We start from the raw sequence: 112,899 nt of genomic DNA on the forward strand, positions 1-112,899 counted from the left end.
GTAGCGATTCTGAAACCAGCCTTTTTGCTATGCTGGATAGCGCCATCGCTGCGCTGAAAACACCGGTTGCAGATAGTGAAGCGGATAAAGAAACCGCTGCTGCGGCATTAGATAAAACTAACCGTGGCCTGAAAAACTCGCTGAATAATGTGCTCACCGTACGTGCGGAATTAGGCACACAGTTGAACGAACTGGAGTCGCTGGATTCATTAGGTAGCGATCGCGCTTTAGGTCAGACGCAGCAGATGAGTGATTTGGTTGATGTGGACTGGAACGCGACGATTTCATCTTACATCATGCAGCAAACGGCGTTGCAGGCGTCGTACAAAGCGTTTACTGATATGCAAGGATTATCGCTTTTTCAGCTCAATAAATAAGCACTTTTCAAACATATCATGAAACTGGGTATGTTTTGTCTGCCCGCTCTGGGATCGCCTGAGCGGGCATTTTTTTGCCTTATTTTTGAGTGTGGCTGGCAAGAATACCATTGGGTGAAGTTGAATATATTGATTCATAACTGAAATAAAAAAAGCCCCGGCGGTTGCCAGGGCTTGATCGCTTTGAGTTAATGATTACTCAACAGGTTGCGGACGCGCAGGGGCGGCAGAGGCATGATGCGTCGCCGTATGACCACCTGCGGCACCTTTACCTTCGAAGGCAAAGGCTGGACGCTGCCAATCACTGTGGCGCGGCGCTTCCGGAACATATTCCGGTGCCGGAGCACGTGTCATCGGCGCGGTAGCGTGGTTATGCTCTACGACTACCTCGGCTTCAACAGGGGCTACTGTTTCAACCTCTGCTGCAACTTCAGCGACCACAGGCGCGGCAGGTTGAGCAACGACTTCAGGTTCGGCAATCACAACCTCGGCAGTTTCGGCAACTTCTTCAATATCAGCCGTCTCTTCCTGCGGTTCAACCACTGGTTCTGCGTGCTCTGCAACTTCCTGCGCTACGGCAACATCAGCTTCGGCAATCACCTGCGGCTGTTCAGTTACTGCAGCGGCAATCACTTCAGGATGCGTCGTTTCAACCACTTGCGGTTCGGCAACCTGAACAGGTGCTTCTACGACTTCAGTTACTTCTTCAACAACCGGCGCGGCAATGACTGGCTCCACAGCGGCGGCGACAGGGACTTCAGTCACCATCGGCTGAACCTGTACTTCTTCCTGCTCGCGTTGTTCTTCAACCTGTACATCTTGCGGACGTACAACCGGGTAGCGGATCCAGACTTTGCCAGAGGCCAGTTCCGGAGATGCGCACGCTACAGTTAACGGCATTGGTGACTGAACCGGATAACGCTCGTCACGATAGCGGCGACGACGCTGGCCACTTACGCGCAGGTGACGAGGCGAACGACGAGAACGACGTGGCATGCCACCGTTGTCACGGTTATCGGCATTGTTCTCTTCTTGCTGTTCCGGCGCAGTTTGCGCAACCACAGGCAGCGGAACTTTTACCAGTTCAGTTCGCTGGGCAGGCGTTTCCTGCATAACAGGCTCGGCAGCGACGGTTTCTTCAACCACCGGTGCGACTACAACTTCTTCAGCAACGCTTTGCTCGTAACGCACTTTTTGGTTCAGTTGACGCTGTTTACGACGTGGTTGAACCGGACGTACACGTTCTTCCTGGTCGGTTTCCTGAACAGATGGCTCTTCAACATTCAGCGCTTTAGCTTCTTGTTGCACCTGACGTTTATCGTCGTTACGGCGACGGCTACGTTCACGACGCGGTGCTTGCTGCTCGTCAGTGGTGCGTGCTTTTTCAGTTACATCGGTCTGCTGACGGTTCTCACGAGCCTCGGCAGTCTGCTGCTGTGCCTGGCGACGATTACGACGGTTTTCTTCGCGATTATCGCTGCCCTCTGTACGCTCACTACGTGTATCGCGGCGTTCATTACGGTCACGGCGGTTGTTCTGGCGAGGCTTACGGCGATCCTGTTGGCGCTCCGGTTTTGCTTCTGCTTTCGACGCGGGTTGCTCGGCCGGTTTGGTTTCTTCGCCGCCGCTGAACAACGATTTCAGTGCGTTGAAAAGACGGCTCAACAGGCCTGGTTGTGCTGGAGCAGCAGGCGTTGTCGGCGCAGCTTTCGGTGCTGGGGCTGCTGCCGGTGCTACAGTTTCAGCCGGGGTTGGCGCTGGTGGAACATCCGGCATGGCGAAGGTTGCCAGTGCAGGTTGTTCCGGGCGTTTACGTTCAGGGAATTCTTCCTCAGAAGGTAATGCCATCGCTTCTTCATGCAGTTTTGGCAGCATGTAGCTTAAGGTCGGCGTCTCTTCTCCTTTACGCACGCGCAGCACGTGGTAGTGCGGAGTTTCCATCTGATCGTTTGGTACAATCACGCAGCGCACGCCGTCCTGACGGGTTTCAATTGCATTCACCGCAGAACGTTTTTCGTTCAGCAGGTAAGAAGCAATGGGGACAGGAACAATAGCGTGGACTTCCTGAGTGTTCTCTTTCAGGGCTTCTTCTTCAATCAGACGCAGAATAGAGAGCGACAGGGATTCGTTGTCACGCACGGTGCCAGTACCGGAGCAACGCGGGCAGACGTGATGGCTGGATTCACCCAGCGATGGGCTAAGGCGCTGACGGGACATCTCGAGCAGGCCGAAGCGAGAAATATGGCTGATTTGAATACGCGCACGATCCTGACGCACCGCTTCACGCAGACGGTTTTCTACCGCACGCTGGTGGCGTACTGGCGTCATGTCAATAAAGTCGATAACAATCAGGCCGCCGAGGTCACGCAGACGCAACTGACGAGCAATCTCATCAGCAGCTTCCAGGTTAGTGTTAAACGCGGTTTCTTCGATATCACCGCCGCGGGTTGCGCGTGCGGAGTTGATGTCGATGGCGGTTAACGCTTCGGTGCTGTCGATAACAATAGAACCACCGGACGGCAGACGAACTTCACGCTGGAAAGCGGACTCGATCTGCGATTCAATCTGGTAGTGGCTGAACAGTGGAATTTCACCCGTGTACAGTTTGATTTTGCTGCTGAAATCCGGGCGGCCCAACGCGGCGATATGCTGACGCGCCAGTTCGAGCACTTTCGGGTTATCAATAAGGATTTCACCTATGTCCTGACGCAGGTAGTCGCGGAAAGCGCGAACGATAACGTTGCTTTCCTGGTGAATCAGGAACGGAGCAGGGCGGCTTTCAGCGGCTTTTTTGATCGCTTCCCAGTGTTTCAGACGGAAGCTCAGATCCCACTGGAGCGCCTCGGCAGATTTGCCGACGCCAGCAGTACGCACGATAAGCCCCATGCCTTCAGGCAGTTCAAGGCTTGCCAGTGCTTCTTTTAATTCGGTACGGTCGTCGCCTTCGATACGGCGAGAAATGCCACCCGCGCGCGGGTTGTTCGGCATCAGAACCAGATAGCTACCCGCCAGGCTGATAAAGGTGGTCAGTGCTGCGCCTTTGTTACCGCGCTCTTCTTTATCGATCTGAACAATGACCTCCTGACCTTCACGCAACACATCTTTAATGTTGGGGCGGCCATGAGCACTGTAGTTAGCAGGGAAATATTCGCGGGCAATTTCTTTTAGTGGGAGGAAACCGTGACGTTCAGCGCCGTAATCAACAAAAGCAGCTTCCAGACTCGGTTCAATGCGGGTGATTTTACCTTTGTAGATGTTCGCCTTTTTCTGTTCATGCCCTGGACTTTCGATATCCAGATCATACAGACGCTGCCCATCTACAAGGGCAACGCGCAACTCTTCCTGCTGAGTTGCGTTGATTAACATTCTTTTCATCGTAACTTACTCATTATTCTTACATTGACGACTAAGCTGCGGGCAAAGTAACGCCTTTCCGGGTGTGAACCGATGGCCTCGTGTCTAGTCGCGTCGCCAACCTCACGGTTATCGTCAGCTCAAAGAGGCGCAGAGTGTCGGTTGCCCGTTTTTCATGCGGAAAAACAGCGCAATTATCAGAGAAACAGACTGGGTATTACTCTCCAGAAATATTTCCATCTACCGGTAAGGACTGCAACCCGCAGCCCGCTAACTGCCTGAAAGATCAATACGTCTTACGCCATTGCTGCGTTGATGATCGGTCGGGCAAAATGGGTTATTCCGTAAAATTTCTTGTTTTAACAAGGTTGGACACGGAAACGTTCTCATTATTCCACTGCAAGCCTTGTTATAGCAAGATGACTTTTACCATTTATCACCCACTTACTCACAGTTTTTTCACTTCTTGCTGGTGATTGGTTTAATAACCAGCAATTAAGTGATTGCGCTGGGAAGTAATAAGGTGCAGAACTAAATATAAGCATAGAAAAATGAGTGGCGCGAATCCTGCTGGCTATTTAGAATCGCCCACCATGAAAACAGAGACTCCATCCGTAAAAATTGTTGCTATTACCGCTGATGAAGCGGGGCAACGTATCGACAACTTTTTGCGTACCCAATTGAAAGGCGTACCAAAAAGTATGATCTACCGTATTTTGCGTAAAGGCGAAGTACGGGTGAACAAAAAACGTATTAAGCCTGAATATAAACTCGAAGCTGGCGATGAAGTGCGTATTCCGCCGGTTCGCGTTGCTGAACGGGAAGAAGACGCGGTTTCGCCGCATCTGCAAAAAGTCGCTGCGCTGGCGGATGTCATCTTATATGAAGATGATCATATTCTGGTGTTGAATAAACCGTCTGGCACAGCAGTACATGGCGGCAGTGGTTTAAGTTTCGGCGTTATTGAAGGACTGAGGGCGTTGCGCCCCGAAGCGCGGTTCCTTGAACTGGTGCATCGACTCGACCGGGACACCTCTGGTGTACTGCTGGTAGCGAAAAAACGCTCGGCGTTACGTTCTCTACATGAGCAATTACGTGAAAAAGGTATGCAAAAAGATTACCTGGCGCTGGTGCGCGGTCAGTGGCAGTCACACGTGAAAAGCGTGCAAGCGCCGTTGCTGAAAAACATTCTGCAAAGCGGTGAGCGTATTGTGCGTGTGAGCCAGGAGGGTAAGCCGTCAGAAACGCGCTTCAAAGTGGAAGAACGCTATGCGTTTGCCACGCTGGTGCGTTGTAGCCCGGTGACCGGTCGTACACACCAGATCCGTGTGCATACGCAATACGCTGGTCATCCGATTGCCTTTGATGATCGTTACGGCGACCGCGAATTTGATAAACAACTCACTGAAGCGGGAACGGGATTGAATCGTTTATTCCTGCACGCCGCGGCGTTGAAGTTTACCCATCCGGGAACGGGTGAGGTGATGCGTATCGAAGCGCCGATGGATGATGGTTTGAAGCGTTGTTTGCAGAAACTGCGTAATACGCGTTAATGCGAGCATATAAATCAGATAGTAGGCGGTAGGCCTGATAAGGCGTTTACGCCGCATCAGGCAGTCAGCACCAATTGCCGGATGCGGCGTAAACGCGTCCGGCCCATAAAATTATCCCATCAGCGGGTTTTTCCCTTCCCGACGTAACATCTGACAGAGCGCAATAAGCGGCAAACCAACCAGCGTGTTAGGGTCACGCCCTTCTAAACGCTCGAATAGCGTAATGCCAAAGCCTTCACTCTTAAAGCTACCTGCACAGTGCAGGGGATGCTCCTTACGCACGTAATTATCAATCTCCGCCTCGCTCAGATGACGGAAATGGACGTCAAATGGTTCCACTTCTGTTTGCAGATGTCCGTTGGCGGAATTATACAATGCCAGCCCGGTATAAAAGGTGACAATATTGCCGCTGGCTTTGCGTAATTGCAGGCGCGCATTTTCTTCCGTTAACGGTTTACCGGTGATTTCACCGTCAAGAACACACACCTGATCAGAACCAATAATTAAATGGTCTGGATAACGTGATGCTAAGGATTGCGCTTTTTCTTGCGCCAGTCGAAGCACCAGTTGGCGAGGTGATTCATCGCTATGCGGGGTTTCGTCGACCTCCGGCGCGGCACATTCGAAAGAGATTTGCAGTTTTTCAAGTAGAGCGCGGCGCCAGGGCGAGGTGGAGGCTAAAATAAGTTTAGACATATTTTTTTCCATCAGATATAGCGTATTGATGATAGCCATTTTAAACTATGCGCTTCGTTTTGCAGGTTGATGTTCGTTGTCAGCACTGAACGAAAATAAAGCAGTAACCCGCAATGTGTGCGAATTATTGGCAAAAGGCAACCACAGGCTGCCTTTTTCTTTGACTCTATGACGTTACAAAGTTAATATGCGCGCCCTATGCAAAAGGTAAAATTACCCCTGACTCTCGATCCGGTTCGAACGGCTCAAAAACGCCTTGATTACCAGGGTATTTATACTCCTGATCAGGTTGAGCGCGTCGCTGAATCTGTAGTCAGTGTGGACAGTGATGTGGAATGCTCCATGTCGTTCGCTATCGATAACCAACGTCTCGCAGTGTTAAACGGCGATGCGAAGGTGACGGTAACGCTCGAGTGTCAGCGTTGCGGGAAGCCGTTTTCTCATCAGGTCTACACAACGTATTGTTTTAGTCCTGTGCGTTCAGACGAACAGGCTGAAGCACTGCCGGAAACGTATGAACCGATTGAGGTTAACGAATTCGGTGAAATCGATCTGCTTGCAATGGTTGAAGATGAAATCATCCTCGCCTTGCCGGTAGTTCCGGTGCATGATTCTGAACACTGTGAAGTGTCCGAAGCGGACATGGTCTTTGGTGAATTGCCTGATGAAGCGCAAAAACCAAACCCATTTGCCGTATTAGCCAGCTTAAAGCGTAAGTAATTGGTGCTCCCCGTTGGATCGGGGATAAACCGTAATTGAGGAGTAAGGTCCATGGCCGTACAACAGAATAAACCAACCCGTTCCAAACGTGGCATGCGTCGTTCCCATGACGCGCTGACCGCAGTCACCAGCCTGTCTGTAGACAAAACTTCTGGTGAAAAACACCTGCGTCACCACATCACTGCCGACGGTTACTACCGCGGCCGCAAGGTCATCGCTAAGTAATCACGCGTCTGCGTGATGAAGCTTAGTGAGGATTTTCCCCAGGTAACTGGGGAAAGACCAAACCGGGCGGCGACGATACCTTGACACGTCTAACCCTGGCGTTAGATGTCATGGGGGGCGATTTTGGCCCTTCTGTGACAGTGCCTGCAGCTTTGCAGGCACTGAACTCTAATTCGCAACTCACTCTTCTTTTAGTCGGTAATCCCGACGCCATCACGCCATTACTTGCTAAAGCTGACTTCGAACAACGTTCGCGTTTGCAGATTATCCCTGCGCAGTCAGTTATCGCCAGTGATGCCCGGCCTTCGCAAGCTATCCGCGGCAGTCGTGGTAGCTCAATGCGCGTGGCTTTGGAACTGGTGAAAGAGGGGCGAGCGCAGGCCTGTGTCAGTGCCGGTAATACCGGGGCGCTGATGGGACTGGCAAAATTATTGCTCAAACCCCTGGAGGGGATTGAGCGTCCGGCGTTGGTGACGGTGTTACCGCATCAGCAAAAGGGCAAAACGGTGGTTCTCGATTTAGGGGCCAACGTCGATTGTGATAGCACAATGTTGGTGCAATTCGCCATTATGGGCTCTGTTTTGGCAGAAGAGGTGGTGGAAATCCCTAACCCTCGCGTGGCGTTGCTCAATATTGGTGAAGAAGAAGTAAAGGGTCTCGACAGTATTCGGGACGCCTCAGCTGTGCTTAAAACAATCCCTTCTGTCAATTATATCGGCTATCTTGAAGCCAATGAGTTATTAACTGGCAAGACAGATGTGTTGGTCTGTGACGGTTTTACAGGAAATGTCACATTAAAGACGATGGAAGGTGTTGTCAGGATGTTCCTTTCTCTGCTGAAATCCCAGGGAGAAGGGAAAAAACGGTCGTGGTGGCTACTGTTATTAAAGCGTTGGCTACAAAAGAGCCTGACGAGGCGATTCAGTCACCTCAACCCCGACCAGTATAACGGCGCCTGTCTGTTAGGATTGCGCGGCACGGTGATAAAAAGTCATGGTGCGGCCAATCAGCGAGCTTTTGCGGTCGCGATTGAACAGGCAGTGCAGGCGGTGCAGCGACAAGTTCCTCAGCGAATTGCCGCTCGCCTGAAATCTGTATACCCAGCTGGTTTTGAGCTGCTGGACGGTGGCAAAAGCGGAACTCTGCGGTAGCAGGACGCTGCCAGCGAACTCGCAGTTTGCAAGTGACGGTATATAACCGAAAAGTGACTGAGCGTACATGTATACGAAGATTATTGGTACTGGCAGCTATCTGCCCGAACAAGTGCGGACAAACGCCGATCTGGAAAAAATGGTGGATACCTCTGACGAGTGGATTGTTACTCGTACTGGCATCCGTGAACGTCATATTGCTGCACCAAACGAAACCGTTTCTACCATGGGCTTCGAAGCGGCGACACGTGCAATTGAAATGGCGGGGATCGACAAAGACCAGATTGGCCTGATTGTTGTGGCAACGACTTCTGCCACGCACGCCTTCCCGAGCGCAGCATGTCAGATTCAAAGCATGTTGGGCATTAAAGGTTGCCCGGCGTTTGACGTTGCCGCAGCCTGTGCAGGTTTCACCTACGCCCTGAGCGTAGCTGATCAATATGTGAAATCTGGTGCGGTGAAGTATGCTCTGGTCGTCGGTTCCGATGTACTGGCGCGCACCTGCGATCCAACAGATCGCGGAACCATTATCATTTTTGGTGATGGTGCGGGCGCTGCGGTGCTGGCCGCCTCTGAAGAGCCAGGAATTATCTCCACCCATCTGCATGCCGACGGCAGCTATGGTGAATTGCTGACGCTGCCTAACGCTGACCGTGTGAATCCAGAGAATTCAATTCATCTGACTATGGCAGGCAACGAAGTCTTCAAGGTCGCGGTAACTGAGCTTGCGCACATCGTTGATGAGACGCTGGCGGCGAATAATCTTGACCGTTCTCAACTGGACTGGCTGGTTCCGCATCAGGCGAACCTGCGTATTATCAGCGCAACGGCGAAAAAACTCGGCATGTCGATGGACAATGTCGTCGTGACCCTGGATCGCCACGGTAATACCTCTGCTGCTTCTGTGCCTTGTGCACTTGATGAAGCGGTACGCGATGGGCGTATTAAGCCTGGTCAGTTGGTCCTGCTTGAAGCCTTTGGCGGTGGGTTTACCTGGGGCTCCGCGCTGGTTCGTTTCTAGGATAAGGATTTAAAGATGACGCAATTTGCATTTGTGTTCCCTGGACAGGGTTCTCAAACCGTTGGAATGCTGGCTGATATGGCGGCGAGCTATCCCATTGTTGAAGAAACGTTTGCTGAAGCTTCTGCAGCGCTGGGCTACGACCTGTGGGCGCTGACCCAGCAGGGGCCAGCCGAAGAACTGAATAAAACCTGGCAAACCCAGCCAGCACTGTTAGCTGCATCTGTTGCGCTGTATCGCGTATGGCAGCAGCAAGGCGGCAAAGCTCCAGCAATGATGGCTGGTCACAGCCTGGGCGAATACTCCGCGCTGGTTTGTGCTGGTGTGATTGATTTTGCTGATGCGGTGCGTCTGGTTGAGATGCGCGGCAAGTTCATGCAGGAAGCTGTACCGGAAGGGACTGGCGCAATGGCGGCAATCATCGGTCTGGATGATGCGTCTATTGCTAAGGCTTGTGAAGAAGCAGCGGAAGGCCAGGTGGTTTCTCCGGTAAACTTCAACTCTCCGGGCCAGGTGGTTATTGCCGGTCATAAAGAAGCGGTTGAGCGTGCAGGTGCTGCCTGTAAAGCTGCTGGCGCAAAACGTGCGTTGCCGTTGCCAGTGAGCGTTCCGTCTCATTGTGCGTTGATGAAACCGGCTGCCGACAAGCTGGCTGTTGAATTAGCAAAAATCACTTTTAACGCCCCAACCGTTCCGGTTGTGAACAACGTTGATGTGAAATGCGAAACCAATGGTGATGCCATCCGTGATGCCCTGGTGCGCCAGCTTTATAACCCAGTTCAGTGGACGAAGTCCGTTGAATACATGGCAACGCAAGGCGTAGAACATCTTTATGAAGTCGGCCCGGGCAAAGTGCTTACTGGCCTGACAAAACGCATTGTCGACACCCTGACCGCCTCGGCGCTGAATGAACCTTCAGCGATGGCAGCGGCGCTCGAGCTTTAAAAGAGGAAAATCATGAATTTTGAAGGAAAAATCGCACTGGTAACCGGTGCAAGCCGTGGGATTGGCCGCGCAATTGCTGAAACGCTCGCAGCCCGTGGTGCGAAAGTTATCGGCACTGCGACCAGTGAAAGCGGCGCTCAGGCGATCAGTGATTATTTAGGTGCTAACGGTAAAGGTCTGATGTTGAATGTGACCGACCCGGCATCTATCGAATCTGTTCTGGAAAAAATTCGCGCAGAATTTGGTGAAGTCGATATCCTGGTCAATAATGCCGGTATCACTCGTGATAACCTGTTAATGCGAATGAAAGATGATGAGTGGAACGATATTATCGAAACCAACCTTTCATCTGTTTTCCGTCTGTCAAAAGCGGTAATGCGCGCTATGATGAAAAAGCGTCATGGTCGTATTATCACTATCGGTTCTGTGGTTGGTACCATGGGAAATGGCGGTCAGGCCAACTACGCTGCGGCGAAAGCGGGCTTGATCGGCTTCAGTAAATCACTGGCGCGCGAAGTTGCGTCACGCGGTATTACTGTAAACGTTGTTGCTCCGGGCTTTATTGAAACGGACATGACACGTGCGCTGAGCGATGACCAGCGTGCGGGTATCCTGGCGCAGGTTCCTGCGGGTCGCCTTGGCGGCGCACAGGAAATCGCCAACGCGGTTGCATTCCTGGCATCCGACGAAGCAGCTTACATCACGGGTGAAACTTTGCATGTGAACGGCGGGATGTACATGGTCTGACCGCGAATTGCACAAAATGCTCATGTTGCGCGCAGTCTGCGTGGTTATGAGTAATAATTAGTGCAAAATGATTTGCGTTGTTGGGGGGTATGGCCTCAAAATAGCGTAAAATCGTGGTAAGACCTGCCGGGATTTAGTTGCAAATTTTTCAACATTTTATACACTACGAAAACCATCGCGAAAGCGAGTTTTGATAGGAAATTTAAGAGTATGAGCACTATCGAAGAACGCGTTAAGAAAATTATCGGCGAACAGCTGGGCGTTAAGCAGGAAGAAGTTACCAACAATGCTTCTTTCGTTGAAGACCTGGGCGCGGATTCTCTTGACACCGTTGAGCTGGTAATGGCTCTGGAAGAAGAGTTTGATACTGAGATTCCGGACGAAGAAGCTGAGAAAATCACCACCGTTCAGGCTGCCATTGATTACATCAACGGCCACCAGGCGTAAGTGAACATCTCCAGGCGGTCGTTCGACCGCCTGAGTTTTATCTTTTTGTCCCACTAGAATCATTTTTTTCCCTCCCTGGAGGACAAACGTGTCTAAGCGTCGTGTAGTTGTGACCGGACTGGGCATGTTGTCTCCTGTCGGCAATACCGTAGAGTCTACCTGGAAAGCTCTGCTTGCCGGTCAGAGTGGCATCAGCCTAATCGACCATTTCGATACTAGCGCCTATGCAACGAAATTTGCTGGCTTAGTAAAGGATTTTAACTGTGAGGACATTATCTCGCGCAAAGAACAGCGCAAGATGGATGCCTTCATTCAATATGGAATTGTCGCTGGCGTTCAGGCCATGCAGGATTCTGGCCTTGAAATAACGGAAGAGAACGCAACCCGCATTGGTGCCGCAATTGGCTCCGGGATTGGCGGCCTCGGACTGATCGAAGAAAACCACACATCTCTGATGAACGGTGGTCCACGTAAGATCAGCCCATTCTTCGTTCCGTCAACGATTGTGAACATGGTGGCAGGTCACCTGACTATCATGTATGGCCTGCGTGGCCCAAGCATCTCTATCGCGACCGCCTGTACGTCTGGCGTGCATAACATTGGCCATGCTGCGCGTATTATCGCGTATGGCGATGCTGACGTGATGGTTGCAGGTGGCGCAGAGAAAGCCAGTACGCCGCTGGGCGTTGGTGGTTTCGGCGCGGCACGTGCATTATCTACCCGCAATGATAACCCGCAAGCGGCCAGCCGCCCGTGGGATAAAGAGCGTGATGGTTTCGTACTGGGCGATGGCGCCGGTATGCTGGTGCTCGAAGAGTACGAACACGCAAAAAAACGCGGTGCGAAAATTTACGCTGAACTTGTCGGCTTTGGTATGAGCAGCGATGCCTACCATATGACGTCGCCGCCGGAAAATGGCGCAGGCGCAGCACTGGCAATGGCGAATGCTTTGCGTGATGCAGGCATTGAAGCGAGCCAGATTGGCTACGTTAACGCGCACGGTACTTCAACGCCAGCAGGCGATAAGGCCGAAGCGCAGGCAGTGAAAACCATCTTCGGTGAAGCTGCAAGCCGTGTGCTGGTAAGTTCCACGAAATCCATGACTGGTCACCTGTTAGGTGCAGCGGGTGCAGTAGAGTCTATCTACTCTATCCTGGCCCTGCGCGATCAGGCTGTTCCGCCGACCATCAACCTGGATAACCCGGATGAAGGCTGCGACCTGGATTTTGTGCCGCATGAAGCGCGCCAGGTAAGCGGAATGGAGTACACACTGTGTAACTCCTTCGGCTTCGGTGGCACCAATGGCTCTTTGATCTTTAAAAAGATCTAATCTGCCATTTTTCACCATTATAAAAGGTCCGCTTGCGGGCCTTTTTTCTTAGGTTTTATTCAGACTTGTTCCGTAGAGAACATGCTGCCACACTAACAATCCTCTGATAAGGAGCCGGTATGTTCTTAATTAACGGTCATAAACAGGATTCGCTGGCAGCGAGCGATCGGGCTACGCAATTTGGCGATGGCTGTTTCACCACAGCCAGAATTATCGACGGAAAAGTCAGCTTATTATCCGCTCACATCACGAGGCTACAGGAAGCCTGTCAGCGCTTAATGATCACCTGTGACTTCTGGTGCCAGCTTGAGCAAGAGATGAAAATTCTGGCGGCAGAGCAGCAGAATGGTGTGCTGAAAGTGGTGATCAGTCGCGGCAGTGGCGGGCGAGGGTACAGCGCATTGAACAGTGGCCCGGCAACGCGGATGCTTTCAGTCACGGCTTATCCAGCACATTACGACCGTTTGCGTAACGAGGGGATGACGCTGGCGCTAAGCCCGGTGCGGCTGGGGCGCAATCCTCATCTTGCAGGTATTAAACATCTGAATCGCCTTGAGCAAGTACTGATCCGCTCTCATCTTGAGCAGACAAACGCTGATGAGGCGCTGGTTCTTGACAGCGAAGGGTGGGTTACGGAATGCTGTGCGGCTAATTTGTTCTGGCGCAAGAACAACGTAGTTTATACGCCGCGTCTGGATCAGGCTGGTGTCAACGGCGTTATGCGACAATTCTGTATTCGTTTACTGGCACAATCCTCTTATCAGGTTGTCGAAGTGCAAGCCACACTGGAAGAAGTGATGCAGGCGGATGAGATGATAGTTTGTAATGCGCTAATGCCGATTATCCCTGTACGCGCTTGTGACGATGTCTCCTTTTCGTCAACAACGCTATATGAATATTTAGCCCCACTTTGTGAGCACCCGAATTAGTCATGAAAAAAGTGTTATTGATTGTCTTGTTATTGCTGGTGGTACTGGGTATCGCCGCTGGTGTGGGCGTCTGGAAAGTTCGCCACCTTGCTGACAGCAAATTACTTATTAAAGAAGAGACTATATTTACCTTGAAACCGGGGACCGGGCGACGGGGGCTCGGTGAACAACTTTATGCCGATAAGATCATCAATCGCCCACGTGTATTTCAATGGTTGCTGCGTATCGAGCCGGATCTTTCTCATTTCAAAGCCGGTACTTACCGTTTTACACCACAGATGACCGTGCGCGAGATGCTGAAATTGCTGGAAAGCGGTAAAGAAGCGCAGTTCCCGCTACGCCTGGTGGAAGGGATGCGTCTGAGCGATTACCTCAAACAATTGCGTGAGGCACCGTATGTTAAGCACACGTTGAGCGACGATAAATACGCCACCGTGGCACAGGCGCTGGAGCTGGAAAACCCGGAGTGGATTGAAGGCTGGTTCTGGCCAGATACCTGGATGTATACCGCCAATACCACTGATGTCGCGTTACTCAAACGAGCGCACAAGAAAATGGTGAAAGCGGTCGATAGCGCCTGGGAAGGTCGTGCAGATGGGCTGCCCTATAAAGATAAAAACCAACTGGTGACCATGGCGTCGATTATCGAAAAAGAAACGGCCGTTGCCAGTGAACGCGATCAGGTTGCCTCGGTATTTATCAACCGTTTACGTATTGGCATGCGTCTGCAGACCGACCCGACGGTGATTTACGGGATGGGAGAGCGTTATAATGGCAAGCTTTCCCGTGCAGATCTGGAAGCACCAACAGCGTATAACACTTATACCATTACCGGTCTGCCGCCAGGCGCAATTGCAACGCCGGGGGCGGATTCGCTGAAGGCTGCTGCGCATCCGGCAAAAACGTCGTATCTCTATTTTGTGGCCGATGGTAAAGGCGGTCACACGTTTAATACCAATCTTGCCAGTCATAACAAGTCTGTGCAGGATTATCTGAAAGTGCTTAAGGAAAAAAATGCGCAGTAAGTATATCGTCATTGAAGGGCTGGAAGGTGCAGGCAAAACTACCGCGCGTAACGTGGTGGTCGAGACGCTTGAGCAACTGGGTATCCGTGACATGGTTTTCACTCGGGAACCTGGCGGCACGCAACTTGCCGAAAAGTTAAGAAGCCTGGTGCTGGATATCAAATCGGTAGGCGATGAAGTCATTACCGATAAAGCCGAAGTGCTGATGTTTTATGCCGCGCGCGTTCAGTTGGTCGAGACTGTCATCAAACCCGCGCTGGCTAATGGAACCTGGGTGATTGGCGATCGCCACGATCTCTCCACTCAGGCGTATCAGGGCGGTGGCCGTGGTATTGACCAGCATATGCTGGCAACGTTACGTGATGCCGTTCTTGGGGATTTTCGCCCTGACTTAACGCTCTATCTCGATGTTACCCCAGAAGTCGGCCTTAAGCGCGCACGTGCGCGTGGCGAGCTGGATCGCATTGAGCAAGAGTCTTTTGATTTCTTTAATCGTACCCGCGCCCGCTACCTGGAACTGGCCGCACAAGATAAAAGCATTCATACCATTGATGCTACCCAGCCGCTGGAAGCCGTTATGGACGCGATTCGCACCACCGTGACTCACTGGGTTAAGGAGCAGGACGCATGAGATGGTATCCATGGTTACGACCTGATTTCGAAAAACTGGTAGCCAGCTATCAGGCCGGAAGGGGTCACCATGCGCTACTGATTCAGGCGTTACCCGGTATGGGCGATGATGCCTTAATCTATGCTCTGAGCCGTTATTTACTTTGCCAACAACCGCAGGGCCACAAAAGCTGTGGTCACTGTCGTGGATGCCAGTTGATGCAGGCGGGGACACATCCCGATTATTACACTCTTGCACCTGAAAAAGGAAAGAACGCGCTGGGCATTGATGCTGTGCGTGAAGTCACTGAAAAATTGAATGAGCACGCACGCTTAGGCGGTGCAAAAGTTGTCTGGGTCACCGATGCCGCCTTGCTGACTGATGCTGCTGCTAATGCCTTGCTGAAAACTCTGGAAGAGCCGCCAGCGGAAACCTGGTTTTTCCTCGCTACACGAGAAATTGAACGCTTACTGGCCACACTGCGCAGCCGTTGTCGCTTGCATTACCTTGCACCACCGCCAGAACAGTACGCGGTGAGCTGGCTTGCGCGTGAAGTGACAATGTCACCAGAGGCCATACTCACCGCATTGCGCCTGAGCGCCGGTTCGCCTGGTGCGGCGTTGGTGTTGTTTCAGGGAGATACCTGGCAGGCACGTGAGACTCTTTGTCAGGCGTTGGCACATAGCGTGCAATCTGGCGACTGGTATTCGATGTTGTCGGCACTTAATCACGAACAAGCTCCGGCGCGTTTACATTGGCTGGCAACTTTGTTGATGGATGCGCTCAAACGCCATTATGACGCCTCACATGTCACCAATGTTGATGTTCCTGGCGTTGTCGCCGCGCTGGCAAACCAGCTTTCTCCCTCTCGCCTGCAGGCTATACTGGGGGATGTTTGCCAAAGTCGTGAACAGTTAATTTCTGTCACAGGCGTAAACCGCGAGCTTCTCATCACCGATCTTTTACTGCGTATTGAGCATTACCTGCAACCGGGCGTTGTGTTACCGGTTCCTCATCTTTAAGAGAGACATTATGTTTTTAGTCGACTCACACTGCCATCTTGATGGTCTGAATTATGAATCTTTGCATAAGGACGTGGATGACGTTCTGGCGAAAGCCGCCGCGCGCGATGTGAAATTTTGTCTGGCGGTTGCCACGACATTACCGGGTTACTTGCATATGCGAGATCTGGTAGGCGAACGTGACAACGTTGCATTTTCTTGCGGTGTACATCCGCTCAACCAGAACGATCCCTACGATGTGGAAGATTTACGCCGCCTGGCGGCAGAAGAGGGGGTTGTTGCGCTGGGTGAAACCGGGCTGGATTATTATTACACGCCGGAAACTAAAGTGCGTCAGCAAGAGTCCTTTATTCACCATATCCAGATTGGCCGCGAACTGAACAAACCGGTTATCGTTCATACGCGCGATGCCCGTGCCGATACGCTGGCAATTCTGCGCGAAGAAAGAGTGACGGATTGCGGTGGCGTACTACACTGTTTTACAGAGGACAGAGAAACAGCGGGCAAGTTACTGGATCTCGGATTTTACATCTCCTTCTCCGGCATTGTGACCTTCCGAAATGCGGAACAACTACGCGATGCCGCGCGCTATGTGCCTCTGGATCGGTTGTTGGTCGAAACTGACTCACCTTATCTGGCACCCGTACCGCATCGAGGAAAAGAGAATCAACCTGCGATGGTTCGTGACGTTGCAGAATACATGGCTGTGTTGAAAGGTGTTGCCGTTGAAGAACTGGCGCAGGTAACCACCGATAACTTCGCCCGTCTGTTTCACATCGACGCTTCCCGCCTTCAATCCATCTGTTGAATGAATTTTTTTTAAGCTCGTAATTAATGGGTAAAACGAGTAAAGTTCACCGCCGCAAATTGGGCGGTGGATAACCACGTTTGAAATATCTTGACATATGTTTTGTCAAAATGTGCAACTTCTCTCATGACCAGAAGTTGAAACGTGATAACCGTCAAACAAATCAACATTGAATTATTTTACTCTGTGTAATAAATAAGGGGCGCTTAGATGCCCTGTATACGGTAAGGCTCTCCCCCCTTGCCACGCGTGAGAACGTTAAAAAAGCACCCATACTCAGGAGCACTCTCAATTATGTTTAAGAATGCATTTGCTAACCTGCAAAAGGTCGGTAAATCGCTGATGCTGCCGGTATCCGTACTGCCTATCGCAGGTATTCTGCTGGGCGTCGGTTCCGCGAATTTCAGCTGGCTACCCGCCGTTGTATCGCATGTTATGGCAGAAGCAGGCGGTTCCGTCTTTGCAAACATGCCACTGATTTTTGCGATTGGTGTTGCCCTCGGCTTTACCAATAACGATGGCGTATCTGCGCTGGCCGCAGTTGTTGCCTATGGCATCATGGTAAAAACCATGGCCGTGGTTGCGCCGCTGGTACTGCATTTACCTGCTGAAGAAATTGCCGCTAAACATCTGGCGGATACAGGCGTACTCGGGGGGATCATCTCCGGTGCGATTGCAGCGTACATGTTTAACCGTTTCTACCGTATTAAGCTGCCTGAGTATCTTGGCTTCTTTGCCGGTAAACGCTTTGTGCCGATCATTTCTGGCCTGGCTGCCATCTTTACTGGCGTTGTGCTGTCCTTCATTTGGCCGCCAATTGGTTCCGCAATCCAGACCTTCTCCCAGTGGGCTGCTTACCAGAACCCGGTAGTTGCGTTTGGTATCTACGGCTTCATCGAACGCTGCCTGGTACCGTTTGGTCTGCACCACATCTGGAACGTACCTTTCCAGATGCAGATTGGTGAATACACCAATGCCGCAGGTCAGGTGTTCCACGGCGATATTCCGCGTTATATGGCGGGTGACCCGACTGCGGGTAAACTGTCTGGCGGCTTCCTGTTCAAAATGTACGGTCTGCCGGCTGCCGCGATTGCTATCTGGCACTCTGCTAAACCAGAAAACCGCGCTAAAGTGGGCGGTATCATGATCTCCGCGGCACTGACCTCGTTCCTGACCGGTATCACCGAACCGATCGAGTTCTCCTTCATGTTCGTTGCGCCGATCCTGTACATCATCCACGCGATTTTGGCAGGTCTGGCATTCCCAATCTGTATTCTGCTGGGGATGCGTGACGGTACTTCGTTCTCGCACGGTCTGATTGACTTTATCGTACTGTCTGGTAACAGCAGCAACCTGTGGCTGTTCCCGATTGTCGGTATCGGTTATGCGATTGTTTACTACACTATCTTCCGCGTGCTGATTAAAGCTCTGGATCTGAAAACGCCGGGCCGTGAAGACGCAACTGAAGATGCGAAAGCAACCGGTACTAGCGAAATGGCACCGGCTCTGGTTGCCGCATTTGGCGGTAAAGAAAACATCACTAACCTCGACGCATGTATTACCCGTTTGCGCGTCAGCGTTGCTGATGTGTCCAAAGTGGATCAGGCTGGCCTGAAAAAACTGGGCGCAGCGGGCGTAGTGGTTGCTGGTTCTGGTGTTCAGGCGATTTTCGGTACTAAATCCGATAACCTGAAAACTGAAATGGATGAGTACATCCGTAACCACTAATCCGTAAGATGTTGGGGAGACTAAGGCAGCCGAATGGCTGCCTTTTTTACTGGCGTCAATCAGAACGGGTACGCTCCGGTAATGCTGAAATTACGCGGTGCGCTGTAGACGATAGAACCTTCTACGTTGGGATCATAGGTTTTATCGAACAGGTTATTGACGTTCCCCTGTAACGAGAAGTTTTTTGTCACCTGATAACGGGTGAACAGATCAACTGTCGTTTTCGGCGCGAAAGAATAATGCCAACGCAATACAGGCGGGTAACAATGGCGGCTGTGTATCCCTGTTTAATATATAAACTAAAGAGAAATCATGTTTTCGGTTCATTAGCAGGCGGAAATGGGAATAATAGCGGTGTATGCGGCAGTAAAGCGATTTTTTGCTTAATAAATCGTGAGTTAAGGTTGAAAGAGCGGGTTTAACTCGACCATACTCTATACTCGCAGTGTGGCGCGGCGTAGCATGGCGCAACGCATGGCTATTATGAAAAAGGAAAATGTCGTGGCAGAAGAAACTATTTTCAGCAAAATTATTCGTCGTGAGATCCCCTCCGATATCGTTTACCAGGATGATCTGGTAACGGCGTTTCGCGATATTTCGCCGCAAGCGCCAACACATATTCTGATCATTCCTAATATCCTCATTCCTACCGTGAATGACGTGTCAACCGAGCATGAGCAGGCGCTGGGGCGCATGATCACCGTGGCGGCAAAAATCGCTGAGCAGGAAGGGATTGCCGAAGATGGTTACCGTTTGATCATGAATACCAACCGTCATGGTGGACAAGAGGTGTACCACATCCATATGCACCTGCTGGGTGGCCGTCCGTTGGGGCCAATGCTGGCGCATAAAGGTCTGTAACGATGAGAAAAGGATGCTTTGGGCTGGTGTCTCTGGCGCTGTTATTGCTGGTGGGTTGTCGCTCACATCCGGAAATTCCGGTGAATGATGAACAATCTCTGGTGATGGAGTCATCACTTCTGGCTGCTGGTATCAGCGCAGAAAAGCCTGTTTTTTCAATGTCTGACATTCAGTCTTCAGCATCCTCGACGCTCTATAACGAAAGGCAAGAACCCGTTACCGTTCATTATCGTTTTTATTGGTATGACGCCAGAGGGCTGGAGATGCATCCTCTGGAAACGCCACGCAGTGTCACGATTCCCGCGCGTTCAGCGGTGACTCTGTACGGCAGCGCCAATTATCTTGGGGCGCACAAAGTCAGACTTTATATTTATTTGTAAGGGGTGAATCTTGATGACAAAAATGAGTCGCTACGCCTTAATCACCGCGCTGGCGATGTTTCTCGCCGGGTGTGTGGGGCCACGTGAACCCGCACCGGTAGAAGAGGTGAAACCTGCGCCGGAGCAACCTGCCGAGCCGCAACAGCCAGTACCCACGGTGCCATCGGTGCCGACGATCCCGCAGCAGCCAGGGCCAATTGAGCACGAAGATCAAACCGCGCCTCCTGCACCGCATATTCGTCATTATGACTGGAATGGCGCAATGCAACCAATGGTCAGTAAGATGCTTGGGGCTGATGGCGTGACTGCGGGGAGCGTTCTGCTGGTTGATAGCGTTAACAACCGTACTAACGGTTCGCTGAATACCGGAGAAGCGACTGAAACGCTGCGTAATGCGCTGGCCAATAACGGTAAATTTACCCTTGTTTCCGCCCAGCAGCTTTCTATGGCTAAGCAGCAGCTAGGTTTGTCGCCGCAGGACAGCTTAGGCACGCGTAGTAAAGCCATAGGCATTGCTCGCAATGTCGGAGCTCATTACGTGCTTTACTCCAGTGCCTCTGGCAACGTCAATGCACCGACCCTACAAATGCAACTGATGTTGGTGCAGACGGGCGAAATTATTTGGTCAGGTAAAGGTGCCGTTCAGCAGCAATAATCCCATCACGCGCGACGAATTACTGTCGCGCTATTTTCCGCAGTATCATCCCGTCGCGACGTTTAATCATGGGCTTAGCGGCGGGAGTTTTCTCATTGAATATAAGGATCAGCGTTTTGTTGTGCGTCAGCCGCACGATCCTGATGCGTCGCAGTCCGCGTTTTTACGTCAGTATCGGGTGTTATCACAATTACCTGCATACCTTGCGCCAAAGCCGCATTTATATCTTCGTGGCTGGATGGTGGTTGACTATTTACCCGGCGAGGTAAAAACGCAATTGCCAGATACCGACGAACTGGCTGGCTTGCTGTATTATTTGCATCAACAACCGCGTTTTGGCTGGCGAGTAACGTTGTTGCCGCTACTGGAACTGTACTGGCAGCAAAGCGATCCTGCGCGGCGAACAACGGGGTGGCTGCGAATGTTGAAACGTCTGCGCAAAGCGCGGGAACCACAGCCACTACGCCTGAGTCCGTTGCATATGGATGTTCATGCCGGAAACCTGGTGCATAGCGCGTCAGGGTTAAAACTCATCGACTGGGAGTATGCCGGTGATGGCGATATCGCGCTGGAACTGGCGGCGGTGTGGGTGGAAAATACTGACCAGCACCGACGGTTGGTTAATGATTATGCCGTGCGGGCGAAGATTAATCCGGCGCAATTGTGGCGTCAGGCCAGGCGCTGGTTTCCCTGGTTGCTGATGCTGAAAGCAGGGTGGTTTGAGTACCGCTGGCAACAAACCGGCGATCAACAATTTATCAGGCTGGCCAATGACACCTGGCGGCAGCTATCAATAAAACAATAAGGAGAGCAGTGTGGGTCCAGTAATGTTGGATGTTGAAGGTTACGAACTGGACGCGGAAGAGCGTGAGATTCTCGCGCATCCGCTGGTCGGAGGGCTGATTCTCTTTACGCGTAACTATCACGATCCAGAGCAGTTACGCGAACTGGTGCGTCAGATCCGAGCAGCTTCGCGCAATCACCTGGTGGTGGCGGTGGATCAGGAAGGTGGGCGTGTGCAGCGTTTTCGTGAGGGTTTTACCTGCTTACCGGCGGCGCAATCATTCGCTGCACTGCTGGGAATGGAAGAGGGTGGCAAACTGGCGCAAGAGGCGGGTTGGTTAATGGCCAGCGAAATGATCGCTATGGATATTGATATCAGCTTTGCGCCAGTGCTGGACGTAGGGCATATCAGCGCGGCGATTGGTGAGCGTTCTTATCATGCTGATCCAGAAAAAGCCCTCGCAATCGCCAGCCGATTTATTGATGGTATGCATGAAGCCGGAATGAAAACCACCGGTAAACACTTTCCTGGTCACGGCGCAGTAACTGCTGACTCACATAAAGAGACGCCGTGTGATCCGCGTCCGCAAGCGGAAATTCGTGCCAAAGATATGTCAGTCTTCAGCACGTTAATTCGCGAAAATAAACTCGACGCCATTATGCCTGCGCATGTGATCTACAGTGATGTTGATCCGCGTCCGGCGAGCGGATCTCCCCACTGGCTTAAGACCGTTTTACGTCAGGAACTGGGTTTTGACGGTGTGATTTTCTCTGACGATTTATCGATGGAAGGCGCAGCGATTATGGGCAGTTATGCTGAACGTGGGCAGGCATCACTGGATGCGGGTTGCGATATGATCCTGGTCTGCAATAATCGTAAAGGGGCCGTCAGCGTGTTAGATAATCTGTCACCGATCAAGGCAGAATGTGTTACACGTTTGTATCATAAAGGTTCATTTTCGCGACAGGAACTGATGGACTTGGCTCGCTGGAAAGAGATCAGCGCCCGTCTGAATCAGTTACATGAACGCTGGCAGGAAGAGAAAGCAAGTCACTAACCCTGGCTTATGTGAGGAAGCGATGATTATCTATTTACACGGTTTTGACTCTAACAGTCCGGGTAACCACGAAAAAGTCTTACAATTGCAGTTTATTGATCCCGATGTACGGCTGATAAGCTACAGCACTCTGCACCCGAAACACGATATGCAGCATCTGCTCAAAGAAGTGGACAAAATGCTGCAACTGAATGTTGACGAGCGCCCGTTAATTTGCGGTGTTGGGCTGGGTGGTTACTGGGCGGAGCGGATTGGTTTTCTCTGTGATATCCGCCAGGTGATCTTCAACCCTAATCTGTTCCCTTATGAAAACATGGAAGGGAAGATTGATCGCCCGGAAGAGTACGCTGATATTGCTACTAAGTGTGTGACCAACTTCCGCGAGAAGAATCGCGATCGTTGCCTGGTGATCTTGTCGCGTCACGATGAAGCGCTTAATAGCCAGCGGACATCTGAAGAGTTGCATCATTATTACGAGATTGTCTGGGACGAAGAGCAGACGCACAAGTTCAAAAACATCTCCCCGCATTTGCAGCGTATTAAAGCGTTCAAAACCCTCGGTTAAAAGCTATCATCGGTCGCATCAGGTAACCTTGCCGCTATCTGATGCGCCCCGGATTCTGTAGGTCGGATAAGGCGTCCACGCCGCATCCGACAGCCGTGCACCAATGTCTGATGTGCATCTTATCAGGCCTAACACCTCACCCTGTTTCACTCTCCCGAAGCTGCTTGAACAATAAACAAAGCACTGTGTTTTTTGATCTCATCCGGTAAATCCGATTATCTTTTCAGCAACAAAACTTGATTCACATCAATTTTGGTATGACCAATGCACCATTCATGTTATTCTCAATAGCGAAGAACATTTTCATCACTGTAACCTGCTGTTAATTAAGGGCTATGATCATAACAATTAATTAACAATTGGTTAATAAATTTAAGGGGGTCACGTTGACTACGCCATTGAAAAAGATTGTGATTGTCGGCGGCGGTGCTGGTGGGCTGGAAATGGCGACACAGCTTGGACATAAGTTGGGGCGCAAGAAAAAAGCCAAAATTACGCTGGTAGATCGTAACCACAGCCATCTGTGGAAACCGCTGCTGCACGAAGTGGCGACTGGATCGCTCGATGAAGGCGTTGATGCGCTGAGCTATCTGGCCCATGCACGTAATCATGGTTTCCAGTTCCAGTTGGGTTCTGTGGTTGATATCGATCGTGAAGCGAAAACAATCACCATTGCTGAACTGCGCGACGAAAAAGGCGAACTGCTGGTGCCTGAACGCAAAATTGCCTATGACACGCTGGTAATGGCATTGGGCAGCACCTCCAACGATTTCAATACGCCGGGTGTAAAAGAGAACTGCATTTTCCTCGATAACCCGCACCAGGCGCGTCGTTTCCACCAGGAGATGCTGAATCTGTTCCTGAAGTACTCTGCTAATTTGGGCGCCAATGGCAAAGTGAACATTGCGATTGTCGGCGGCGGCGCTACTGGCGTGGAACTCTCTGCCGAACTGCACAATGCGGTGAAACAACTACATAGTTACGGTTACAAAGGGCTGACCAACGAAGCCCTGAATGTAACGCTGGTGGAAGCGGGCGAGCGAATTTTGCCAGCATTGCCGCCACGTATCTCTGCTGCGGCTCACAGTGAGTTAACGAAACTGGGCGTTCGCGTACTGACGCAAACGATGGTGACCAGTGCCGATGAAGGCGGTTTGCACACTAAAGATGGCGAATATATTCAGGCCGATCTGATGGTGTGGGCTGCCGGAATTAAAGCGCCGGATTTCCTGAAAGATATTGGTGGGCTGGAAACCAACCGTATCAACCAACTGGTGGTGGAACCGACGCTGCAAACCACGCGCGATCCAGACATTTATGCCATTGGCGACTGTGCGTCGTGTCCGCGTCCGGAAGGGGGCTTTGTACCGCCGCGCGCCCAGGCCGCACATCAGATGGCTACCTGCGCAATGAACAATATTCTGGCGCAGATGAACGGTAAACCACTAAAAAATTATCAGTATAAGGATCACGGTTCGCTGGTATCACTGTCGAACTTCTCTACCGTTGGTAGCCTGATGGGTAACCTGACCCGAGGTTCGATGATGATTGAAGGACGTATTGCGCGTTTTGTGTACGTTTCTCTGTACCGCATGCATCAGATTGCGCTGCATGGCTACTTTAAAACGGGGCTGATGATGCTGGTAGGTAGCATTAACCGCGTGATCCGTCCGCGTCTGAAACTGCATTAATTGGCTTGTACTGGCGGATGTGGTGTGAACGCCTCATCCGCCCTTACAGGAAGAGGACGATTTGTGAGCCTGATAAGACGCGTTAAGTGTCGCATCAGGCATCCCTTCAGACTCATCTGAATCATTCAGTATTTCCTGCTATTCCCGCGTTTTTCATCTTCTGTCTGATAGCGGCTTTTCCTCTTCGCTTGCATGATTGGCATAACTGCAAAGAAGGAGGTGTTCCCGTGAATAAATCAATGTTGGCGGGTATCGGGATTGGTGTCGCGGCTGCGCTCGGCGTAGCGGCAGTAGCCAGTCTGAACGTGTTTGAACGTGGCCCGCAATACGCTCAGGTTGTTTCTGCAATCCCAATCAAGGAAACAGTTAAAACACCGCGCCAGGAGTGCCGCAACGTCACGGTGACTCACCGCCGACCGGTGCAGGATGAAAATCGCATCGCCGGTTCGGTTCTGGGCGCTGTGGCGGGCGGGGTTATAGGGCATCAGTTTGGCGGTGGGCGCGGTAAAGATGTTGCCACCGTTGTGGGGGCGCTTGGTGGTGGGTATGCCGGTAATCAGATTCAGGGCTCTCTCCAGAAAAGCGATACTTACACGACCACCCAACAGCGTTGTAAAACGGTATATGACAAGTCAGAAAAAATGCTGGGATATGACGTGACCTATAAGATTGGCGATCAGCAGGGCAAAATCCGCATGGGTAGCGATCCGGGCACACAAATCCCATTGGATAACAACGGACAACTGGTTCTGAATAACAAAGTATAAAAAAGCTGTACTCTGCAATTTAGCCCCTCATTCGCTCAGGCTGAGGGGCTTTTTTTGCGTCTTATTTCACCAGCGCTGGCCATAAGCGCAATGTTGTCCGCGAAATCTGCATTAGTTTTTCCAGCGATGCGCCTTCCCGGGCACTGATCGACATCCCCTGAATTATACAATTAAGAAATTCCGCAAGATGCGTTACGTCACAGTGGGCAGGAATTTCCCCGCGAGCCTGGCGTTGACATAAAAACTGTTGCAAGGTGCGTTCCTGCATCGCGTGGCGTGACTTTACGGTATGGGCGATATCTCCAGAGTCCGGGGAGAGCGTGGCGCAGTTGTTAATCATAAAGCAACCAGCAGGGGTGTCTTTACTGGTAAAACAGCTCGCGATGGCGGCGAAATAGTCTGCCAGTGCAGACTCCACGCTTTTCTCTTCACAAAACAATTGCGCTTCGTGCTTTGCGGCAAAACGGTCGATATAGCGGTCAAGTACGGCGCGGAATAATCCCTCTTTGTTGGTGAATTCCGCATACAGCGTCGGCGCTTTGGCTCCGGTCGCTTCGACGAGATCGGCAAGGGAAGTTGCTTCATAACCGTGCAGCCAGAACAGTTTCATAGCCTTATCAAGCGCGGCTTCCCTGTCGAACATTTTGGGGCGGCCACGGCTTTTTTTTACACAATGTGCTGAGTCAGTTGCCATGATGCCGTTATACCTTGTAGCTGTGAATGAATGATTATTATAAAAATAATCACCACCGTTCACCAGTCCAGAGAGTAGAAAAATAATTGCTCTCTATTTAACTGAAATTTAAAGAATTTTAATTTAATTAATGAATGTTATAAAAAATATCTTGTATGTGATCCAGATCACATCTATCATTTAGTTATCGATCGTTAAGTAATTGCTTGCGACGCCATTCATCTGCATAAGGTCACTATTATGAAAAACGTAAAAACCCTCATCACTGCGGCGATTTTAAGCTCCATGTCATTTGCCAGCTTTGCGGCTGTCGAAGTTCAGGCAACACCAGAAGGTCAACAAAAAGTGGGTACTATCAGTGCTAACGCGGGGACAAATCTGGGATCGCTGGAAGAACAACTGGCACAAAAAGCGGATGAGATGGGCGCAAAATCTTTCCGTATTACTTCAGTAACCGGCCCGAATACCCTTCATGGAACGGCAGTAATTTATAAATAAGCATTAACCCTCATTAATGCCCGCTACTGCTGCTTTTTTTCCCCACGACATGCCGTGCCGCGGGGATTTTTTTATCCGGTATTTACAACGCTTGTTGGTTCACTTGATGACGACGTACATCCACCGGCATTCCTGAACGTACATCCATCACATGCTGCATTACTTCGGCGTCAGTTTGCGCTGCATTTTTAAATGCCTGCATCGCACTATTGAGCGTAATCGGCAACAATTGCGGATCGTCATCAATCTTCTCTGACAGAGGCTGATGCACTTCTACCAGGCGTGCGCCATTTGGCTCGGCAGAGACTTTAATCGGTGTGTTGATAATGTTCACTTTGGTGCCAGGGGTGACCTGGCTGAAAAGTGTTTTGATATCGTCATCGCGCAGACGAATACAGCCGGAACTTACCCGCATACCAATGCCGAAATCGGCGTTTGTACCGTGAAGTAAATAAACGCCGCCATAGGCCGCCAGACGGATCGCATGATGACCCATCGGATTATCCGGTCCTGCCGGAACAACAGCCGGAAGTTCGATGCCCTGGGCTTTATAACGGGCGCGGATGTTTGCGGTAGGTGTCCATGTTGGGTTAGCTCGCTTGTCCGAAACGGTAGTTACCATTGTTGGCGTCAATGTGTCTCCGCCTAACTGGCCAATGCCGATCGGATATACGGTCACCGAATTTTTACCCGGTGGATAATAATAGAGACGTAACTCTGCAATGTTGATCACAATGCCTTCACGTGGCGCATCCGGCAGCAGCGTTTGCAACGGAATCGTTAACACGCTTCCGGCTCGTGGTACATACGGATCAACGCCAGGGTTGGCCTGTAACAGCGCCAGGAAACCGACGTTATATTTTTTGGCGATGGCTTCCAGCGAACCACCGTCATTCTCCACCACATGAAATTTGTTTTCACCAACCAGACGACTACCCGCAGGCGGCAGCGGCCAGGTATTGGCTTTTGCCGGTAGCGCCAGTGCTACGGCTGCGGCGAACGTAAAATACGTCAGCCAGCGAGAAAAACGCGTTTTGATCATCACCAAAAATCCATAAAAAATATAAGGTTATTGTAATAAAAAGATAAGTATGAATTATGAATGGTGGCAGTGTCGGGTAGTGCAGGGAAGTGCAAAGAATTTGTAAATATTAGGAGAGATGCTGGTTCATGCCCGATGCGGTGTGAACGCCTTATCCGCCTGCAAATTCAATACACGGTAGGCCTGATAAGCGTAGCAAATTTTGTTTATGCTTTGTGTCTAAAGGGGGCATAACCGCCCCCCGATTTACTACTACGCGATGGCGTTCTCTTCCAGCTCACGCATAAACTGGCGCACCCAGTCGATACGTTGTTTCCGCTCGCTCAAATCCTGAATAAACTTCAGGCGCGTCGGGCCATCGAGACGATAGTGCTGCGGCTGTTTTTGCAGCAAACCAATCAACCAGGCTGGATTCACGTGATTCTTCTCGGCAAATTCGATCACGCCGCCTTTCTCATTCCCCTCCAGCTTCCGGACCCCCAGCTTCTGCGCTTGCTGGCGCAGGCGGGCAATCTCCAGCAGAGTACGTGCCGGATCCGGCAGCAGGCCGAAGCGATCGATAAGCTCTACTTTGATCTCTTCCAGTTCATTTTCCGTTTTGGCGCTGGCAATGCGTTTATAGAACGACAGACGTGTATTCACGTCAGGGATGAAATCGTCCGGCAGTAGCGACGGCATCCGCAGTTCGACTTCCGTTTGCTGGCTGGTGAGATCTTCCAGCGACGGCTCGCGTCCGGCTTTCAGCGCATCAACGGCGTTTTCCAGCAACTCCATATACAGCGAGAAACCGATGGTTTCCATCGAACCACTTTGTTCTTCACCGAGCAGTTCACCCGCACCGCGAATCTCCAGATCGTGAGTTGCCAGCGCAAAGCCCGCGCCAAGGTCTTCCAGAGACGCAATCGCCTCGAGACGTTTTTGCGCATCGGGAGTCATCGCTTTCGGATGTGGCGTCAGCAGCCACGCATACGCCTGATGGTGTGAGCGTCCGACGCGACCGCGCAACTGGTGCAACTGCGCCAGACCGAAATGATCCGCGCGTTCAATGATAATGGTGTTGGCGGTAGGAATGTCGATCCCGGTTTCGATAATTGTGGTACAAACCAGCACGTTGAAACGCTGGTGATGGAAATCATTCATCACCCGTTCCAGTTCGCGCTCACGCATCTGCCCGTGACCGATGGCAATTCGTGCTTCTGGCACCAGTTCCGCCAGCCGTTCGGCGGCTTTCTGGATGTTTTCCACGTCATTGTAGAGATAATAAACCTGTCCCCCACGCAAAATTTCACGCAGGACGGCCTCCCGGACGACCAGGCTGTCGTACTCGCGGACAAACGTTTTGACCGCCAGACGACGGGCGGGCGGTGTGGCGATAATTGACAGATCGCGCATTCCACTCATTGCCATGTTCAGCGTGCGCGGAATTGGTGTCGCGGTGAGCGTCAGTATGTCGACGTTCGCGCGCATCGCTTTAATGCGTTCTTTATGACGGACACCAAAGCGGTGTTCTTCATCGACAATCAGCAAGCCCAAATCTTTAAACTTGACGTCGTTTTGCAGCAGTTTGTGCGTGCCGATCAAAATATCGATTTTCCCTTCCGCCACTTCCGTAAGGATTTGCGCCTGTTCTTTGGCGCTGCGGAAACGGGAGATCATTTCGATGCGCACCGGCCAGTTAGCAAAACGGTCGCGGAAGTTGTCGTAGTGTTGTTGGGCGAGGAGGGTGGTTGGCACCAGCACTGCCACCTGCTTGTGGTTTTCCACTGCCAGGAAAGCGGCGCGCATCGCCACTTCCGTTTTACCAAAGCCAACGTCACCGCACACCAGGCGATCCATTGCCAGTGGCCGACACATGTCGCTAAGAACTGCGTTGATGGCCTGCGCCTGATCCGGCGTGGTTTCGAACGGGAAGCTGTCGCAGAACAATTGATATTGTTCGCGATCGTGTTTAAACGCGAAGCCTTCTTTGGCAGCGCGTTGGGCGTAGATATCCAGCAGTTCTGCTGCCACATCACGCACTTTTTCCGCCGCTTTCTGCCGCGCCCGTGACCACACATCTCCGCCAAGTTTATGCAGCGGAGCGTTTTCTTCTGCGCCACCGGCGTAACGGCTAATCAGGTGCAGCGATGACACCGGAACATACAGTTTGGCGTCGTTGGCGTAGGTGAGCATCAGATACTCGCCCGTAATGCCGCCAGCCTCCAGCGTGGTCATTCCGGCATAGCGCCCGACGCCATGTTCCAGGTGAACAACCGGCTGGCCGATATGCAGCTCCGCGAGGTTGCGGATCAGCGTGTCTGGGTTGATGGCGCGACGAGAGTCCTGACGACGACGGGCAACACGTTCACCGAGCAGATCGCTTTCACAAATCAGCGCCAGATGACGTACTGTATCGATAAAACCATGTTCGGCAGCACCGATCATCAGATAACGTCCACGCTCGCTGGCCTCATCGAGACGCATAATGCGTTGCGGGGCAATTTTGATTCGGGCGAGCAGTTCCCCGAGTGCTTCGCGGCGGCCTTCACTTTCTACCGAGAACACCACCGGGCCATCGAAGGATTCGAGAAATTTACGCAGCGCATCCAGCGGCGCTTTTTGTTGCGCCTGAATGGCCAGGTCTGGCAGTTTCTGAAAACCTAAATTGGCATTCGCTGCTTTCGTCGGTAAATGCTCGGTTTTAAGCTGCACGCGAGGCCAGTTTTTTAACGCCGAGAAAAGTTCATCCACTCGCAGCCAGAGCGATTGTGGCGGCAATAGCGGTCGCATCGGATCGACGCCGCGACTTTCAAAACGCGCCAGCGTATCGGCCTGGAAACGTTCGGCACTGTTTTCCAGATCGCCGGTATTCACCAGCAACGTATTGGCCGGGAAATAACTGAACAGTGGCGGCAGCGGTTCGCTGAAGAACAGCGGCTGCCAGTATTCGATCCCGGCAGGCAGCGTGCCTTTACTCACTTGCTGGTAAATATGTTCCGGATCGCGTTTCACCTCAAAAGTATCGCGCCACTGACTGCGGAACAGCTCAATCGCCGCTTTATCGGTCGGAAATTCATGTGCGGGCAGCAGGTTGATGGCTTCCACTTCTTCCAGCGTGCGCTGGCTGTCGACGTCAAATACCCGCAGGCTGTCGATTTCATCATCAAAAAAATCAAGACGATAAGGCAGTTCGCTGCCCATTGGAAAAAGATCCAGCAACGCACCACGCGTGGCGTATTCGCCGTGCTCCATCACCTGATCAACATGGCGATAACCGGCGCTGTCCAGTTGGGTACGCAATGCATCGCGCGATAACCGCTGACCTTTTTTCATTACCAGCGCATGGCCGTGGAGAAAACTGTGCGGGCAAACGCGCTGCATAAGCGTATTCACCGGAACAATCAGTACGCCACGCTGCATTGATGGTAACTGGTAAAGGGTGGAAAGACGCGAGGAGATAATGTCCTGATGAGGCGAAAAACTGTCGTAGGGGAGGGTTTCCCAGTCCGCCAGGTTCATCACCATCTGGTCGGTGAACTGGCTGATTTCATCGTGCAAACGCAGGGCATTTTGCATATCTGGTGCAATAAGCACCACCGGTCCGGCGTGACGTTCGGCAATTTCGGCTACCAGCGTCGCGCAGGCAGCTCCGGTTAACTCGCCCAGCAGACGCTGCTCACCCGCTTTGACGGGCAGCGTATAACGATATTGTTCAGGCATAACAGTTGTCAGAGTCTCGTTAGGATATGCCTCAACATATGGGGGCATATCTCTGATAAGCAATGCTGTTCATTATCCGGAATCGACATGGTTTAGCAAATTGAATCGCCCCGGCTGGGGCGATGGCTTAGCGAGAGTAACTGGTTGCAGGCAGAGAAGGCGGGGAGAACAACAGATCGTTGAATGCGCGTTGTGAAAATTTTCGCACCAGCAAGCCAGCCAGTGTGCAAATCAACAAACTGACAAAGGGATAAACCAGCAGGAGCGCCAGTTCGATTGGCGGCGACCAGCGCGCCGCGTTTATTTGCGGAATCAGACTTAAGCTGAATATCTCTACCAGAATGCGATGGGTGGTGTAGATGGCGATGGTGTTGGAACCAATCACATTCAACAGGCTGAGGGAACGCAGACCGAAGCGCTGCTCGAACTGATAAAACAGCTTCATAATCACCACAATCGACACCAGCGACAGTAGTAGCGACACGTTCAACAACCAGGCTCCGATCGCCAGAACAGCCAGCAGCACTGCTATCAACAGATGGCGACGTAGCGGCACCTCTTTAACGTAGGTCATCAACGTTGAGCCAAACCATGCGCCAAGACTGTAATAAGGCAAATTGCGGATCACACTGTTCATCCCCCACCACGGTGTGGGAACGAAATTAACAGCCACGCTCATCAGTACAAACAGGGCGAATAACGGCAGTGCCTGGCGGTTAAAAGCTTTACACACCACGAAATAGACGATTAAGGCATACAGATACCACAAGCTGGTGCTGGCGGTGGCCATCCCATGCAGGAACTCGCCGGTGGAATCGGCATAAGCAGCATTGGCGGTATTGTTTAAATCGCGCTCTGGTGCCAGCCATTGGTTGAGCGCGCTCAACGCCAGCCACTGGACAATGCCCCAAAGCGCCAGCACCCAAAAGATGCTCCAGATGCGTTTATCGACACAATTACCCCACGGCACGCTGTCGATGTAGCGGCGAATCAAATAGCCGGATATAAAGAAAAAGACCGGCATCCGAAAGGGTGCAAGGTAAAGATTGAAATAGATCCAGCATTTGCTCAAGACTTCCGATAACGGATGCTGGAAAGTGGTCAGATGCGGATAAAAGGTAACAACCGAGTGATAAACCACCACCAGGCAAATACATAACCCTTTGATCTGATTAATCCATAGCTCTTTTTGTTTCATCAGGACAACACGCTCATAAAATTTAACATGCCGTTGATCCTGCGGGGTGAGCGGCGTGGTGTAATGCGTATCTGTCTGTATTTGGTTATTTTTCAGATAAAGATCAGGTTACAAGGCAGATGAGAAAACGAGACACTTTAGCCGATTGATTTACTGATACTTTTCAGATTAGCCCTGACGATCACTTACAGTTCAGGCGTTTACCCATCCTGCTTTCGCTTATATACTCGTGTCTTTGCTAACAGCAACCAGACGGATTTCATGTACCAACCTGTCGCTCTATTTATTGGCCTGCGTTACATGCGTGGGCGTGCAGCGGATCGCTTCGGTCGTTTCGTCTCCTGGCTTTCTACTATCGGCATTACCCTCGGGGTGATGGCGCTGGTCACGGTATTGTCAGTGATGAACGGTTTTGAGCGCGAACTGCAAAACAACATCCTTGGCCTGATGCCACAGGCAATTCTCTCTTCGGAGCATGGCTCCCTTAACCCGCAACAACTCCCGGAGACTGCGGTCAAACTTGACGGCGTAAATCGTATTGCGCCTCTCACTACAGGTGATGTGGTGCTGCAAAGCGCGCGCAGCGTGGCGGTCGGGGTGATGCTGGGTATCGACCCGGCGCAAAAAGATCCGCTAACCCCGTATCTGGTCAATGTGAAGCAAGCCGACCTCGAACCGGGGAAATATAATGTCATCCTCGGTGAACAACTTGCCTCACAGTTAGGCGTCAATCGCGGCGATCAAATCCGTGTGATGGTGCCGTCTGCCAGCCAGTTTACGCCGATGGGGCGTATTCCAAGTCAGCGTCTGTTCAATGTGATTGGCACTTTTGCTGCCAACAGTGAAGTCGACGGCTATGAAATGCTGGTGAATATTGAGGATGCCTCGCGTCTGATGCGTTACCCGGCGGGTAATATCACCGGCTGGCGTCTGTGGCTGGATGAGCCGCTGAAAGTCGACTCTTTAAGCCAGCAAAAACTGCCAGAAGGCAGCAAGTGGCAGGACTGGCGCGATCGTAAAGGCGAGTTGTTCCAGGCCGTGCGCATGGAAAAAAATATGATGGGCCTGCTGCTGAGTCTGATTGTCGCCGTTGCAGCGTTTAACATTATTACATCGCTGGGGCTGATGGTAATGGAGAAGCAGGGCGAAGTGGCGATCCTACAGACACAAGGCTTAACTCCACGACAAATCATGATGGTCTTTATGGTACAAGGAGCCAGCGCTGGCGTTATCGGTGCGATCCTGGGCGCTGCGCTTGGTGCACTGCTTGCCAGCCAGTTAAATAATCTGATGCCGATAATCGGCGTCCTGCTTGATGGCGCGGCGTTACCGGTCGCTATCGAACCTTTACAGGTCATTGTTATTGCGCTGGTGGCGATGGCTATCGCGCTGCTTTCTACGCTTTACCCTTCCTGGCGCGCTGCCGCCACTCAACCCGCTGAGGCTTTACGTTATGAATAAGATCCTGTTGCAATGCGACAACCTGTGCAAACGCTATCAGGAAGGCAGTGTGCAAACCGACGTGCTGCACAATGTCAGTTTCAGCGTGGGCGAAGGCGAAATGATGGCCATTGTCGGTAGCTCCGGTTCTGGCAAAAGTACCTTGCTGCATTTACTGGGCGGGCTGGATACGCCAACCTCCGGTGATGTGATTTTTAGCGGTCAGCCGATGAGCAAACTGTCGTCGGCGGCGAAAGCGGAACTGCGCAACCAGAAGTTGGGCTTTATTTATCAGTTCCACCACCTGCTGCCGGACTTTACCGCGCTGGAAAACGTCGCTATGCCGCTGCTGATTGGCAAGAAAAAGCCTGCTGAAATTAACAGTCGGGCGCTGGAAATGCTAAAAGCTGTGGGGTTGGAGCACCGGGCGAATCACCGCCCGTCAGAACTTTCTGGCGGTGAGCGTCAGCGTGTGGCGATTGCCCGGGCGCTGGTTAATAACCCGCGTCTGGTGCTGGCGGATGAACCTACTGGTAACCTCGATGCGCGTAACGCTGACAGCATCTTCCAGTTGCTCGGAGAATTGAATCGCTTGCAGGGCACTGCCTTTCTGGTGGTTACTCACGATCTGCAACTGGCGAAACGTATGAGCCGTCAACTGGAAATGCGTGATGGTCGTCTGACGGCGGAACTGAGCCTGATGGGGGCGGAGTAATGGCGATGCCTTTATCGTTATTAATTGGCTTGCGTTTTAGTCGCGGACGGCGACGCGGCGGCATGGTGTCGCTGATCTCCGTTATTTCTACCATTGGCATTGCCCTGGGCGTGGCAGTATTGATTGTCGGTTTAAGTGCGATGAACGGCTTCGAACGTGAACTGAACAACCGCATTCTGGCAGTGGTGCCGCATGGTGAAATTGAAGCGGTGAATCAGCCGTGGACGAACTGGCAAGAAGCACTGGATAAAGTGCAGAAAGTGCCGGGTATTGCCGCCGCTGCGCCATATATCAATTTCACGGGGCTGGTGGAGAGCGGTGCAAATTTGCGCGCTCTGCAGGTAAAAGGTGTTGACCCACAGCAGGAACAGCGACTGAGCGCGCTGCCATCGTTTGTCCAGGGAGATGCCTGGAACAATTTTAAAGCCGGTGAACAGCAGATTATTATCGGCAAAGGCGTGGCGGATGCGTTGAAAGTGAAGCAGGGCGATTGGGTGTCGATCATGATCCCGAACTCAAACCCTGAGCATAAGCTGATGCAGCCGAAACGTGTGCGCTTGCAAATTACCGGAATTTTGCAGCTAAGCGGTCAACTTGATCACAGTTTTGCCATGATCCCGCTGACGGACGCTCAACAATATCTTGATATGGGTTCCAGTGTGTCAGGTATTGCCCTTAAAATGACGGATGTTTTTAACGCCAACAAGTTGGTACGCGATGCGGGTGAAGTGACCAACAGCTATGTCTATATCAAGAGCTGGATCGGTACTTACGGCTATATGTATCGGGATATCCAGATGATCCGCGCCATTATGTATCTGGCAATGGTACTGGTGATTGGCGTAGCCTGTTTCAACATCGTCTCCACCTTAGTGATGGCGGTGAAAGACAAGAGCGGCGATATCGCAGTATTAAGAACGCTGGGGGCGAAAGACGGTTTAATTCGCGCCATCTTTGTCTGGTATGGATTGCTGGCAGGGCTGTTCGGCAGCCTCTGTGGTGTGATTATCGGCGTAGTGGTTTCACTGCAACTTACCCCGATTATTGAGTGGATTGAAAAGCTGATTGGTCATCAGTTCCTCTCCAGCGATATCTATTTTATTGACTTCCTGCCATCGGAATTGCACTGGCTGGACGTCTTCTACGTACTGGTCACAGCATTGTTGCTGAGTCTTTTGGCAAGTTGGTATCCGGCGCGACGCGCCAGTAATATTGACCCTGCGCGAGTCCTTAGCGGCCAGTAAAGGCAGTACATTAAAACAAGGAGCGGCAATGTATTACGGGTTTGATATTGGTGGAACGAAAATTGCGCTAGGCGTGTTTGATAGCGGTCGGCAGTTGCAGTGGGAAAAGCGGGTGCCGACACCGCGTGACAGCTATGACGCATTTTTAGATGCAGTGTGCGAACTGGTGGCCGAAGCCGATCAGCGTTTTGGCTGTAAAGGTTCTGTCGGCATCGGTATTCCGGGAATGCCGGAAACAGAAGATGGCACGCTGTATGCCGCCAATGTCCCCGCCGCCAGCGGTAAACCGCTGCGTGCCGATCTGAGCGCCCGCCTTGAACGCGATGTGCGCCTTAATAACGACGCCAACTGCTTTGCCCTTTCTGAAGCTTGGGACGATGAATTTACCCAATATCCACTGGTGATGGGACTGATCCTGGGGACTGGCGTTGGCGGTGGACTGGTATTCAACGGTAAACCGGTAACGGGTAAAAGCTATATTACGGGTGAATTTGGGCATATGCGTCTGCCGGTCGATGCGTTAACCATGATGGGACTGGATTTCCCGTTACGCCGTTGCGGTTGTGGCCAGCATGGCTGTATCGAGAATTATCTTTCTGGTCGCGGTTTTGCGTGGCTGTATCAACATTATTATCATCAACCGTTGCAGGCTCCAGAGATTATTGCGCTTTACGATCAAGGCGATGAGCAGGCAAGGGCGCACGTTGAGCGTTATCTGGATTTATTAGCGGTTTGTCTGGGAAATATCCTGACTATCATTGACCCTGATTTGCTGGTCATTGGTGGCGGGTTATCCAATTTCCCGGCAATCACAACGCAACTAACGGACAGGTTGCCTCGTCATCTCTTACCTGTAGCTCGTGTCCCACGCATTGAGCGTGCGCGTCACGGGGATGCAGGAGGAATGCGTGGAGCTGCCTTCTTACATCTTACCGATTAATCAATAGAGGTTGCTATGCTGTCGCGTCGGGGTCATCGGTTAAGTCGTTTTCGTAAAAACAAACGCCGCCTGCACGAGCGTTTGCGTCAGCGTATTTTTTTCAGAGATAAAGTGGTGCCGGAAGCAATGGAAAAACCAAGAGTACTCGTACTGACAGGGGCAGGCATTTCTGCGGAATCAGGTATTCGTACCTTTCGCGCTGCAGACGGCCTGTGGGAAGAACATCGTGTAGAAGATGTCGCGACGCCAGAAGGCTTTAACCGCGATCCTGAACTGGTACAGGCATTTTATAACGCCCGTCGCCGTCAACTACAGCAGCCAGAAATTCAACCTAACGCTGCGCATCTTGCATTGGCAAAACTGCAAGACGCCTTGGGCGATCACTTTTTGCTGGTGACGCAGAATATCGATAACCTGCATGAACGCGCGGGCAATACCAATGTGATTCATATGCATGGGGAATTGCTGAAAGTACGCTGTACGCAAAGCGGGCAGGTGCTCGACTGGACGGGCGATGTCACGCCAGAAGATAAATGCCATTGCTGCCAGTTTCCGGCACCGCTGCGCCCACACGTGGTGTGGTTTGGTGAAATGCCGTTCGGTATGGATGAAATCTATATGGCGTTATCTATGGCGGATATTTTCATTGCTATTGGCACGTCCGGGCATGTTTATCCGGCAGCAGGATTTGTCCACGAAGCGAAGCTGCATGGCGCGCATACGGTTGAACTGAACCTTGAACCGAGCCAGGTTGGCAATGAGTTTGCCGAGAAATATTACGGCCCGGCAAGTCAGGTCGTGCCAGAGTTTGTTGAGAAGTTGCTGAAGGGATTATAAAGCAGAAGTCATTGCCTGATGCGCTACGCTTATCGGGCCTATAAAAGGGCACAATTAATTGAATTTGTGGGTTTTGTAGGCCGGATAAGGCGTTCACGCCGCATCCGGCATAATACACGCGCATTTTACCGACCTCTTTTAACTTTTACTCGGCCATAACAGCGCAGCAAAAAACGTACAGACACTAATCAGCACCGCCCAGAGCGGCGATATTCTGGCAATCGTAAAGCTATTATCGATACACAGGCATAAAGCCTGATAGCCCATATTGGCAACAGTCATAGCTATTGCAAATTTTAGCGCATAAATAAAACGTGTCGTGTAGTAAAAGATCCTGGAAAATAAGACAAACGCTGCAGCCCAGGAGATAAAACCTAATGTCGAGGTGCTGCCTGGCGGATCACTCTCATGCTTTTGTTCGGGATGCGGATAATATGTCAGTGGCGGCGTCGGTTGTTTTAATATCTGTGCTTGTAAAATATCCAGTGCATTATTCATACCCTGATACCAGAGATCAGCATTTAAATAAGCCAGTGTGTAATTTTCTATCAGCCGTCCCAGATGTTTATCGTCCATACTGCTTTCAACCTGGCCGTTGGTTATCACAATTAACCGTGGCTCCCGGGTAGTAAAGATTAACAGAACACTCCCTTTTACATCAGTCAATGAAGATGACGCATGCGCCAGCATCGCTTTGCCATTTTTCCTGAGACTGGTTTCATTGATGTCAGGAACAACCACGATAAATGGCGCAATCCCGGTTTGTTGACGAAAGATCTCCGCTTTACGCGCGATATCCTCGCCATCGGGAACGGTGCCAGTGGTATCCGTAAAGAATGTTTTCATTACGGGTATTACAGGCTGGCTTATTCCCGCCAGTGGCAGAAAAATCAGTAAGTAAAGCAATATAAATAACTTTTTCATTGACGGGATTTCCTTTTCCTGCGCGTCTTTTTAGAGGAGGGCATACTGATTAATAAACCGACGGCGATAAAAATAACGCCCATCATGCCGATAAATCCCCATTTGAAAAAATTAACCCACGGGTTATTTATTTCAGCCTTTTCAGGATGTCCTGGAGGATAATAAACATTAACTTTATCGCCTTCGCTGTCTTCATAAAAAGTACTACCGATACTCGAATTGAAAATGAGCGTGTAGTCTGGCGTAGGACGAAATGCGACAACAGGATGCCATGAACCATCATTACCGATCTGGCGTGAATTGTGCCAGACGGTATCAACAATGATCCCTTCGGTATGTACAGTATTTTTGCTGTAGGTGAACTGGTTATAAAAGATAACAATAGAAATAAGGAGGAGTATCAGACCGACTCCAGGGAAAACGCGGGATAAAATTTGATTGTCCTGACTCATAAGCAACATCCTTGCTTAATAAAAAAGCGGGCGGTAATAACTCCGCCCGCTTGCTGAATTAACGTCCTGCTTTCAGCTTCTGATAATACTCTTCATAAATGCTGCTGGCTGAGCCAACGTCACTCTGCCATTCGCCATTTTTGATGGTTTCGGCATCCGGATAGAGGGTCTTGTCGTTCGCCACTTCCGGGCTTAACAGTTTACGTGCGGCGAGGTTTGGTGTTGGATAACCAATAGTTTCCGCAACCTGTTTTGCCACATCCGGACGTAGCAGGAAGTTGATCAGTTTCAGCGCGCCTTCTTTGTTTTTGGCATTTGCCGGAATAGCCAGACTGTCCATCCAGAAAATGCCGCCTTCTTTCGGCCAGACCACGTCAATTGGCGTGCCTGCCTGACGGGCAACGAAAGCAGAACCGTTCCAGATCATGCCGAGGTTAACTTCGCCTTCCATGTACGGGTTAGCCGGGTTATCGGAGTTAAACGCCGCTACGTTTGGCATCAGCTTTTTCAGCTCGTTATACGCGGCTTCAATCTCTTTCGGATCGGTGGTGTTGCCAGAATAACCCAGCTTACGCAGTGCCATCTGGAACACTTCACGGGCGTCGTCGGTCAGCAGCAGGCTGCCTTTGTATTCAGGCTTCCACAAATCGGCCCAGCTCGTCACGGATTTCGGATCAACCGCATCACCGTTAACGCCAATCGCCGTCGCGCCCCAGATATACGGAATGGAGTAATCGTTATTCGGGTCAAATGGCTTGTTGAGCATTTCTGGATCGAGGTTGCTGAAGTTCGTTAACTTCGACTTGTCGATCTTCTGGATCATCCCTTCTTTACGCATTTTATCGACGTAATAGGTTGAAGGAACCACCAGGTCATAAGCACCGTCTTTGTACGTTTTCAGCTTGGCGTACATGGTTTCATTCGACTCATAAGTCGAATAGATAACTTTAATGCCGGTTTCTTTAGTGAACTGTTCCAGCAGTCCTGGCGGTACGTACTCGGTCCAGTTGTAGAAATACAGCGTGTTGTTGTCATCGGCGTGAGCGGCGCTCATGCCCAGTGCCAGAGCACCCGCCGCGAGCAGGTGGCGTGACCATTTTTTCATTTAACGTCCCCTGTGTTACCTTTCGTTTTATCACGAGCAATAAGCTGGCTGGCAATCACCATCACCAGCGACAGCACCAGTAAAATGGTTGCCAGCGCGTTAACTTCCGGCGATACGCCGACTTTGACCATCGAATAAATTTTTAACGGCAGAATTTCATAGCTCGGCCCGGTGACAAACGACGAAACTACCACATCGTCCATGGACAGGGTAAAGCTTAACACCCAACCCGCCGCCACCGCTGGCATTGCCAGTGGCAGAATGATTTTCCGCAGAATGGTGAACTCGCTGGCACCGAGATCTTTCGCTGCTTCCAGCATCCGCACATCAAAGCCTTTCAGACGCGAATACACCGTCACCACCACAAATGGCAGGCAGAAGGTAATGTGTGAGAACAGCAGCGACCAGAAGCCAAGCTGAATACCCAGCAGCATAAACAGCACCAGCAGGGAAATCGCCATCACGATATCTGGCGACATCATTACCACAAACAGCATCCCGCTAACGAATGGCTTACCGCGGAAGCGATAGCGGTACAGCGCAACAGCCGTCAGTGAGCCAATAAGCGTAGCGAATGTCGCTGAAAACACCGCCATCGTCAGTGAATGTTGCGCTGCTTGTAACAGACTATCGTTGTTCATCAGCAGGCTATACCATTTGGTGGTAAAACCCTGCCAGTTGATGCCAAAGCGCGAGCTGTTAAAGGAGTTCACAATCAAAATGATGATTGGAATATACAGGTACGCATAGATAGCGGTCATAAAACCGCCGCGGAGCAGTCGACCGATCATTCGAGTTCCACCTTCTTGTTCAGCAAACGAGAAGCGCGCCAGTAAACCAGCAGCATCAGACCCATTACGATAGTCAGGGTAATACTGGTCGCGGCACCAAACGGCCAGTCGCGAATGTTGAGGAACTGCACTTTGATGACGTTACCGATCAGCAGGTTTTTCGCACCGCCCATCAGGTCAGAAACATAGAACAGGCCCATTGCTGGCAGCATCACCAACAGACATCCGGCAATAATCCCCGGCATGGTCAGTGGGATGATGATGCGGATAAAAGTCTGCAACTTGCTGGCACCGAGATCGCGAGCCGCTTCCAGTAATGGCTTATCCAGCTTTTCAATACTGGAATAAAGTGGCATCACCATAAACGGCAACAGGATATATACCAGACCGATAATCACCGCGCTGGGGGTGAACATGATGCGAATTGGGGTATCAATAACGCCCAGCCACAGCAAGAACTCGTTGAGATAGCCTTTGGTGCTGAGGAAAATTTTCAGGCCATAGATACGAATCAGTGAGTTGGTCCAGAACGGCACAATCAACAGAAACAGTAACAGCGGACGCACCTTGTGTGGCAGTTTAGCCAGAAACCAGGCAAACGGGTAGCCCAGCACCAGGCAGGCTATAGTCGCGATCAGCGCCATATTCAGTGAGTGCAGCAGCACTTCAAAATAGAGCGGATCGAGCAGACGGGCGTAGTTCTCCAGCGTAAAAACCATTTTGACGAAACTGGCGTCGTCGCGGGTCAAAAAGCTGGTGCCAATGATCATCAGGTTGGGCAGAAAGACAAACAACACAAGCCAACCGACAATAGTGACAATCACTACATTCTGGAACTTACTTGTGTTCTTCATCAGCCAGTACAACCTCCCAGCTTTCTACCCAATTAATGGCCATTTTCTGGTCGAGAGAATGGTCAAAGTCAGGATCGTCTTCATTAAAGAATTCGCTGACCATCACCATCTTGCCATTTTCCAGTTCGACAACTGATTCCAGCGTCATACCTTTGTAGTTGCGTTCGCGAACGTAGCCAATCAGCCCTTCGACGTGGTTGTCATCGTTGATTTCGTCAACGCGTAAGTCTTCCGGGCGCAGCAAAACATGCAACTTTTGCCCTGGTTCAACAGCGAAGTTAACGTAGATATTACATTCGCGGCCTTCAACGTTGGCTCGTACGCGTTGTTCGTCGAGACGCTCGATCACCGTGGCGTTGAACATATTGATTTCGCCAATGAATCCGGCAACAAACAAGTTTTTCGGCTCTTCGTAAATTTCACGCGGCGTGCCGTCTTGTTCAATGCGACCATCGCGCATCACCACAATTCTGTCCGACATGGTGAGCGCTTCTTCCTGATCGTGGGTGACGAAAACGAAAGTAATGCCAAGCTTACGCTGTAAAGCTTTCAGCTCGTTCTGCATCTGTTTACGCAGTTTGTAATCCAGCGCGGAGAGCGATTCATCCAGCAGCAACAGGCGAGGCTTGTTAACCACCGCGCGGGCAATGGCTACGCGTTGCTGTTGACCGCCAGAGAGTTGATGCGGTTTGCGTTGAGCGAAGGTCTCCAGTTGCACCATCCGCAGAGCCTCCATCACGCGAGGCGTAATTTCAGCAGCGGGGGTTTTTTGCATACGCAAGCCAAAGGCCACATTTTCGAACACGGTCATGTGGGGGAATAGCGCGTAGCTTTGGAAAACGGTGTTCACATAGCGGTTTTCCGCCGGAACGTGGGTGATGTCCTCGTTATCCAGCATGATGCGTCCAGAATCAACAGTTTCCAGACCTGCAATCAGGCGAAGAACGGTTGTTTTACCGCAGCCAGAAGGGCCAAGCAGCGTAAGGAACTCGCCATTGTTGATAGTCAGATCCAACTGCGGAATGACTTCTTTACCATCAAAACATTTGCGAATTCCCGCCAATTGCACCAGCGGTGAAAGCGAACTCGGTTGTTTATTCAATTTTTTACTCTGTCCCATGTAAACGCAACGGATGGCTTACCGATGCGGGGTTTGTGGTTAACCACCTTGGTGACTCTTAATGAGGGCGGTAATTCTACGGCAAACCATCGTAATCGCCAATCCTTGTTGTGAATTACTGGCTTAGCTTTATATTGATTAAGGTAATGTTGATAAATATTCCCGCTTGCAGGGGTAAAAGTGACCTGACGCAATATTTGTCTTTTCTTGCTTCTTAATAATGTTGTCACGAAAAGTGAGGGTGACTACATGGATAAACTACTTGAGCGTTTTTTGAACTACGTATCTCTGGATACCCAATCAAAAGCGGGGGTGAGACAGGTTCCCAGCACGGAAGGCCAGTGGAAGTTATTGCATCTGTTGAAAGATCAGCTTGAAGAGATGGGGCTTATCAATGTGACCTTAAGTGAGAAGGGCACATTGATGGCGACGTTACCGGCTAACGTTCCAGGCGATATTCCGGCGATTGGCTTTATTTCTCATGTGGATACCTCTCCGGATTGCAGCGGTAAAAATGTAAATCCGCAAATTGTTGAAAACTATCGCGGTGGTGACATCGCGCTGGGTATCGGTGATGAAGTCTTATCACCGGTGATGTTCCCGGTTCTGCATCAACTATTGGGGCAGACGTTGATCACCACCGATGGTAAAACCTTGTTAGGTGCAGATGATAAAGCGGGTATCGCAGAAATCATGACCGCGCTGGCAGTATTGCAGCAGAAAAACATTCCACACGGCGATATTCGCATCGCCTTTACGCCAGATGAAGAGGTGGGCAAAGGGGCAAAACACTTTGATGTTGAAGCCTTTGATGCTCGTTGGGCTTATACCGTTGATGGCGGTGGCGTAGGTGAACTGGAGTTTGAAAACTTTAATGCCGCATCGGTGAATATCAAAATAGTCGGCAACAACGTTCACCCTGGCTCGGCAAAAGGCGTGATGGTTAATGCGCTGTCACTGGCAGCACGCATTCATGCGGAAGTTCCGGCGGATGAAAGCCCGGAAACTACCGAAGGTTATGAAGGTTTTTATCACCTGACGAGCATGAAAGGCACCGTTGAGCGTGCCGATATGCACTACATCATTCGTGATTTCGACCGTAAACAGTTTGAAGCGCGTAAACGTAAGATGATGGAAATTGCCAAGAAAGTGGGCAAAGGGCTACACCCTGACTGCTACATTGAACTGGTGATTGAAGACAGCTACTACAATATGCGCGAGAAAATCGTTGAGCATCCACATATTCTTGATATCGCCCAGCAGGCGATGCGCGATTGCGATATTGAACCGGATCTGAAACCGATCCGTGGCGGCACCGACGGTGCACAGTTGTCATTTATGGGATTGCCGTGCCCGAACCTGTTTACCGGCGGTTATAACTATCATGGTAAACATGAGTTTGTGACCCTGGAAGGAATGGAAAAAGCGGTGCAGGTGATCGTGCGTATTGCCGAGTTAACGGCGCAACGGAAGTAAGCGAAAAGGGATGCGGCATGTGATGCCGCATCCGGCTTAGATTCAAACTTATCCTTCGAAGAACCAATACCCGCTATTGACCAGCGCCGCGAGCATCGCGAGGAACGATGGATCTTCCAGCGCATCGCCAAAATTCTCGGCGGTCAGAGCAATATTGCTGGCGAGTGCCTCCAGCGCCGGACGGTGTGGAGAATCGATCTTTTCACCATTAGCATATACTTCATCACCAATACGCAACACGCGCAGACCACCCAGACGTACCAGTACATCACCTTGTTTCAGCGCGTCGTATATTTCATCCGGTTGATAAGGCGGTTCTGGCGGAGCGATATCCAGTTCATGCCGTGACTGGGAGATAAACTCGCCAAACCACTGTTTAAAGTGTTCTGGCTGGTTGATCAATTCAAGCATCATCTCACGCAGTTTATCCATCTCCTGCGGCAGAACGTCCGCCGGATGGGCGCGAGGAGGGATATCCGGATCACTGTAATAATTACCGCCCAGTTCACGTTGCAGAACATAATCGGCAAAACCGCTGATCAGCTCCCGCGTATTCGGTGCACGAAAACCGACAGAATAGTTCATCGCATTTTCCAGCGCGTAGCCTTCGTGCGGGAATCCTGGCGGAATATAAAGAATATCGCCTGGCTCCAGTTCTTCGTCGATAATTGCTTCAAACGGCTCGACCTGTAGCAGATCCGGATGCGGGCAGTGTTGCTTCATCTGCAGCTTTTCACCCACCCGCCAACGACGACGACCGGTGCCCTGAATAATAAAAACGTCGTACTGATCGAGATGTGGACCGACGCCGCCGCCAGGTACGGAAAATGAGATCATCAGGTCGTCAATGCGCCAGTCTGGTAATTCACGGAACGGACGCATCAGCGCGGCGGTTGGCTCATGCCAGTGATTCACTGCCTGCACCAGCAATGACCAGTTGGTCTCACCGAGATGATCGTAGCTTTCGAATGGACCGTGGCTGACCTGCCATTTGCCATCCTGATGACTGACCAGCCGACTGTCGACTTCCGTTTCCATTGCCAGACCTGCCAGCTCGTCTGGAGAGATCGGGTCAATAAAATTATTAAAGCCGCGTTTTAACACCACCGGACGTTTCTGCCAGTGGCGTTTAAGAAAATCGGGCCAGTTAAGGGTAAGTTGGTATTCCATATTAAGCGTCCATAGGCGGGTATCTGCAACCGATTATAACGGATGCTTAACGTAATGCGTGAAGAAAGGGCATATTTATTCACCCTTTGGTGCAGAATGCTGGCGACCAAAAATGACCTCCATTCGCGCGCCGCCGAGCATACTCTCTCCGGCGATGATTTTTCCGTCGTATTGCTCGGTAATTTCACGGGCGACAGCCAGACCAACACCTTGTCCGGGACGCAAAGTATCTATACGTTGGCCGCGGTCGAAAATGACTTCACGCTTGCTTAATGGAATTCCCGGGCCGTCATCCTCGACCACAATATAGAGATGATCTTCGGTTTGCCTCGCTGAAATTTCCACGAACTCAAGACAGTATTTACAGGCGTTATCCAGTACGTTGCCCATCACTTCGACAAAGTCATTCTGCTCGCCAACAAAACTGATTTCTGGCGAAATATCGAGAGAAATATTGACCCCTTTACGCTGATACACTTTGTTCAGCGCCGAGGTGAGATTGTCCAGTAACGGGGCAACGGGATGCAGTTCGCGGCTAAGCAGCGTTCCACCGCGCATACTGGCGCGATGCAGGTAGTAGCCGATTTGTTGTGAAATACGGCTGATTTGCTCCAGCATTACCGGCTCAGCATCACTGACGCTCATCTTTTCACTACGCAAAGAACGCAGCGTACTTTGCAGTACCGCCAGTGGTGTTTTCAGGCTGTGCGTCAGGTCGGTGAGCGTTGTGCGGTATTTGTCGTAACGTTCACGCTCACTCTTTAATAGCCGGTTCAGGTTACGCACCAGACTGGTCAGTTCTCGTGTCGTGGCTGGGTTGAGCAATTCGCGGTTATGTTCTTCCAGTTCGCGGACTTCTTTTGCCAGGGCTTCGATGGGGCGTAAACTCCACCAGGCGGCGACCCATAACAGAGGGATCACTAACAGCAGGTTGGCTGAGAGCACGTAGACAAACCAGCTCCACACCATATAGGAACTTTTAAGCTCCACCGGAATAGTATCCACCACCACAATGGTTAACTTCGGCATCCGCGACGTTGCCGGGTAGATGTTCACCGCCACCGAGTGGGTCATCTCTGCGTCGTCGTCATCTTCTCGTACTTCCTGTAACTGTTGCTGTATCGAATGATCTTCACTCAGCAAGATGCTGGTGTCGTTAACATCCGCTTCGATTTCATGGAAGCCATTTGATTTCAGCCAGTCAGGCTGGATCATTTTCATCAGCCAGGGAACGTCACGCTGCGCCCATAAAAGTTGCCCGTTCTCATCATAAATTAGCGTCATGGTGGGGCTTTGCTTGTCGATATTTTCTGGTAACTCGACATGCAACTTATTGTTTTCCCACTTTGCGAGGGTATAGAACAAATTGCTCTCGCCGCGTAACAGGCGAAACGTGGTTTTATCGAAACTGACGCTATAACCGATCAGCGCGACCATTCCGTAGGCCAGCGAAAGCACCAATACTACCGCCGCCGTCGCTAACAGAAAACGTACCCGCAGCGAAAGCGGGAAAAAAAGACGCAGTAATTTTTTCATCAGCGCAATTCGAACAAATAACCCTGGCCGCGAACGGTGGTAATCACTTCTTGCGGATATTGCGCCTGAATTTTTTTGCGCAGACGCCCCATGAGTACATCAATGGTATGGCTTTCCCGCAATTCGGCGTCCGGGTAGAGTTGTAACATCAACGAATCTTTGCTGACCACTTTGCCATTATTACGAATCAACGTTTCCATAATGGTGTATTCAAACGCGGTCAGTTTGATCACTTCGTCATTAATCGATAGTTCACGGCGGGAAAGATCAACCTGAAACGGTGGCAGCGAAATAACCTGTGAAGCCAGACCACTATTACGACGCATTAATGCCTGCATCCGCGCCATCACCTCTTCAATATGAAACGGTTTAGTCACGTAATCGTCAGCGCCGGCGCTTAATACTTCGACTTTGTCCTGCCAGCTTTCACGGGCGGTTAATACCAGAATCGGCAGTGAAACATCATTGCTGCGCCAGCGGCGGATCAGTGACAGACCGTCTTCGTCAGGCAAACCGAGATCGACAATTGCAATATCTGGCAAATGTTCATTGAGATAATAATCTGCTTCTTTGGCATCTTCTGCGTCATCGACCTGATGACCAGCGTCCTGAATCTGAACTTTAAGATGGTGACGTAACAACGCATTGTCTTCGACAACCAGTACGCGCATTTTTATTTCTCCCTGTCTTAATTATTAAAATAGTGTAACGCGATTATGTGTTTATGGGAGTAAACATTAATTAAACCAGCGGGTAGGGGAGATAATACGGGAAAAGATCAGCTTAAGAAGCAGGCCGGACAGCATCGCCATCCGGCATTGATATGGGTGTTATTTCAGCTCATCCACCATTGTGATGGCGCGACCAATGTAGTTAGCAGGGGTCATCGCTTTCAGGCGCGCTTTCTCTTCTTCCGGCAGCGCCAGACCGTCGATAAATTGCTTCATGCCTTCGGCGTCAACGCGTTTACCGCGAGTCAGTTCTTTCAGCTTCTCGTACGGTTTTTCGATGCCATAGCGACGCATAACTGTCTGGATCGGCTCAGCCAGCACTTCCCAGTTGTGATCCAGTTCATCCAGCAGATGGTCACGGTTCACTTCCAGTTTGCTCACGCCTTTCAGGGTGGACTGGTAAGCAATTAGCGCATAACCGATGCCCACTCCGAGGTTACGTAGCACGGTAGAGTCGGTCAGGTCACGCTGCCAACGGGAAACCGGCAGTTTGCTGGCCAGGTGCTGCAACACCGCGTTGGAAAGCCCCAGGTTACCTTCGGAGTTTTCGAAGTCGATTGGGTTAACCTTGTGCGGCATGGTGGAAGAACCAATCTCACCGGCGATGGTTTTCTGTTTGAAATGGTTAAGGGCGATATAACCCCAGACGTCACGGTCAAAGTCGATCAGAATGGTGTTAAAGCGCGCGATGCAATCAAACAGTTCGGCAATGTAGTCGTGTGGTTCAATCTGGGTGGTGTACGGGTTCCACTGAATACCCAGTGAGGTGACAAACTCTTCACTGAACTGATGCCAGTCAACTTCCGGATACGCGGCGATGTGGGCATTATAGTTACCGACCGCGCCGTTGATTTTGCCGAGGATTTCCACCTGATTAAGCTGGCGGAACTGGCGCTCCATACGATAAGCGACGTTAGCCATCTCTTTACCGATGGTTGACGGTGTCGCTGGCTGACCGTGGGTACGGGATAGCAGCGGAATATCGCGATACTGAACAGCCAGATCTTTAATGCCGTCAATCAGTTGACGCCAGTACGGCAGGATCACTTCATCACGCGCGGTTTTCAGCATCAATGCGTGGGAGAGGTTGTTGATGTCTTCTGAGGTGCAGGCAAAGTGAATAAATTCAGAAACTGCGTGCAGTTCTGGGATCTCAGCCACTTTTTCTTTCAGGAAATACTCAACCGCTTTAACGTCGTGGTTAGTGGTACGCTCAATGGTTTTGATTCGCGCCGCATCTTCTTCACTGAAATTAGCGACGATTGCATCAAGGTAACCGATTGCGTCGGCAGCAAAAGCAGGAACTTCCTTGATCGCTGCGTGCGCGGCCAGTTTTTGCAGCCAACGTACTTCAACTTGTACACGGAATTTCAGCAAACCATATTCGCTGAAAATCCCGCGCAGCGCGCTGACTTTATCGCCGTAGCGTCCGTCGACAGGGGAAACGGCGGTCAGTGAGGATAATTCCATAGATCACAACTCCGGGGTTAAATGAGCAAGAATTTGTTTTGCCTGAGTGGTCAGGCGATTACGAGAAAACATCAGTTGTAGACGTCCGCCGCCAACCTGGTGCCAGAGCACGGCGGCGCGAATGCCTGCCAGCAGGGTAGCGCGAACTTTCGCCTGCACCTGTGGGCTTTGCAGTACGGCAGGGGAACCGGTGACCTGAATACGTGGGCCAAGTGGGCTGATAACATCAACATAAATAGCAGCCATTGCGCTCATCAGCGTTTCCGACTGTAAATCGAAATGTTCGAGCTGGCGTTGCAGGCCGTTAATCCGGTTACCCAGAGTGTCGAGCGCACCTTTGGCAGACGAGAGTTTGCGCTCAAGCACCATCAGGCTAAGGGTGTAGCGGGTTAACTCAGCGTTTAAGCCCTGGCGACTGCTGGCATTGAGCACGCCGAGCAGGGTTTCCAGCCCGACGCGCAGGTTGGCTTCGCTGCCGCCAAAAACCGCCAGCGTGGAGCTGGGGTTCACATCGATAATACTGTTGAGTGAGACGTGTAGCGCATCGGCATCACAATGCCCCTGGTGAGCAAGCTGTTGTACCAGGCGTGCCGCCTGACAAATACCGGCCAGGGCGAGGGTGATGTCATAGTAATTCTTTGCCACGTTCACTGCTTCCTTGTTTTAAGTAAGAAAATAATCAGACTGGCAGCGGCAGACGCTGCTCAATGATGCCGCCGCCGAGGCACACTTCACCGTTATAGAAGACGGCGGATTGACCTGGAGTGACGGCCGCAACCGGCTCATCGAAAATCACTTCAATGCGATCATCATCCAGCGCCTTGACGGTGCATGGAATGTCAGTCTGGCGGTAGCGGGTTTTCACCGTGCAACGCATAGTGCCGGTGAAAGGTTCGCGATCGACCCAGTGCAGTTGCTGGGCAATCAATCCGACAGACATCAGACGTGGGTGTTCATGACCCTGCGCAACAATCAGAATGTTGTTCTCGACGTCTTTATCCACCACGTACCACGGCTCTTCAGTGCCGTCTTTGGTGCCACCGATGCCCAGGCCTTTACGCTGTCCGAGGGTGTGATACATCAGTCCCTGGTGCTCGCCAATCTCATCACCATCGACAGTAATGATTTTTCCCGGTTGCGCCGGGAGATAACGGCCAAGAAACTCGCGGAATTTACGTTCACCGATAAAGCAGATCCCGGTAGAATCTTTTTTCTTCGCGGTGACCAGACCGAGATCTTCCGCAATCTTACGTACCTGCGGTTTTTCCAGTTCGCCAACCGGGAACAGGCTTTGCGCTATCTGCTCATGGCTAAGTGTATAAAGGAAGTAGCTCTGGTCTTTGTTGCTGTCCAGACCACGCAGCAGGCGGCTCTTGCCATTGACATCTGCACGACGAACGTAATGACCGGTAGCGATATAATCGGCACCTAAATCTTCGGCGGCAAATTCGAGGAAGGCTTTAAATTTGATCTCTTTGTTGCACAGAATATCCGGGTTCGGCGTGCGACCCGCTTTATATTCAGCAAGGAACAGTTCAAAGACGTTGTCCCAGTACTCGGCTGCAAAGTTGACAGTGTGCAGTTCAATGCCGAGCTTATCGCAGACAGCCTGGGCATCAGCCAGATCCGCTGCCGCCGTGCAATATTCCTCACCGTCGTCTTCTTCCCAGTTCTTCATAAACAGGCCTTCGACCTGATATCCCTGTTGTTGCAACAGCCAGGCAGAAACGGAGGAATCGACGCCGCCGGACATGCCGACGATCACTTTTTTTGCGGTTTCAGACATTGGATTACTCACGACATTGAACTTCAAGGCGGCGTATTCTATCACGCAGCCTTTTAGATGACACCCTTTGTAAAAGGCCAGTTAAACTCGCCAATCATCTCCAGCGGATAATGTTGCCCGCTTTGATAACAACGAATACTTTCTGCCACTAATGGCGAGCGCAGATTTGGTGCCTGTAAAATCTCTTCAGCACTGACCCAACGGCAACAGTCGATATCACTGTCATGAGGGTGTGTTGGGCATATTTGCTCAAGCTCAATGGCAAACAGGAAGCGCAAAAATGGCGTCTTATCCGGCGCAATCCACTGATGCATACGGATGAAATATTGCGGTTGCGCGCTGATGCCGGTTTCTTCCCACAGCTCACGCGCCGCTGCTTCTGTTAATGTTTCATCCGCCTCCAGATGCCCGGCGGGTTGGTTCCATAACGCTTTACCATTAATCGTCTCTTCAACGACTAAAAATTTGCCTTCTGCGTGCACCACGCAGGCAACGGTAACGTGCGGTTTAAACATTTTGCGTCCTTATTCTGTCGCTTCTCGCCATTCGCCATTGGCAAGATTATCCAGCGTGTAATTACCCATCGCATAGCGAATCAGTCGCAGCGTGGGGAAACCAACATGGGCGGTCATGCGGCGCACCTGGCGATTACGTCCTTCATATAAGGTGATCTTAAGCCAGGAGGTAGGAATACTTTTACGCTCACGAATTGGTGGATTACGTGGCCATAACCACTCCGGTTCTTCAACCAGTTCCACACCTGCGGGCAGGGTAGGGCCATCATTTAAGGTTACGCCATTGCGTAAGGCTTCAAGTACGTCTTGCGTGGGAATGCCTTCCACCTGCACATAATAGATTTTTCCGGTGCGTTTGCCCGGCTGGGTTAAACGCGCCTGTAACGCGCCATTATTCGTCAGCACCAGTAACCCTTCGCTATCTCTGTCGAGACGACCTGCCGCATAAACGCCCTGAACAGGGATGAATTCTTTTAATGTTTTGCGCCCGGCTTCATCGGTGAACTGCGGAAGAACATCGTAGGGTTTATTGAACAGGATCACGCGCGTGGGCTGGTTTTCAGGTTTGCGCCTGGTGGAACGTTGCGAGCTGAATCGCTTAACCTGGTGATTTCTAAAAGAAGTTTTTTGCATGGTATTTTCAGGGTTTATGAATTGCCGCATTATAGCCTAATAACGCGCATCTTTCATGACGACAAACAATAGGGTAGTATTGACAAGCCAATTACAAATCATTAACAAAAAATTGCTCTAATGCATCCGTGTGGCAGGACGCAAACGCATGTGCAACGTGGTGGCAGACGAGCAAACCAGAAGCGCTCGAAGGAGAGGTGAATGGAAAGTAAAGTAGTTGTTCCGGCACAAGGCAAGAAGATCACCCTGCAAAACGGCAAACTCAACGTTCCTGAAAATCCGATTATCCCTTACATTGAAGGTGATGGAATCGGTGTAGATGTAACCCCAGCCATGCTGAAAGTGGTCGACGCTGCAGTCGAGAAAGCCTATAAAGGCGAGCGTAAAATCTCCTGGATGGAAATTTACACCGGTGAAAAATCCACCCAGGTTTATGGTCAGGACGTCTGGCTACCTGCTGAAACCCTTGATCTGATTCGTGAATATCGCGTTGCCATCAAAGGCCCGCTGACTACTCCGGTTGGTGGCGGTATTCGTTCTCTGAACGTAGCACTGCGCCAGGAACTGGATCTCTACATCTGCCTGCGCCCGGTTCGTTACTACCAGGGCACTCCAAGCCCGGTTAAACACCCTGAATTGACTGATATGGTCATCTTCCGTGAAAACTCGGAAGACATTTATGCAGGTATCGAATGGAAAGCTGACTCTGCTGACGCTGAGAAAGTGATCAAATTCCTGCGTGAAGAGATGGGGGTGAAGAAAATTCGCTTCCCGGAACATTGCGGTATCGGCATTAAGCCGTGTTCTGAAGAAGGCACCAAACGTCTGGTACGTGCAGCAATCGAATACGCAATTGCCAACGACCGTGACTCAGTGACCCTGGTGCACAAAGGCAATATCATGAAGTTCACCGAAGGCGCGTTTAAAGACTGGGGTTACCAGTTGGCGCGTGAAGAGTTTGGCGGTGAACTGATCGACGGCGGCCCGTGGCTGAAAGTCAAAAACCCGAACACCGGCAAAGAGATCGTCATTAAAGACGTGATTGCTGACGCATTCCTGCAACAGATCCTGCTGCGTCCGGCTGAATACGACGTTATCGCCTGTATGAACCTCAACGGTGACTACATTTCTGACGCACTGGCAGCACAGGTTGGCGGTATCGGTATCGCCCCCGGTGCAAACATCGGTGACGAATGCGCACTGTTTGAAGCCACCCACGGTACAGCACCGAAATATGCCGGTCAGGACAAAGTAAACCCAGGCTCTATCATTCTCTCCGCTGAGATGATGCTGCGCCATATGGGTTGGACTGAAGCCGCAGACCTGATTGTTAAAGGTATGGAAGGCGCAATCAACGCCAAGACCGTAACCTATGACTTCGAACGTCTGATGGAAGGCGCTAAACTGTTGAAATGTTCAGAGTTTGGTGACGCGATCATCAAGAACATGTAATCTCTACATGTGTTAAATATTGAAACGGGCGTGTTATACGCCCGTTGTTTTATGAAGATGTAAAATCTTCCCCAAAACTTTCCCCAAAACCCTTCCCCAAAACTGGCTATTTTCTATGCTGTTTTAATATCTACGATAACCCAGTCTTTACCACGATCATCATTGTATCGGTCGGTCATTTTTCTGGATTTATGACCTAACAACTTTTGCGTATCCAGACCCTGTTCCCGATATAACCGTTCTGACAGAGATCGCTGCTCATGAAATGTGGGCGCAGTTCCTTGCTCCCATTTTATGCCACATTTTTCCCGGGCCTTTTTAAAAGCCGTTGTCAGAGTATTTGCAGAAACCTGGTCTCCTCTGTTTGCTTGAGAGGTAGTGTGACGGTAATGGACCAGATATTTACTAACAACAGCATCCCTGCACTGAGATATAACTTCACGAAGGGTAATATTCAGAGCATCGCATTTCAGGTTAAGCGGAATAGCAAGTTTTGAACCGGTTTTTTCCTGAGTAATGTGCAACATGTCGTCCCATATATCAGAGAATTTCAAATTGCAGATATCGCCTAAACGTTGTCCAGTAACAAGAGCAAGTAGCATCCCGCATTTTAAATAGGGCTGCCGTCTGCTTACGCTGTCAAATATTGCCTGCCATTCGGGCAGTGATAATCTTTGGCGGTTTACTCGATTTCGCGGTTGTTTTGTTGCCTGCGCTGGGTTAAATCCTGGCGGAACATGTCCGGCGTGTTGTGCTTCTTTGAAGACGTCGATCAACACCATTCTCACGACTTGCGCCATCCTGTTATGACCTTCAGCCTTTACAGCATCAATTATTTCGGCAATATCAAGTGCGGTAATATCCTTGAGGTGTTGCATTCCACAATGCTCACGGAAAAGACGAATGGGTTTGCCTTTTTGCCGATAGGAGTTGGGTCTTAGTTCATTATGTTGCAGCCTGTCCTCCTGGATAGAAATATATTTATCAAGCCATTCTGTCACCGTAATGTCTGAGCGCCTGCCTTTCATTCTTTCCAGACGCTCATTGACGCTTAATATTTGTCGGGTACGTTGTTCAGCAATAATGGTATTTGCTTCAGTAGCAACTTGTTTTGCTTCATTCTCATCAGTTCCTAAGCTATGAAAACGACCGGATAGTGGATGTTTGTATTGCCAATATACCTTTCCGGTTCGCTTATCTAATTTGCAATATAAATTGGGTATAGAGATTTTGTGAGATCGGGGTCTAGCAGCCATCAGCGATTATCCGTTGGAGTTTTGGGTTTGCGTTTATTGGGAGTTGCGGTTCTGCAAGCGTTCCTACAAAACGGGAATTTCGGTCAATCATCCAGTAGCGACCAACTTTTATAGCGGGTGGGGCCATCATTTTCCCTTGCGCGTATTTTTTCAGAACTCGCTCACTTGGTGCTAAGTCCCCAAATTCTTCTTTAGCCCAGTCCTGTAAAGTGATTAGTCGAGACATTTGTCCTCCTCTTAGCTGCTGAGGGAGTTTGTGACCGATATATCTGACATGATATTAAGCTCATGGCAGGTACATCTCTTGACTGGTCATAGAGATAAATTTAATGCTGAGAAATGCAGTATTGAATTTATCAATTTTTCTATTTCCTGCGTATGGCACGTAACTTCTTAATGTGTTCTGCCGTTTCGATCTCTTCTGCTATCCGATCTGCATCAGCTTTATTCACAGGTTCAAAGTCATGATTAAAGCGGAACATGCTGGCGATACATGTTCTGCCTTTTCGGATGTAGTGAACTTTGTTGTGGGTAGAACGCAGGATTCTGCAGGGAGTGCCGTGGTGGTCGACGTACCAGGTGTTAGGAAAAATGATTCTGAACATTTTTACACCTCAGTTGGACGATGTTGAAATTTACTGCTTTGAGGCCATCACAGTCCCCATTGTTTGTTCTTAAGTTCGATCTCCTCCTGGCAACTTGCACAAGTCCGACAACCCTGAACAGCCAGGCGTCTTCGCTCATCTATCGGATCGCCACATTCACAACAATGAGTTGCGGATACAGTCTGGTAGTTCAGACGACGCATTTTTATTGCTGTATTGCGCTGTAATTCTTCGATTTCTGATGCTGAATCAATGATGTCTGCCATCTTTCATTAATCCCTGAATTGTTGGTTAATACGCTTGAGGGTGAATGCGAACAATAAAAAAGGAGCCTGTAGCTCCCTGATGATTTTGCTTTTCATGTTCACCGTTCCTTAAAGACGCCGTTTAACATGCCGATCGCCAGGCTTAAATGAGTCGGTGTGAATCCCATCAGCGTTACCGTTTCGCGGTGCTTCTTCAGTACGCTACGGCAAATGTCATCGACGTTTTTATCCGGAAACTGCTGTCTGGCTTTTTTGATTTCAGAATTAGCCTGACGGGCAATACTGCGAAGGGCGTTTTCTTGCTGAGGTGTCATTGAACAAGTCCCATGTCGGCAAGCATAAGCACACAGAATATGAAGCCCGCTGCCAGAAAAATGCATTCAGTGGTTGTCATACCTGGTCTCTCTCATCTGCTTCTGCTTTCGCCACCATCATTTCCAGCTTTTGTGAAAGGGATGTGGCTAACGTATGAAACTCTTCGTCTGTTTCTGCTGGTATTGGCACAAACCTGACTCCAATTTGAGCAAGGCTATGTGCCATCTCAATGCTCGTTCTTAACTCAACAGGAGATGCTTTGTGCATACAGCCCCTCGTTTATTATTTATCTCCTCAGCCAGCCGCTGGGCTTTCAGTGGATTTTGGATAACAGAAAGGCCGGGAAATACCCAGCCTCGCTTTGTAACGGAGTAGACGAAAGTGATCGCACCTCCCCGGATATTATCGTGAGGATGCTTCATCGCCATTGCTCCCCAAATACAAAACCAATTTCAGCCAGTGCCTCGTCCATTTTTTCGATGAACTCCGGCACCATCTCGTCAAAACTCGCCATGTAATTTTCATCCCGCTCAACCACGACATAATGCAGGCCTTCACGCTTCATTCGTGGGTCATAGTTTGCAAAGTACCAGGCATCTTTTCGCGTCACCCACATGCTGTACTGCACCTGGGCCATGTAAGCCGACTTTATGGCCTCGAAACCACCGAGCCGGAATTTCATGAAATCCCGGGAGGTAAACGGGCATTTCAGTTCAAGGCCGTTGCCGTCACTGCATAAACCATCGGGAGAGCAGGCGGTGCGCATACTTTCGTCGCGATAGATGATCGGGGATTCAGTAACATTCACGCCGGAAGTGAACTCAAAGAGGGCTCTGGCGTCGTTCTCGTACTGTTTTCCCCAGGCCAGCGCCTTAGCGTTAACTTCCGGAGCCACACCGGTGCAAACCTCGGCAAGCAGGGTGTGGAAGTAGGACATTTTCATGTCAGGCCATTTCTTTCCGGAGCGGGGTTTTGCTATCACATTGTGAACTTCTGAAGCGGTGATGACGCCGAGCCGTAATTTGTGCCACGCATCATCCCCCTGTTCGACAGCTCTCACGTCGATCCCGGTACGCTGCAGGATAATGTCCGGTGTCATGCAGCCACCTTCTGTTCAGAGGCTTTCTGTTTCAGGAATCCAAGAGCTTTCATTGCTTCGGCCTGTGTCAGTTCTGACGATGCGCGAATGTCGCGGCGAAATATCTGGGAACAGAGCGGCAATAAGTCGTCATCCCATGTTTTGTCCAGGGCAATCAGCATAGTGTTAATCTCCTGCATGGTTTCATCGTTAACCGGAGTGATGTCGCGTTCCGGCTGACGTTCTGCAGTGTATGCGGTATTTTCGACAATGCGCTCGGCTTCATCCTTGTCATAGATACCAGCAAATCCGAAGGCCAGACGGGCACACTGAATCATGGCTTTATGCCGTAACATCCGTTTGGGATGCGACTGCCACGGCCCCGTGATTTCTCTGCCTTCGCGGGTTTTGAATGGTTCGCGGCGGCATTCATCCATCCACTCGGTAACGCAGATCGGATGATTGCGGTCCTTGCGGTAAATCCGGCATGTGCAGGATTCATTGTCCTGCTCAAAGTCCATACCATCAAACTGCTGGTTTTCATTGATGATGCGGGACCAGCCATCAACGCCCACCACCGGAACGATGCCGTTCTGCTTATCAGGGAAGGCGTAAATTTCTTTCGTCCACGGATTAAGGCCGTACTGGTTGGCGACGATCAACAATGCGATGAACTGCGCATCGCTGGCATCACCTTTAAATGCCGTCTGGCGAAGAGTGGTGATCAGTTCCTGTGGGTCGACAGAATCCATGCCGACACGTTCAGCCAGCTTCCCTGCCAGCGTTGCGAGTGCTGTACTCATCCGTTTTATACCTCTGAATCAATATCAACCTGGTGGCGGGCAATAGTTTCAACCATGTACCGGATGTGTTCTGCCATGCGTTCCTGAAACTCAACATCGTCATCAAACGCACGGGTAATGGCTTTTTTGCTGGCCCCGTGGCGTTGCAAATGATCGATGCATAGCGATTCAAACAGGTGCTGGGGCAGGCCTTTTTCCATGTCGTCTGCCAGTTCTGCCTCTTTCTCTTCACGGGCGATCTGCTGGTAGTGACGCGCCCAGCTCTGAGCCTCAAGACGATCCTGAATGTAATAAGCGTTCATGGCTGAACTCCTGAAAATGGCTGTGAAAATATCGCCCGCGAAATGCCTGGCTGATTAGGAAAACAGGAAAGGGGATTAGTGATTCAGGCCGTTACCGCGTCCGTCGAGAAAAACTTCTACGAGCAAATCACGGGTATAAGTGCGCTCGATGCCGCGATGCAGATAAAGCCGTCCGCGTAAATTAGCTGATGCAGTCCAGGTACCATCTTTGTGTTTGACCAGCATTCCTGGCATGACCGCACCTCGATTAACGGTCTGCGTTCCGTAATGTTGATGAACCATAAAAAACTCCTGCCCGTAAGCTGGGCTGCTGAACATATTGAGACTTCTGCGCGTATTCAGGCGGTGGATGGCCGCCGGTTGTCATAACTAAGTCGCCTCGTTGAAGCGACTGAGGTATGAAGTGTTGAGTTGATTTCAGCTGGTCACACCGACGTTCACGCGTCCGCTTCACCCCTCGCACTCCCCGGAGCCTGCTGAAATTCAAGCTGCGGATCTAAGCGGTCATCGCAACGGTGAATCAGGTGGTTGCCGTATCGTTGTGTTGTTGCGATATGGTGATAATAGCTATTGCTATTGGTGATATCAATACTTATCGCTATTGGCTGATGTGTTTTGATATTAAATGTTTGATAGCAAAAAGAATTAATTTTGTGACTTGCATCGCATAGCGATAACTGAAGCGGGGGTTATGGTGGTTTTTCGAACGGTTTGTGTGATGAGGGGGAGGCAAAAGAAAACCCGGCACGGTGGCCGGGTAGCATCACTATTCGATTTTTTTAACCATGTAGTTACGTCGTGATGTTCCTAATCTTTCATTGTGAATCTCAGAAACGCTTACTACGAGCGATATTCGTTCACCAACTTTATATTTACTTTGAATTTCTCCTAACATATCAATCGGATAAGAAGCCTTTATTTTTCCAAGCTCGCTTGCAATCTCCAATTTCCCGTACATGGATAAAATAGCAAGTTCGCCTGATATATGCTCATCCGGTAGCTGAATGACCTTCGTTAAAGCTAAGCGAGCATTCAGTTTTTTTATATCTTCTGAAGAAATTGACACTTGTCTGGTACCATCACTTAAAGGTCCAATCCAAGTAAGATCAAAGTTAAGACTATATTTTTCGCACTCATTTATGATGTTTTTTAGGTTAGCTGTTGATTGCGAACCAATTTCGGCAATTTTAGCCGTGAATGTTTCTTCATCAATGGATGAGAGTAGTGCAAAAATCTCCTTAACAGCATGACTGGATACTGTTTCGATGAGCTCGCAAGAACCAGTAGAAAAAGTAACACCTAACTTCGTCGAACCTGGACGCAAGTCTGCCAATCTCATGTCTAATGATTTTTTAACATCAATCGGCACACGACTAGAATCTTTCCCAGATCCAAGTCGGTAAACTGCTTTCTGTACAAGGGATGCGAGATTACCTGAAATTACAGATAGAATATCTAACGGAATAGACCCGAAATCGACCAAAACACCTTTTAATCTCAACTCCATGAAATCACGTAAAGGATGTTGGTTATCGATTGCACGTTGTCTCTCTCGGAGATCGCTCAGATGGGAGTCAAGTGATCTAAATATAATGTCATCAGCAAATGATCTCCCCTTATTTTGAGCAAGCAGATCCACATCGCGTTGAATGAACGCAATTCGCTCCTTGAGGGAGTTGAATGTTTTTTCTTCGCTCATAACATTACCCTCACGAGGCCTTTAGGATTCTCCTTCCGATCAAAACCAAACCACCCTCTCCAGTAACTTCGCCTTTCACTATAATCGATTTCTGGATGATTTTCAGGCAGCAAAAGAACGTCAATGCTGTAGTTTTCTTTAATAAAATCTCTATTTAACAATGAGCTAACCAATGGCATCAGCGTGTTTGGCAAAGAGTTTAGGGCCAAATAATCGACGACCACGAGTATATCTATGTCATCAGGTTCAGGTTTCTCTGTAGTGAATGAACCATCGATCCACACTTCAGAGAAACATAGACACTGCTGATTAACAAGTTTAAATTGCTCAATAAGCTGTATAAAATTACAGTATAGCATACTTCTTCTAACGGATTTTGGGAAGGTGTCGACACAAAGAGACTTGATGCCATCACTATCCATATCATGAAATCCTGCTGTAAGAAGAGGTGGGAAGCTAGGCTTTTCCATCCTAAGTCCTTGTTTATGCCATATAGCGTTCTATTTAATATTCTTGAAAAGAGTGTGCCTTAAAAAGCTACAGGCTAATTATTAACCATGCTTCCTGTACGTCTGCGGCATGCTCCCAATAACCTTACCGAAGATGAACACCCGGTTCATCTCGTCTTTCTCGATCGGGTCCCACGGTGAGTAGCTCTTGTTATCAGAGATAACCAGTAGCTTATCTTTCATCATTTGCAGGCGCTTTACATGGGCTGTGTCGTCGTACAGAAACGCATAGATACCATCACCGTCGAAAGATTTAACCGTGATATCAACGAACAGCAGATCACCTGGTTCGATCGTTCCTGACATGCTGTCACCACGCACGTTAATGATGCGGATATTTTCCGCCTTCCTGCCATCGAACATGTGACGAGCATCGTCAAACGAGTACTCAACCGAGCGTAGAACTTCTACAAACTCACGGTTGATTACACCCGGCCCGGCACTGACTTCTATATCAAGAACGTCAATTTTGAAGTATTTGGAATGGCTGACAGCAGGCTTCCCTGATTGTTGACCGTCATTTCTCATCGGGCCTATGCCTGATGAGAGCCATTCTGTTCGAACACCCAATGCATTAGCTATTTCAACAATTTTTGTTGAGCCGCGCGCGTTGCCGCTTGTCAGTCTCCAGATTGTGGGTTGAGCTACGCCAGACGCCTTTGCAAGAGCGCCTTGAGACATTCCAGATTGTTCCATCGCTAGGTTTAAGCGATCAGCAAGAGTTTCTTTTTTCATAAGTTTTAATTTATACGCTTGCGTATTGATGGTCAAAACACGTTTTGCTATTGCTTGGATTAATACGCATTGCTATTATTCATTCATTGCAATACCAGTAGGAATTGATAATGACAAATCAAACCATTCAACTCGCAATCAGTATTACAGGTAGTCAAAAACGACTGGCAGATCTATGCGGTGTAGCCCAACCCACTGTTTGGCGTTGGCTACACGGTGGCGGAATTGATGCCCGCTATGTAATGAAAATTGTCTCAGCCACTGGTGGAAAGATTAAACCAGCAGATATTCGTCCCGACCTCGCACCATTGTTTAACGCGAGTAATTCTGCCGCCTAAACTGCGGCGTTAACTGATAAGGCAATGACTATGCAACCACTTACATACCAACAGACTAGCGGATTTATCCCGACTGCGGTGATAAATCGTTCTCAAATAAAACAGGTGCCAGGCCACGAAAAAATCCGTGATGCCATCCGCGCCTGGTCGGCTGTAGATAATCAGGATGTCGTTGCCGCACTCATTGTGAATGAGTATCGAGCACAGGGCGGCGGCACTATCGATTTTCCTGATGATGTCAGTCGTGCACGCCAGAAGCTGTTCCGCTTTCTCGATAACAAATTCGATTCTGAAAAATACCGAAATAACGTGCGTGAACTGACTCCAGCAATTCTGGCAGTACTACCGCTGAAATATCGCGGCCACCTGGTTGAGCAGGATAGCTTCATGGCTCGGCTGGCTGAAATGGAAAAGGAACTCAGTGAGGCAAAACAGGCTGTCATTCTCAACGCACCACGCCACCAGAAACTGAAGGAGATGAGTGAAGGCATTGTGTCGATGTTTCGTGTGGACCCGGATTTGGCTGGTCCACTGATGGCGATGGTCACCACCATGCTGGGGGCAATATGACAGGTTCAGAAATGGCGAAAGCCGGTCTGCGCGAACAGAACCGACTTTCAGGTGCAAATCGTAACACACTCATTGCGGGAGGAATTATGGCAAACACTGCTGAGATATTCAATTTTCCAGTGCCGGATGTGGCACAAAAGGAGCCGCGCGTGGCAGATCTCGATGATGGTTATACGCGCATTGCAAATGAGTTGCTGGAAGCTGTGATGCTGGCCGGATTAACACAGCACCAGCTTCTGGTCTTCCTGGCTGTCATGCGCAAAACATATGGCTTTAATAAAAAACTGGATTGGGTGAGCAACGAGCAACTTTCCGAATTGACCGGGATATTGCCGCACAAGTGTTCTGCTGCAAAAAGCGTTCTGGTAAAGCGTGGGATTCTTATTCAGAGCGGGCGGAATATCGGCATTAATAATGTGGTCAGTGAATGGTCAACATTACCCGAATCAGGTAAGAAAAATAAAGTTTACCTGAAAGAGGTAAATTTACCTGAATCAGGTAAGAAAAGTTTACCCAAATCAGGTAAAGGCGTTTACCCGAATCAGGTAAACACAAAAGACAAACTAACAAAAGACAATATAAAACCTTTTTCGTCCGAGAATTCTGGCGAATCCTCTGACCAACCAGAAAACGATCTTCCTGTGGAGAAGCCAGATGCTGCAATTCAGAGCGGCAGCAGGTGGGGGACAGCAGAAGACCTGACCGCCGCAGAGTGGATGTTTGACATGGTGAAGACCATCGCGCCATCAGCCAGAAAACCGAATTTTGCAGGGTGGGCTAACGATATCCGCCTGATGCGTGAACGTGACGGACGTAACCACCGCGACATGTGCGTGCTGTTCCGCTGGGCATGCCAGGACAACTTTTGGTCTGGTAACGTGCTGAGCCCGGCCAAACTTCGCGACAAGTGGATCCAACTCGAAATCAACCGTAACAAACAACAGGCTGGCGTGACAGCCGGAAAACCAAAACTCGACCTGACAAACACAGACTGGATTTACGGGGTGGATCTATGAAAAACATCGCCGCACAGATGATTAACTTTGACCGTGAGCAGATGCGTCGGATCGCCAACAACATGCCGGAACAGTACGACGAAAAGCCGCAGGTACAGCAGGTAGCGCAGATCATCAACGGTGTATTCAGCCAGTTGCTGGCAACTTTCCCTGCGAGCCTGGCTAACCGTGACCAGAACGAACTGAACGAAATTCGCCGCCAGTGGGTTCTGGCTTTCCGGGAAAACGGGATCACCACAATGGAACAGGTTAACGCTGGAATGCGCGTAGCCCGTCGGCAGAATCGACCATTCCTGCCATCACCCGGGCAGTTTGTCGCCTGGTGCCGGGAAGAAGCATCCGTTACCGCCGGGCTGCCAAACGCCAGCGAGCTGGTTGATATGGTTTACGAGTATTGCCGGAAGCGCGGGCTGTATCCGGATGCAGAGTCTTATCCGTGGAAATCAAACGCGCACTACTGGCTGGTTACCAACCTGTATCAGAACATGCGGGCTAATGCGTTGACTGACTCGGAATTACGGCGCAAGGCTGCCGATGAACTTGCCCATATGACTGCGAGAATTAACCGTGGTGAGGCTATACCTGAACCAGTAAAACAACTTCCTGTCATGGGCGGTAGACCTCTAAATCGTGCACAGGCTCTGGCGAAGATCGCAGAAATCAAAGCTAAGTTCGGACTGAAAGGAGCAAGTGTATGACGGGCAAAGAGGCAATTATTCATTACCTGGGGACGCATAATAGCTTCTGTGCGCCGGACGTTGCCGCGCTAACAGGCGCAACAGTAACCAGCATAAATCAGGCCGCGGCTAAAATGGCACGGGCAGGTCTTCTGGTTATCGAAGGTAAGGTCTGGTGAACGGTGTATTACCGGTTCGCTACCAGAGAAGAACGGGAAGGAAAGGTGAGCACGAATCTGATTTTTAAGGAGTGTCGCCAGAGTGCCGCGATGAAACGGGTATTGAGGGTATATAAAAGAACATCAATGGGTACACAATGATGAAACAGGTGAGTTGAGTTCAAACTGTAGTACAATTCTCTCCAGTTTGAACAGGAAAGAATATGTTATGAACCCTTATATTTATCTTGGTGGTGCAATACTTGCAGAGGTCATTGGTACAACCTTAATGAAGTTTTCAGAAGGTTTTACACGGTTATGGCCATCTGTTGGTACAATTATTTGTTATTGTGCATCATTCTGGTTATTAGCTCAGACGCTGGCTTATATTCCTACAGGGATTGCTTATGCTATCTGGTCAGGAGTCGGTATTGTCCTGATTAGCTTACTATCATGGGGGTTTTTCGGCCAACGGCTGGACCTGCCAGCCGTTATAGGCATGATGTTGATTTGTGCCGGTGTGTTGGTTATTAATTTATTGTCACGAAGCACACCACATTAAAAATAATTTCTTTTAAAAGACTGAAATATGGCGGTTCATATCTTTACATGGGCCGCTTTTGTTAATGTTTTTAGTTTTTGTGTATTCTTTTGTGCCTTCAAGATTATTGCGTAAGCAAATTGCAATACGATTATTGTTGTATATTCAAAAGAATGTGATCGTAATTGTCTTTTTAAATAAAAATTAAACAAAAATTATATCTCACCACTAAGGTTTATAAAAGCATACGTTAGCAGGTGTCACCATGAAAAAAGCCATAGCATATATGCGATTTTCATCACCAGGTCAGATGTCTGGCGACTCATTAAACCGACAGAGAAGACTTATTGCTGAATGGTTAAAGGTAAATAGTGATTATTATCTTGATACCATAACATATGAAGATTTAGGATTAAGTGCATTCAAAGGAAAGCATGCACAATCAGGAGCTTTTTCGGAATTTTTAGATGCTATAGAGCATGGTTATATATTGCCAGGAACTACATTGCTAGTTGAAAGTCTGGACAGACTTTCAAGAGAAAAAGTCGGTGAAGCGATTGAGCGTCTGAAATTGATTTTGAATCACGGTATTGATGTTATAACTCTTTGCGATAATACAGTCTATAATATTGACTCTTTGAATGATCCATATTCATTAATAAAAGCCATACTTATAGCACAAAGGGCAAATGAAGAAAGCGAGATAAAGTCAAGTCGGGTTAAATTATCATGGAAGAAAAAACGGCAGGATGCACTGGAGTCAGGCACGATTATGACGGCGTCTTGTCCGAGATGGCTCTCATTGGATGACAAAAGAACAGCTTTTATTCCAGACCCCGACAGGGTGAAAACGATTGAGCTAATTTTTAAACTCAGGATGGAAAGGCGATCATTGAATGCAATAGCCAAGTATTTAAATGATCATGCTGTAAAAAATTTCTCAGGAAAAGAAAGTGCATGGGGGCCTTCTGTAATTGAAAAATTATTAGCGAATAAAGCTCTGATAGGTATATGCGTACCTTCATATCGTGCAAGAGGTAAAGGAATAAGTGAAATCGCTGGCTATTATCCCAGAGTCATATCAGATGATTTGTTTTACGCTGTGCAGGAAATTCGGTTGGCACCTTTTGGTATTAGCAATAGTAGCAAAAATCCTATGTTGATAAATCTACTTCGAACAGTTATGAAGTGCGAGGCTTGTGGTAATACCATGATTGTTCATGCGGTATCTGGAAGTTTGCATGGCTATTATGTTTGTCCGATGAGAAGACTGCATCGATGTGGCAGGCCATCAATAAAGAGAGATTTGGTTGATTATAATATCATTAATGAGTTGCTTTTTAATTGTAGTAAAATCCAACCAGTTGAAAACAAGAAAGATGCTAATGAAACTTTAGAGTTGAAAATTATTGAGCTCCATATGAAAATTAATAATTTAATTGCTGCATTATCTGTTGCGCCTGAAGTTACCGCTATAGCAGAAAAAATCAGAGTATTAGATAAGGAATTACGAAGGGCTTCTGTATCATTAAAAACTTTGAAGAGTAAAGCGGTGAGCTCACTTGGTGATTTTCATGCTATTGACTTAACCAGTAAAAATGGGCGAGAGCTATGTCGTACACTTGCCTATAAAACATTCGAAAAAATCATAATCAATACAGATAATAAAACCTGTGATATCTATTTTATGAATGGCATTGTTTTTAAACACTATCCTTTAATGAAAACAATATCCGCCCAGCAGGCGATAAGTACTCTCAAATATATGGTTGATGGTGAGGTTTATTTTTGAGTAATAATCACTTTTTCAACCGTGCTATAGTAAGAAAGTTAGGTAAGTACAATAAAATTATCTATCCTGAACGAAGCGTCCTGAGCTATGGTTTTACTATAGGGACTGCCAATGGATGCTGGCGTTCTCGTTCTAGCAGTTCAACAATCCCCAATCACAAAACAATTCACTGATAACGAACTTTGCACACTCGCCTGGTTATGGCGAGCAGGGAATGTGATGTTAATTGCCTACCAGAACGTTACTCATCTTCTTCAGGATGCGGAGCATGGTGAAGCTGGTCACTTCACTTCCATCGAGCAAGAATATCCCCAGATACTCAACAGAGCGCGAGCAATCCTCGTCCGAGAAACGGCACATGTAAAACTTCAGCCGTGGCAGGATGATAAGTGGAGTCGAGTATTGCCGCATTTACCTCAGAATCTGTTTCAATAAAGGCGCTAGTTAGTAAGGCTTCCGTCATTCTGCGATGACGGAAGTGCGGGCTGCGTACGGGAGAGCAATTGCATGAATAATATAAATATTCCGCTCACTCCATATAGCGATTTCTGATACAAACTTATCTATTGTGGTAAAATTATAGAAACAAACTTATAGCGTACTAACCATATGGACAATATTAATAAACACGGGCTCTCAAGAAGAATACCTGAGACAATAAAACGTCAGATAAGGCAAAGGTGCGGCTTTGGCTGTGTAATTTGTGGATTTGGATTTTATGATTATGAGCATTTTAAACCTGACTTCGTTGATGCCAAAGTACATGATCCGAATGGAATGACACTTCTTTGCTCCCAATGCAATCAAAAAAGAGCTCGTGGTAGACTTTCAGCACAGACAGTGGAAATAGCTGACAGAAATCCCAAGTGCTTACAGGCTGGTTTTGCAAATGAAATGTTTGATTTTCATAATGAGCCTATAACAGTAAAATTTGCAGGAGTGACGTTTCATAACTGTCAAAATTTGATTGTAGTCAACGAACAACCCATTCTTTCTGTGAAACCTTCACCCATACCACATGGACCGATGCTTTTATCAGGAATTTTCTGTAATTCTATTGGTAAGGAGACTTTACTGATAGATGAAAATGAATGGAAAGCTAAATCAGACAATTGGGATGTGGAGTGTACCGGCCCGCGTATAACAATACGACGTGGGCCAGGAGAGTTTGCCCTCGTTCTAAAAATGGAACCTCCAACAGGATTGATTGTTGAGCGTCTTGATATGTTGTATGAAGGGGTCAGGATGAAAGGAGATAAAGATCTGCTGGAAGTTTCGATTAATGGAGGTCCCTTGCACAGATGGCAATCATGCTCAATGTCAAATTGCCATACAGGGCTTGCGATTCAGGGCGGTATTAGAGCTGCTAATGATCCTTTGTATTGCGCCTAAATCCACTAAATTGATTTTCAACAATCAACTTGCCATAATTAAGTCACCGGAGTTTGAACTCCTCCGGTGACTTCTGCGCTAAACGGGGACGTTTATGCGCACATACAATCCAACCTCTCTTCTCCATTCACAGATGCAGAAATGCACCTGCGATATTTTGCATCCAGCGTTTGATCTCTGCGGAGGTGAAGCGTGAACCTCCCACAAGATGGTATCAAATTGCATCGCGGTAACTTCACCGCTATCGGTCGGCAGATCCAGCCTTATCTGGAGGACGGCAAATGCTTTCGCATGGTGCTTAAACCGTGGCGCGAGAGACGCAGTCTTTCCCAGAATGCACTCAGCCACATGTGGTACAGCGAAATCAGTGAATACCTCATCAGCAAGGGTAAAACGTTCGCCACTCCAGCTTGGGTAAAAGATGCTCTCAAACACACATATCTCGGTTATGAAACCAAAGACCTGGTTGATGTCGTAACCGGTGATATCACCACTATCCAGTCGTTACGCCATACCTCCGATCTTGATACCGGAGAGATGTATGTCTTCCTGTGTAAGGTTGAAGCCTGGGCGATGAATATTGGCTGCCACCTGACTATTCCGCAGAGCTGCGAGTTCCAGCTGCTGCGTGATAAGCAGGAGGCGTAATGGCTACACCGCTTATTCGTGTCATGAACGGACACATCTACAAAGTACCAAATCGTCGTAAGCGTAAGCCTGAGCTGAAACCATCCGAAATACCAACACTGCTCGGATATACCGCCAGCCTGGTTGATAAAAAATGGTTGCGACTGGCAGCAAGGAGGAATCATGGCTGATTTGAGAAAAGCAGCGCGTGGTCGGGAATGCCAGGTAAGAATCCCTGGCGTATGTAATGGCAATCCTGAAACGTCAGTACTGGCACATATCCGGCTGGCTGGATTGTGCGGTACCGGTATCAAACCGCCAGACCTGATTGCCACCATTGCATGTTCTGCCTGCCACGACGAAATCGACCGTCGCACGCATTTTGTTGACGCTGGATATGCAAAAGAATGTGCGCTGGAAGGTATGGCGAGAACACAGGTTATCTGGCTGAAAGAGGGGGTAATTAAGGCGTGAATACTTACAGCATCACATTACCCTGGCCTCCGAGCAATAATCGCTATTACCGCCATAATCGCGGGCGCACGCACATCAGCGCAGAGGGGCAGGCATACCGCGATAACGTCGCCCGAATCATCAAAGGCTCCATGCTGGATATCGGCCTGGCTATGCCAGTGAAAATCCGTATTGAGTGCCACATGCCGGATCGCCGTCGCCGTGACCTGGATAATCTGCAAAAAGCCGCTTTTGACGCACTCACCAAAGCAGGTTTCTGGCTGGATGATGCTCAGGTCGTTGATTACCGCATTGTGAAGATGCCTGTTACCAAAGGTGGGAGGCTGGAACTGACCATCACCGAAATGGGGAATGAATGATGTTTGAGTTTTATATGGCAGAACTTCTTCGCCACCGCTGGGGGCGTCTGCGCTTATATCGTTTCCCCGGTTCTGTTTTGACCGATTACCGAATACTGAAGAATTACGCCAAAACCCTGACAGGAGCAGGAGTATGAAGTCAGAGATAACAATCAACTAATACTGTTTTGTTGATTTTTGCTTGTAATTGGCGTTCTGGTCTGATTTTTGTGGAGTAAGTTGATGCGTGATATTCAGATGGTTCTTGAGCGTTGGGGAGCGTGGGCGGCTAATAATCATGAAGATGTGACCTGGTCGTCCATTGCCGCCGGTTTTAAGGGATTAATTCCTTCAAAAGTAAAATCTCGCCCACAATGTTGTGACGATGACGCGATGATCATTTGCGGGTGCATGGCCCGTCTGAAAAAGAACAACAGCGATTTGCATGATTTATTGGTGGACTATTATGTCGGCGGCATGACTTTTATGGCGCTTGCACGTAAGCATGGGCGATCTGATTGTTGGGTTGGCAGGATGCTCCAGAAAGCTGAGGGCGTAGTGGAGGGTATGCTGATGGTGTTGGATCTCCGATTGGAGATGGATGCTGATTGTTCGAAATAATTAAAGGAAAAGTTGCTGTCTGATTGTCATTAGTCTAACATTTTAAATGTTGGAATCGCAACGTAGTTATTATCATATAACAGCTTGTTTCCTGATTTAGCCAGCCTCCCCAAAGGCTGGTTTTTTCTAATAAGTATCATTTCGGGTAGGGATTTTATTGTTTAACCCATAATAATTCATTGACATTGAATCCCAACTTTTGAGCGGTTCGCACATAGTCTGCTTTTACTTTATCTGGAATAGTTGAGGTCCTTGCCAGAATCCATAGGTATTCTCTGTTCGGACCACTGACAAGAGCATACTTATACTCATCATCCAGTTTGATTACATTATAGCCACCATAGAAGGGGCCAAAAAACGAAACCTTCAACGCTGCAGTTTTAGTATCTCCAGTAAAGTATGCTTTACCTTCGCTCTCGCTCCATTTATTTTTCGTTGGATCGTATCCACGGTTAAGTACACGAATCCCTCCGTCGTTCCGTTTTCCATAAGTAGCGCTGACCTGTTCCAGACCACGTTCGAACCGGTTCTCGAGGCGAGCTATTTCATACCATTTTCCGAGGTAGCGGTTGGCGTCAAAATTTGTAATCGGCTGCACACCTTTAGGTGGTGTCGGGGCCTTACATGCTATAAGAGTGAAAGAGAGCGCAATGCCAGTCAACACAGGCCATAACTTCATAATAAATCCTGTACTTTTGATAGTTGAGAGTAAGTATGAAAGATAGATGATTACGACCGATCACTTAAAGAACTTTCATACTATATTAGGAATAGTCCATAACAGAAAAATTGTCAGTGATGACGCCAGAAAGGCAATTTATTCCGTGCACTACACAGTTTATGTGTTAATGAATTAGTCAAGGGGGAGGATATGATAAAAAAACCTGTGATTGGAATCAGCGGTTGTTTGGCCGGTTCTGCTGTTCGTTTTGATGGTGGTCACAAAAGAGCTGACTTTTTAATGGACAAATTAGTGGAATGGGTAACATTCAGACCAGTATGTCCGGAAATGGCTATAGGGCTGCCAGTTCCGCGTCCTGCTCTACGTCTTGTGCGCTCGACGCAAGGAAATATACGGATGTGTTTCAGCCACGACCAGAATGAGGATGTGACAGAGAGAATGACAGAGTTTAGTCGTTCTTATATGGACAAATTAAAGGATGTATCGGGGTTTGTGGTTTGTGCTAAATCTCCCAGCTGTGGCATGGAGCGCGTGCGTGTCTATGATGAAAATGGTAATCGAGGTCGTAAAGATGGAGTGGGACTATTTACGAGCACTTTGATGGAAAAGTTTTCCTGGCTACCGGTTGAAGAGGATGGGCGATTACATGATCCAGTGCTTCGTGAGAATTTTGTTGAAAGAGTTTTTGCTTTGCATGAGCTCAATCACCTTTACAAGGAGAAATTATCAAGAAGAGAGTTATTGGCTTTTCATAGTCGTTATAAGCTTCAGTTGTTGGCGCATAGTCAGACAGGCTATAAAGATATGGGACCATTTGTGGCTGCAATACACGAGTGGGCGGATCTTGAATCATACTTTGAGGTGTATCGTGATAAGCTGATGGCGATTCTCAGAAAACCTGCATCACGTAAAAATCACACGAATGTGCTGATGCATATACAGGGGTATTTTAGTAACTACTTAAGTACACGCCAGCGTAAAGAGTTGAGCGAGGTTATACTTAACTATCGTTCTGGCACATTACCTCTTCTTGCGCCGTTGACTCTGCTGAAGCATTATCTGGGTGAGTATCCTAATGATTACTTGCTTACACAGAATTACTTCGATCCCTATCCGGACGAACTGGCTCTAAGACTGATGGTAAATTAATTGTATGCGATATCATCCAAAAGGATGAGTTCCTGCATACAGGATATTTACAATCGTAAAAACTACACTATGATACCCAGAGTGTCAGTTTGTATAAAAACTCTGTTTACGCTGAAGAAACCATTGAGATGCAACTTAAATTTGGTAAACATGCCAGTCAAAATATATGATATTATGATTCCACGCAGCTATATATAATATAACAGATTGGTTTAATAATTTGTCTTTGTGAGTTAAATACATAATTTTATACTTGTGATGCAATGAGATTTTCCTTATTGTTGAACTGGCGAATATTGATTTTCCACCTATACTTATCTGGTGTAACCCCAATGATATCAGGTGGATAATATGCCATACATATGTTCTATCATTTTGGTGTTGAACTCGTTTGATGTCCGAATTGGTAAAGAAGATATTTTGTTTAAAAAAGGAAGTGCTGTTCTCATTGATTACAATTTAAAAGATTTTTTTTCATCAAATATAGATCATGTAATGATCGTAGATGTTGAAGAGAAAACAGTTAATGATTTCTTTAAAAGCAACACACTCTCACCTTTTTCTGTAAGAAGGTTTTATCCGGCATACTTGATGGTGGAATGTGAAGATTTTTCATTGTTAAAGAACTTGATTGCATGCTTGAATTGTGATGGCAGAACTGTGGATTTTGTTAGAAATCAAATATCACTTGCATGTCTTGCTATCTTATCTTCAGAGAAAATAGTGCAAAGTTTTTTATTTGGATGTCTTAATAGTTTAGGAAGTAAAGTTAAGGCTATTATTCACACGGATATATCTGCAACATGGAGACTTTGTGATATATCTTCAAGACTGTATCTGAGTGAAAGTCTGTTAAAAAGAAAATTAAAGCACGAAGGCTTATCATTTAGTAAATTAATTCTTGAAGAGCGAATGGTGATGGCGGAAAGGTTATTAAGCTACAATTTATATTCTGTTGGAAAAGTTGCTGAGATATGCGGTTATGAAAACACGTCATATTTTGTAAGTGTTTTCAGAAGATATTTTGGTGTTCCTCCCCATCAATATTCATCAAGATTTTTTTTAGAAAAAGACATGATGTAACGTGATGCGTTTTAATGATTTTGTAATTTTCGTATTTGATAATTGTATGATGCTTTCAGCTACGCCAGAATAATCGCTGGCGTTTTTCTTTTTGAATAGATGTTCAAGCCTTACGCTAATGTAACTTCTATACCTTTCCTCTTCGTTCCGAACCGTGTACACCATCCGTTATTTGCGGAGGTGAGGCTATGAAATCCATGGATAAGTTAACAACGGGCATTGCCTACGGCACCTCCGCAGGCAGTGCTGGCTACTGGTTTTTACAGCTGCTCGATAAAGCCACGCCCTCACAGTGGGCAGCAATAGGTGTGCTGGGTAGCCTGGTATTTGGCCTGCTGACGTACCTGACAAACCTTTATTTCAAGATTAAAGAAGATAAGCGCAAGGCTGCGAGAGGTGAATAATGCCTCCATCATTACGAAAAGCCGTTGCTGCTGCTATTGGTGGCGGAGCAATTGCTATAGCATCAGTGTTAATCACTGGCCCAAGTGGTAACGATGGTCTGGAAGGTGTCAGCTACATACCATACAAAGATATTGTTGGTGTATGGACTGTATGTCACGGGCATACAGGAAAAGACATCATGCTCGGTAAAACGTATACCAAAGCAGAATGCAAAGCCCTCCTGAATAAAGACCTTGCCACGGTCGCCAGACAAATTAACCCGTACATAAAAGTTGATATACCGGAAACAATGCGCGGCGCTCTTTACTCGTTCGTTTACAACGTGGGCGCTGGCAATTTCAGAACATCGACGCTTCTTCGCAAAATAAACCAGGGCGATATCAAAGGCGCATGTGATCAGCTACGTCGCTGGACATATGCTGGCGGTAAGCAATGGAAAGGTCTCATGACTCGTCGTGAGATTGAGCGTGAAATCTGTTTGTGGGGTCAGCAATGAACAGAGTAACCGCGATTATCTCCGCTCTGGTTATCTGCATCATCGTCTGCCTGTCATTGGCTGTTAATCATTACCGTGATAACGCAATCGCCTACAAAGAGCAGCGCGATAACAAGGCCAGTGAACTGGAGAAGGCGAACGCCACCATCGCTGACATGCGGAAGCGTCAACGTGATGTAGCAGAACTCGACGCAAGATACACAAAGGAGCTTGCTGATGCTAACGCGACTATCGAAAGTCTCCGTGCTGATGTTTCTGCTGGGCGTAAGCGCCTGCAAGTCGCCGCCACCTGTGCAAAGTCAACGACCGGAGCCAGCGGCATGGGCGATGGAGAAAGCCCAGGACTTACAGCAGATGCTGAACTCAATTATTACCGTCTCCGAAGTGGAATCGACAAGATAACCGCGCAGGTTAACTACCTGCAGGAATACATCAGGACGCAATGCCTGAAATAATTTTTTTGCAAATCACAAAGTCCATTTAATGAGCCTCGCGATGCGGGGCTTTTTGCAATAAATGCGTACCGCAACGCATGTTTTTTACACCGAACCTGCCCCTTTGGAATGGGCCTTTGAGGATACCAGTTAGTGCTGGCGAGCCTCGGTGGGCTGGTTTCCTGTGCGGCAAAGGTTCATTTCAAAGAGTAGGTACACGCTATGAAATCATTAACCCTCTTCAATCAACCAATTCGTATCGGTGAAGATGGCATGATCTGCCTCACTGATATGTGGAAAGCCAGTGGTAAAAGTGAATCTGAATCGCCTTACCACTACCTGCGAAACAAGCAGACCAAAGAGTTCTTAGCCGAGCTGGAGAAAAACCACGAATCTGTGGTTTTTACTGAGCGCGGTGTACACGGTGGAACATATGGCGGGAAGTTTGTTGCTTACGATTATGCGGCTTGGTTAAACCCCGGGTTCAAGTACGCGGCCTATAAAGTCCTCGATGACTACTTCACCGGAGAACTTCAGCATCGCAACAGCTTAAGTGCGCAGCTCAACATGAAATGTCATGAGTTTGACCAGAAGAAAGACATGGCGAGCTTCTGCGGACAAGGGCTGGCAGCATGGCGCTATACGAAGCCAGTGTTGGTCGCTGAGATTAACTCCCTGGCTAACCAGCTGCAGATTACGATCCCCGGGCTTCCGGGATGAGTGATCGGGTTATTGAATGCGCCTCCAGAGCGGGGCGCGACTTCTCAGAGTTCATGAAAGGCGAGAAGGGCATGATGGAAGCATTGGCCTCGGTGGATGAGTTTGGCGAGCAGCTGCGCCTCAACGGCTGTGTCAATCATCACTTTGTTAGCTACATGATGCGGAACTCGATCATGCAGGCATTCATGGACATGGCAAAAGCCGAGAGGAAAGAAGAGCGCCGGCGTAAGCGAGCGGAAGCAAAAGCAAAAGCAAAAGCAAAAGCAAAAGTGAAGTAGCCATTACAAAGCCCATTTACGGGTGGGCTTGATAATGAAACCGGAATTTATTCTGGGCCACCAGTTAACGGCAGTACCACGAAACAACCCAAGCCAGTAAGTGGGGAAATAACACCGGCAGCCACTGAAAGATGAACCTCCTGCCTTATGGCAAAAAAGATTCTTTGTGGTGGCGGACTGATGGAAAGACATCCTAATTTCAGCCAAACATTGAAGGAGTTGTTATGTCAGCAGAAGGTTTCAATAACCCATCAAAATTTCGGGATGAGTGGGATAGCAGCGTAAAGAGTAAGTGATGCCATCACAAAAGCCATTCCCTACAGAGTGGCTTTGATAATGGCTTATACCCTACACGGGATAACTTAACTGATATCCCTTTTAAAGGATAAAGGTATTCAAGCCTGACACATCATGCGCTGTATCGTCGCCGTATTCCCGTATTAACAGAGACCGTAGCCCGACGGGGAATTCCTTCTGCGTGAGTGTGCGGGAATAATCAAAAACGATGCACACCGGGGTTACCGGGTACACATATTTCATCATGCCAGCGAGTCCGGTTCTGGCGCGGAAGAAACCGGACGTTATGATTTAGTGCGGAAATATTTGTGTAGTGTTCTGAATGTTCTCAGTAAATAGTAATGAATTATCAAAGGTATAGTAATACCTTTTGTTTTCGTGGATATTTGTAATCCATCTGAAAACCCCTGCTGTAGCAAGATTTTTCCTGTATTCGTAAAATGATAACTCTCCTGATTTGAATCCTTTTAAGGTGGCTTCTATAAGGCATTTATTTTTTGAAAATCTTACATTTACAACCTTACCCTGTCCTTTTATTAAAACCGTATTATCGTTTTCAAGAACAAGATGAATATTCTCTGTGGCTAAATAGTAAATGTAATGTGAGACATTGTGACGTTTTAGTTCAGAATAAAACCAGTGATAGTTTAAATTATTTCGCACTTTATCGAATATTTGTTTAAAAATGGCAACCTGAGCCATTGTAGTACCTTCCATGTGATATGATGGGGCGTAGTCTGCACGATTATCTAAATTGCTTCAATCTGGTCTGACCTGTTTTCTGAGCAATTCAGTAATGTCACTCTTTTCTTTGTTTGCTTCAGGCGAAACTCTTTTTTCTGAGCACAGTCTCCGGCGGCAGGCTTCAATGACCCAGGCTGAGAAATTCCCGGACCCTTTTTGAACAAGAGCGATGTTAATTTGTTCAATCATTTGGTTAGGAAAGCGGATGTTGCGGGTTGTTGTTCTGCGGGTTCTGTTCTTCGTTGACATGAGGTTGCCCTGTATTCAGTGTCGCTGATTTGTATTGTCTGAAGTTGTTTTTACGTTAAGTTGATGCAGATCAATTAATACGATACCTGCGTCATAATTGATTATTTGACGTGGTTTGATGGCGTAGATGCACGTTGTGACATGTAGATGATAATTATTATCATTTTGCGGGTCCTTTCCGGCGATCCGACAGGTTACGGGGCGGAAGGCGCGCGGGTTTTCGCTATTTATGAAAATTTTCCGGTTTAAGGCGTTTCCGTTCTTCTTCTCCGTAACTTAATGTTTTTATTTAAAACACCCCCTGAAAAGAAAGGAAACGACAGGTGCTGAAAACAGGCCTTTTGGCCTCTGTCGTTTCCTTTCTCTGTTTTTGTCCGTGGAATGAACAATGGAAGTCAACAAAAAGCAGCTGGCTGACATTTTCGGTGCGAGTATCCGTACCATTCAGAACTGGCAGGAGCAGGGAATGCCCGTTCTGCGAGGCGGTGGAAAGGGTAATGAGGTGCTTTATGACTCTGCCGCCGTCATAAAATGGTATGCCGAAAGGGATGCTGAAATTGAGAACGAAAAGCTGCGCCGGGAGGTTGAAGAATTACGGCTGGCCAGCGAGGCAGATCTTCACCCCGGAACACTTGAATTTGAGCGCCATCGCCTGACTCGTGCTCAGGCGACGGCGCAGGAACTGAAAAATGCCAAAGAATCGGCTGAAGTGGTGGAAACCGCATTCTGTACTTTCGTGCTGTCGCGTATAGCAAGGGAAATATCCAGTATTCTCGACGGTATTCCTCTGTCGGTGCAGCGACGTTTTCCTGAGCTGGATAACCGGCATATTGATTTCCTGAAACGGGATATCATCAAAGCCATGAACAAAGCAGCCGCGCTGGATGAACTGATACCGGGGTTGCTGAGTGAATATATCGAACAGTCAGGTTGACAGGCTGCGGCATTTTGTCCGCGCCGGGCTTCGTGCCCTGTTCAGGCCGGAGCCACAGACCGCCGTTGAATGGGCGGATGCCAATTACTATCTCCCGAAAGAATCCGCATACCAGGAAGGGCGCTGGGAAACACTGCCCTTTCAGCGGGCCATCATGAATGCGATGGGCAGCGACTACATCCGCGAGGTGAATGTGGTGAAGTCTGCCCGTGTCGGTTATTCCAAAATGCTGTTGGGTGTTTATGCCTACTTCATAGAGCATAAGCAGCGCAACACACTTATCTGGTTGCCGACGGATGGTGATGCCGAGAACTTTATGAAAACTCACGTTGAGCCGACCATCCGTGATATTCCGTCGCTGCTGGCGCTGGCTCCGTGGTATGGCAAAAAGCACCGGGATAATACGCTCACCATGAAGCGTTTTACTAATGGTCGTGGCTTCTGGTGCCTGGGCGGTAAAGCGGCAAAAAACTACCGTGAAAAGTCGGTGGATGTGGCGGGTTATGATGAACTTGCTGCCTTTGATGATGATATTGAACAGGAAGGCTCTCCGACGTTCCTGGGCGATAAGCGTATTGAAGGCTCGGTCTGGCCAAAGTCCATCCGTGGCTCCACGCCCAAAGTGAGAGGCACCTGCCAGATTGAGCGTGCTGCCAGTGAATCCCCGCATTTTATGCGTTTTCATGTTGCCTGCCCGCACTGCGGGGAGGAGCAGTATCTTAAATTTGGCGACAAAGAGACGCCGTTTGGCCTCAAATGGACGCCGGATGACCCCTCCAGCGTGTTTTATCTCTGCGAGCATAATGCCTGCGTCATCCGCCAGCAGGAGCTGGACTTTACTGATGCCCGTTATATCTGCGAAAAGACCGGGATCTGGACCCGTGATGGCATTCTCTGGTTTTCGTCATCCGGTGAAGAGATTGAGCCACCTGACAGTGTGACCTTTCACATCTGGACAGCGTACAGCCCGTTCACCACCTGGGTGCAGATTGTCAAAGACTGGATGAAAACGAAAGGGGATACGGGAAAACGTAAAACCTTCGTAAACACCACGCTCGGTGAGACGTGGGAGGCGAAAATTGGCGAACGTCCGGATGCTGAAGTGATGGCAGAGCGGAAAGAGCATTATTCAGCGCCCGTTCCTGACCGTGTGGCTTACCTGACAGCCGGTATCGACTCCCAGCTGGACCGCTACGAAATGCGCGTATGGGGATGGGGGCCGGGTGAGGAAAGCTGGCTGATTGACCGGCAGATTATTATGGGCCGCCACGACGATGAACAGACGCTGCTGCGTGTGGATGAGGCCATCAATAAAACCTATACCCGCCGGAATGGTGCAGAAATGTCGGTATCCCGTATCTGCTGGGATATTGGCGGGATTGACCCGACCATTGTGTATGAACGCTCGAAAAAGCATGGGCTGTTCCGGGTGATCCCCATTAAAGGGGCATCCGTCTACGGAAAGCCTGTGGCCAGCATGCCACGTAAGCGAAACAAAAACGGGGTTTACCTTACCGAAATTGGTACGGATACCGCGAAAGAGCAGATTTATAACCGCTTCACACTGACGCCGGAAGGGGATGAACCGCTTCCCGGTGCCGTTCACTTCCCGAATAACCCGGATATTTTTGATCTGACCGAAGCGCAGCAGCTGACGGCTGAAGAGCAGGTCGAAAAATGGGTGGATGGCAGGAAAAAAATACTGTGGGACAGCAAAAAGCGACGCAATGAGGCACTCGACTGCTTCGTTTATGCGCTGGCGGCGCTGCGCATCAGTATTTCCCGCTGGCAGCTGGATCTCAGTGCGCTGCTGGCGAGCCTGCAGGAAGAGGATGGTGCAGCAACCAACAAGAAAACACTGGCAGATTACGCCCGTGCCTTATCCGGAGAGGATGAATGACGCGACAGGAAGAACTTGCCGCTGCCCGTGCGGCACTGCATGACCTGATGACAGGTAAACGGGTGGCAACGGTACAGAAAGACGGACGGCGAGTGGAGTTTACGGCCACTTCCGTGTCTGACCTGAAAAAATACATTGCGGAGCTGGAAGTGCAGACCGGCATGACACAGCGACGCAGGGGACCTGCAGGATTTTATGTATGAAAACGCCCACCATTCCCACCCTTCTGGGGCCGGACGGCATGACATCGCTGCGTGAATATGCCGGTTATCACGGCGGTGGCAGCGGATTTGGTGGGCAGTTGCGGGCGTGGAACCCACCGAGTGAAAGTGTGGATGCAGCCCTGCTGCCCAACTTTACCCGTGGCAATGCCCGCGCAGACGATCTGGTACGCAATAACGGCTATGCCGCCAACGCCATCCAGTTGCATCAGGATCATATCGTCGGGTCTTTTTTCCGGCTCAGTCATCGCCCAAGCTGGCGCTATCTGGGCATCGGGGAGGAAGAAGCCCGTGCCTTTTCCCGCGAGGTTGAAGCGGCATGGAAAGAGTTTGCCGAGGATGACTGCTGCTGCATTGACGTTGAGCGAAAACGCACGTTTACCATGATGATTCGGGAAGGTGTGGCCATGCACGCCTTTAACGGTGAACTGTTCGTTCAGGCCACCTGGGATACCAGTTCGTCGCGGCTGTTCCGGACACAGTTCCGGATGGTCAGCCCGAAGCGCATCAGCAACCCGAACAATACCGGCGACAGCCGGAACTGCCGTGCCGGTGTGCAGATTAATGACAGCGGTGCGGCGCTGGGATATTACGTCAGCGAGGACGGCTATCCTGGCTGGATGCCGCAGAAATGGACATGGATACCCCGTGAGTTACCCGGCGGGCGCGCCTCGTTCATTCACGTTTTTGAACCCGTGGAGGACGGGCAGACCCGCGGTGCAAATGTGTTTTACAGCGTGATGGAGCAGATGAAGATGCTCGACACGCTGCAGAACACGCAGCTGCAGAGCGCCATTGTGAAGGCGATGTATGCCGCCACCATTGAGAGTGAGCTGGATACGCAGTCAGCGATGGATTTTATTCTGGGCGCGAACAGTAAGGAGCAGCGGGACAAGCTGACCGGCTGGATTGGTGAAATTGCCGCGTATTACGCCGCAGCACCGGTCCGTCTGGGAGGCGCAAAAGTGCCGCACCTGATGCCGGGGGACTCACTGAACCTGCAGACGGCTCAGGACACGGATAACGGCTACTCCGTGTTTGAGCAGTCACTGCTGCGGTATATCGCTGCCGGACTGGGTGTCTCGTATGAGCAGCTTTCCCGGAATTACGCCCAGATGAGCTACTCCACGGCACGGGCCAGCGCGAACGAGTCGTGGGCGCACTTTATGGGGCGGCGAAAATTCGTCGCATCCCGTCAGGCGAGCCAGATGTTTCTGTGCTGGCTGGAAGAGGCCATCGCCCGCCGCGTGGTGACGTTACCTTCAAAAGCGCGCTTCAGTTTTCAGGAAGCCCGCAGTGCCTGGGGGAACTGCGACTGGATAGGCTCCGGTCGTATGGCCATCGATGGTCTGAAAGAAGTTCAGGAAGCGGTGATGCTGATAGAAGCCGGGCTGAGTACCTACGAGAAAGAGTGTGCAAAACGCGGCGATGACTATCAGGAAATTTTTGCCCAGCAGGTCCGTGAAACGATGGAGCGTCGTGCAGCCGGTCTTAAACCACCCGCCTGGGCGGCTGCGGCATTTGAATCCGGGCTGCGACAATCAACAGAGGAGGAGAAGAGTGACAGCAGAGCTGCGTAATCTCCCGCATATTGCCAGCATGGCCTTTAATGAGCCGCTGATGCTTGAACCCGCCTATGCGCGGGTTTTCTTTTGTGCGCTTGCAGGCCAGCTTGGGATCAGCCGCCTGACGGATGCGGTGTCCGGCGACAGCCTGACTGCCCAGGAGGCACTCGCGACGCTGGCATTATCCGGTGATGATGACGGACCACGACAGGCCCGCAGTTATCAGGTCATGAACGGCATCGCCGTGCTGCCGGTGTCCGGCACGCTGGTCAGCCGGACGCGGGCGCTGCAGCCGTACTCGGGGATGACCGGTTACAACGGCATTATCGCCCGTCTGCAACAGGCTGCCAGCGACCCGATGGTGGACGGCATTCTGCTCGATATGGACACGCCAGGCGGAATGGTGGCGGGGGCATTTGACTGCGCTGACATCATCGCCCGTGTGCGTGACATAAAACCGGTATGGGCGCTGGCCAACGACATGAACTGCAGTGCAGGTCAGCTGCTTGCCAGTGCCGCCTCCCGGCGTCTGGTCACGCAGACCGCCCGGACAGGCTCCATCGGCGTCATGATGGCTCACAGTAATTACGGTGCTGCCCTGGAGAAACAGGGTGTGGAAATCACGCTGATTTACAGCGGCAGCCATAAGGTGGATGGCAATCCCTACAGCCATCTTCCGGATGACGTCCGGGAGACACTGCAGTCCCGGATGGACGCAACCCGCCAGATGTTTGCGCAGAAGGTGTCGGCATATACCGGCCTGTCTGTGCAGGCTGTGCTGGATACCGAGGCTGCAGTGTACAGCGGTCAGGAGGCCATTGATGCCGGACTGGCTGATGAACTTGTTAACAGCACCGATGCGATCACCGTCATGCGTGATGCACTGGATGCGCGTAAATCCCGTCTCTCAGGAGGGCGAATGACCAAAGAGACTCAATCAACAACTGTTTCAGCCACTGCTTCGCAGGCTGACGTTACTGACGTGGTGCCAGCGACGGAGGGCGAAAACGCCAGCGCGGCGCAGCCGGACGTGAACGCGCAGATCACCGCAGCGGTTGCGGCAGAAAACAGCCGCATTATGGGGATCCTCAACTGTGAGGAGGCTCACGGACGCGAAGAACAGGCGCGCGTTCTGGCAGAAACCCCCGGAATGACCGTGGAAACGGCCCGCCGCATTCTGGCTGCAGCACCACAGAGTGCACAGGCGCGCAGTGACACTGCGCTGGATCGTCTGATGCAGGGTACACCGGCACCGCTGGCTGCAGGTAACCTGGCATCTGATACCAATAAAGAATTACTTAATACACCTGAAGCTTTACCGGTATAAGAGGCAGTTATGGCGACAAAAGAAGAGTTTAACCATTACCAGCCGCTGGGTAACAGTGATCCGGCTCATACAGCAATTGCGCCTGGCGGATTGAGTGCGAAAACGCCTGCAATGACCCCGCTGATGCTGGATGGCACTACCCGTAAGCTGGTTGTGTGGGATGGCACCACCGACGGTGCAGCCGTTGGCATTCTGGCGGTTGCTGCTGACCAGACCAGCACCACACTGACGTTCTACAAGTCCGGCTCGTTTCGTTATGAGGATGTGCTCTGGCCGGAGGCTGCCAGCGACGAGACTAAAAAACGGACCGCGTTTGCCGGAACGGCAATCAGCATCGTTTAATCTTCCCCTTCATCAACAAAGGCCGCCTGTGCGGCTTTTTTTATGGAAATAATTTATGTCTGTATATACAACTGCAGAATTACTGGCATCGACCCAGCATCACTTTAAGTTCGATCCGCTGTTTCTGCGCCTGTTTTTCCGTGAAACCTATCCTTTCACCACGGAAAAAGTCTATCTCTCACAAATTCCGGGACTGGTAAACATGGCGCTGTACGTTTCGCCGATTGTTTCCGGTGAGGTTATCCGATCCCGTGGCGGCTCCACCTCTGAATTTACGCCGGGTTATGTCAAACCCAAGCATGAGGTGAATCCGCAGATGACCCTGCGTCGCCTGCCGGATGAAGATCCGCAGAACCTGGCTGACCCGGCTTACCGTCGTCGCCGTATTATTCGGCAGAATATGCTGGATGAAAATCTGGCGATTGCCCAGGTCGAAGAGATGCAGGCAGTTTCTGCCGTGCTTAAGGGCAAATACACCATGACCGGTGAAGCCTTCGATCCGGTTGAGGTGGATATGGGCCGCAGTGCGGCGAATAACATCACGCAGTCCGGCGGCACAGAGTGGAGCAAGCGTGACAAGTCCACGTATGACCCGACCGACGATATCGAAGCCTACGCGCTGAACGCCAGCGGTGTGGTGAATATCATCGTGTTTGATCCGAAAGGCTGGGCGCTGTTCCGTTCCTTCAAGGCCGTCAAGGAGAAGCTGGATACCCGTCGCGGCTCTCATTCCGAGCTGGAGACAGCGGTAAAAGACCTGGGCAAAGCGGTGTCTTATAAGGGAATGTATGGCGATGTGGCCATCGTCGTGTATTCCGGACAGTACGTGGAAAACGGCGTCAAAAAGAACTTCCTGCCGGACAACACGATGGTGCTGGGGAACACTCAGGCACGCGGTCTGCGCACCTATGGTTGCATTCAGGATGCGGACGCACAGCGCGAAGGCATTAACGCCTCTGCCCGTTACCCGAAAAACTGGGTGGCCACCGGCGACCCGGCGCGTGAGTTCACCATGATTCAGTCAGCACCGCTGATGCTGCTGGCTGACCCTGATGAGTTCGTGTCCGTTCAACTGGCGTAATCATGGCCCTTCGGGGCCATTTTCTCTCTGTGGAGGAGTCCATGACGAAAGATGAACTGATTGCCCGTCTCCGGTCGCTGGGTGAGCAACTGAACCGTGATGTCAGCCTGACGGGGACGAAAGAAGAACTGGCGCTCCGTGTGGCAGAGCTGGAAGAGGAGCTTGATGACACGGATGACGCAGCCGGTCAGGACACGTCTGTCAGCCCGGAAAATGCGCTGACCGGACATGAAAATGAGGTGGTATCAGCACAGACGGATACCGTGACTGATACGGCTGCTCTGGTCACGGTTGTGGCACTGGTGACGCTGCATACCGATGCACTTCACGCCACGCGGGATGAGGCTGTGGCATTTGTGCTGCCGGGAACGGCGTTTCGTGTCTCTGCCGGTGTGGCAGCCGAAATGACAGAACGTGGCCTGGCCAGAATGCAATAACGGGAGGCGCTGTGGCTGATTTCGATAACCTGTTCGATGCTGCCATTGCCCGCGCCGATGAAACGATACGCGGGTACATGGGAACGTCAGCCACCATGACATCCGGTGAGCAGTCCGGCGCAGTAATACGTGGTGTTTTTGATGACCCTGAAAATATCAGCTATGCCGGACAGGGCGTACGCGTTGAAGGCTCCAGCCCGTCCCTGTTTGTCCGGACTGATGATGTGCGGCAGCTGCGGCGCGGCGACACGCTGACCATCGGTGAGGAAAACTTCTGGATAGACCGGATTTCGCCGGATGATGGCGGAAGCTGTCATCTCTGGCTTGGGCGGGGCGTACCGCCTGCCGTTAACCGTCGCCGCTGAAAGGGGGATGTATGGCCATAAAAGGTCTTGAGCAGGCCGTTGAAAACCTCAGCCGTATCAGCAAAACGGCGGTGCCCGGTGCCGCCGCAATGGCCATTAACCGCGTTGCTTCATCCGCGATATCGCAGTCTGCGTCACAGGTTGCCCGTGAGACAAAGGTACGCCGGAAACTGGTAAAGGAAAGGGCCAGGCTGAAAAGGGCCACGGTCAAAAATCCGCAGGCCAGAATCAGGGTTAACCGGGGGGATTTGCCCGTAATCAGGCTGGGTAACGCACGGGTTGTCCTGTCCCGCCGCAGGCGTCGTAAAAAGGGGCAGCATTCATCCCTGAAAGGTGGCGGCAGCGTGCTTGTGGTGGGTAACCGTCGTATTCCCGGCGCGTTTATTCAGCAACTGAAAAATGGCCGGTGGCATGTCATGCAGCGTGTGGCCGGGAAAAACCGTTACCCCATTGATGTGGTGAAAATTCCGATGGCGGTGCCGCTGACCACGGCGTTTAAACAGAATATTGAGCGGATACGGCGTGAGCGTCTTCCGAAAGAGCTGGGCTATGCGCTGCAGCATCAACTGAGAATGGTAATAAAGCGATGAAACATACTGAACTCCGTGCAGCCGTACTGGATGCACTGGAGAAGCATGACACCGGGGCGACGCTTTTTGATGGTCGCCCCGCTGTTTTTGATGAGGAAGATTTTCCGGCAATTGCCGTTTATCTCACCGGCGCTGAATACACGGGCGAAGAGCTGGACAGCGATACCTGGCAGGCGGAGCTGCATATTGAAGTTTTCCTGCCTGCTCAGGTGCCGGATTCAGAGCTGGATTCGTGGATGGAGTCCCGGATTTATCCGGTGATGAGCGATATCCCGGCACTGTCAGATTTGATCACCAGTATGGTGGCCAGTGGCTATGACTACCGGCGCGACGATGATGCGGGCCTGTGGAGTTCAGCCGATCTGACTTATGTCATTACCTATGAAATGTGAGGACGATATGCCAACACCAAATCCTCTGGCACCGGTGAAAGGGGCCGGGACCACACTGTGGGTTTATAACGGGAGCGGCGACCCTTATGCAAACCCGCTTTCAGACAATGACTGGTCGCGTCTGGCAAAGGTTAAAGACCTGACGCCCGGCGAACTGACCGCTGAGTCCTATGACGACAGTTATCTCGATGATGAAGATGCGGACTGGACCGCGACCGGACAGGGGCAGAAATCTGCCGGAGATACCAGCTTCACGCTGGCGTGGATGCCCGGAGAGCAGGGGCAGCAGGCGCTGCTGGCGTGGTTTAATGAAGGTGATACCCGTGCCTATAAAATCCGCTTCCCGAACGGCACGGTCGATGTGTTCCGCGGCTGGGTCAGCAGTATCGGTAAGGCGGTGACGGCGAAGGACGTGATCACCCGCACGGTGAAAGTCACCAACGTAGGACGTCCGTCGATGGCAGAAGATCGCAGCACGGTAACAGCGGCAACCGGTATGACCGTGACGCCAGCCAGCGCTTCCGTAGTGAAAGGGAAGAGCACCACGCTGACCGTGGCATTCCAGCCGGAAGGCGCAACCGACAAGAGCTTCCGTGCGGTGTCAGCGGATAAAACAAAAGCCACCGTGTCGGTCAGTGGTATGACCATCACCGTGAATGGCGTTGCTGCAGGTAAGGTCAACATTCCGGTCGTATCCGGTAATGGTGAGTTTGCTGCGGTTGCAGAAATCACCGTCACCGCCAGTTAATCCGGAGAGTCAGAGATGTTCCTGAAAACCGAATCATTTGAACATAACGGTGTGACCGTCACGCTTTCTGAACTGTCAGCCCTGCAGCGTATTGAGCATCTCGCCCTGATGAAACGGCAGGCAGAACAGGCGGAGTCAGACAGCAACCGGAAGTTTACTGTGGAAGACGCCATCAGAACCGGCGCGTTTCTGGTGGCGATGTCCCTGTGGCATAACCATCCGCAGAAGACGCAGATGCCGTCCATGAATGAAGCCGTTAAACAGATTGAGCAGGAAGTGCTTACCACCTGGCCCACGGAGGCAATTTCTCATGCTGAAAACGTGGTGTACCGGCTGTCTGGTATGTATGAGTTTGTTGTGAATAATACCCCTGAACAGACAGAGGACGCCGGGCCTGCAGAGCCTGTTTCTGCGGGAAAGTGTTCGACGGTGAGCTGAGTTTTGCCCTGAAACTGGCGCGTGAGATGGGGCGACCCGACTGGCGTGCCATGCTTGCCGGGATGTCATCCACGGAGTATGCCGACTGGCACCGCTTTTACAGTACCCATTATTTTCATGATGTTCTGCTGGATATGCACTTTTCCGGGCTGACGTACACCGTGCTCAGCCTGTTTTTCAGCGATCCGGATATGCATCCGCTGGATTTCAGTTTGCTGAACCGGCGCGAGGCTGACGAGGAGCCTGAAGATGATGTGCTGATGCAGAAAGCGGCAGGGCTTGCCGGAGGTGTCCGCTTTGGCCCGGACGGGAATGAAGTTATCCCTACTTCCCCGGATGTGGCGGACATGACGGAGGATGACGTAATGCTGATGACAGTATCAGAAGGGATCGCAGGAGGAGTCCGGTATGGCTGAACCGGTAGGCGATCTGGTCGTTGATTTGAGTCTGGATGCGGCCAGATTTGACGAGCAGATGGCCAGAGTCAGGCGTCATTTTTCCGGTACGGAAAGTGATGCGAAAAAAACAGCGGCAGTCGTTGAACAGTCGCTGAGCCGACAGGCGCTGGCTGCACAGAAAGCGGGGATTTCCGTCGGGCAGTATAAAGCCGCCATGCGTATGCTGCCTGCACAGTTCACCGACGTGGCCACGCAGCTTGCAGGCGGGCAAAGTCCGTGGCTGATCCTGCTGCAACAGGGTGGTCAGGTTAAGGACTCCTTCGGCGGGATGATCCCCATGTTCAGGGGGCTTGCCGGTGCGATCACCCTGCCGATGGTGGGGGCCACCTCGCTGGCGGTGGCGACCGGTGCGCTGGCGTATGCCTGGTATCAGGGCAACTCAACCCTGTCCGATTTCAACAAAACGCTGGTCCTTTCCGGCAATCAGGCGGGACTGACGGCAGATCGTATTCTGGCCCTGTCCAGAGCCGGGCAGGCGGCAGGGCTGACGTTTAACCAGACCAGCGAGTCACTGACGGCGCTGGTGAATGCCGGTGTGCGTGGTGGTGAGCAGTTTGAGGCGATCAGCCAGAGTGTGGCGCGTTTCTCCTCTGCATCCGGCGTGGAGGTGGACAAGGTCGCTGAAGCCTTCGGGAAGCTGACCACAGACCCGACGTCGGGACTGACAGCGATGGCACGTCAGTTCCATAACGTGACGGCGGAGCAGATTGCGTATGTTGCTCAGTTGCAGCGTTCCGGAGATGAAGCCGGGGCATTGCAGGCGGCGAACGAGGCCGCAACGAAAGGGTTTGATGACCAGCCCCGCCGCCTGAAAGAGAACATGGGCACGCTGGAGACCTGGGCAGACAGGACAGCACGGGCATTCAAATCCATGTGGGATTCGGTGCTGGATATTGGTCGCCCGGACACTGCCCGGGAAATGCTGGAGAAAGCAGAAAAGGCTTTTGATGAGGCGGACAAAAAATGGCAGTGGTATCAGAGCCGGAGCCACCGGCGCGGTAAAACATCCGCATTTCTTGCCAATCTCCGGGGAGCATGGGAGGACAGAGCGAATGCGCAACTTGGGCTTTCAGCCGCCACGTTGCAGGCCGATCTTGAAAAGGCCAGAGAGATGGCAGCAAAGGACTGGGCCGAGTCTGAGGCATCACGGCTGAAATATACCGAAGAGGCGCAGAAGGCTTATGAACGCCTGCAGACGCCGCTGGAGAAATATACCGCCCGTCAGGAAGAACTGAACAAGGCACTGAAGGACGGGAAAATTCTGCAGGCAGATTACAACACGCTGATGGCGGCGGCGAAAAAGGACTATGAAGCGACGCTGAAAAAGCCGAAACAGTCCGGCGTGAAGGTGTCTGCGGGCGATCGTCAGGAAGACAGTGCTCATGCTGCCCTGCTGACGCTTCAGGCTGAACTCCGGACGCTGGAGAGGCATGCCGGAGCAAATGAGAAAATCAGCCAGCAGCGCCGGGATTTGTGGAAGGCGGAGAGTCAGTTCGCGGTACTGGAGGAGGCGGCGCAACGTCGCCAGCTGTCTGCACAGGAGAAATCCCTGCTGGCGCATAAAGATGAGACGCTGGAGTACAAACGCCAGCTGGCTGCACTTGGCGACAAGGTTACGTATCAGGAGCGCCTGAACGCGCTGGCGCAGCAGGCGGATAAATTCGCACAGCAGCAACGGGCAAAACGGGCCGCCATTGATGCGAAAAGCCGGGGGCTGACTGACCGGCAGGCAGAACGGGAAGCCACGGAACAGCGCCTGAAGGAACAGTATGGCGATAATCCGCTGGCGCTGAATAACGTCATGTCAGAGCAGAAAAAGACCTGGGCGGCTGAAGACCAGCTTCGCGGGAACTGGATGGCAGGCCTGAAGTCCGGCTGGAGTGAGTGGGAAGAGAGCGCCACGGACAGTATGTCGCAGGTAAAAAGTGCAGCCACGCAGACCTTTGATGGTATTGCACAGAATATGGCGGCGATGCTGACCGGCAGTGAGCAGAACTGGCGCAGCTTCACCCGTTCCGTGCTGTCCATGATGACAGAAATTCTGCTTAAGCAGGCAATGGTGGGGATTGTCGGGAGTATCGGCAGCGCCATTGGCGGGGCTGTTGGTGGCGGCGCATCCGCGTCAGGCGGTACAGCCATTCAGGCCGCTGCGGCGAAATTCCATTTTGCAACCGGAGGATTTACGGGAACCGGCGGCAAATATGAGCCAGCGGGGATTGTTCACCGTGGTGAGTTTGTCTTCACGAAGGAGGCAACCAGCCGGATTGGCGTGGGGAATCTTTACCGGCTGATGCGCGGCTATGCCACCGGCGGTTATGTCGGTACACCGGGCAGCATGGCAGACAGCCGGTCGCAGGCGTCCGGGACGTTTGAGCAGAATAACCATGTGGTGATTAACAACGACGGCACGAACGGGCAGATAGGTCCGGCCGCTCTGAAGGCGGTGTATGACATGGCCCGCAAGGGTGCCCGTGATGAAATTCAGACACAGATGCGTGATGGTGGCCTGTTCTCCGGAGGTGGACGATGAAGACCTTCCGCTGGAAAGTGAAACCCGGTATGGATGTGACATCGGCTCCTTCTGTCAGGGAGGTGCGCTTTGGTGATGGCTATTCCCAGCGTGCGCCTGCCGGGCTGAACGCTGACCTGAAAACGTACAGCGTGACGCTGTCTGTCTCCCGTGAGGAGGCCACGGCGCTGGAGTCGTTTCTGGCTGAGCACGGGGGCTGGAAGGCCTTTCTGTGGACGCCGCCTTATGGTTACAGGCAGATAAAGGTGACCTGCGCAAAATGGTCGTCGCAGGTCAGTATGTTGCGTGTTGAGTTCAGCGCAGAGTTTAAACAGGTGGTGAACTGATGCAGGATATCCGGCAGGAAACACTGAATGAATGCACCCGTGCGGAGCAGTCGGCCAGCGTGGTGCTCTGGGAAATCGATCTGACAGAGGTCGGTGGTGAACGTTATTTTTTCTGTAATGAGCAGAACGAAAAAGGTGAGCCGGTTACCTGGCAGGGGCGACAGTATCAGGCGTATCCCATTCAGGGGAGCGGTTTTGAACTGAATGGCAAAGGCACCAGTACGCGCCCCACGCTGACGGTTTCTAACCTGTACGGTATGGTCACCGGGATGGCGGAAGATCTGCAGAGTCTGGTCGGCGGAACGGTGGTCAGGCGTAAGGTTTACGCCCGTTTTCTGGATGCGGTGAACTTCGTCAACGGAAACAGCGACGCCGATCCGGAGCAGGAGGTGATCAGCCGCTGGCGCATCGAGCAGTGCAGCGAACTGAGCGCAGTCAGTGCCTCTTTTGTACTGTCCACGCCGACGGAAACGGACGGCGCTGTTTTTCCGGGACGTATCATGCTGGCCAACACCTGCACCTGGACCTATCGCGGTGATGAGTGCGGTTATAGCGGTCCGGCGGTCGCGGATGAATATGACCAGCCAACGTTCGATATCACGAAGGATAAATGCAGCAAATGCCTGAGTGGCTGTAAGTTCCGCAATAACGTCGATAACTTTGGCGGCTTCCTTTCCATTAACAAACTTTCGCAGTAAATCTCATGACAGAGACAGAATCAGCGATTCTGGCGCACGCCCGGCGATGTGCGCCAGCGGAGTCGTGCGGCTTCGTGGTGAGAACGCCGGAGGGGGAAAGATATTTTCCCTGCGTGAATATTTCCGGTGAGCCGGAGGAGTATTTCCGGATGGCTCCGGAGGACTGGCTGCAGGCAGAGATGCAGGGTGAGATTGTGGCGCTGGTCCACAGCCACCACGGTGGTCTGCCCTGGCTGAGTGAGGCCGACAGGCGGCTGCAGGTGCAGAGTGATTTGCCGTGGTGGCTGGTCTGCCGGGGTGAGATTCATAAGTTCCGCTGTGTGCCGCATCTCACCGGGCGGCGCTTTGAGCACGGGGTGACGGACTGTTACACGCTGTTCCGGGACGCTTACCATCTGGCGGGGATTGAGATGCCGGACTTTCATCGTGAGGATGACTGGTGGCGTCACGGTCAGAATCTCTATCTGGATAATCTGGAGGCAACGGGGCTGTATCAGGTGCCGTTGTCAGCGGCGCAGCCGGGCGATGTGCTGCTGTGCTGCTTTGGTTCATCGGTGCCGAATCATGCCGCCATTTACTGTGGTGACGGCGAGCTGCTGCACCATATTCCTGAACAACTGAGCAAACGAGAGAGGTATACCGACAAATGGCAGCGACGCACACACTCCCTCTGGCGTCACCGGGTATGGCGCGCATCTGCCTTTACGGGGATTTACAACGATTTGGTCGCCGCATCGACCTTCGTGTGAAAACGGGGGCTGAAGCCATCCGGGCACTGGCCACACAGCTCCCGGCGTTTCGTCAGAAACTGAGCGACGGCTGGTATCAGGTACGGATTGCCGGGCGGGATGTCAGCACGTCCGGGTTAACGGCGCAGTTACATGAGACTCTGCCTGATGGCGCTGTGATTCATATTGTTCCCAGAGTCGCCGGGGCCAAGTCAGGTGGTGTATTCCAGATTGTCCTGGGAGCAGCCGCCATTGCCGGATCATTCTTTACCGCCGGAGCCACCCTTGCAGCATGGGGGGCTGCCATTGGTGCCGGTGGTATGACCGGCATTCTGTTTTCTCTCGGTGCCAGTATGGTGCTCGGCGGTGTGGCTCAGATGCTGGCACCGAAAGCCAGAACTCCCCGCACACAGACAACGGATAACGGTAAGCAGAACACCTATTTCTCCTCATTGGATAACATGGTTGCCCAGGGCAATGTCCTGCCTGTTCTGTACGGTGAAATGCGCGTGGGGTCACGTGTGGCATCTCAGGAGATCAGCACGGCAGATGAAGGGGACGGTGGTCAGGTTGTGGTGATTGGTCGATGATGCAAAATATTTTATGTGAAACCGCCTGCGGGCGGTTTTGTCGTTTATGGAGCATGACGAATGGGTAAAGGCAGCAGTAAGGGGCATACCCCGCGCGAAGCGAAGGACAACCTGAAATCCACGCAATTACTGAGTGTGATCGATGCCATCAGCGAAGGGCCGATTGAAGGTCCGGTGGATGGATTAAAAAGCGTGCTGCTGAACAGTACACCGGTGCTGGACAGTGAGGGGAATACCAACATCTCCGGTGTTACGGTGGTGTTCCGGGCAGGTGAGCAGGAGCAGACACCGCCGGAGGGATTTGAATCCTCCGGTTCCGAGACGGTGCTGGGTACGGAAGTGAAATACGACACGCCGATCACCCGGACCATCACGTCTGCAAACATCGACCGTCTGCGCTTTACCTTCGGTGTGCAGGCACTGGTGGAAACCACCTCAAAGGGTGACAGGAATCCGTCGGAAGTCCGCCTGCTGGTTCAGATACAACGTAACGGTGGCTGGGTGACGGAAAAAGACATCACCATTAAGGGCAAAACCACCTCGCAGTATCTGGCCTCGGTGGTGGTGGGTAACCTGCCGCCGCGCCCGTTTAATATCCGGATGCGCAGGATGACGCCGGACAGCACCACAGACCAGCTGCAGAACAAAACGCTCTGGTCGTCATACACTGAAATCATCGATGTGAAACAGTGCTACCCGAACACGGCACTGGTCGGCGTGCAGGTGGACTCGGAACAGTTCGGCAGCCAGCAGGTGAGCCGTAATTATCATCTTCGCGGGCGCATTCTGCAGGTGCCATCGAACTATAACCCGCAGACGCGGCAATACAGCGGTATCTGGGACGGGACGTTTAAACCGGCATACAGCAACAACATGGCCTGGTGTCTGTGGGATATGCTGACCCACCCGCGCTACGGCATGGGGAAACGTCTTGGTGCGGCGGATGTGGACAAATGGGCGCTGTATGTCATCGGCCAGTATTGCGATCAGTCAGTGCCGGATGGCTTTGGTGGCACGGAGCCGCGCATCACCTGTAACGCTTACCTGACCACACAGCGTAAGGCGTGGGATGTGCTCAGTGATTTCTGTTCGGCGATGCGCTGTATGCCGGTATGGAACGGGCAGACGCTGACGTTCGTGCAGGACCGACCGTCGGATAAGGTGTGGACCTATAACCGCAGTAATGTGGTGATGCCGGATGATGGCGCGCCGTTCCGCTACAGCTTCAGCGCCCTGAAGGACCGCCATAATGCCGTTGAGGTGAACTGGATTGACCCGAACAACGGCTGGGAGACGGCGACAGAGCTTGTTGAAGATACGCAGGCCATTGTCCGTTACGGTCGTAATGTCACGAAGATGGATGCCTTTGGCTGTACCAGCCGGGGGCAGGCACACCGCGCCGGGCTGTGGCTGATTAAAACTGAACTGCTGGAGACGCAGACCGTGGACTTCAGCGTGGGTGCCGAAGGGCTTCGCCATGTACCGGGCGATGTCATTGAAATCTGTGATGATGACTATGCCGGTATCAGCATCGGTGGTCGCGTGCTGGCGGTGAACAGCCAGACCCGGACGCTGACGCTCGACCGTGAAATCACGCTGCCATCCTCCGGCACCACGCTGATAAGCCTGGTTGACGGAAGTGGCAATCCGGTCAGCGTGGAGGTTCAGTCCGTCACCGACGGCGTGAAGGTAAAAGTGAACCGGGTTCCTGACGGTGTTGCCGAATACAGCGTATGGGGGCTGAAGCTGCCGACGCTGCGCCAGCGCCTGTTCCGCTGTGTGAGTATCCGTGAGAACGATGACGGCACGTATGCCATCACTGCCGTGCAGCATGTGCCGGAGAAAGAAGCCATCGTGGATAACGGGGCGCACTTTGACGGCGACCAGAGCGGAACGGTGAACGGTGTCACGCCGCCAGCAGTGCAGCACCTGACCGCAGAAGTCACCGCAGACAGCGGGGAATACCAGGTGCTGGCGCGCTGGGATACGCCGAAGGTGGTGAAGGGGGTGAGCTTTATGCTTCGCCTGACCGTGGCAGCGGATGACGGCAGTGAGCGGCTGGTCAGCACGGCCCGGACGACGGAAACCACATACCGCTTCAGGCAACTGGCGCTGGGAAACTACAGACTGACGGTCCGGGCGGCAAATGCCTGGGGGCAGCAGGGCGATCCGGCGTCGGTATCGTTCCGGATTGCCGCACCGGCAGCACCGTCGCAGATTGAGCTGACGCCGGGCTATTTTCAGATAACCGCCACGCCGCATCTTGCCGTTTATGATCCGACGGTACAGTTTGAGTTCTGGTTCTCGGAAAAGCGGATTGCGGATATCAGGCAGGTTGAAACCACAGCCAGCTATCTTGGCACGGCGCTGTACTGGATAGCTGCCAGTATCAATATTAAGCCGGGTCATGATTATTATTTTTACGTTCGCAGTGTGAACACCGTTGGCAAATCGGCATTCGTGGAGGCTGTCGGTCGGGCGAGCGATGATGCGGAAGGTTACCTGGATTTTTTCAAAGGCCAGATAACCGAATCCCATCTCGGCAAGGAGCTGCTGGAAAAAGTCGAGCTGACGGAGGATAACGCCAGCAAACTGGAGGAGTTTTCGAAAGAGTGGAAAGACGCCAACGATAAATGGAATGCCATGTGGGGCGTCAAAATTGAGCAGACCGAAGACGGCAGGCATTATGTCGCGGGGCTTGGCCTCAGCATGGAGGATACAGAGGAAGGCAAACTGAGCCAGTTCCTGGTTGCCGCTAACCGTATCGCGTTTATTGACCCGGCAAACGGGAATGAAACGCCGATGTTTGTGGCGCAGGGCAACCAGATATTCATGAACGACGTGTTCCTGAAGTATCTGACGGCTCCCACCATTACCAGCGGCGGCAATCCTCCGGTATTTTCCCTGACACCGGACGGGCGGCTGACGGCGAAAAATGCCGATATCAGCGGTAACGTGAATGCGAACTCCGGGACGCTCAACAACGTCACGGTAAATGAAAACTGTACGATTAAGGGCATGCTGGAGGCGAACCAGGTCAGAGGTGACTTCGTTAAAACTGTATCCAAACCATTTCCGAAAAAGGCTGGTACGTGGGGTAACACGGAAACACCAAACGGGACGGTTACAGTCACCATCAGTGATGATCATAACTTTGACCGTCAAATCATTATTCCGCCCATTATCTTTAACGGAATAGCGTATAGCGATCCGGGAAGTGGTAATAACCCGGGAGGTACAAGATACACGGGTTATGGTTTTGAAGTTCGCAAAAACGGTGTATTAATCGCATCCAGAGAAACTAAAGGGGCCATTCCCGGTAGCTACAGTGCGGTTATTGATATGCCGAGTGGCAGGGGAAGCGTCACTCTGGAGTTTAAGATTTTCCAGAAAGGCAATCAGTGGGCAGGTAATATCACCGATTGTACGGTGATTGTGACCAAAAAAGCCGCTTCCGGCATCAGTATTCGTTGAAATTGTTATAACCCATATAAGGGCACCAGAAATGGTGCCTTTTTTATTGCAGAAAAGCGAGAGGTAATTATGCGTAAACTTTATGCCGCCATTTTTTCCGCAGCCATCTGTCTGGCCGTATCCGGTGCGCCTGCATGGGCATCTGAACATCAGTCCACGCTGAGCGCGGGGTATCTTCATGCCTCGACGAACGTTCCCGGCAGCGATGATCTTAACGGGATTAACGTGAAATACCGTTATGAGTTTACGGACACACTGGGGCTGGTGACGTCATTCAGCTATGCAGGAGACAAGAATCGCCAGCTTACCCGTTACAGCGATACCCGCTGGCATGAAGATTCCGTGCGTAACCGCTGGTTCAGCGTGATGGCGGGGCCGTCTGTGCGCGTGAATGAATGGTTCAGTGCTTATGCGATGGCGGGTGTGGCTTACAGCCGTGTTTCGACGTTCTCCGGGGATTATCTCCGCGTAACTGACAACAAGGGGAAAACGCACGATGTGCTGACCGGAAGTGATGACGGTCGCCACAGCGACACGTCTCTGGCGTGGGGAGCTGGCGTGCAGTTTAACCCGACCGAATCCGTGGCCATTGATATTGCTTATGAAGGTTCCGGCAGTGGCGACTGGCGTACTGACGGTTTCATCGTGGGTGTCGGTTATAAATTCTGATTAGCCAGGTAACACAGTGTTATTACAGCCCGCCGGTTCAGGCGGGCTTTTTTGTGGAGTGGATATGGCAGCAGTAAAAATCTCAGGTGTGCTGAAAGATGGTGCGGGAAAACCAATACAGAACTGCACTATTCAACTGAAGGCAAAGCGTAACAGCACCACGGTACTGGTGAACACGGTGGCCTCTGAAAATCCGGATGAAGCCGGGCGTTACAGCATGGATGTTGAGTATGGCCAGTACAGCGTCACCCTGCTGGTTGAAGGTTTTCCGCCTTCACATGCCGGGATCATTACCGTCTATGAAGGTTCCAGACCCGGTACGCTGAATGATTTTCTCGGTGCCATGACGGAAGATGACGTCATGCCGGAGGCATTGCGTCGTTTTGAGGCAATGGTGGAAGAAGCGGCACGCAACGCCGAAGCCGCCTCTCAGAGCGCAGCGGCGGCAAAGAAATCCGAAACGGCTGCGGCATCATCGAAGAACGCGGCGAAAACCTCAGAAACGAATGCAGCTAACAGCGCACAGGCGGCAGCGGCCTCGCAGACTGCATCGGCAAACTCCGCGACAGCAGCCAAAAAATCAGAAACCAACGCGAAAAATAGCGAGACAGCCGCAAAGACGAGCGAAACCAACGCAAAGTCCAGCCAGACGGCAGCGAAAACCAGCGAAACGAATGCCAAAGCCAGTGAAACTGCGGCGAAAAATAGCCAGAATGCAGCAGCCGAAAGCGAGAGTGCGGCAGCTGGTTCTGCGACTTCAGCAGCTGGATCAGCAACTGCTGCGGCTAACAGCCAGAAAGCAGCGAAGACGAGCGAAACTAACGCAAAGTCCAGCCAGACGGCAGCGAAGACCAGCGAAACGAATGCCAAAGCCAGCGAAACTGCGGCGAAAAGCAGTCAGGATGCAGCAGCTGAAAGCGAGAGTGCCGCAGCTGGTTCTGCAACAGCGGCAGCTAATAGCCAAAAAGCTGCAAAAACCAGTGAAACTAACGCAAAGACGAGTGAAACAAAAGCAGCAGCTAGCGAGACAGAAGCAACGTCAGCCGCAACAAGAGCAGAGAATGCAGCCCGGATTGCAGAAGATGCCGCTGATCCTGCTTCTGTCCCTCCGCTTCCTGATATCTGGCTACCCTTGAATGATTCTCTGGAAGCGATAACAGGGTATGCCCCGGGCTATAAAACAATAACCATCGGCAGTGATGAAATAACAATGCCTGTTAATGGCATATGCCAATTTAGCCGGGCTTCATCTGCAACGTATATTGATAAGTCCGGGCATATTACCGTGGCAGGGAATAACGTTCCTCGTTTTGAAAAATATGGTTTGCTGATAGAGAATCAGCGAACAAACATGTTCGTAAATAGTTTTAATCCTGATGCCTGGAATAAAAGCGGTGGTATATCTGTAACATCATCAACAGATGAATTTGAGTTTAAATATGGACGTTTCACGGTAGGAAGCGATATAGCAGGAACGACAACAGGGAGAAATATATGCACAGTTGCTGGTAACAAAGGCATAGATGTGACTGGCGATGATCAGTACAGTAAAGGTCCGTATGTTACCGCGTCGTTCAGGGTAAGAAGTGATCTCAATGTTCGCGCACGTATCCGTTTTGAACGGTATAACTCGGAAGGATACACCTTCCTTTGCGACGCCTATTTGTCATTACAGACCCATGAACTACAAATTACTGGTGGCAATGCCCAGCTATTAACAGCAAACTTTGAAATCGATCCTGGTAGTGGATGGATATACTTTCAGGCAACACTGAAATGTCTGCCAGAATGGGGAATGGTTGGTACGCAGCTGCAAATTGCAGCCGACAGAGCTGTGGGGTCTTTTGCAACAGGTGACTGGATAGAAGTAACCACCCCGCAATTCGAGTATGGTGCTTGTGCAACTTCCTTCATCATAACGACAACAGAGCCAGCGACTCGTGCATCAGATTTATGTAAATTTCCGCTGATGAAAAATATGTATACCATGCCTTTTACGTTCATGGTGGAAGTCCATAAAAACTGGTTTATTTCTCATAATGCTGCACCGCGTGTCATTGATTCAGAAAATCACCAGTCCGGAGGCCCATTTATTATGGGGTTTGGTTCTTCTGGAACTATTAGTCAGGACGGTTATTCGTATTGCGATATAGGCGGGGCTAACCGACGTGTATATGAATCATGCGGAGTAAGGGATCTCGTTATGGGATTCAGGGTTAAGGCTGACGGCATGACATGCTCATTTGCAAATAAGCATATAAGCACTGAAACAAAAACAGTATGGAAATATATTCGTGAAGCAGCCGTGATTCGTATCGGGGGGCAAACGACGACAGGATTACGACACCTTAATGGTCATATAAAAAACCTCCGTTTCTGGAACAGAGCATTGTCAGATACGCAGCTTAAGGAATACGTATAATGCGGGATATAACATTACGATTCGATAACAGAGAACAGTTTAACGCAATTGTATATGACAGTGGCCTGTTCAGTCTTGAAGAAGAAAACGGGGTTCTTGTTGATGTTATTGGCTGCATTATCGATTACGAGGAGCCAGAAAACGAAAGATGTACAGGCATTGATCGCGGTGGTTTTTTCGTAAACATGAGGATTGTTGATAGCAGTAAAAACATATCTTCTTTAATGCCTTTCATTACGACAGATCAGCATGTAAGGACATGGGCTTAATGGAGTAAGACAATGGTTACAAAAACAGTAATTCCTGATGACATCAAAACGCTAAAATCCGATGTTAGTAAACTAAAAACTGATCAAGGAAGCTATGCAACAAAATCATATGTAGACAATAAAACAACATGGAATAGTTATTGCAATGTAATCTATGATCAAAAGGCATTGCCGACCACTGGAACTATATTTAGCGGTAAGATTCACTTGTCAAATAAGGCAGGAGAAACCGAAAACGCTTATAGCGAGATGTACACCAGAAAAAATATTGACGGCACTAAAGATACAATGACAAGGATTGTCACACACAACGGAACAAAAGGTATCTTCTGGGATTTTAGCGATCTTTACGGTGGGACATTGATTTTCCCAGGAAATGAAGGTTACTTAAAAATGGGTAAGTGCCTCATGTCTTATGGGAATCGTGTTGATAACGCCATTATTAAATTTGATTACACAGACACATTACAAATCAAATACGCTAATCATGGGTCAACCATGACATTAAACACACAGGGAACCGCTCACGCTGGCGTAACAACTAGACTATGGGGTAGTTCTAGCCGTCCGGTTGTTTATGAAGTTGGCGTAGATGAGGCTCTGTATATGTTCTACGCACAGAAAACTACCAGCAATACCTACGAATTAACGGTTAACGGCGCGTGCAATGCAAGTGCATTTAATCAAGGCTCTGACCGGGATCTGAAAGACAATATTCAGGTGATCGATAATGCAACCGACCGCATTCGTAAAATGAACGGCTATACATACACGCTTAAAGAAAACGGTATGCCTTACGCTGGTGTTATTGCACAAGAAACCCTGGAAGCCATCCCCGAAGCCGTAGGGGCTATGATGAAATATCCAGACGGCGGGAGTGGATTAGATGGAGAAGAAGGTGAACGGTATTACACTGTAGATTATTCTGGTGTTACTGGCTTGCTTGTTCAGGTAGCCAGAGAGTCAGACGACAGGATAACAGCACTGGAAGAAGAAAACGCAGAATTAAGACAAAGATTATCTGCAATTGAGGCGGTGCTTGCGTCTAAATAATATTAAGGGGCCGAGCGCCCCATTTTATTGGGTAGGATGAAAATGGATATAACACCTTTCCTTCATGCACTTTGTGCTGTGGCTGCGCAGCTACTGATTGGTCTTTTTACCGGGAACTGGGCTTACGGAGCGATAGCCGGTTGTACGTTCTTCATTGCGCGTGAACACACCCAGGCAGAATATCGCTGGATCGAAATGTTCGGGCATGGCAAGCGAATGAATATGCCGTGGTGGGGCGGTTTTGATACACGTGCATGGGATGTGGCAAGCCTGATGGATTTTGCTGTGCCGGTGGTGGCGTGTCTGCTGGTCTGGCTGTTGGTTAATCGTGGGTGAAAAAAGGTGAGCTGTATATGCAACGGAGGAAGAAACCCCGTTGCTGGAAGCCTGGAAAAAGTATCGGATGCTGCTAAACCGTGTGGACACTTCCGTAGCACCAGATATCGAGTGGCTTATTCAACCATAATAAACAGTATGTATATCATAGGTTATTAATTGTGAGTTTTTTCGGTGTGTTATTTGTTTGTTTGATGTTATGCTTTTGCGCCCCAAAAGGTTGTTTAGATGTATTTTATCAATTGATTTTCAATATCGTTTAATAAAGAAAAATTAAGCAAGCTGGATGTTGGTTTTTTGTTAATTGAATGGTTCTAATAATGTTTTTTTACTGTTGTTGAATGTGACTTGATAAGAAATGCAAGTAAAAATGATACTCTTTTTATTTTAAATTCAAACGGTTGACATATATATAGCAAGAGGTTTCAGGTGCGTTGTAGTGAGTTTATGTTAATAAAAAGCATAGTAATCGTTGAAAAAATGTAACTTTGAAATACGTTAGAATAAAAAACAATATACATATAATAATTTAATCTTAAATGAAATTTATTAAAATTTGCAAACTATAATTTTGTGTATAAAAATATAAATGCACATCATCCTGATTATGATTGTGTATTTAATTGGTTGTTATTTGACTACTATCAACTTGTTTTAATTTTATGATAGGTGCAAGATGGATTATGTTTGCTCCGTAGTTTTCATCTGTCAATCATTTGATTTAATTATAAACAGGAGAGTTATCTCGTTCAAAAAAAATTCATTGTTTATTGTAAGCGACAAAATTAGAAGAGAGTTACCAGTATGCCCCTATAAACTAAGAATTGTTGATATAGATAAGAAAACATGTTTATCCTTTTTTATCGACGTGAATAATGAGTTGCCTGGCAAATTTACTCTTGATAAGAATGGCTATATTGCTGAAGAGGAACCTCCATTATCGCTTGTTTTTTCTCTGTTTGAAGGGATTAAAATAGCAGACTCACACTCCCTTTGGTTAAAAGAAAGACTATGTATATCCTTACTTGCCATGTTCAAAAAACGCGAAAGTGTAAATTCATTTATACTAACAAATATAAATACATTTACCTGTAAAATTACTGGAATAATCAGTTTTAATATTGAGCGGCAATGGCATTTAAAAGATATTGCGGAATTGATTTATACGAGTGAAAGTTTAATAAAAAAAAGATTAAGGGATGAAGGAACGTCATTTACTGAAATATTGAGAGATACTAGGATGAGGTATGCAAAAAAACTCATAACTTCAAACTCTTATTCTATCAATGTCGTAGCCCAGAAATGTGGCTATAACAGTACTTCATATTTCATATGTGCATTTAAAGATTATTATGGTGTCACGCCATCTCATTATTTTGAGAAAATAATCGGCGTCACAGATGGAATAAACAAAACAATTGACTGATAATATTTATTACAAGTTGTCTACATGTTAATTATAATATTATACAGCGTGTTTTTTGATGTGATATTCTGGAACCATTAATTTGTAATTGGGTTGCTGTCGCCTATTTTATACACACTATAATTGATGGTTTTCTATGTGATTTAGTTAATAACCTTCTGGGTTTATTTTAAGGGTTAATTGTTACATTGAAATGGCTAGTTATTCCCCGGGGCGATTTTCACCTCGGGGAAATTTTAGTTGGCGTTCTTAAAATGTGTACTTAAGACCAGCAGTAGTGATGAAGTTATAGTTTTCTATGCCTGCTCCATTTTTGCTGTAGTCTGAAGTGTTATTATTGTGATCATAAAGTGAAGTATTACCTTTTTTATTCGTAACCCGATTCCATGCGCCTTCAACATAAACTTTTGCGTTAGGTGTGACGTAATAACCTGCATTGACTGCAACAGAATAGTAATTTTGGTCTTTGACCTTACTGCGATAAGTGATTCTTTTTCCCGGGTCATAGTGTTCATCGTTATCAGATGATTCCACCCAGCCGCTGTATTTAAATGTGCCACCTAGCTCAAAATCTTCATAACGATAACTTCCAGTCAAGCCAATGTAGGGCATTTTAAAACGTTGTTTGTAGCCGATTGCTCTTTCTCCATTCGGGAAGGAGCCGATATCATCTCTGAATCCCTCCTCAGAACTGTAGATATAGGAACCACCTCTGGCTGTAAAGCTATAACGGCTTTCCTGATATCCGGCCATGAGTCCCAGGCGGTAATTGGGTTCGTTGAGGAGCCAGCCTTTGATATTCAGATCAAATTCGTTGGCATAATTGAGTTGTGTATCAGGATGTCTACTTTCATCCGTCCAGGTTCCGGGGTTACTGGAATCCATCCAGTCCTGATCGACCATATTGCCACCTCGGCTGCCGAGTGTTGTCCAGCCAGCAGCCCCGATAGATATCTGAGGCATCAAATCCCAATTAATTGCACCTTTAATAATTGCAGCGTTATTGAATTTCCAGTCAAGTTGACTGACTTTTCGGCTTCCTTCTTCGGCTAGATAAACACGCTCTTTTGTTTTTCCGCTCAGAGTTCCAAGACTAATGTCCGCATTTATGTTGTCAGGAGTAAACGATAAAGTCTCGGTAGAAGCAAAAGAGTTGATCGCAATAGGGGTTGTCAGGACTATTCCCAGAAGTTTCGCCCGCATAAAAGTTCTCCATTCAATCGTTTTAATGATTGAATATGTATTTTTTATATCTAACTTAATGAGTCAATTACATATTGCTCCACTGTTTATATTTTGTTTAGTATTGAATGATTATCACAATGCGCTATCTGTTTTTGGTTTAATTATCTGTTATTGTTTCATATTGCGGTTTTACTGTGTGGTTTTTTTATGATTTTGTGGTGCTTTTATCTATTTAAGTGCCATGCCTTTAGAGGCATATAAGCGAAAATAGCATGAGGTTTATCCTCAATTACTATGTTTTTTAGTACAAAAAAGAGGGACAAAACTGAGACACATAAGGCCTCACAAAGGTCTGCAAGGCCTCACATGTATTGAGATGTTAATAAAATGTAGGCTTGTAATTTTGATATAAATGGTAGATAAAACCTTTCCCCAAAATAAAAACGAACGTCAATGAAATCAAACGGTTGAATAAAGTTGATTTTGGCTAATAAAAAGACAATAAAATAATTTTTATCATTAAATATCAATGAATTGAACTTAATGTTTTTATATACTGCTGCGCCATATGGGCTGGGTTGAAGCGGCTGACTTAATTGTTAAAGGTATGGAAGGCGCAATTAACGCTAAGACCGTAACCTATGACTTCGAACGTCTGATGGAAGGCGCTAAACTGCTGAAATGTTCAGAGTTTGGTGATGCGATCATCAAAAACATGTAATCACTACATGTGTTAAATATTGTAACGGGCGTATGACACGCCCGTTGTTTTATGTAAGTTTGCTAACGGTTATCAAAATAAGTTATCAAAACCTCTTAGTTGTTTGGGGTCGGTTGGTCAGTCAGATGACAGTTCTACGGCCAGGTTCCTATTAGACATTCCTCTATTTGGTGGACGCTCGTTAATATTTAGATCCGCTATGTGTCAGGTGCGGACATTGTTATAAATGCCAATTGATATAACGTCAGCTCGTTTATCTCATCTTACAGAACCTCAACAACTTCAAACTCTTCCATAATCAACTCCATATCTTCAGAAAAATGACCTTCCTGGGTGAAAAATCGTTGATGCTCTCTCTGCCAATATTCAAGGCTCAAATCGCCTTCACCTTCCTTGCGAGCTAACTCGGCAGTAACATCACAAAAACACACCAGTTGCATCGACACCAGCCTGGTCACGCATACCGGTACATCCTGGCCGTCAAGGATGATGTTATAGCTCCCAATCCTTGGGGCAAATTCTTCCTTCTGATAAGAGGCATAAGAGCCACAGGAGGCCGTTTTAATCCCTTTTTCTATAAGTGCTGCAAGCTCGTTAGCCAGTTCAGGGCTGTCGCCCATTTGCCAGGCATTCGCGTCCGGATATTTCATCTTTAGTTCATCAACCTTACCCATTACACGTCCTTTCTGATTGTAAATAATAGAGAAATAGCTGAGCATTAATTGTTCGAATATTAACAGTGATGCTTTCTTGCTAATATCATAGTTCGTTTTTCGCTCAAAGCGGGCTGTTTGGTTCTTTTTCATATGGGGTGAGAAATTCAAGGAGGCGTTGAGACGTTTAAATTTTCACAACGCTACTTTGCGCCATTCTTTACCTCAATTATCATGATAACGATCGGTTTGACGAAAGTGATCGCGCCTACGCGGATATTATCGTGAGTATGCTTCATCGCCATTGCTCCCCAAATACAAAACCAATTTCAGCCAATGTCTCGTCCATTTTTTTGATGAACTCCGGCACCATCTCGTCAAAACTCGGCATGTACTTCTCATGTCAGGCTACTTATTTCCTGAACGGGGTTTTGCTATAACGTTGTGAATTTCAGAAGCGGTAATGACGCTGAGCCGTAATTTGTGCCACGCATTATCTCCCTGTTTGACAGCCCTCACGTCGATCCCGGTACGCAGCAGGATAATGTCCGGTGCCATGGCGCCACCTTCTGCTCTGTGGCTTTCTGTTTCAGTAACCAGTATAAATCAGGCAGTGGCTAAAGTGGCGCAGACAGGAATTCAGGTTATCGATGGTATATAAACGAACATCAATGAATGCACCGGGATGAAACCGGTGAGTTAAGTTCAAACTGTAGTACAATTCTCTCCGGTATTAACAGGAAAGACTATGCTATGAATCCTTATATTTATCTTGGTGGTGCAATATTTGCAGAGGTGATTGGTACAACCTTAATGAAGTATTCAGATGGCTTTACACGGTTATGGCCCTCTGTTGGTACAATTATTTGTTACTGTGCATCATTCTGGTTATTAGCTCAAACATTGGCTTATATTCCTACAGGGATTGCTTATGCTATCTGGTCAGGAGTCGGTATAGTCCTGATTAGTTTACTTTCCTGGGGATTTTTCGGCCAACGTCTGGATCTGCCAGCCATTATAGGCATGATATTGATTTGTGCCGGAGTGTTGGTAATTAACTTGTTGTCACGAAGCGCACCACATTAAAAATAATTTCTTTTTAATCAAATGGAATATGTCAGCCCGCATGTAAATGCGGGCTGCTTTTTACAGGTTAGCGTTTGGGTTTTGTTGTTGGGTGGTGGTTTTCATAGGGACTCCCAGATTTTTAGTAAACCACTCAACAACCCTGTTTATAATAATTGGCTGATACCATGTATTATCTCCATGCTCAGCCCCTTCTACCAGCACGTACTCAGCATTATTGCCGTTCTTTTTCAACATTCTGAATAGTTTGGCACTTTGCTCCGGTGAAACCAGAGTGTCTTTGCTACCATGCATAATAAGAAATGGGGGTTTTACTCCTTTCATATGTCCGATTGGGCTGGCGTTTAGCGCTTTTTCTTTTGACGCTGTGATGGGGGCTCCCGCAAAACTTCTGAATGCAGGGCCATTGATCATTAAAGCTTCGGTTACGGCAGGAGATCGATGAACCTCCTGCACTGATTCAGGGAACCCCTCACCAATATTCAACAAGTCAGAAATCCCATAAAGTGTGGCAACTGCCTGAACATCTGATGATTGCTGAAGAAAGTCACCTTTATCAAAGGTTTTGTCACCATTTGTAGTTCCCATCATCTGGGCAAGCCATCCACCGGCAGAGTCACCCAGAACTCCGATTCTTTGAGGATCAACCCCATAATCGCTGGCATGCTCTCTCAGGTAACGTATTGCAGCTTTTCCATCCTCAACTGGCGCTGGAAATGTATCAGGAATTGTTCTGTATTCTACAGCGGCTACAACAAAACCAGCTTCTGCCAGAGCCATTCTCATTTCAATAAATTTGTCATGTTCAGAAGACATGAACCCGCCGCCAGGATAGTAAATAATGGCTGGTTTCAAATCATTTGTTCGCGGGACAAGAACTGACATGTGAAGCTGTCTGACAGAACGAGTCCCTTTTATCTGGGAATAAACAACATCACCAATAAGATCGACCTGGTTTCTGGTCGATGAAACATTAATGACATCTGCACCAGGGGTGTAACCAGGAAGATTAGTCTGGACAGTTGTTGAACAATTCCCGACCGACATGACTACTGACATACCATACAATAATGTTGCGGATGATAGTATTTTGTTAATTTTCATATTTTACATGCCTTGACTTATCGGATGAAATTTTCTTAGCGAATTTAACGGCAACTTAAGAGTTGTACAACAGGAGGTATCTTAGGAAACTCAACAAGATGTAAAAAATCCTTGTCAGTGAAATTGCGCGTATTCTGGTTCAAGAATAGCCGTCTATAAATCATACTAACTTATGCCAGCATGACTAATAATAAACCTAAAATCTATTTAGATAACATCAATATGATTCGTGCATATTATGGCTAATGCTGGGGTCTATTTTATAATTATGATTGCTTTTGCATGAACATTGCGTCTTTATGCATAATGAGATAAAGGAATATCAAATAAAATAACGATAGGTCATAACAAAGAGGTTTTTATGAAAAAACTTATCGTTTCAAGTGTATTGGTATTCATCACATTTTCTGCGCAGGCCGCAGAGTTTCAGGTCACAAGTAGTGAAATGAAAACAGGAAAACAACTTACAAAGTCTCATATCTTTTCCAGATTTGGGTGTGAAGGTGGCAATATATCGCCCTCATTAACCTGGTCTGGTGTCCCTGAGGGCACTAAAAGTTTCGCCGTAACTGTTTATGATCCAGATGCACCTACTGGTAGTGGTTGGTGGCACTGGACTGTTGTTAATATTCCAGCAACAGTAACATATTTGCCTGCTGATGCAGGAAGACGTGATGGTACAAAACTGCCGACAGGTGCTGTTCAAGGCCGAAATGATTTTGGCTATGCCGGATTTGGTGGTGCATGTCCTCCGAAAGGGGATAAACCGCATCATTACCAGTTTAAAGTATGGGCTCTGAAAACTGACAAGATTCCTGTAGATTCTAATTCCAGCGGAGCGTTAGTTGGTTATATGCTTAATGCCAATAAAATCACAACCGCTGAGATAACACCAGTTTATGAGATAAAGTAGGGTGAGAGTATGCTGGCAAAAGGTAAGACCAACCTAAAGATTGAAGAAATACGGATGCATAAACATCATGAGACTCATAGGGTTAGGGCTATTATGCCAGCTTTATGCCGTATCCGTCAGGGAAAAAATTATCAATTGGGAGACGCATAGTTTGACTGTTGATAATAATCAAATAATGTTATTTCCATGTGGACATGAGTTTTATATTGCGAATTATCCAGAAGCAGGTCTTTATCTTGCAGAAATGCTTTACTTCCCATTGAACTAATTGAAAAATTCCAAAAATTTTTTGCGGTAACTGATCAAACACGTAACAAAACAGGGTTCTGTTTACCTCAGAACCCTGAGTTAATATATTGTTGGGAGCAGCTAAAAATATCTATTTTTCGAGGTTTCTCAACTCAAATTCAGGAGCATTTAGCAATGGCTGTTCTACTTTCGTTAGGAGTAAATCATGCTAATTATTTACTTTTATCAGATAGTAAACAATCACTGATAAGTCGTTGTTATAACCTGCTGCTATCCGAACCAGGAGCAAAATGGACAGCAAACAAGGTTGCGAGATATCTCTACATTTCTGTTTCCACATTACATCGCCGTCTGGCAAACAGGGGGGTAAGTTTTCAAAGTATATTGGACGATGTGAGGTTAAATAATGCGTTGTCTGCTATACAAACGACTATAAAATCCATAAGCGAGATTGCCAGAGAAAATGGTTATAAGTGTCCTTCTCAGTTTTACTGAAAGATTCCATAATCGTTTTAAGATAACACCAAGAGAGCTAAGAAAGGCTTCCAGAGAGTAAAAGTATTTTAACTGTATCGATGTTTTTGGGAAATCAAAACGGCATAATTACCCTATCGGAGCCTGAACAACTCCGGTGGCTTCTGCGCTAAACAGGGACGTTTATGCGCACATACAATTTTTTGTATCCAGCGTTTGACCTCTGTGGAGGTGAAGCGTAAACCTGAGCTGAAGTTATCCGAAATGCCAACGCTGCTCGGATATACCGTCTACCTGGTGGGAGAAGAAACTATGTCAGTATTGTCATGGCAAGGGAGAAGTCAGCACGGTGAGCAGAGGGTGTAAGGGTAAAGGTATTGTCCTGGATAAAAAAGAATCCGGCTTCATGGCGTGCCTGTTTATAAGATGTGCGGACGTTGCAATGGAAATTGGTTTAGTCGTTTACCGCCCCCCAGGTGCGATGTCATGTCCAGAAGCTGGTTCCAGACATGACGGATTATCAATGGGATAAAGGATATGCTGACGTTATTGATAAACTGGTTACAAAGTGCTGGCAGGAAGAAGCGTATGTGAGGTGCAGTTAAGGAAATTGACAATATAAATAATTTTCAGCGAAGATGGCGGCATGATGCTTGCTTTTTGCTTCAAAAAACATGGGTGAGATTTTCTCAACGATGGGCTTTGTATATCCGGTGTTGAGAAAAAGTAGAAAACCCGCTAATGAGAGTTTTTTGTGTTTTAAATTGGAGGGGTGGCTGGATGTCTAAAATAAACATTGCTTCTATGTGTACAACTATGCGTTAATGATTGCGTCGGTTTGAAGAACAGACGATATACGAAGTAGTTTACTAAAGCAGTTCTCATTTCAGGTGTTATTCACTTATTCCTTCTTTGAGTCTCTCCAATTAAGTACGAAGTCGTTTCTGTTATACAAACCATTTATGCCGAAAGGCTCAAGTTAAGGAATGTAGAATGTCAAATAAAATGACTGGTTTAGTAAAATGGTTTAACGCTGATAAAGGTTTCGGCTTTATTTCTCCTGTTGATGGTAGTAAAGATGTGTTTGTGCATTTTTCTGCGATTCAGAATGATAATTATCGAACCTTATTTGAAGGTCAAAAGGTTACCTTCTCTGTAGAGAGTGGTGCTAAAGGTCCTGCGGCAGCAAATGTTATAATTACCGATTAAAATCCAGGACTCGACTGTATACGATAACGAAGATGGCTGATGCCTGAGTAGAGATGCAGATAGAGTAATGGATATAGAATCCCATTTTGTGGTGAAGTACAGGTTTGCTGTATGAATAGTTTAATAGCAGAAGCTAACTGCTGGCATAGTAAAACAAAGTGCGTAAGTGGGTGACTCCCACAAAAAGCACCACAATCTCAAACCCGCTCAGGCGGGTTTTTTCTTATCTGATTTAAATATATTATTAAAATATCAAAGCTCTTGATAAGTAATCAAAAATCAGGCAACAGCTTTAAGATTTGTTTGGAATACTTTGTTGCAATGAGGGCAGATTAAAAGGGCACCTTTTTGTACTCTGGAAAAACTGTGTTCTGATTCTTGGGTGCAGTTTGGGCAGGAGCATTTAACGAGATAATTACGGCGTGATTTTGAGTCTTTACGTTCTGACATAGGCTTTTCCTGTGTAAATGGTCGTATACAATACACTAAATAACAAAACATATCGCGCATTATTATTTAATACATGGGTTTTAACCCTATTATTTTAAATTTCTGTTTTTTAGTGTTGTTGTGAACAATGTTTGCTGTAAAAACTAACCCGTAGACTCCGATCTTTTCAAACATACTGCACCATTCGCGCACATCGGGGTGAGGATATGAAATCCATTGATAATAACAACTGGCGTCGCCTGTGGCACATCGGCCTGTAATGCTGGTTTCTGGGCATTGCCGTTACTCGATAAATGAACTCCGTCACATTTCAAGATTAAAGAAGAGAGGCGTAAGACTGCGAGAGATGAATGATGCCGCCATCATTACGCAAGACTGTTGCGGTTGCTATTACTTCCAAAAATCGTTATTTCCCTCAGAGTGAGGAGCAGAAAAAGAGAATATGAGACAGGAATGCTCCTCTTATAACTGGACTTGGTGACTAAAATTTTGCAGGCCCTTTCCGGCAATCCGGCAGACTACGGGGGAAGGCGCGCGGGTTTTCTCTATTTATGAAAATTTTCCGGTTTAAGGCGTTTCGTTCTTCTTCACAGTAACTTAATGTTTTTATTTAAAACACCGCCTAAAAAGAAAGGAAACGACAGTTACTGAAAATGGGCTTTTTGGCCTCTGCTGCTTCCTTCTCTGTTTTTTCCGTGGAATGAACAATGGAAGTCAACAAAAAGCAGTCGGCTGACATTTTTGGTGCGAATGTCCGTACTATTCAGAACTTACACGTGCGCAGACCGACGCACAGGAGCTGAAAATACCAGAGACTCTGCTGAAGTGGTGGAAACCGCATTTTGTACTTTTGTGCTTTCACGGATTGCAGGTGAAATTGCCAGTATTCTCGACGGAATACCCCTGTGGTGCAGCAGCATTTTCTTGAGCTGGATAACCGACATATTGATTTCCTGAAACGGGACATCATCAAAGCCATGAACAAAGCAACCGCACTGGATGAACTGATACGGGGCCGAGTGAATATATCGACCGCTGTCTGGAAGACTGTTATGTGCCAGAAGCAGATGTACTGAGCCTTCATCAACTTTGCGGCAGGCTTTATCTCCACGTGGGACATCACCTAAAAACAAAAATATGACGGCTTAATACTGAGAGAACACTAAATGTAGAAATTATGTCTACTTAGTTCGGACCAGAGTGCTGTTTTTTTATTACGTCGTTGAGACCATCATACTTCCTCCAGTAAAGGAGATAAAAATGGAAAAATTATTTACCCCGTTTCAGGTCGGTGACACTAACTTGGCAAATCGCGTCGTTATGGCACCAATGACCCGCTCACGGGCAATTTCAGACGATACTCCAGATGAACTGACTGCAAAATATTATCAGCAGCGCGCATCTGCAGGGCTCATTATTACAGAAGGATCGCAAATCTCCGTCCAGGGACAGGGTTATCTTTTCACTCCCGGAATCTACAGCGATGCTCAGGTGCAGGGATGGGGAAAAGTTACAAAAGCGGTCCACGACGCTGGCGGAAAAATTTATATTCAACTTTGGCACGTCGGGCGAATTTCTCACACAAGTTTGCAGGCTAATGGACAGGCCCCCGTCAGTTCGGTGGCAGTTAAAGCCAATAATTCCACCTGCTACGCACGCGACGAAAACGGCAAACCCGGTCCGGTTCCGGTATCGGAACCCCGTGCGCTGTCGAGCCCCGAGATTAAAGCCGTGGTGCAGGATTACGTTCAGGCCGCTAAAAATGCTATTCGGGCGGGCTTTGATGGTGTTGAGATCCACGCCGCCAATGGCTATCTGCTTGAGCAGTTTATTAATGGTGGGCTGAATACTCGCAAGGATGAGTACGGTGGCGCGGATACTGACAATCGCCTGCGCTTTGTTCTGGAAGTGACTGACGCAATCTCTACGGCCATCGGCTCAGGTAAAACGGGTATCCGCCTGGCTCCCTTCGGGCGTCTGTTTGACATGCGTCCTTTTGATGGCGAGGAAGAAACCTGGCTGATGCTTGCTGATAAACTCAGCGCCCGTTCTCTCTCGTATGTTCATCTGAGCGACCAGCAAACACTGGGAGAACAGGCCATCCCTGCCGGGTTTATTGAAAAATTTCGTGCAGCTTATTCCGGACCTTTGATTATTACTGGTGGCTTTGATAAGCAGCGTGCCGAAGCATATCTCCAGGAGGGGAAAGCTGACCTGATTGGTTTTGGTCGGCCTTACATTGCGAACCCGGATCTTGTGGAACGAATGGTTAATGACTGGCCGTTGAATGACGTTAACCGGGCAACGATGTACGGCGGAGATGAAAAAGGCTATACGGATTACCCCTTCTGGTCCGATAGCAGGGAATAATTAATCAAGCAGGCCGTCTTCCGCAGCCCTGACCAGGGTATCCACTACATAGCGGATTTTGGGCAGCAGTTGGCGGCTTTTTGGCCACAGCGCGCTGATAGGCATCTCCCCGCCGGAGTGTCCGGGCAGCACTTCCCGCAATTTACCCTCGTCGAGATATCTGCCCACCAACCAGAGGGGGAGTTGCGACAATCCCCCTCCCGCCAGGGTAGCAGCGAGCATCGCGTCACCATCGGCAAACTCATGGGTCGGCGGAGGGACAAAGCGGCTGATTTGACCATCCCCCTCTTTCAGCAACCACGAAACAGGCTGGTTACGGCGAAAGCCGACAACGCACTGATGGTGATTCAGGTCATCGATACTGACAGGCTCGCCGTGGTTGAACAGATAATCTGGAGAGGCGCAGATCACCAGCTTCTGGGTTGTCAGTCTTCTGGCAACCAGCCCACTGCTGTCTGACAGCTCACCAATGCGAACGACAAGATCGATCCCCTCATCAATCAGGTTAACGAACCGCTCGCTGAACGTAACGGTCAACGCCAGTTCGGGGTAGCGTCGGGTGATATCAAGCAGGATAGGAAGGATGCGCTGTCGTCCGAAGGCTGCAGGTAAATCTACCCGCAGGCGCCCGGAGGGCTGGCAGGTATGTGACGTCAGTTCCGCCTCAGCCTGCTCCAGGATATCTATTGCGCTCTGGCAACTGGCAAGAAAACGCTCGCCATCAGGCGTCAGGCTCAACCGACGGGT

128 protein-coding genes and 9 pseudogenes (2 of these 137 running past the window's edge) are annotated in these 112,899 nt (G+C 49.5%); 92 read left to right on the top strand and 45 right to left on the bottom strand.

Annotation, left to right across the window (positions count from 1 at the left end):
* A protein-coding gene (gene flgL / locus A31E_RS17060) for a flagellar hook-associated protein FlgL (protein WP_001212793.1) crosses the window boundary here: on the top strand, nt 1-377 show its 3' end. 577 nt of this gene lie to the left of the window's left edge; the window shows 377 of its 954 coding nt (coding positions 578-954); its start codon lies off the left edge, out of view; its stop codon occupies nt 375-377.
* Nucleotides 378-572: 195 nt separating this feature from the next.
* On the opposite strand, the gene rne is transcribed toward flgL, so the two are convergent.
* Nucleotides 573-3,752: a ribonuclease E gene (gene rne / locus A31E_RS17055; protein WP_001516183.1), complete on the bottom strand. Its 3,180-nt coding sequence runs from the start codon at nt 3,750-3,752 to the stop codon at nt 573-575.
* Nucleotides 3,753-4,324: 572 nt separating this feature from the next.
* Here rne and rluC point away from each other — a divergent pair.
* On the top strand, nt 4,325-5,284 hold the full coding sequence (rluC, locus tag A31E_RS17050; RefSeq protein ID WP_024191859.1) for a 23S rRNA pseudouridine(955/2504/2580) synthase RluC: 960 nt from the start codon (nt 4,325-4,327) through the stop codon (nt 5,282-5,284).
* A gap of 111 nt (nt 5,285-5,395) precedes the next feature.
* Here the strand turns inward: rluC and yceF are convergent, their stop codons facing one another.
* A complete protein-coding gene (gene yceF / locus A31E_RS17045) occupies nt 5,396-5,980 on the bottom strand; it encodes a 7-methyl-GTP pyrophosphatase (protein WP_001516185.1) in 585 nt (194 codons plus the stop codon).
* Between the two features lie 198 nt (nt 5,981-6,178).
* Here yceF and yceD point away from each other — a divergent pair, with 198 nt between their 5' ends.
* The 14 genes from yceD (at nt 6,179) to ptsG (ending at nt 18,688) form a co-directional block, all read left to right on the top strand.
* On the top strand, nt 6,179-6,700 hold the full coding sequence (yceD, locus tag A31E_RS17040) for a 23S rRNA accumulation protein YceD (RefSeq protein WP_001174477.1): 522 nt from the start codon (nt 6,179-6,181) through the stop codon (nt 6,698-6,700).
* A gap of 51 nt (nt 6,701-6,751) precedes the next feature.
* Nucleotides 6,752-6,925, top strand: a complete 174-nt coding sequence (gene rpmF, locus A31E_RS17035) for a 50S ribosomal protein L32 (RefSeq protein WP_000290727.1) — start codon at nt 6,752-6,754, stop codon at nt 6,923-6,925.
* A gap of 80 nt (nt 6,926-7,005) precedes the next feature.
* Nucleotides 7,006-8,076: a phosphate acyltransferase PlsX gene (gene plsX, locus A31E_RS17030; RefSeq protein ID WP_000197582.1), complete on the top strand. Its 1,071-nt coding sequence runs from the start codon at nt 7,006-7,008 to the stop codon at nt 8,074-8,076.
* Between the two features lie 67 nt (nt 8,077-8,143).
* Entirely contained in the window at nt 8,144-9,097 is a 954-nt protein-coding gene (gene fabH / locus A31E_RS17025; RefSeq protein ID WP_000288127.1) for a beta-ketoacyl-ACP synthase III, read from the top strand.
* 15 nt (nt 9,098-9,112) lie between these two features.
* Nucleotides 9,113-10,042, top strand: a complete 930-nt coding sequence (fabD, locus tag A31E_RS17020) for an ACP S-malonyltransferase (RefSeq protein ID WP_001516187.1) — start codon at nt 9,113-9,115, stop codon at nt 10,040-10,042.
* Nucleotides 10,043-10,054: 12 nt separating this feature from the next.
* Nucleotides 10,055-10,789: a 3-oxoacyl-ACP reductase FabG gene (fabG, locus tag A31E_RS17015; RefSeq protein WP_001008542.1), complete on the top strand. Its 735-nt coding sequence runs from the start codon at nt 10,055-10,057 to the stop codon at nt 10,787-10,789.
* A 210-nt stretch (nt 10,790-10,999) separates the two neighbouring features.
* A complete protein-coding gene (gene acpP / locus A31E_RS17010; RefSeq protein WP_000103754.1) occupies nt 11,000-11,236 on the top strand; it encodes an acyl carrier protein in 237 nt (78 codons plus the stop codon).
* Nucleotides 11,237-11,324: 88 nt separating this feature from the next.
* On the top strand, nt 11,325-12,566 hold the full coding sequence (fabF, locus tag A31E_RS17005) for a beta-ketoacyl-ACP synthase II (protein ID WP_000044679.1): 1,242 nt from the start codon (nt 11,325-11,327) through the stop codon (nt 12,564-12,566).
* A gap of 119 nt (nt 12,567-12,685) precedes the next feature.
* Nucleotides 12,686-13,495 (top strand): aminodeoxychorismate lyase, encoded by an 810-nt coding sequence (gene pabC, locus A31E_RS17000; RefSeq protein WP_016248592.1) that lies wholly within the window; start codon nt 12,686-12,688, stop codon nt 13,493-13,495.
* A 2-nt stretch (nt 13,496-13,497) separates the two neighbouring features.
* The gene (gene yceG, locus A31E_RS16995; protein ID WP_016248593.1) at nt 13,498-14,520 is read left to right on the top strand and encodes a cell division protein YceG; all 1,023 of its coding nucleotides are present in this window, start codon (nt 13,498-13,500) and stop codon (nt 14,518-14,520) included.
* A complete protein-coding gene (tmk, locus tag A31E_RS16990; protein ID WP_001257001.1) occupies nt 14,510-15,151 on the top strand; it encodes a dTMP kinase in 642 nt (213 codons plus the stop codon). The genes yceG and tmk overlap by 11 nt, the downstream gene beginning before the upstream one ends.
* A complete protein-coding gene (gene holB, locus A31E_RS16985) occupies nt 15,148-16,152 on the top strand; it encodes a DNA polymerase III subunit delta' (protein WP_001267909.1) in 1,005 nt (334 codons plus the stop codon). The genes tmk and holB overlap by 4 nt, the downstream gene beginning before the upstream one ends.
* Before the next feature lie 10 nt (nt 16,153-16,162).
* Nucleotides 16,163-16,960 carry a metal-dependent hydrolase gene (locus A31E_RS16980; RefSeq protein WP_000480281.1) on the top strand — a complete coding sequence of 266 codons (798 nt, stop codon included), beginning with the start codon at nt 16,163-16,165 and terminating at the stop codon, nt 16,958-16,960.
* A 294-nt stretch (nt 16,961-17,254) separates the two neighbouring features.
* The gene (gene ptsG, locus A31E_RS16975; protein ID WP_000475699.1) at nt 17,255-18,688 is read left to right on the top strand and encodes a PTS glucose transporter subunit IIBC; all 1,434 of its coding nucleotides are present in this window, start codon (nt 17,255-17,257) and stop codon (nt 18,686-18,688) included.
* Nucleotides 18,689-18,747: 59 nt separating this feature from the next.
* Here ptsG and A31E_RS0122330 read toward each other — a convergent pair.
* Nucleotides 18,748-18,903 (bottom strand): annotated as a pseudogene (locus tag A31E_RS0122330) (TonB-dependent siderophore receptor); the annotation flags it as partial.
* A 286-nt stretch (nt 18,904-19,189) separates the two neighbouring features.
* On the opposite strand from A31E_RS0122330, the gene hinT reads away from it, so the two are divergent.
* The 8 genes from hinT (at nt 19,190) to A31E_RS16935 (ending at nt 25,448) form a co-directional block, all read left to right on the top strand.
* Nucleotides 19,190-19,549 carry a purine nucleoside phosphoramidase gene (gene hinT / locus A31E_RS16970; protein WP_010377279.1) on the top strand — a complete coding sequence of 120 codons (360 nt, stop codon included), beginning with the start codon at nt 19,190-19,192 and terminating at the stop codon, nt 19,547-19,549.
* Between the two features lie 2 nt (nt 19,550-19,551).
* Nucleotides 19,552-19,929: a YcfL family putative periplasmic lipoprotein gene (locus tag A31E_RS16965; protein WP_001225274.1), complete on the top strand. Its 378-nt coding sequence runs from the start codon at nt 19,552-19,554 to the stop codon at nt 19,927-19,929.
* A 13-nt stretch (nt 19,930-19,942) separates the two neighbouring features.
* The gene (lpoB, locus tag A31E_RS16960; protein ID WP_001516192.1) at nt 19,943-20,584 is read left to right on the top strand and encodes a penicillin-binding protein activator LpoB; all 642 of its coding nucleotides are present in this window, start codon (nt 19,943-19,945) and stop codon (nt 20,582-20,584) included.
* Nucleotides 20,565-21,389, top strand: coding sequence for a thiamine kinase (gene thiK / locus A31E_RS16955; protein ID WP_016248594.1), 825 nt, complete (start codon nt 20,565-20,567; stop codon nt 21,387-21,389). The genes lpoB and thiK overlap by 20 nt, the downstream gene beginning before the upstream one ends.
* Before the next feature lie 10 nt (nt 21,390-21,399).
* On the top strand, nt 21,400-22,425 hold the full coding sequence (gene nagZ, locus A31E_RS16950; protein WP_016248595.1) for a beta-N-acetylhexosaminidase: 1,026 nt from the start codon (nt 21,400-21,402) through the stop codon (nt 22,423-22,425).
* 22 nt (nt 22,426-22,447) lie between these two features.
* Nucleotides 22,448-22,990, top strand: a complete 543-nt coding sequence (gene ycfP / locus A31E_RS16945) for an alpha/beta hydrolase YcfP (protein WP_000587920.1) — start codon at nt 22,448-22,450, stop codon at nt 22,988-22,990.
* Between the two features lie 386 nt (nt 22,991-23,376).
* Nucleotides 23,377-24,681, top strand: a complete 1,305-nt coding sequence (ndh, locus tag A31E_RS16940; protein WP_001516194.1) for an NADH-quinone dehydrogenase — start codon at nt 23,377-23,379, stop codon at nt 24,679-24,681.
* 227 nt (nt 24,682-24,908) lie between these two features.
* Nucleotides 24,909-25,448, top strand: coding sequence for a glycine zipper 2TM domain-containing protein (locus A31E_RS16935; protein WP_016248596.1), 540 nt, complete (start codon nt 24,909-24,911; stop codon nt 25,446-25,448).
* Between the two features lie 61 nt (nt 25,449-25,509).
* Here the strand turns inward: A31E_RS16935 and comR are convergent, their stop codons facing one another.
* Nucleotides 25,510-26,142 carry a TetR family copper-responsive transcriptional repressor ComR gene (gene comR, locus A31E_RS16930; protein ID WP_000179798.1) on the bottom strand — a complete coding sequence of 211 codons (633 nt, stop codon included), beginning with the start codon at nt 26,140-26,142 and terminating at the stop codon, nt 25,510-25,512.
* Nucleotides 26,143-26,382: 240 nt separating this feature from the next.
* Here comR and bhsA point away from each other — a divergent pair, with 240 nt between their 5' ends.
* Nucleotides 26,383-26,640, top strand: a complete 258-nt coding sequence (bhsA, locus tag A31E_RS16925) for a multiple stress resistance protein BhsA (RefSeq protein WP_001516196.1) — start codon at nt 26,383-26,385, stop codon at nt 26,638-26,640.
* An 82-nt stretch (nt 26,641-26,722) separates the two neighbouring features.
* On the opposite strand, the gene ldtC is transcribed toward bhsA, so the two are convergent.
* The 3 genes from ldtC to A31E_RS16910 form a co-directional block, all read right to left on the bottom strand.
* Nucleotides 26,723-27,685, bottom strand: a complete 963-nt coding sequence (gene ldtC, locus A31E_RS16920; RefSeq protein WP_072274906.1) for a L,D-transpeptidase LdtC — start codon at nt 27,683-27,685, stop codon at nt 26,723-26,725.
* 249 nt (nt 27,686-27,934) lie between these two features.
* On the bottom strand, nt 27,935-31,381 hold the full coding sequence (mfd, locus tag A31E_RS16915; RefSeq protein WP_024193565.1) for a transcription-repair coupling factor: 3,447 nt from the start codon (nt 31,379-31,381) through the stop codon (nt 27,935-27,937).
* Between the two features lie 127 nt (nt 31,382-31,508).
* Complete coding sequence (locus A31E_RS16910) at nt 31,509-32,579, bottom strand: acyltransferase family protein (RefSeq protein ID WP_000810305.1); 1,071 nt, start codon at nt 32,577-32,579, stop codon at nt 31,509-31,511.
* Nucleotides 32,580-32,840: 261 nt separating this feature from the next.
* Between A31E_RS16910 and lolC the strand changes: the two genes are divergently transcribed.
* The 5 genes from lolC to cobB are packed head-to-tail and all read left to right on the top strand — an operon-like array spanning nt 32,841 to nt 37,755.
* Nucleotides 32,841-34,040: a lipoprotein-releasing ABC transporter permease subunit LolC gene (lolC, locus tag A31E_RS16905; RefSeq protein WP_000284703.1), complete on the top strand. Its 1,200-nt coding sequence runs from the start codon at nt 32,841-32,843 to the stop codon at nt 34,038-34,040.
* Nucleotides 34,033-34,734 carry a lipoprotein-releasing ABC transporter ATP-binding protein LolD gene (lolD, locus tag A31E_RS16900; protein WP_001033706.1) on the top strand — a complete coding sequence of 234 codons (702 nt, stop codon included), beginning with the start codon at nt 34,033-34,035 and terminating at the stop codon, nt 34,732-34,734. Before lolC ends, lolD begins: the two co-directional genes overlap by 8 nt.
* Nucleotides 34,734-35,978 carry a lipoprotein-releasing ABC transporter permease subunit LolE gene (gene lolE, locus A31E_RS16895; RefSeq protein WP_024193566.1) on the top strand — a complete coding sequence of 415 codons (1,245 nt, stop codon included), beginning with the start codon at nt 34,734-34,736 and terminating at the stop codon, nt 35,976-35,978. Before lolD ends, lolE begins: the two co-directional genes overlap by 1 nt.
* 28 nt (nt 35,979-36,006) lie before the next feature.
* On the top strand, nt 36,007-36,918 hold the full coding sequence (gene nagK, locus A31E_RS16890; protein WP_016248600.1) for an N-acetylglucosamine kinase: 912 nt from the start codon (nt 36,007-36,009) through the stop codon (nt 36,916-36,918).
* Nucleotides 36,919-36,933: 15 nt separating this feature from the next.
* Entirely contained in the window at nt 36,934-37,755 is an 822-nt protein-coding gene (gene cobB, locus A31E_RS16885; RefSeq protein ID WP_016248601.1) for a Sir2 family NAD+-dependent deacetylase, read from the top strand.
* A 138-nt stretch (nt 37,756-37,893) separates the two neighbouring features.
* On the opposite strand, the gene A31E_RS16880 is transcribed toward cobB, so the two are convergent.
* Genes A31E_RS16880 through potA form a run of 6 tightly spaced genes read right to left on the bottom strand, consistent with a single transcriptional unit; the run spans nt 37,894 to nt 43,001 of the window.
* Nucleotides 37,894-38,679 carry a TPM domain-containing protein gene (locus A31E_RS16880; protein WP_016248602.1) on the bottom strand — a complete coding sequence of 262 codons (786 nt, stop codon included), beginning with the start codon at nt 38,677-38,679 and terminating at the stop codon, nt 37,894-37,896.
* Entirely contained in the window at nt 38,676-39,131 is a 456-nt protein-coding gene (locus A31E_RS16875) for a DUF3592 domain-containing protein (RefSeq protein WP_001516204.1), read from the bottom strand. The genes A31E_RS16880 and A31E_RS16875 overlap by 4 nt, the downstream gene beginning before the upstream one ends.
* A 58-nt stretch (nt 39,132-39,189) precedes the next feature.
* The gene (potD, locus tag A31E_RS16870) at nt 39,190-40,236 is read right to left on the bottom strand and encodes a spermidine/putrescine ABC transporter substrate-binding protein PotD (RefSeq protein ID WP_000759322.1); all 1,047 of its coding nucleotides are present in this window, start codon (nt 40,234-40,236) and stop codon (nt 39,190-39,192) included.
* Nucleotides 40,233-41,027, bottom strand: a complete 795-nt coding sequence (gene potC, locus A31E_RS16865) for a spermidine/putrescine ABC transporter permease PotC (protein WP_000580316.1) — start codon at nt 41,025-41,027, stop codon at nt 40,233-40,235. Before potC ends, potD begins: the two co-directional genes overlap by 4 nt.
* On the bottom strand, nt 41,024-41,881 hold the full coding sequence (gene potB, locus A31E_RS16860) for a spermidine/putrescine ABC transporter permease PotB (RefSeq protein WP_000799418.1): 858 nt from the start codon (nt 41,879-41,881) through the stop codon (nt 41,024-41,026). Before potB ends, potC begins: the two co-directional genes overlap by 4 nt.
* A complete protein-coding gene (gene potA, locus A31E_RS16855) occupies nt 41,865-43,001 on the bottom strand; it encodes a spermidine/putrescine ABC transporter ATP-binding protein PotA (protein WP_000531593.1) in 1,137 nt (378 codons plus the stop codon). Before potA ends, potB begins: the two co-directional genes overlap by 17 nt.
* A 249-nt stretch (nt 43,002-43,250) precedes the next feature.
* Between potA and pepT the strand changes: the two genes are divergently transcribed.
* On the top strand, nt 43,251-44,477 hold the full coding sequence (gene pepT / locus A31E_RS16850; RefSeq protein ID WP_016248603.1) for a peptidase T: 1,227 nt from the start codon (nt 43,251-43,253) through the stop codon (nt 44,475-44,477).
* 48 nt (nt 44,478-44,525) lie between these two features.
* On the opposite strand, the gene roxA is transcribed toward pepT, so the two are convergent.
* From roxA to rluE, 8 genes are all read right to left on the bottom strand, one after another.
* On the bottom strand, nt 44,526-45,647 hold the full coding sequence (gene roxA / locus A31E_RS16845) for a [50S ribosomal protein L16]-arginine 3-hydroxylase (RefSeq protein ID WP_000456528.1): 1,122 nt from the start codon (nt 45,645-45,647) through the stop codon (nt 44,526-44,528).
* 75 nt (nt 45,648-45,722) lie between these two features.
* Nucleotides 45,723-47,183, bottom strand: a complete 1,461-nt coding sequence (gene phoQ, locus A31E_RS16840; protein WP_001516207.1) for a two-component system sensor histidine kinase PhoQ — start codon at nt 47,181-47,183, stop codon at nt 45,723-45,725.
* Complete coding sequence (gene phoP, locus A31E_RS16835; RefSeq protein WP_001265481.1) at nt 47,183-47,854, bottom strand: two-component system response regulator PhoP; 672 nt, start codon at nt 47,852-47,854, stop codon at nt 47,183-47,185. The genes phoQ and phoP overlap by 1 nt, the downstream gene beginning before the upstream one ends.
* A 159-nt stretch (nt 47,855-48,013) precedes the next feature.
* The gene (gene purB / locus A31E_RS16830; protein ID WP_000423722.1) at nt 48,014-49,384 is read right to left on the bottom strand and encodes an adenylosuccinate lyase; all 1,371 of its coding nucleotides are present in this window, start codon (nt 49,382-49,384) and stop codon (nt 48,014-48,016) included.
* A gap of 3 nt (nt 49,385-49,387) precedes the next feature.
* Entirely contained in the window at nt 49,388-50,029 is a 642-nt protein-coding gene (gene hflD / locus A31E_RS16825) for a high frequency lysogenization protein HflD (protein ID WP_001516208.1), read from the bottom strand.
* A gap of 34 nt (nt 50,030-50,063) precedes the next feature.
* Entirely contained in the window at nt 50,064-51,170 is a 1,107-nt protein-coding gene (gene mnmA / locus A31E_RS16820; RefSeq protein WP_001516209.1) for a tRNA 2-thiouridine(34) synthase MnmA, read from the bottom strand.
* A 53-nt stretch (nt 51,171-51,223) separates the two neighbouring features.
* Nucleotides 51,224-51,685 (bottom strand): phosphatase NudJ, encoded by a 462-nt coding sequence (gene nudJ / locus A31E_RS16815; RefSeq protein ID WP_000476079.1) that lies wholly within the window; start codon nt 51,683-51,685, stop codon nt 51,224-51,226.
* Between the two features lie 9 nt (nt 51,686-51,694).
* Nucleotides 51,695-52,348, bottom strand: coding sequence for a 23S rRNA pseudouridine(2457) synthase RluE (gene rluE / locus A31E_RS16810; protein WP_016248604.1), 654 nt, complete (start codon nt 52,346-52,348; stop codon nt 51,695-51,697).
* Nucleotides 52,349-52,519: 171 nt separating this feature from the next.
* On the opposite strand from rluE, the gene icd reads away from it, so the two are divergent.
* Nucleotides 52,520-53,770: an NADP-dependent isocitrate dehydrogenase gene (gene icd, locus A31E_RS16805; protein ID WP_000444487.1), complete on the top strand. Its 1,251-nt coding sequence runs from the start codon at nt 52,520-52,522 to the stop codon at nt 53,768-53,770.
* Nucleotides 53,771-53,883: 113 nt separating this feature from the next.
* Here the strand turns inward: icd and A31E_RS16800 are convergent, their stop codons facing one another.
* The 14 genes from A31E_RS16800 to A31E_RS0122345 all read right to left on the bottom strand — a co-directional run bounded on the left by A31E_RS16800 (nt 53,884) and on the right by A31E_RS0122345 (nt 61,338).
* Nucleotides 53,884-55,026 (bottom strand): site-specific integrase, encoded by a 1,143-nt coding sequence (locus A31E_RS16800; protein WP_000741336.1) that lies wholly within the window; start codon nt 55,024-55,026, stop codon nt 53,884-53,886.
* Entirely contained in the window at nt 55,016-55,252 is a 237-nt protein-coding gene (locus A31E_RS16795; protein ID WP_000088653.1) for an excisionase, read from the bottom strand. The genes A31E_RS16800 and A31E_RS16795 overlap by 11 nt, the downstream gene beginning before the upstream one ends.
* Nucleotides 55,253-55,391: 139 nt before the next feature.
* Nucleotides 55,392-55,631, bottom strand: coding sequence for a DUF4222 domain-containing protein (locus tag A31E_RS16790; protein WP_016248605.1), 240 nt, complete (start codon nt 55,629-55,631; stop codon nt 55,392-55,394).
* Between the two features lie 47 nt (nt 55,632-55,678).
* The gene (locus A31E_RS16785) at nt 55,679-55,897 is read right to left on the bottom strand and encodes a TraR/DksA family transcriptional regulator (protein ID WP_000763385.1); all 219 of its coding nucleotides are present in this window, start codon (nt 55,895-55,897) and stop codon (nt 55,679-55,681) included.
* Nucleotides 55,898-55,995: 98 nt separating this feature from the next.
* The gene (locus A31E_RS16780) at nt 55,996-56,211 is read right to left on the bottom strand and encodes a hypothetical protein (protein ID WP_000188870.1); all 216 of its coding nucleotides are present in this window, start codon (nt 56,209-56,211) and stop codon (nt 55,996-55,998) included.
* A 76-nt stretch (nt 56,212-56,287) separates the two neighbouring features.
* On the bottom strand, nt 56,288-56,479 hold the full coding sequence (locus A31E_RS16775) for a DUF1382 family protein (RefSeq protein ID WP_000548522.1): 192 nt from the start codon (nt 56,477-56,479) through the stop codon (nt 56,288-56,290).
* Nucleotides 56,452-56,634: a DUF1317 domain-containing protein gene (locus A31E_RS16770; RefSeq protein WP_016248606.1), complete on the bottom strand. Its 183-nt coding sequence runs from the start codon at nt 56,632-56,634 to the stop codon at nt 56,452-56,454. The genes A31E_RS16775 and A31E_RS16770 overlap by 28 nt, the downstream gene beginning before the upstream one ends.
* Nucleotides 56,631-57,311 carry a lambda exonuclease family protein gene (locus tag A31E_RS16765; RefSeq protein ID WP_000186792.1) on the bottom strand — a complete coding sequence of 227 codons (681 nt, stop codon included), beginning with the start codon at nt 57,309-57,311 and terminating at the stop codon, nt 56,631-56,633. Before A31E_RS16765 ends, A31E_RS16770 begins: the two co-directional genes overlap by 4 nt.
* A complete protein-coding gene (gene bet / locus A31E_RS16760; RefSeq protein ID WP_001317715.1) occupies nt 57,308-58,093 on the bottom strand; it encodes a phage recombination protein Bet in 786 nt (261 codons plus the stop codon). Before bet ends, A31E_RS16765 begins: the two co-directional genes overlap by 4 nt.
* A gap of 5 nt (nt 58,094-58,098) precedes the next feature.
* Entirely contained in the window at nt 58,099-58,395 is a 297-nt protein-coding gene (locus A31E_RS16755) for a host-nuclease inhibitor Gam family protein (RefSeq protein ID WP_000995441.1), read from the bottom strand.
* Nucleotides 58,396-58,470: 75 nt separating this feature from the next.
* A complete protein-coding gene (locus A31E_RS16750; protein ID WP_000233576.1) occupies nt 58,471-58,677 on the bottom strand; it encodes a phage encoded cell division inhibitor protein in 207 nt (68 codons plus the stop codon).
* Between the two features lie 484 nt (nt 58,678-59,161).
* Nucleotides 59,162-60,094: a hypothetical protein gene (locus A31E_RS16745; protein WP_001288169.1), complete on the bottom strand. Its 933-nt coding sequence runs from the start codon at nt 60,092-60,094 to the stop codon at nt 59,162-59,164.
* Nucleotides 60,091-60,564, bottom strand: coding sequence for a DUF6932 family protein (locus tag A31E_RS16740; protein WP_000414677.1), 474 nt, complete (start codon nt 60,562-60,564; stop codon nt 60,091-60,093). The genes A31E_RS16745 and A31E_RS16740 overlap by 4 nt, the downstream gene beginning before the upstream one ends.
* 81 nt (nt 60,565-60,645) lie before the next feature.
* Nucleotides 60,646-61,338 carry an XRE family transcriptional regulator gene (locus A31E_RS0122345; protein ID WP_001295669.1) on the bottom strand — a complete coding sequence of 231 codons (693 nt, stop codon included), beginning with the start codon at nt 61,336-61,338 and terminating at the stop codon, nt 60,646-60,648.
* Nucleotides 61,339-61,448: 110 nt separating this feature from the next.
* Here A31E_RS0122345 and A31E_RS16735 point away from each other — a divergent pair, with 110 nt between their 5' ends.
* The 17 genes and pseudogenes from A31E_RS16735 to A31E_RS16670 all read left to right on the top strand — a co-directional run bounded on the left by A31E_RS16735 (nt 61,449) and on the right by A31E_RS16670 (nt 69,882).
* The gene (locus A31E_RS16735; RefSeq protein ID WP_000184665.1) at nt 61,449-61,676 is read left to right on the top strand and encodes a helix-turn-helix domain-containing protein; all 228 of its coding nucleotides are present in this window, start codon (nt 61,449-61,451) and stop codon (nt 61,674-61,676) included.
* Between the two features lie 30 nt (nt 61,677-61,706).
* A complete protein-coding gene (locus A31E_RS16730; protein WP_001182866.1) occupies nt 61,707-62,246 on the top strand; it encodes a toxin YdaT domain-containing protein in 540 nt (179 codons plus the stop codon).
* Nucleotides 62,243-63,262, top strand: coding sequence for a replication protein (locus tag A31E_RS16725; protein ID WP_077688149.1), 1,020 nt, complete (start codon nt 62,243-62,245; stop codon nt 63,260-63,262). Before A31E_RS16730 ends, A31E_RS16725 begins: the two co-directional genes overlap by 4 nt.
* Nucleotides 63,259-63,960, top strand: a complete 702-nt coding sequence (locus A31E_RS16720; protein ID WP_016248608.1) for a replication protein P — start codon at nt 63,259-63,261, stop codon at nt 63,958-63,960. Before A31E_RS16725 ends, A31E_RS16720 begins: the two co-directional genes overlap by 4 nt.
* Nucleotides 63,957-64,259: pseudogene (locus A31E_RS25675) on the top strand (protein ren). The gene A31E_RS16720 and the pseudogene A31E_RS25675 overlap by 4 nt, the downstream one beginning before the upstream one ends.
* Before the next feature lie 67 nt (nt 64,260-64,326).
* The gene (gene emrE, locus A31E_RS16715) at nt 64,327-64,659 is read left to right on the top strand and encodes a multidrug efflux SMR transporter EmrE (RefSeq protein WP_001070446.1); all 333 of its coding nucleotides are present in this window, start codon (nt 64,327-64,329) and stop codon (nt 64,657-64,659) included.
* Nucleotides 64,660-64,723: 64 nt separating this feature from the next.
* Complete coding sequence (locus A31E_RS25680; protein WP_032240663.1) at nt 64,724-64,846, top strand: hypothetical protein; 123 nt, start codon at nt 64,724-64,726, stop codon at nt 64,844-64,846.
* A 57-nt stretch (nt 64,847-64,903) separates the two neighbouring features.
* The gene (locus A31E_RS16710; RefSeq protein ID WP_016248610.1) at nt 64,904-66,430 is read left to right on the top strand and encodes a recombinase family protein; all 1,527 of its coding nucleotides are present in this window, start codon (nt 64,904-64,906) and stop codon (nt 66,428-66,430) included.
* Nucleotides 66,431-66,541: 111 nt separating this feature from the next.
* Entirely contained in the window at nt 66,542-66,865 is a 324-nt protein-coding gene (locus tag A31E_RS16705) for a P22AR C-terminal domain-containing protein (protein WP_000338660.1), read from the top strand.
* Between the two features lie 174 nt (nt 66,866-67,039).
* On the top strand, nt 67,040-67,822 hold the full coding sequence (locus A31E_RS16700; RefSeq protein WP_001348590.1) for a hypothetical protein: 783 nt from the start codon (nt 67,040-67,042) through the stop codon (nt 67,820-67,822).
* Nucleotides 67,823-67,916: 94 nt separating this feature from the next.
* Nucleotides 67,917-68,018 (top strand): hypothetical protein, encoded by a 102-nt coding sequence (locus A31E_RS25225; protein ID WP_072097297.1) that lies wholly within the window; start codon nt 67,917-67,919, stop codon nt 68,016-68,018.
* Nucleotides 68,015-68,470 (top strand): DNA base-flipping protein YbcN, encoded by a 456-nt coding sequence (gene ybcN, locus A31E_RS16695; protein ID WP_016243517.1) that lies wholly within the window; start codon nt 68,015-68,017, stop codon nt 68,468-68,470. Before A31E_RS25225 ends, ybcN begins: the two co-directional genes overlap by 4 nt.
* Nucleotides 68,470-68,640, top strand: a complete 171-nt coding sequence (locus A31E_RS16690; RefSeq protein ID WP_000224907.1) for a NinE family protein — start codon at nt 68,470-68,472, stop codon at nt 68,638-68,640. The genes ybcN and A31E_RS16690 overlap by 1 nt, the downstream gene beginning before the upstream one ends.
* Entirely contained in the window at nt 68,633-68,923 is a 291-nt protein-coding gene (locus tag A31E_RS16685) for a DUF1364 domain-containing protein (RefSeq protein WP_000774479.1), read from the top strand. The genes A31E_RS16690 and A31E_RS16685 overlap by 8 nt, the downstream gene beginning before the upstream one ends.
* The gene (gene rusA / locus A31E_RS16680) at nt 68,920-69,282 is read left to right on the top strand and encodes a crossover junction endodeoxyribonuclease RusA (RefSeq protein ID WP_016248611.1); all 363 of its coding nucleotides are present in this window, start codon (nt 68,920-68,922) and stop codon (nt 69,280-69,282) included. Before A31E_RS16685 ends, rusA begins: the two co-directional genes overlap by 4 nt.
* On the top strand, nt 69,279-69,419 hold the full coding sequence (locus A31E_RS16675) for a YlcG family protein (RefSeq protein ID WP_000971070.1): 141 nt from the start codon (nt 69,279-69,281) through the stop codon (nt 69,417-69,419). The genes rusA and A31E_RS16675 overlap by 4 nt, the downstream gene beginning before the upstream one ends.
* Before the next feature lie 85 nt (nt 69,420-69,504).
* Nucleotides 69,505-69,882 carry an antiterminator Q family protein gene (locus A31E_RS16670; RefSeq protein ID WP_001204777.1) on the top strand — a complete coding sequence of 126 codons (378 nt, stop codon included), beginning with the start codon at nt 69,505-69,507 and terminating at the stop codon, nt 69,880-69,882.
* 154 nt (nt 69,883-70,036) lie between these two features.
* Here A31E_RS16670 and A31E_RS16665 read toward each other — a convergent pair whose 3' ends face one another.
* Complete coding sequence (locus A31E_RS16665; protein ID WP_000780582.1) at nt 70,037-70,561, bottom strand: lipocalin family protein; 525 nt, start codon at nt 70,559-70,561, stop codon at nt 70,037-70,039.
* 192 nt (nt 70,562-70,753) lie between these two features.
* On the opposite strand from A31E_RS16665, the gene A31E_RS16660 reads away from it, so the two are divergent.
* The 7 genes from A31E_RS16660 (at nt 70,754) to A31E_RS16630 (ending at nt 75,129) form a co-directional block, all read left to right on the top strand.
* Nucleotides 70,754-71,713 (top strand): YbgA family protein, encoded by a 960-nt coding sequence (locus tag A31E_RS16660; protein WP_000592547.1) that lies wholly within the window; start codon nt 70,754-70,756, stop codon nt 71,711-71,713.
* Between the two features lie 351 nt (nt 71,714-72,064).
* Nucleotides 72,065-72,796: a helix-turn-helix domain-containing protein gene (locus tag A31E_RS16655; protein ID WP_001146311.1), complete on the top strand. Its 732-nt coding sequence runs from the start codon at nt 72,065-72,067 to the stop codon at nt 72,794-72,796.
* Nucleotides 72,797-72,984: 188 nt separating this feature from the next.
* A complete protein-coding gene (essD, locus tag A31E_RS16650; RefSeq protein ID WP_016248612.1) occupies nt 72,985-73,200 on the top strand; it encodes a phage lysis protein EssD in 216 nt (71 codons plus the stop codon).
* Nucleotides 73,200-73,697 (top strand): lysozyme RrrD, encoded by a 498-nt coding sequence (gene rrrD / locus A31E_RS16645; protein WP_001135277.1) that lies wholly within the window; start codon nt 73,200-73,202, stop codon nt 73,695-73,697. Before essD ends, rrrD begins: the two co-directional genes overlap by 1 nt.
* Nucleotides 73,694-74,152 carry a lysis protein gene (locus tag A31E_RS16640; protein WP_001082731.1) on the top strand — a complete coding sequence of 153 codons (459 nt, stop codon included), beginning with the start codon at nt 73,694-73,696 and terminating at the stop codon, nt 74,150-74,152. The genes rrrD and A31E_RS16640 overlap by 4 nt, the downstream gene beginning before the upstream one ends.
* 201 nt (nt 74,153-74,353) lie before the next feature.
* On the top strand, nt 74,354-74,851 hold the full coding sequence (locus A31E_RS16635; RefSeq protein WP_000839225.1) for a KilA-N domain-containing protein: 498 nt from the start codon (nt 74,354-74,356) through the stop codon (nt 74,849-74,851).
* Nucleotides 74,848-75,129, top strand: coding sequence for a hypothetical protein (locus A31E_RS16630; protein ID WP_001516221.1), 282 nt, complete (start codon nt 74,848-74,850; stop codon nt 75,127-75,129). Before A31E_RS16635 ends, A31E_RS16630 begins: the two co-directional genes overlap by 4 nt.
* Nucleotides 75,130-75,717: 588 nt before the next feature.
* On the opposite strand, the gene A31E_RS16620 is transcribed toward A31E_RS16630, so the two are convergent.
* On the bottom strand, nt 75,718-76,128 hold the full coding sequence (locus tag A31E_RS16620; protein WP_000079508.1) for a DUF1398 domain-containing protein: 411 nt from the start codon (nt 76,126-76,128) through the stop codon (nt 75,718-75,720).
* A gap of 57 nt (nt 76,129-76,185) precedes the next feature.
* Complete coding sequence (locus tag A31E_RS0122360; RefSeq protein ID WP_001331705.1) at nt 76,186-76,419, bottom strand: YlcI/YnfO family protein; 234 nt, start codon at nt 76,417-76,419, stop codon at nt 76,186-76,188.
* Nucleotides 76,420-76,807: 388 nt separating this feature from the next.
* On the opposite strand from A31E_RS0122360, the gene A31E_RS16615 reads away from it, so the two are divergent.
* The 27 genes and pseudogenes from A31E_RS16615 (at nt 76,808) to appY (ending at nt 101,738) form a co-directional block, all read left to right on the top strand.
* Nucleotides 76,808-77,353, top strand: a complete 546-nt coding sequence (locus A31E_RS16615; RefSeq protein WP_000453567.1) for a terminase small subunit — start codon at nt 76,808-76,810, stop codon at nt 77,351-77,353.
* Nucleotides 77,328-79,253 (top strand): phage terminase large subunit family protein, encoded by a 1,926-nt coding sequence (locus tag A31E_RS16610; protein ID WP_001530248.1) that lies wholly within the window; start codon nt 77,328-77,330, stop codon nt 79,251-79,253. Before A31E_RS16615 ends, A31E_RS16610 begins: the two co-directional genes overlap by 26 nt.
* Complete coding sequence (locus A31E_RS16605; RefSeq protein WP_000198149.1) at nt 79,250-79,456, top strand: phage head-tail joining protein; 207 nt, start codon at nt 79,250-79,252, stop codon at nt 79,454-79,456. Before A31E_RS16610 ends, A31E_RS16605 begins: the two co-directional genes overlap by 4 nt.
* Nucleotides 79,453-81,054, top strand: coding sequence for a phage portal protein (locus A31E_RS16600; protein WP_016248613.1), 1,602 nt, complete (start codon nt 79,453-79,455; stop codon nt 81,052-81,054). Before A31E_RS16605 ends, A31E_RS16600 begins: the two co-directional genes overlap by 4 nt.
* Entirely contained in the window at nt 81,035-82,366 is a 1,332-nt protein-coding gene (locus A31E_RS16595) for a S49 family peptidase (protein WP_001530246.1), read from the top strand. Before A31E_RS16600 ends, A31E_RS16595 begins: the two co-directional genes overlap by 20 nt.
* 9 nt (nt 82,367-82,375) lie before the next feature.
* Entirely contained in the window at nt 82,376-82,708 is a 333-nt protein-coding gene (locus A31E_RS16590; RefSeq protein WP_000201478.1) for a head decoration protein, read from the top strand.
* Between the two features lie 55 nt (nt 82,709-82,763).
* Complete coding sequence (locus A31E_RS16585; RefSeq protein WP_016248614.1) at nt 82,764-83,789, top strand: major capsid protein; 1,026 nt, start codon at nt 82,764-82,766, stop codon at nt 83,787-83,789.
* A gap of 41 nt (nt 83,790-83,830) precedes the next feature.
* On the top strand, nt 83,831-84,226 hold the full coding sequence (locus A31E_RS16580) for a DNA-packaging protein FI (protein WP_000158895.1): 396 nt from the start codon (nt 83,831-83,833) through the stop codon (nt 84,224-84,226).
* Nucleotides 84,227-84,237: 11 nt separating this feature from the next.
* Entirely contained in the window at nt 84,238-84,591 is a 354-nt protein-coding gene (locus tag A31E_RS16575; protein WP_000752994.1) for a head-tail joining protein, read from the top strand.
* A gap of 11 nt (nt 84,592-84,602) precedes the next feature.
* Nucleotides 84,603-85,181 (top strand): phage tail protein, encoded by a 579-nt coding sequence (locus tag A31E_RS16570; protein WP_016248615.1) that lies wholly within the window; start codon nt 84,603-84,605, stop codon nt 85,179-85,181.
* On the top strand, nt 85,178-85,573 hold the full coding sequence (locus A31E_RS16565) for a phage minor tail U family protein (RefSeq protein ID WP_000683145.1): 396 nt from the start codon (nt 85,178-85,180) through the stop codon (nt 85,571-85,573). The genes A31E_RS16570 and A31E_RS16565 overlap by 4 nt, the downstream gene beginning before the upstream one ends.
* A gap of 7 nt (nt 85,574-85,580) precedes the next feature.
* Entirely contained in the window at nt 85,581-86,321 is a 741-nt protein-coding gene (locus A31E_RS16560) for a phage tail protein (protein WP_001530241.1), read from the top strand.
* 15 nt (nt 86,322-86,336) lie between these two features.
* Nucleotides 86,337-86,759: a phage tail assembly chaperone G gene (gene gpG / locus A31E_RS16555; RefSeq protein WP_000479155.1), complete on the top strand. Its 423-nt coding sequence runs from the start codon at nt 86,337-86,339 to the stop codon at nt 86,757-86,759.
* On the top strand, nt 86,741-87,175 hold the full coding sequence (locus A31E_RS16550) for a phage tail assembly protein T (protein WP_000459458.1): 435 nt from the start codon (nt 86,741-86,743) through the stop codon (nt 87,173-87,175). The genes gpG and A31E_RS16550 overlap by 19 nt, the downstream gene beginning before the upstream one ends.
* Nucleotides 87,168-89,747, top strand: a complete 2,580-nt coding sequence (locus A31E_RS16545; protein WP_016248616.1) for a phage tail tape measure protein — start codon at nt 87,168-87,170, stop codon at nt 89,745-89,747. The genes A31E_RS16550 and A31E_RS16545 overlap by 8 nt, the downstream gene beginning before the upstream one ends.
* Nucleotides 89,744-90,073, top strand: a complete 330-nt coding sequence (locus A31E_RS16540; protein WP_000847401.1) for a phage tail protein — start codon at nt 89,744-89,746, stop codon at nt 90,071-90,073. The genes A31E_RS16545 and A31E_RS16540 overlap by 4 nt, the downstream gene beginning before the upstream one ends.
* Entirely contained in the window at nt 90,073-90,771 is a 699-nt protein-coding gene (locus tag A31E_RS16535; RefSeq protein ID WP_016248617.1) for a phage minor tail protein L, read from the top strand. The genes A31E_RS16540 and A31E_RS16535 overlap by 1 nt, the downstream gene beginning before the upstream one ends.
* Nucleotides 90,772-90,776: 5 nt before the next feature.
* Nucleotides 90,777-91,520, top strand: coding sequence for a C40 family peptidase (locus A31E_RS16530; RefSeq protein WP_024193569.1), 744 nt, complete (start codon nt 90,777-90,779; stop codon nt 91,518-91,520).
* The gene (locus A31E_RS16525; RefSeq protein ID WP_000847665.1) at nt 91,517-92,089 is read left to right on the top strand and encodes a tail assembly protein; all 573 of its coding nucleotides are present in this window, start codon (nt 91,517-91,519) and stop codon (nt 92,087-92,089) included. The genes A31E_RS16530 and A31E_RS16525 overlap by 4 nt, the downstream gene beginning before the upstream one ends.
* Before the next feature lie 60 nt (nt 92,090-92,149).
* Nucleotides 92,150-95,563, top strand: a complete 3,414-nt coding sequence (locus A31E_RS16520) for a phage attachment tail tip protein J (protein ID WP_016248619.1) — start codon at nt 92,150-92,152, stop codon at nt 95,561-95,563.
* Between the two features lie 69 nt (nt 95,564-95,632).
* Nucleotides 95,633-96,232 carry an Ail/Lom family outer membrane beta-barrel protein gene (locus A31E_RS16515; protein ID WP_001516232.1) on the top strand — a complete coding sequence of 200 codons (600 nt, stop codon included), beginning with the start codon at nt 95,633-95,635 and terminating at the stop codon, nt 96,230-96,232.
* A gap of 64 nt (nt 96,233-96,296) precedes the next feature.
* The gene (locus tag A31E_RS16510) at nt 96,297-98,654 is read left to right on the top strand and encodes a prophage tail fiber N-terminal domain-containing protein (protein WP_001516233.1); all 2,358 of its coding nucleotides are present in this window, start codon (nt 96,297-96,299) and stop codon (nt 98,652-98,654) included.
* Entirely contained in the window at nt 98,654-98,923 is a 270-nt protein-coding gene (locus tag A31E_RS16505; protein WP_001204892.1) for a hypothetical protein, read from the top strand. Before A31E_RS16510 ends, A31E_RS16505 begins: the two co-directional genes overlap by 1 nt.
* 12 nt (nt 98,924-98,935) lie before the next feature.
* Complete coding sequence (locus A31E_RS16500) at nt 98,936-99,976, top strand: tail fiber domain-containing protein (protein ID WP_001516234.1); 1,041 nt, start codon at nt 98,936-98,938, stop codon at nt 99,974-99,976.
* Between the two features lie 42 nt (nt 99,977-100,018).
* A complete protein-coding gene (locus A31E_RS16495; RefSeq protein ID WP_000355602.1) occupies nt 100,019-100,312 on the top strand; it encodes a hypothetical protein in 294 nt (97 codons plus the stop codon).
* Between the two features lie 19 nt (nt 100,313-100,331).
* Nucleotides 100,332-100,442: pseudogene (locus A31E_RS0122375) on the top strand (tail fiber assembly protein); the annotation flags it as partial.
* A gap of 546 nt (nt 100,443-100,988) precedes the next feature.
* Nucleotides 100,989-101,738, top strand: a complete 750-nt coding sequence (appY, locus tag A31E_RS16490; protein WP_016248620.1) for a DNA-binding transcriptional activator AppY — start codon at nt 100,989-100,991, stop codon at nt 101,736-101,738.
* 249 nt (nt 101,739-101,987) lie between these two features.
* Here appY and ompT read toward each other — a convergent pair whose 3' ends face one another.
* Nucleotides 101,988-102,941 (bottom strand): omptin family outer membrane protease OmpT, encoded by a 954-nt coding sequence (gene ompT, locus A31E_RS16485; protein WP_001201818.1) that lies wholly within the window; start codon nt 102,939-102,941, stop codon nt 101,988-101,990.
* Nucleotides 102,942-103,476: 535 nt separating this feature from the next.
* Here ompT and A31E_RS23975 point away from each other — a divergent pair.
* A pseudogene (locus A31E_RS23975) lies at nt 103,477-103,644 on the top strand (NADP-dependent isocitrate dehydrogenase); the annotation flags it as partial.
* A 263-nt stretch (nt 103,645-103,907) separates the two neighbouring features.
* On the opposite strand, the gene A31E_RS0122380 reads toward A31E_RS23975, so the two are convergent.
* From A31E_RS0122380 to A31E_RS26730, 3 genes and pseudogenes are all read right to left on the bottom strand, one after another.
* Nucleotides 103,908-104,318 (bottom strand): ASCH domain-containing protein, encoded by a 411-nt coding sequence (locus A31E_RS0122380; protein WP_001516236.1) that lies wholly within the window; start codon nt 104,316-104,318, stop codon nt 103,908-103,910.
* A gap of 182 nt (nt 104,319-104,500) precedes the next feature.
* Entirely contained in the window at nt 104,501-104,602 is a 102-nt protein-coding gene (locus A31E_RS25685; RefSeq protein WP_306799841.1) for a DUF1317 family protein, read from the bottom strand.
* A 106-nt stretch (nt 104,603-104,708) separates the two neighbouring features.
* Nucleotides 104,709-104,855: pseudogene (locus tag A31E_RS26730) on the bottom strand (exonuclease); the annotation flags it as partial.
* Nucleotides 104,856-105,050: 195 nt separating this feature from the next.
* On the opposite strand from A31E_RS26730, the gene emrE (A31E_RS23985) reads away from it, so the two are divergent.
* Entirely contained in the window at nt 105,051-105,383 is a 333-nt protein-coding gene (gene emrE, locus A31E_RS23985; protein ID WP_001070432.1) for a multidrug efflux SMR transporter EmrE, read from the top strand.
* 60 nt (nt 105,384-105,443) lie between these two features.
* Here the strand turns inward: emrE (A31E_RS23985) and A31E_RS16470 are convergent, their stop codons facing one another.
* Nucleotides 105,444-106,487 (bottom strand): alpha/beta hydrolase, encoded by a 1,044-nt coding sequence (locus A31E_RS16470; RefSeq protein ID WP_001516240.1) that lies wholly within the window; start codon nt 106,485-106,487, stop codon nt 105,444-105,446.
* A gap of 361 nt (nt 106,488-106,848) precedes the next feature.
* Here A31E_RS16470 and A31E_RS16465 point away from each other — a divergent pair, with 361 nt between their 5' ends.
* The 4 genes and pseudogenes from A31E_RS16465 to cspB all read left to right on the top strand — a co-directional run bounded on the left by A31E_RS16465 (nt 106,849) and on the right by cspB (nt 109,332).
* Nucleotides 106,849-107,400: a kinase inhibitor gene (locus A31E_RS16465; protein WP_016248622.1), complete on the top strand. Its 552-nt coding sequence runs from the start codon at nt 106,849-106,851 to the stop codon at nt 107,398-107,400.
* A 9-nt stretch (nt 107,401-107,409) separates the two neighbouring features.
* Nucleotides 107,410-108,205 (top strand): annotated as a pseudogene (locus tag A31E_RS0122385) (helix-turn-helix transcriptional regulator).
* A 216-nt stretch (nt 108,206-108,421) separates the two neighbouring features.
* Nucleotides 108,422-108,745, top strand: a pseudogene (locus A31E_RS25690) (antitermination protein); the annotation flags it as partial.
* A 371-nt stretch (nt 108,746-109,116) separates the two neighbouring features.
* The gene (cspB, locus tag A31E_RS16460) at nt 109,117-109,332 is read left to right on the top strand and encodes a cold shock-like protein CspB (RefSeq protein ID WP_000066486.1); all 216 of its coding nucleotides are present in this window, start codon (nt 109,117-109,119) and stop codon (nt 109,330-109,332) included.
* A 279-nt stretch (nt 109,333-109,611) separates the two neighbouring features.
* Here the strand turns inward: cspB and ynfU are convergent, their stop codons facing one another.
* Nucleotides 109,612-109,782, bottom strand: a complete 171-nt coding sequence (gene ynfU / locus A31E_RS26190) for a putative zinc-binding protein YnfU (RefSeq protein ID WP_001405948.1) — start codon at nt 109,780-109,782, stop codon at nt 109,612-109,614.
* A gap of 216 nt (nt 109,783-109,998) precedes the next feature.
* Between ynfU and A31E_RS23990 the strand changes: the two are divergent.
* The 3 genes and pseudogenes from A31E_RS23990 to A31E_RS16455 all read left to right on the top strand — a co-directional run.
* Nucleotides 109,999-110,076: pseudogene (locus A31E_RS23990) on the top strand (holin); the annotation flags it as partial.
* Between the two features lie 475 nt (nt 110,077-110,551).
* Nucleotides 110,552-110,858, top strand: a pseudogene (locus tag A31E_RS0122395) (terminase small subunit); the annotation flags it as partial.
* A 184-nt stretch (nt 110,859-111,042) separates the two neighbouring features.
* Entirely contained in the window at nt 111,043-112,152 is a 1,110-nt protein-coding gene (locus tag A31E_RS16455) for an alkene reductase (RefSeq protein ID WP_001516244.1), read from the top strand.
* Here A31E_RS16455 and A31E_RS16450 read toward each other — a convergent pair whose 3' ends face one another.
* On the bottom strand, nt 112,153-112,899 hold the 3' portion of the coding sequence (locus A31E_RS16450) for a LysR family transcriptional regulator (RefSeq protein ID WP_016248625.1). It continues 165 nt past the right edge of the window; the window shows 747 of its 912 coding nt (coding positions 166-912); the start codon falls outside the window, past its right edge — the gene reads right to left on this strand; the stop codon is at nt 112,153-112,155. It lies immediately after the preceding gene.

The organism is Escherichia sp. KTE159 (assembly GCF_000408805.1).
Classification (GTDB): domain Bacteria; phylum Pseudomonadota; class Gammaproteobacteria; order Enterobacterales; family Enterobacteriaceae; genus Escherichia; species Escherichia marmotae.

Coding starts and splice junctions, on each gene's coding strand:
- rne (WP_001516183.1), bottom strand. CDS start 3,752: ATGAAAAGAATGTTAATCAACGCAACTCAGCAGGAAGAGTTGCGCGTT.
- rluC (WP_024191859.1), top strand. CDS start 4,325: ATGAAAACAGAGACTCCATCCGTAAAAATTGTTGCTATTACCGCTGAT.
- yceF (WP_001516185.1), bottom strand. CDS start 5,980: ATGTCTAAACTTATTTTAGCCTCCACCTCGCCCTGGCGCCGCGCTCTA.
- yceD (WP_001174477.1), top strand. CDS start 6,179: ATGCAAAAGGTAAAATTACCCCTGACTCTCGATCCGGTTCGAACGGCT.
- rpmF (WP_000290727.1), top strand. CDS start 6,752: ATGGCCGTACAACAGAATAAACCAACCCGTTCCAAACGTGGCATGCGT.
- fabH (WP_000288127.1), top strand. CDS start 8,144: ATGTATACGAAGATTATTGGTACTGGCAGCTATCTGCCCGAACAAGTG.
- fabD (WP_001516187.1), top strand. CDS start 9,113: ATGACGCAATTTGCATTTGTGTTCCCTGGACAGGGTTCTCAAACCGTT.
- fabG (WP_001008542.1), top strand. CDS start 10,055: ATGAATTTTGAAGGAAAAATCGCACTGGTAACCGGTGCAAGCCGTGGG.
- acpP (WP_000103754.1), top strand. CDS start 11,000: ATGAGCACTATCGAAGAACGCGTTAAGAAAATTATCGGCGAACAGCTG.
- pabC (WP_016248592.1), top strand. CDS start 12,686: ATGTTCTTAATTAACGGTCATAAACAGGATTCGCTGGCAGCGAGCGAT.
- yceG (WP_016248593.1), top strand. CDS start 13,498: ATGAAAAAAGTGTTATTGATTGTCTTGTTATTGCTGGTGGTACTGGGT.
- tmk (WP_001257001.1), top strand. CDS start 14,510: ATGCGCAGTAAGTATATCGTCATTGAAGGGCTGGAAGGTGCAGGCAAA.
- holB (WP_001267909.1), top strand. CDS start 15,148: ATGAGATGGTATCCATGGTTACGACCTGATTTCGAAAAACTGGTAGCC.
- A31E_RS16980 (WP_000480281.1), top strand. CDS start 16,163: ATGTTTTTAGTCGACTCACACTGCCATCTTGATGGTCTGAATTATGAA.
- ptsG (WP_000475699.1), top strand. CDS start 17,255: ATGTTTAAGAATGCATTTGCTAACCTGCAAAAGGTCGGTAAATCGCTG.
- A31E_RS16965 (WP_001225274.1), top strand. CDS start 19,552: ATGAGAAAAGGATGCTTTGGGCTGGTGTCTCTGGCGCTGTTATTGCTG.
- lpoB (WP_001516192.1), top strand. CDS start 19,943: ATGACAAAAATGAGTCGCTACGCCTTAATCACCGCGCTGGCGATGTTT.
- ycfP (WP_000587920.1), top strand. CDS start 22,448: ATGATTATCTATTTACACGGTTTTGACTCTAACAGTCCGGGTAACCAC.
- comR (WP_000179798.1), bottom strand. CDS start 26,142: ATGGCAACTGACTCAGCACATTGTGTAAAAAAAAGCCGTGGCCGCCCC.
- bhsA (WP_001516196.1), top strand. CDS start 26,383: ATGAAAAACGTAAAAACCCTCATCACTGCGGCGATTTTAAGCTCCATG.
- mfd (WP_024193565.1), bottom strand. CDS start 31,381: ATGCCTGAACAATATCGTTATACGCTGCCCGTCAAAGCGGGTGAGCAG.
- A31E_RS16910 (WP_000810305.1), bottom strand. CDS start 32,579: ATGAAACAAAAAGAGCTATGGATTAATCAGATCAAAGGGTTATGTATT.
- lolC (WP_000284703.1), top strand. CDS start 32,841: ATGTACCAACCTGTCGCTCTATTTATTGGCCTGCGTTACATGCGTGGG.
- lolD (WP_001033706.1), top strand. CDS start 34,033: ATGAATAAGATCCTGTTGCAATGCGACAACCTGTGCAAACGCTATCAG.
- lolE (WP_024193566.1), top strand. CDS start 34,734: ATGGCGATGCCTTTATCGTTATTAATTGGCTTGCGTTTTAGTCGCGGA.
- nagK (WP_016248600.1), top strand. CDS start 36,007: ATGTATTACGGGTTTGATATTGGTGGAACGAAAATTGCGCTAGGCGTG.
- cobB (WP_016248601.1), top strand. CDS start 36,934: ATGCTGTCGCGTCGGGGTCATCGGTTAAGTCGTTTTCGTAAAAACAAA.
- A31E_RS16880 (WP_016248602.1), bottom strand. CDS start 38,679: ATGAAAAAGTTATTTATATTGCTTTACTTACTGATTTTTCTGCCACTG.
- A31E_RS16875 (WP_001516204.1), bottom strand. CDS start 39,131: ATGAGTCAGGACAATCAAATTTTATCCCGCGTTTTCCCTGGAGTCGGT.
- potD (WP_000759322.1), bottom strand. CDS start 40,236: ATGAAAAAATGGTCACGCCACCTGCTCGCGGCGGGTGCTCTGGCACTG.
- potC (WP_000580316.1), bottom strand. CDS start 41,027: ATGATCGGTCGACTGCTCCGCGGCGGTTTTATGACCGCTATCTATGCG.
- potB (WP_000799418.1), bottom strand. CDS start 41,881: ATGAAGAACACAAGTAAGTTCCAGAATGTAGTGATTGTCACTATTGTC.
- potA (WP_000531593.1), bottom strand. CDS start 43,001: ATGGGACAGAGTAAAAAATTGAATAAACAACCGAGTTCGCTTTCACCG.
- pepT (WP_016248603.1), top strand. CDS start 43,251: ATGGATAAACTACTTGAGCGTTTTTTGAACTACGTATCTCTGGATACC.
- roxA (WP_000456528.1), bottom strand. CDS start 45,647: ATGGAATACCAACTTACCCTTAACTGGCCCGATTTTCTTAAACGCCAC.
- phoQ (WP_001516207.1), bottom strand. CDS start 47,183: ATGAAAAAATTACTGCGTCTTTTTTTCCCGCTTTCGCTGCGGGTACGT.
- phoP (WP_001265481.1), bottom strand. CDS start 47,854: ATGCGCGTACTGGTTGTCGAAGACAATGCGTTGTTACGTCACCATCTT.
- purB (WP_000423722.1), bottom strand. CDS start 49,384: ATGGAATTATCCTCACTGACCGCCGTTTCCCCTGTCGACGGACGCTAC.
- mnmA (WP_001516209.1), bottom strand. CDS start 51,170: ATGTCTGAAACCGCAAAAAAAGTGATCGTCGGCATGTCCGGCGGCGTC.
- nudJ (WP_000476079.1), bottom strand. CDS start 51,685: ATGTTTAAACCGCACGTTACCGTTGCCTGCGTGGTGCACGCAGAAGGC.
- rluE (WP_016248604.1), bottom strand. CDS start 52,348: ATGCGGCAATTCATAAACCCTGAAAATACCATGCAAAAAACTTCTTTT.
- icd (WP_000444487.1), top strand. CDS start 52,520: ATGGAAAGTAAAGTAGTTGTTCCGGCACAAGGCAAGAAGATCACCCTG.
- A31E_RS16800 (WP_000741336.1), bottom strand. CDS start 55,026: ATGGCTGCTAGACCCCGATCTCACAAAATCTCTATACCCAATTTATAT.
- A31E_RS16795 (WP_000088653.1), bottom strand. CDS start 55,252: ATGTCTCGACTAATCACTTTACAGGACTGGGCTAAAGAAGAATTTGGG.
- A31E_RS16790 (WP_016248605.1), bottom strand. CDS start 55,631: ATGTTCAGAATCATTTTTCCTAACACCTGGTACGTCGACCACCACGGC.
- A31E_RS16785 (WP_000763385.1), bottom strand. CDS start 55,897: ATGGCAGACATCATTGATTCAGCATCAGAAATCGAAGAATTACAGCGC.
- A31E_RS16780 (WP_000188870.1), bottom strand. CDS start 56,211: ATGACACCTCAGCAAGAAAACGCCCTTCGCAGTATTGCCCGTCAGGCT.
- A31E_RS16775 (WP_000548522.1), bottom strand. CDS start 56,479: ATGCACAAAGCATCTCCTGTTGAGTTAAGAACGAGCATTGAGATGGCA.
- A31E_RS16770 (WP_016248606.1), bottom strand. CDS start 56,634: ATGAAGCATCCTCACGATAATATCCGGGGAGGTGCGATCACTTTCGTC.
- A31E_RS16765 (WP_000186792.1), bottom strand. CDS start 57,311: ATGACACCGGACATTATCCTGCAGCGTACCGGGATCGACGTGAGAGCT.
- bet (WP_001317715.1), bottom strand. CDS start 58,093: ATGAGTACAGCACTCGCAACGCTGGCAGGGAAGCTGGCTGAACGTGTC.
- A31E_RS16755 (WP_000995441.1), bottom strand. CDS start 58,395: ATGAACGCTTATTACATTCAGGATCGTCTTGAGGCTCAGAGCTGGGCG.
- A31E_RS16750 (WP_000233576.1), bottom strand. CDS start 58,677: ATGGTTCATCAACATTACGGAACGCAGACCGTTAATCGAGGTGCGGTC.
- A31E_RS16745 (WP_001288169.1), bottom strand. CDS start 60,094: ATGAGCGAAGAAAAAACATTCAACTCCCTCAAGGAGCGAATTGCGTTC.
- A31E_RS16740 (WP_000414677.1), bottom strand. CDS start 60,564: ATGGAAAAGCCTAGCTTCCCACCTCTTCTTACAGCAGGATTTCATGAT.
- A31E_RS0122345 (WP_001295669.1), bottom strand. CDS start 61,338: ATGAAAAAAGAAACTCTTGCTGATCGCTTAAACCTAGCGATGGAACAA.
- A31E_RS16735 (WP_000184665.1), top strand. CDS start 61,449: ATGACAAATCAAACCATTCAACTCGCAATCAGTATTACAGGTAGTCAA.
- A31E_RS16730 (WP_001182866.1), top strand. CDS start 61,707: ATGCAACCACTTACATACCAACAGACTAGCGGATTTATCCCGACTGCG.
- A31E_RS16725 (WP_077688149.1), top strand. CDS start 62,243: ATGACAGGTTCAGAAATGGCGAAAGCCGGTCTGCGCGAACAGAACCGA.
- A31E_RS16720 (WP_016248608.1), top strand. CDS start 63,259: ATGAAAAACATCGCCGCACAGATGATTAACTTTGACCGTGAGCAGATG.
- emrE (WP_001070446.1), top strand. CDS start 64,327: ATGAACCCTTATATTTATCTTGGTGGTGCAATACTTGCAGAGGTCATT.
- A31E_RS25680 (WP_032240663.1), top strand. CDS start 64,724: ATGTTTTTAGTTTTTGTGTATTCTTTTGTGCCTTCAAGATTATTGCGT.
- A31E_RS16710 (WP_016248610.1), top strand. CDS start 64,904: ATGAAAAAAGCCATAGCATATATGCGATTTTCATCACCAGGTCAGATG.
- A31E_RS16705 (WP_000338660.1), top strand. CDS start 66,542: ATGGATGCTGGCGTTCTCGTTCTAGCAGTTCAACAATCCCCAATCACA.
- A31E_RS16700 (WP_001348590.1), top strand. CDS start 67,040: ATGGACAATATTAATAAACACGGGCTCTCAAGAAGAATACCTGAGACA.
- A31E_RS25225 (WP_072097297.1), top strand. CDS start 67,917: ATGCGCACATACAATCCAACCTCTCTTCTCCATTCACAGATGCAGAAA.
- A31E_RS16690 (WP_000224907.1), top strand. CDS start 68,470: ATGGCTACACCGCTTATTCGTGTCATGAACGGACACATCTACAAAGTA.
- A31E_RS16685 (WP_000774479.1), top strand. CDS start 68,633: ATGGCTGATTTGAGAAAAGCAGCGCGTGGTCGGGAATGCCAGGTAAGA.
- A31E_RS16675 (WP_000971070.1), top strand. CDS start 69,279: ATGATGTTTGAGTTTTATATGGCAGAACTTCTTCGCCACCGCTGGGGG.
- A31E_RS16670 (WP_001204777.1), top strand. CDS start 69,505: ATGCGTGATATTCAGATGGTTCTTGAGCGTTGGGGAGCGTGGGCGGCT.
- A31E_RS16665 (WP_000780582.1), bottom strand. CDS start 70,561: ATGAAGTTATGGCCTGTGTTGACTGGCATTGCGCTCTCTTTCACTCTT.
- A31E_RS16660 (WP_000592547.1), top strand. CDS start 70,754: ATGATAAAAAAACCTGTGATTGGAATCAGCGGTTGTTTGGCCGGTTCT.
- A31E_RS16655 (WP_001146311.1), top strand. CDS start 72,065: ATGCCATACATATGTTCTATCATTTTGGTGTTGAACTCGTTTGATGTC.
- essD (WP_016248612.1), top strand. CDS start 72,985: ATGAAATCCATGGATAAGTTAACAACGGGCATTGCCTACGGCACCTCC.
- rrrD (WP_001135277.1), top strand. CDS start 73,200: ATGCCTCCATCATTACGAAAAGCCGTTGCTGCTGCTATTGGTGGCGGA.
- A31E_RS16640 (WP_001082731.1), top strand. CDS start 73,694: ATGAACAGAGTAACCGCGATTATCTCCGCTCTGGTTATCTGCATCATC.
- A31E_RS16635 (WP_000839225.1), top strand. CDS start 74,354: ATGAAATCATTAACCCTCTTCAATCAACCAATTCGTATCGGTGAAGAT.
- A31E_RS16630 (WP_001516221.1), top strand. CDS start 74,848: ATGAGTGATCGGGTTATTGAATGCGCCTCCAGAGCGGGGCGCGACTTC.
- A31E_RS16620 (WP_000079508.1), bottom strand. CDS start 76,128: ATGGCTCAGGTTGCCATTTTTAAACAAATATTCGATAAAGTGCGAAAT.
- A31E_RS0122360 (WP_001331705.1), bottom strand. CDS start 76,419: ATGTCAACGAAGAACAGAACCCGCAGAACAACAACCCGCAACATCCGC.
- A31E_RS16615 (WP_000453567.1), top strand. CDS start 76,808: ATGGAAGTCAACAAAAAGCAGCTGGCTGACATTTTCGGTGCGAGTATC.
- A31E_RS16605 (WP_000198149.1), top strand. CDS start 79,250: ATGACGCGACAGGAAGAACTTGCCGCTGCCCGTGCGGCACTGCATGAC.
- A31E_RS16600 (WP_016248613.1), top strand. CDS start 79,453: ATGAAAACGCCCACCATTCCCACCCTTCTGGGGCCGGACGGCATGACA.
- A31E_RS16590 (WP_000201478.1), top strand. CDS start 82,376: ATGGCGACAAAAGAAGAGTTTAACCATTACCAGCCGCTGGGTAACAGT.
- A31E_RS16585 (WP_016248614.1), top strand. CDS start 82,764: ATGTCTGTATATACAACTGCAGAATTACTGGCATCGACCCAGCATCAC.
- A31E_RS16580 (WP_000158895.1), top strand. CDS start 83,831: ATGACGAAAGATGAACTGATTGCCCGTCTCCGGTCGCTGGGTGAGCAA.
- A31E_RS16570 (WP_016248615.1), top strand. CDS start 84,603: ATGGCCATAAAAGGTCTTGAGCAGGCCGTTGAAAACCTCAGCCGTATC.
- A31E_RS16565 (WP_000683145.1), top strand. CDS start 85,178: ATGAAACATACTGAACTCCGTGCAGCCGTACTGGATGCACTGGAGAAG.
- A31E_RS16560 (WP_001530241.1), top strand. CDS start 85,581: ATGCCAACACCAAATCCTCTGGCACCGGTGAAAGGGGCCGGGACCACA.
- gpG (WP_000479155.1), top strand. CDS start 86,337: ATGTTCCTGAAAACCGAATCATTTGAACATAACGGTGTGACCGTCACG.
- A31E_RS16545 (WP_016248616.1), top strand. CDS start 87,168: ATGGCTGAACCGGTAGGCGATCTGGTCGTTGATTTGAGTCTGGATGCG.
- A31E_RS16540 (WP_000847401.1), top strand. CDS start 89,744: ATGAAGACCTTCCGCTGGAAAGTGAAACCCGGTATGGATGTGACATCG.
- A31E_RS16535 (WP_016248617.1), top strand. CDS start 90,073: ATGCAGGATATCCGGCAGGAAACACTGAATGAATGCACCCGTGCGGAG.
- A31E_RS16530 (WP_024193569.1), top strand. CDS start 90,777: ATGACAGAGACAGAATCAGCGATTCTGGCGCACGCCCGGCGATGTGCG.
- A31E_RS16520 (WP_016248619.1), top strand. CDS start 92,150: ATGGGTAAAGGCAGCAGTAAGGGGCATACCCCGCGCGAAGCGAAGGAC.
- A31E_RS16515 (WP_001516232.1), top strand. CDS start 95,633: ATGCGTAAACTTTATGCCGCCATTTTTTCCGCAGCCATCTGTCTGGCC.
- A31E_RS16510 (WP_001516233.1), top strand. CDS start 96,297: ATGGCAGCAGTAAAAATCTCAGGTGTGCTGAAAGATGGTGCGGGAAAA.
- A31E_RS16505 (WP_001204892.1), top strand. CDS start 98,654: ATGCGGGATATAACATTACGATTCGATAACAGAGAACAGTTTAACGCA.
- A31E_RS16500 (WP_001516234.1), top strand. CDS start 98,936: ATGGTTACAAAAACAGTAATTCCTGATGACATCAAAACGCTAAAATCC.
- A31E_RS16495 (WP_000355602.1), top strand. CDS start 100,019: ATGGATATAACACCTTTCCTTCATGCACTTTGTGCTGTGGCTGCGCAG.
- appY (WP_016248620.1), top strand. CDS start 100,989: ATGGATTATGTTTGCTCCGTAGTTTTCATCTGTCAATCATTTGATTTA.
- ompT (WP_001201818.1), bottom strand. CDS start 102,941: ATGCGGGCGAAACTTCTGGGAATAGTCCTGACAACCCCTATTGCGATC.
- A31E_RS0122380 (WP_001516236.1), bottom strand. CDS start 104,318: ATGGGTAAGGTTGATGAACTAAAGATGAAATATCCGGACGCGAATGCC.
- A31E_RS25685 (WP_306799841.1), bottom strand. CDS start 104,602: ATGGCGATGAAGCATACTCACGATAATATCCGCGTAGGCGCGATCACT.
- emrE (WP_001070432.1), top strand. CDS start 105,051: ATGAATCCTTATATTTATCTTGGTGGTGCAATATTTGCAGAGGTGATT.
- A31E_RS16470 (WP_001516240.1), bottom strand. CDS start 106,487: ATGAAAATTAACAAAATACTATCATCCGCAACATTATTGTATGGTATG.
- A31E_RS16465 (WP_016248622.1), top strand. CDS start 106,849: ATGAAAAAACTTATCGTTTCAAGTGTATTGGTATTCATCACATTTTCT.
- cspB (WP_000066486.1), top strand. CDS start 109,117: ATGTCAAATAAAATGACTGGTTTAGTAAAATGGTTTAACGCTGATAAA.
- ynfU (WP_001405948.1), bottom strand. CDS start 109,782: ATGTCAGAACGTAAAGACTCAAAATCACGCCGTAATTATCTCGTTAAA.
- A31E_RS16455 (WP_001516244.1), top strand. CDS start 111,043: ATGGAAAAATTATTTACCCCGTTTCAGGTCGGTGACACTAACTTGGCA.